Source organism: Exiguobacterium sp. GL_137 (assembly GCF_057834585.1).
This window is the reverse complement of sequence record NZ_CM174406.1, coordinates 265,565-380,907: the sequence shown is the minus strand read 5'-3', so window position 1 is coordinate 380,907 and position 115,343 is coordinate 265,565. Positions and strand designations below refer to the sequence as shown.

The window sequence follows — 115,343 nt, the reverse complement described above, 5'->3', positions numbered from 1 at the left end:
ATGCGCCGATGTAGGTAATTGTTCCTTTGTATTCGTTGCGTGTCACGGCAGCGACCCCGTCATAAAACGTATCCCGGTAGACAGCAAGCGGTTCAGCTGACGTCGGTGTAATCAAGTCACACCAGATTCGGGCCGGTGAACCTTGTCCGGCGAATGCTCCGATGCCTTCAATCCGGTTTTCCTGTACAGCCTGCAACGATTCGTACTCATCGATTTCGATTCCTGCATACGGCGCGAATTTCCCTGGTAACGTTAACGGCAAGACATTGTTATGCGGGTCCTTGACGCCGGTCCGGTACGTGAAGATGACGTGTCCGCCCTGCTCCATGTAATCAATCAGTGATTGGTCAAATGTCGGGTTCGTCAGGAAATACAGCGGAACGATGATTAATTTGTATTGATCCAGTTTGTCACCCGGGAATACGATATCCGTCGACGCTTGACGACGGACGGCACCGCCGTAGAACCGGACGAACTCGGTCCGGAAATCAAACGCATCGCTGTGCGGCTGATGTGTCCAGGCCCAGACATTTTCCTGATCAAAATAGACGCCGACTTCCGCTTGATAGCCGCTCGCATTGATCTCGTCACCAAACGTATTGAGTTCGGTCATGATCTGTTTGACTTCGTTGAATTTGCGTTTCGGTTTTCCATCGTGATCGATGATACCGTGGCAAAACTCTTCCGTCCCGAACAAAGCAGCCCGGAAGCGGAAATAGACGATCGCTTCGGCGCCGCGCGCGACAGCCTGATACGTCCACAACCGGATATGACCGGGACGCGGCAAGTAACCGATTTTGCTCCAGCCTTGCGCTCCACTGAGCTGTTCCATCACCCAAAAACCTTTCCCTTGTTTTGAGGAGCGGCAAAGGTCATGATCGCTGGCCATCTTCTCAAAACGGTTCGGTTCCGGCAAACCACCCCAGACCGGATAGTTATCAAAGGCGACATAATCGAGATCCTGTGCCATCTGCTGTTGATTGACGGCCATATCACTGTAAACGAGGTTATGTGTAATGAAGGCGTCCGGATGAATATGTTCCCGGAGTGCATCGACTTGGAGTTTGTTGTAATGGTTATACCCGTCGGCACAGAAGCGGTCAAAGTCGACGAGTAACGACGGATTATGTTCCTGGTAGACTTTCCGCGGCACCGGGATTTGCTCCCATGCCGTATAGGTCTGACTCCAGAAGACGGTTCCCCATGTTTCATTTAACGCGTCAAGCGTCTCGTAGCGGTTTTTCAGCCACAGCTGGAATGCAGCCCGGTCGATGTCGCTGTAAGAACGATCTGATTTTTCATGACCGTATTCGTTGTCCGTCTGCCAACCGATCACACGCGGATGTTTCCCGTACCGTTTCGCCATTTCAGTCGTAATGGCAACCGAAAACTTTTGATATGTTTCACTGTGAACCGTGTAGTGACGACGGGCTCCGAAGCTGATTGTCACGCCATGCTCGTCTGCCGGAAGAATCTCCGGATACTTGTGGCACATCCATGCCGGCGGTGTCGCCGTCGGTGTCCCGAGTACGATATCAAAATCGGCGGCACTTAAGCGTTCGATGATATCGTCCCAAAACCGGAAGTCGTAAACTCCTTCTTCCGGCTCCATCATCGTCCAGGCAAATTCCGCCAACCGCACGACGTTGACACCAAGTTCTTTCATCAAACGGAAATCTTCCTCCCATAACGCACGTGGAGTTTGTTCCGGGTAATAATCGACGCCTAAATACATTGTGCTCCTCCTGACTGAAAACAAATTATTTTACTGCACCTGCCGTCATTCCTTTTTGGAAGAAACGTTGGAAGAAGATATAGAAGACCATTGTCGGTAAACTGATTAAGACGAGTGACGCATAGATTTTACCCGGGTCACCGCCGAGTGCATCTTTGAAGAAACTTGGTGCCATCGTGACCGTTTGATAAGCCGGATCCGTCATGAACGTCAGGACCATCAAATACTCATTCCACGAGTTGAGGAACGCATAGATCAACGCTGTCGCAAGAGCCGGTTTCGCGAGCGGCAACATGACTTTGAAGAAGACTTCCAAGATCGTTGCGCCGTCAATGTACGCGGCTTCCATTAATTCGTTTGGTAATTCGTCAAAATATCCTTTGATCAGCATTAAACCGAACGGGAGGAAGAAGGCAACTTCTGCCCCGATCAAACCCCAGTGGTTGTTGAGACCGTCAAACGAACGTAACGTGAAGAACAGTGGCACAATCATCGAAGCGACCGGTAACATCAGACCGGCGAGTACCATGTTGAACAACAGACGTTTTCCGGCGAATTCAAGTTTCGAAAAGGCGAATGCTGCAAACGCGAGAATCGTGATCGAGATGATGATCATGAAGAAGGCGACGAAGAAACTGTTAAAGACGAACGTCGGGAAGTTCGGGTTTTGCAGCGTTGCGATATAGTTTTCAAATCCGTTGACACGTAAGCTCTCCTTGAACATGACAAAGATCGGGAACAGCCAGACGATCGAAGCAAGCATCAGGACGAGGTTGATTACCCAACGGCTTTTTTTAGATTCTACATTCATGGGACGTTCCTCCTTAGTTATCCATTTTCTTTTGAACACGTAACTGGATGTACGTAATCAGTAAAGCGATTGTCAGCAAGATGATGGCAACGGCACTTGAAAAACCGACTTCTTGTTGCAGCATCGATTTACGGAACAGGTACGTCGAGATGAATTCTGTTGAAGAACCGGGGCCACCGGCCGTCGTGATCCAGACCAGGTCAAACGTCTTCAGACCACCGATTACACCGAGAATCGATAACGTGAACGTCGTTCCTTTTAAGTTCGGGAAGACGATACTCCAAAGCGTCCGGAAGAATCCGGCACCATCGATTTTAGCGGCTTCAAAGATTTCTTTTTCAATTGTCAGCATCGCCATGTAGTACATGACCATCGATGAACCTGTCCATTGGAAGATGTTGATGGCAATGACCGAGTACAACGCGATATCCGGATCACCCAGCCAGTTTTGTTCTAAGCTGCCGAGACCGATTGCCCGGAGAAATTCGTTGATGTAACCGAATTGGAAGTCATAAATTTGTGAGAACGCGGCACCGAGTACAACCGGACTCAGGACAACCGGGAAGAAGAAGACCGATTTCATGGCAGTCCGTAACGGTCCCTGTGTGTGCAGGAAGTACGCGAGAACAAGACCGATAAAGGCTTGAATCGTAACCGTTAAAATCGTGAAGATGAACGTGTTTTTAAGCGAGAGATAGAAATCCGGATCACGGAACATTTCCGCGTAGTTTTCAAACCCGACGAAGACTTTATCGAACGAAATCCCGTCCCATGAGAAGAAGGAGTTATACGCGTTATAGAAAATCCCGTAATAAATAAACGCGACGACAAACAGGACGATGGGTCCGACGAACGCCCAACCGACCATGTTTTGCTTCATTTTGCCTTTTCTTTTCTTTTTCGGAACGTTTGAACGGGGTGCTGGTTTCAGCGTTTCCGCTTTTGGTTTGATCGGCAATTCTTGTTGCTCTGTCTGCATAACGATTTCCCCACTTTCTTGATCTTAAAAATCAGGAAGTGGCACGCAGGGCGCACCACTTCACTGTATCGTTCTTATTTTTTCGATTGATCGGCTGCATCCTGAACACGTTGGAGTGCTTCTTTCGGATTTTGACCCGTCGCGATGTTTTGAAGTTCCTTACCGAGGATATCGTTAAGTTTTGTATCACGGATACCACGGCTTGCTACAGCTTTAGAAAGTGTTTCGTTCAGCATTTTGTACGACTCTTTTTCCCCTTCGGATGTGAAGGCTGCATCTGAATCAATTTTGACCTCTTTGATTCCCGGTGCCATTTCGAACTCGCCCATGTAGACTTCCTGTCCTTCACCTTGGCTCATGAAGGCAACGAACTCAGCTGCACCTTCTTGTTGTTTTGATTCTTTGTTGACGGCAAGCGCCATGTCGATTGATGCGATGATTGGTTGTTCTGTTCCACCTGCAAGGTTTGGAAGTGGTGTGAAGCCAAGCTCATCTTTGATTTTCCATTTGTCTTTTTTCTCAGCTGTCGTCATCGAGTGCGCTTCCCATGAACCGATGACCCACATCGCTGCTTTTTTATCGAAGAACTGGTTCATCCCGTCATTGTATGTCGCAAGTCCGAGTGCACCTTCTTGGAAGACTTTCTTTTCAAACAGATCTTGCCAGATTTGCGCTGTCTTGACCATCTCGTCGTCTGTCCATTTCGCTTCGCCAGATAAGACTTTTTGGATGTAACCCGGTGCTACCTGGTGGCTTAAGACGTTGTAGACATCGATATCGATCCAGGCATCTTTTGCTCCGAGCATCAACGGAATGACTTTATCACCGGACGCTTTGATCTTTTTGACAGCATCGACTGTTTCTTTGTAGTTTTTCGGTGGCGTCACGCCGTATTTATCAAGCATCGTTTTGTTGTACATCAAGTAGGCTTGACCCGTAAAGCCGATTGGAACTGCATATTGTTTGCCGTCAATCGTCGTTTGATCAATTCCGAGCTCAACGAATTTATCTTTCCATCCTTTGCCGGCTGCTTTATCCATGTAAGAATCGACCGGTACGACACGGTCTTTGTATTGTTGAATCATTGGTTCTTTTAAGCCGATGATGTCTGGTCCCTTACCAGATAACATCGCGACTTGAAGTTGCTTTTCGTAATCTTCACTGTACCGTTTGAATTCGACGACGTATTTGTCTTGTGATTTATTGAAGGCATCGACGACTTCCTTACCAGCTTCAGGCTGAGGTGCCCAACCCCACCAGGAAATGATCGTTTTTCCGTCTTTGGTTGTGGCTTGTTTTTCATCTTCGCCGCCACAAGCTGCGAGAAGTGCCGATAATGTCAGAACTGATGCAGCTGCGAGAACTTTTGTTTTTTTGAATTTCATGTGAGTGATCCCCTTTGTATGTGAGTGGTCAAGCGTACTTTCTAAGCTGTTGCCCTTCAAACTTTGCGTGTTGACACCATTGTTCGATGACTTCCATGCCAATCGGCATCCGTTGGAGTTGAATCAAGACCCGTGCAATCAGTCGCAGACGATAGTCGAGCGTGTCCACTTCCGGTGTCACGAACAGATAAAATTCTCCACCGAGCGTCAAACAACCGGCTGTGCGCATGTGTTGCATCAACACCCGTAATTCGATGTATCCGTTCTCATTTTTTCGAAGATGAAGTTCTGAAGACCGAATCGTCAGTACCCCTTGTACGGACGACATTCGAAATTGAAAGACTCCATCTTGTCGTGGCCGAACGAGAACGCCGTCCTGATCTGCAGACCGCTTATCTCCCGGCTGTTGTTCCGTCATATCTCCTGTCAAACGGTTCACGTAAAAGCCACGGATTGCTCCGTAACGCCCGAAAGCTTCACGGTAGGAAACCCATAAATCCTCTGTTTCCATCTGCGCGACGCCCCCTTCTTTCTGTTTCAGCTTAACCGGTCCCTGCCGGTCTGCATCCACCTCCACTAGTTGATGAAAACTTAGTAAATTAAATTTATTATCTAACTTTAAGAAAACTATAGCACATGCTGATTTGTTTTGTAAACGGTTTCAAAAAATATTTTTTCAACGTTTATTTCCATCAAAAAAAGCCTGTTGAATCCGGTAAGCAACACCGTCATCCAACAAGCTGATTTTAAATCGTTCGGAAAATACTATTGGTCGCCAAAGCAGCCGCGCTGAGCGCCCCTTGTTTTTCACTCCAAGGAACCATCTTGACGTCGGTTTCACGTGAAGCGGTCGTCAAAGCCGTGTGCTCGACCCGTTCTTTAATTTGATTGACGATTGATGGTGCCAGTTCGAACATCGGGCCCCCGAGTAAAATACGTTTCGGATTGATCAGATGAATCGTATTCAGGACACCGATTCCGATGTATTCGCCGGCCCGGTGGTACGCGGCTTTCGCATACGGATCCCCGTCCGTCAGACGTTTTCTCAGTTCCGTCAGTGTTTTGACTTGCGGGTCAATGGCTTCAAAATCACGCAACAGCGCTTTTTCCCCAGCCAACGCTTCGAGACATCCCCGATTCCCGCAGGAACAAATCGGACCGTCCAAATCAAGCCGCATATGCCCGACCTCACCTGTAATGTGATTTTCGCCGTCAATCAGTTTCCCGTCCAGGACATACGCGCCCCCGATCCCTTCTCCGGCATACAGATAGAAAAATTGATCGACTCCGACACCTTCTCCGAATAACAATTCGAAGGAAGCGAGAGCCCGGACATCGTTTTCGATGAAGACCGGGTACGCAAAATGCTGCTCCAAATGTTCCTTTAAGGCGACATCGTGGAGATGAAAACGAGGAGCAAACAGAATCACTCCGGTCTCCGGATTGACCATCCCATGAACGGATATGCCGATGCCGTGAATCGTTCCTACCTGCTCCGTTGCCTCAATCAGTTCCTCACACAACAGAACGACGGCCTCCATTAATTCTTCGTTTGTATCAAATTTCCCCATCGTTTCCACTTCGTGAATCGTATTTCCGCTTAAATCCGCGATGACTCCGATGAAACGGTGACTTGTCGCATCAATCCCGATGACATATTGTTCTTTCGCCACGAGTTCAAGCAAAATTGGCTTTCGTCCTCCGTTTGAGACACCGAGTTCACGCTCTGTCACGAGTTGATCCGAAATCAATTCTCCGACGATATTCGAAACGGTCGGTTTCGTCAGTTTTGTTTGTTGTGCCAGTTCGACCCGTGAAATCGGTTGATGCATCCGAATCAAACGTAATACCAGTGCCCGATTGTAGGAACGCATCCACTTAGAATTTCGTGGCATCTCTTTCACCATGTTCGTCCCGCATCCCTTCCATTTTTGTCTCTATTCCTATTCTCGCATATTTTGTAAGGGATTTCATGATTAGCTAAAGATTCGTCCTTTTAACTTTTCTCAGAAAAAATCCACGGTATCCTCACGGGAAAATTAAGCTTCATCGTATGGCTGCTCAATGACAAGGATACGGCTTCCATCCGGATTTTCTGTCAGTTCCATTTCGATAATGGCTTTACCGACCAGTAAGACAATCGGCAGATTCGAATCCGTTTTCCGGAAAAATCCGACCCGTCCCTGATACGTATCCATATAGTCTGCAAATAAAAAGGTTCCATTGATATGAACCTCATCCTGATTCGAGTTGAATTCAAGATGAGGAACCTCAAACCGGGCTTCCCCATTCAAATACAACAACGGTTTTTTCCCTATCACTTCGCTTGATTCCCGCCGCATCTCAATCGCTCCTTCCGTCTCATAGTACAATCTATCGGTTCCTCTCGTCGCAATGACAATCGGATTTCCTTGATATAAGACGATTTCTAAAATTTCATCTGCTTGTTCCACGTAGTAACCTGTTGTATCCGCTGTCGCAAAACCTATCGTATAGAGTTGCATCCAGGCGACGATATCCGGTACTTCGACCGGTTTTAAAAAGAGCGCGGATACGAGATGCGCCCCTTCAGAAGTCATCACAAGATTGACATAAATATCTGCCAACTGTATCGTCCGTACTTGGGTCGAAGGATACAATTCATCATAGTTTGATACCAATACCGCTTCGTAATAGTCATCCATCTCTCGCAGTTCAAGTGGTGGCATTCGACGATCAAAGTCGGCAATCTGGATGCGTTTCATAGTTGAAGTGCCTCCTTTTAAGTGAGTTTTCTTTGTGCCCTCAGTTAAGGATTACCCAATATCTGGTTCGCTTGCACTCCCCTAAAACGAAAAAAATCACCCTGAGCTACAGGGTGATCAGTCATTTCACAAAAAATTGATACAGCAGATATAAGGCAAAGCCAATCACTACAAGGATCGTGAAAATGTTAGCTGTTCCAAAAAATACACGATTGGCCGTTTCATTCCGATCTTCAGGCTTACGATCCATTACGAGAACCCCTTTGCTAAAATCCGATTTTTTCCATCTTATACTTATAGGAATTCTCGAATGAACGGTTAAGGACCTGCTGTTTTAATTATTTTTTTGCACCATTCGCAAAAAATACGAGTGTTTCTTCTTCGTCTGTCGTCAAGTCCCGTCCGACCAGATCACGATACAGCCGGCGCATCTCCGATACATGTCCTTCTGCTTGTTTTGTCACTTCGATGATTTGGCGTAAGACGTGTACCTCTTGCTCAAACGCGTCTTTTGCCATCGCTTCGCCGTGAGACCAGACATAATAATCCGCCTCGTATTCAGCAATCGTATCTAACAACCGCGTTGTTTGATTGACCGTATAATTCCACTTGTCGGAGAAAATATCCGCATACATGGCATCTCCTAAAAATAAAACCCCTTCTTCCGGAATATAGACAAGAGCACTCCCTGGTGAGTGGTCATTCTCGACTTGTCGTAACAGACACGTCACGCCCCCGAGGTCGATTTCAAGTTCTCCCGTGAAACGAATCGTCGGCAAGATGACTTCGATCTCCCGATCCTTCCCGAACTCCAGTTTGATGGCATCCGCACAAAACGGAATTTCAATACCTTGACGGATCCGTTCTTCCAGCGCCTCATCCGTCCATTCGTAGTCCAGCATTTTCTGCATTTCTTCCACTGTCCGGTTCGTCGCGATCGTTGGTACCGCCATCTGTTTTATGCCGAAAATATGATCCCAGTGCCAATGCGTCAATGCGACGAGAGCCGGTCGTCCGAGCCCGTGTTTCTCCATCTCGTCCAAAAAGAGTGTCGCGTGCTGACTTGAGTTTCCGGCATCAATTACAATACTCCGGTCGTCTCCCGTAATGACGGCAACGATCGGCCGATCCGTTTCACTGACCGGCGTTTGATACCAGATCCGGTCCGTTAATTGTTTAAACTGTTGCATTTTCATCGCCTCCTGTTTGTAGTATAACGAAAAAGTCCATCCGGATGATTTCCGAATGGACCAGTCGAATCGACTTACTTCTTATTTTGCTTTTGACGGAACGGCCACCAGACACCCGGTCCGAACGATACCGTGATCGCTGGAATCAGGAGCGGTAAGACAATCAATCCGTACAGGAGCAGACCCGTGATAACGATTGTTGCAATCTGAACCAGACTCAGGACACCCGACGGCATCATCGCACCAAACGTTCCGGCAAGGATGATGGCAGCCGTGATGATGACAGATCCCATTTTCTTCATCGAAACATACATCGCTTCATTCGTCTCGAGTCCATTGATCGTTTCTTCCCGGAACCGGTCGAGCAGGAAGATCGAGTAATCGATACCAAGAGCGACGAGCATAACAAATCCGAAGAACGGAACGGCCCAGCTGATGCCGTCATAACCAAGACCGTTGACGAAGATCAGTTCAGCAATCGATACCGACGTATAGTACGTCAACAGGAGCGAACCGATCATAAACAGCGGCATGATCAATGAACGGAACATGATCGCAAGGACGATGAACAAACTGATGATCATGATGACGACCGTCCGTGAGAAATCGGCTTTTGACGTATCATTTAAATCACTGTTGATGCTTGAGATACCGCCGTAAGCAACTTGTGCCTGTTCAAGCGGTGTATCTTTCAGTGTGCTCGCTGTCGTTTTCTTGATGGCAGCGACCGTTTCGATCGCTTCCGGTGAATACGGATCATCATTCAGGATGACTTCGAATTTCAGACCGGTTTGATCATCAATCGTATAACGGTCAATGACAGGTTCGAAGTCTTTACTCACTAAGGTATCTTTTGGAATGAACATCCCGGTACCGCGAATCGTTTTGGCGTTCCCCATCTCTTTCAGGAAATCGGCAGCTTCCGTTAATCCGTCTTCGATTTTACCAAGCCCTGCATTGGCAGATCCGACACCATCCGCCAGTTGGGTTAATCCGGTACCGAGTTGACCGGCTTGTGCACCTTGTGTTTCAATCCCGGTTGCCGCTTGTGCGATCCCCGTTTGAATTTGGGTCAATTGACCGGATAACGCTGTCAATGTCCCGACAGTTTGCGGAATGTTTTCCGCAGATTGTAACCCTTGACCAACAAGCGTTAACTGTTGATTGATTTGACCGAGACCGTCTGCGGCCTGCTGCAGCTGTGCTGCTCCTGCCGACGCTTGATCTCCGGCCGGAAGCTGACCACTGATAGTCTGTAAGTTGCCTTCTACAGTCTGAAGACCTTGACCAACTTCACCGAGTCCATCTTTTGCATCCGTCAGACCAGATGCAACTTGTTTAAGTTGTTGATCGACATATAAATCGTCAATGACATCACCCGTCGGACGTGAGATGGACCGGACAGCTTTGACGCCATCCAGTTTGACCAGTTCGCGGCTCAACTGTTCTGCATAAGGAACCGTTTTTTCAGTCACGATGTTTTGGTCGTCCTTCAGGATAATATTGACCGGCAACGACTCACCCGCACCAAAGCCGTCTGAAATGGCATTTAATCCTTTGACCGTTTCATATTTTGCACCAATCTCATCGACGGTGTTGAACGATAGATCGTCATCATACGTGAACAGGGTCGGGATCGTCACCACAGCGACGATTGCCATCGCAAGCAATGGACGACGAATCGATAATCCACCGTACCGGGCCCACAAACGACTGTCTTGATGACTCGCCGCATTTTTTGACGGCCAGAACAATTTCTCTTTTAACGTCGCCATGAAAAACGGAACCAGTGTAAAGAGAACCAGTAACAAGACTGCGATTCCGACCGCAACGGCGACCGACGATTTAAAGATCGGGAAATCAGCGAACCCGATTGCCGAGAAGCCGACGAGGACGGCAAGACCACTGATGAGAAGAGTCCGTCCCGCTGTTTTATAGGTGTTGACGATGGCTGTCTCGACATCATGTCCGGCAGTCAACTCTTCTTTGTACCGGCTCAGAAGCAGGATACAGTAATCCGTCCCGATCCCAAAGAGAATCGCCACAAGGAAAATCTGCGTGAAGTTCGAGACGGGGAATCCGAACCAATCAACGAAAAAGGCGACAAATGATTGACTCATTAAATACGTGACACCCACCGCAAATAATGGAACGAATGGTGTGACAATCGAACGGAAAACAATTAACAACAGTCCAAAAATCAGACCGACTGTGATTAATTCCGTTCGTTTTAACCCTTCTTGTGAGCTTTTGTTCACATCGGCATTGATGAGTGATTCACCCGTCAGATAGATCGTCCGGTCATCCGGTAAGAGATCACTTCGGATATCTTCAGCGAGTGCCGTGATTTCTTCCTGTGAACCATAAACGGTAATCGGAACGAGGACTGTTTTTTTGTCTTTTGAAATCAGTTGTCCTTCCGTTTCCTTACTCTCAAACGGATTCAGGACTCCAGTCACTGGTTTATCCAGTTTCTCTAAATCTTTAACGATTTGACCGATTTCCATCCGGTCTTCTTTCGTGACGGCTTCCTTTAGCGGAATGACCAGCGAAATCGTTTCTTCACTTGCACCGGCTGCTTTTAAAATATCCGCTGCCCGTTGTGAATCCGTATCACTCGCGAGCTGAATGGCACCCGCATCTTCTGCTTGTTTCGATAAGTTTGGTGCCGCTAAAAATAATCCGACTGTCGCAAGCAACAAGACGATTACGATCGGCCAACGCCATTTGACGATTTGTCGCATTCCCGTTCCACCTCTTCTGTGTCTGTTTTTCTGAATTAATCTTCAATCTTTAAAATAGCTTTGACTTTCCGGAACGTCTCGATGAACTGTTTGATCTCATCATCGTCGACCTTTCCATCAATCAATTGTTCCAAATAACTGTAAATCGCTTGGTCCGACGCTTCGACGACTTCTTTCCCGGCTTCCGTCAAAATAATCCGTTTTGTCCGGTGATCATCTTCCGAACGTTCGACTTCGACCAGGCCGTGTTCATTTAACTTTTTCAGACGATTGGAAATCGCACTTTTATGAACTCCTTGAATGACGGCAATCCGCCCGGAAGCAATCGGTCCATATTTATCGACCAGCTTCAGCAAATGGAGTTGTTCTGGTGAATAGAGACGCCAAACCGGTGAATCAACTGATTTCAGGACACGTTCTGTCCCGTGAATCATCACCTCTTCAAATAATTGAACGGCTTCCCGCAGATTTTCTTTCATGATTAGTTTACCCCCTAAACTCATATCAGTAGTTTAGCCCCTAAACCAGATGGCGTCAACTCCAAACTGTCACAATTATCCTGACATGTAAATCCAATTTTCGTTATGATGGGAGAGAGGATTTATCTTACTGAAGGAGGGCTAAACATGACCGTCTTATTTTGGATTGCTTTAGTAATCTGTGTACTTGGACTTATTTTTACAGTAATGGTCGGACAGAGTCGAAACGAAGAAACGTACAGCAACAGCCAGACAGCCAAAAACATGTCCTGGATGTATCTAGTCTTGTTGCCGGTTATTTTGATCATCTTAGGCATTTTTTATTATTTATTAACTTAAAAACATCACTGAACATCAAACAGGCTGCTTCGATTCTTCATCGAAACAGCCTGTTTGTGTGGTATTCACTTGAGTGTTTTCGGGCGAACGATATAGATATCACACTTCGCATAACGGGTAATGTTTTCAGAGACACTCCCGATCATGATTCGTTCCATTGCATTCATTCCGACAGCGCCACAGACAATCAGCCCTGCCCCGACACGCGGTGCGATGACTTTCGGGATTAATGTTTTCGGTGATCCGCTTTCGATGACCAGTTCAACTTCCGCTACGCCTTCCTCGACCGCCCGTTTTTGATATTTATCAAGGAGTTCCTGGGCGTACTCCGTGACATTTTGATCGATGAAGCGCTGGTTCGCACGGACATTCGCAAAGGTTTGAATATCGATGACATGTGTGATGACGAGTTTTGCTTGATCGAGTTTCGCGAACTGAACGGCTTTTTCAAAAGCTAAGTCTGCTGTTTTGGAGCCGTCGACTGCTACTAAAATCGTGTGATAATGGCTATCCATCGTCGTTCACCCTTTCCACTCTGGCACGGTTACAACATCCGGTCGTTTTCGTTCTCAAGTGCCCGGTTTTCATGGTCAAGCTTCCGCTCAGCCTCAATGCCTTCCGGTTCACTCTCTAAAATACTTTGGGGTTCTGGTTTAGGACGTCTTGCCCCTTCTTCATCCGCCAACAGAACATAAGACCCGTGTTTGACGCTTGTCACATGTCGTTCCATGTCGCCTTCCGGCAGCCCTAACGATTGGAAGGCTTCACGGGTTTCTTCTTCCGTTACCGGCTTTCCAGTAAATCGTTCGAATAACGTCCGTTTCCCTGAAACAAGCTGTGCTGCCGATTGGCCGCGTAACATCGCCATATCGGTTTTATCTTGCAGGACGATGTATAAGTCTTCTTCCAGATATCCGGCAAAGTGTAAGTCTTCAATCTGACGAATCAAATCCGTCTCATTATCATATGTTCCGATCAACTGCTTTTTCCCCATTGGTCATTTCCCCCTTTTATACTTCTATAAGGGATATACCCCAAAAAACCAAAAGCAATGACACCAACTGCCGCTTTCTTAAGAAACCGGTCTTTTTTCTTGCGCAAACAACCGGTCCCGTTTCCGAAAGACAAGAACTACCGCCACCAGGACTGCTATGACGCTCATGACTGTCACGCCTTGTTGAAAGTCCGTTAAACGTCCATTAAAGAACAGACCGACATAATACCAAATCATGACAAGACCAAATACCCAGTCAGTATGCACGAAAATAAAAAATACGATGCCGCAGGCAAATAAAATTAACATGACGGTCACCCACTCGGATGTCGTCAGCCCAAACAAATCTTCAAACCGGAAATCACGCAGAATACGAAATGGTAAAATTAATATTTGGATACTCGACCAGGCAAGAAAAACGGAAAAAGGAGAACGCATCCACGGGGAACGGTTCGGATGATGTTGTACTTTCATATAGATGATACATAAACTGATAAACGAAATCGTTGTCAATACAAGTTCCCATGGAGGACCGACGATACTACTCGCTCCGTATCCGAGCATCGTCAATATAAACCAGCCGCTGATATCAAAAATTAATGTCCGGTCAGCCGGGTACGCTTGGACAGGCCGGATACACCAAATCAGCAAAGTCGTATAGACAACACCAAACACCGCATCCGTAAACGATGCCGGCACGATGGCAAGAGGCTCTCCCGTCGGCGGTTCATACCAGACGACACGTGCTAAAAGGACAAATAAAAAGCTGATTAAATTTAACAGGCGAAGTCCGGTCAATGATTGCATTCCTGTACACCTCCTCAGGTATTTATTTCCCGGGTGTTACATGAAGAAAACAAAAAAATACCGTTTCACCGAAACCGATTTCGTGAATAAAGAATTACAAAGGGAGCGATATCTTATGGAACCTTTCATTCAACCATTTCAGTACAATTTCATCCGTGGTCAGGTCGATGCGATGATTCAGCAATTGGGTACCGTCCATGATCCCGACGTCCGGGACGCCGTCATTTACAGTGCCTCTAAAAAAATCTTTGATTTGCTTCCGGTTTTGACTGCCGAACAGGAGGCGTTATTGATGGTGGTTCGAACCGTTCAAACCGAGACGGATTCCGCCCGGTACCTCGAGGATATCCAACCGTTCGTCCAATCTTTCCCGTCGATTACCGAACAGCAACTGCAGCAACTGTTTCGAAAAACGAAAAAGTTACGGCATCCGCCCCTTCACTCAATCGATTTTCTTAAGACGACCTATTTAAGTTGGAACGACACCGGGAATAAAAAGAAATTTTTTGTCTATCCTTTAAAAGGAGAATGGATTGGAATCGAAGGCACGTATCTTCCGACGATTCAAAAAGGCATCTGTACAATCTGCAATCAATATAGTGATGTCACCCTTGTCTCCGCCCGGACGAATCAATCAGCTGATCAATACCGGGCAATCGGAAATTATATTTGTATCGACAGTGACCATTGCAATGAGCAGGTGACTAATCCGACCGCTTTGGAGAAATTACTGAGTAAGATGAAATGAGTCAAAAAAAGTCCCCGACAGTTGTCAGGGACTCTTTGCTTGATTCAGACTTCCACATGAAATTGATTTTTCCCGCGCCGCTTCGCTTCATACATCGCGACATCCGCCTGTTCGATCAAAGCTGTCCGGGAGGTCGCATGCGTCGGATAAACAGCGCCGCCAATACTTGCCGTCATGAAGACAGGCGTGTCTTTCAGAATGAACGGCCGTTCGAATAACTGAACCAGCTGTCGGCCACATGCTTCGATGTCCGATTCGTCTTTGACATCAAATAACAGTAAAACAAACTCATCCCCGCCTTGTCGGGAGATGACCGTATTATGCGGCAATTTTTTTTCAAGACGGTTGGCGATATCAATGATCAACTGATCTCCAATTTGATGGCCGTATGTATCGTTCACTTGCTTAAAATGATCAATATCGATGAAAAACAGACCGACAAATCGTTGATGAATTTCCGCCCGGCGAAGTTCCTCTTTGAACAAGCGGGCAAACAAATACCGGTTCGGTAAATTCGTCAGTGCGTCATGATAGGCCATATGCTCCATCTCTTCCAATGCCTGTTCGAGTGCTGCCGTCCGCTCCTCGACTTTCGCCTCAAGATTTTCCCGCAACCGTTGATTGTCCATCACGATCCGAACCTGCCTTGAAATCAATAAAGGAATGGCAATCATTAAACCAATCGTCAAACCATTCCAACTGACGGCTTGACGTGCCATTGTCACAAACAAAATCAACAGGAAGACATACGGTGTCACGAGACGAATCCCGTCTAGAATCCGCCGGTTGACGTTAAATCCGATCGGCTGTTCACCAACGTCGAATATCAGTCCCGCCCCGCCAATTAATAAGACGGTCGCAATCCAAATCGGATCCAGCCACATCAAAGAAATCGGAAAATTGGTTCGATTCAAAATGACGTATAATAAATCCGCAATTAATTGCAGATGAAAACCAATCAATATCATCAGAAGCGGGATACTGTTTCCACGTTTCATGACACCAAAGAACAGGATTAACATCCCACCCAGTAACAGCAGATCTCCTAATGGATAACGGAGTAATAACAGTGTTTCCATGCTGAACAGTTCCGCCTGTTCCAAATACGGCGTGACGAGATAATGCCAGGAAATCGCTCCTGTCACAATCAAAATGATGAGTTCATCAAATAGGAAAAATCGTAAATTCACTTCTGAACGGCGACTGATTAAAAAATAACAAAAAGCCAGCAAATAAAATCCGATTTGCAGACTGAATATTAAATCAATTCCATCAAATATTCCGGAACGTTCCAAGTGCTGTTGGGACACGATAAATTCTAACGTTTCGCCAATCGCCAGCGACATATTTCCGAATAAGAGCAGTAAAAATAGACGTTGCGTAAATGGACGATTCGGATGACGCCGCGCCGCTAATACCAACATGATCGTCGAAAGGACAGCGCCTAGAATCATGAACAGGCTGTTTCCTGTTCTCGAAAGGTCCGATGATGTACCGACGATTCCTAACCATAACAAATGAGACATCACCCATCCGCCGATGATGGTATAGATTAGTTTATGCATCGTCCACGCCCTTTCTTTTGTCCTAGTTCGTTTGTCCTATATGTTTATCGGCAAATCTTTCTGTTTTTTAACTATCTTTTCATTATATTTAAATATTCACTGAACGTCTTGTGTTTTTTCTCAGCGCTTGAAAAATTATTGTAAAACAAAAACAGGTACCGGTTGCCGAAGCAATCCGATACCTGTTTGGATTAGACATTTTCCAATGCGTGCAACGGCAGGGCGACCGTAAAGGTGCTTCCCTTTCCGACAGTCGATTCGACATGAATCACACCGTCATGTTCTTTGACGATTTCCTTACAAATCGAAAGACCAAGTCCCGTACCCCCGATTCGTCGTGTATCTGAATTATCCACACGATAAAATTTATCAAACAGATGGGCAAAGGCATATTGTGGAATCCCGATACCGTGATCGGTAATCTGAATCGTCGCATTTTCTTGATCCGCGCTGACTGTAATGTCAACCTGTCCACCGTCCGGTGAATACTTGATGGCGTTGTTGACTAAATTGTTCAGCAACTGCTTAATCCGTGTTTCGTCTCCAATAATCGCTGGTCGTTCTACACTCAACACGTGAAGTTGAATATCGTGAAGTCCGTTTGACGCCTTATAGACACCAATTACTTGATCGACGATCGAATACAAATCAAGGTGAGCCATTTGGTAACGTTGTCCACCGGATTGCATCCGTTGAACATCGAGGAAATCGGTCACCAAATTCGACAGCCGTTCCGTTTCATTATGAATCGTCGACAAATATTTCTGTTGTTTTATCGCATCAATCTCTCGATTGAGCATCAATTCCGTGAATCCGTAAATCGAAGACAAGGGAGTCCGCAATTCGTGAGACACCGTCGAAACGAGTTCTGTCTTCAGACGATCCGCTTCTGTTTCCCGGGTAATATCACGGATGACGAGGATGACCCCTTTCCAGCCACCTTCAATATCGATTCGTTCTGCATATACTTCAAGATGTGCCGAATTACCACGGACATCAAATTGAACTTTATCCGGAGAAACTTCTCCAGAACGTATCAAGTCTAAGTAATCGTTAAATCGTTCGACATCATCGACGATATTACGCATCACTTCAATCACATAACTGGCCGACGATAAAGTCCGGTCCGTCGTAAATTCAGTTTGCAATTCTGGTATCAGTTCGAACAACGGACGATTGACATATAATTCATCATTTCCGTCTTCCAGATAGATAATCGCTTCCCGGATTGAGTCGAGGACCTGCTCGGTTTTTTGTTTTTCCTGTTTCATCTCGTCATACGAACGCGTCCGTAATAAGGATAAAGTCATCTGCTGAGAAAAATCACGCATGTCCGCTAGATGCTGAGACTGATACGGTGATTGGTATCGAACCATATAGACAGCAGCCATCAATTGGTTTGTTGATGGATCGTAAATCGGCAAGGCGACTTCATGTGTACTAAAGCTGTACGGTGTATCGTCCGTTCGTGAGACCCGCTTTTCCGACTGAACGACTTTCGTCCCTAACCGCATCCGGTTCAATAAGGAATTCTCATCATCCAGTAAGGATTGAATCTGTTGTATCTTCATGCCGTTCGTCGTCGCACCGATGTAAACGCCATTGTCATACAATAATAAAGCGCCATACTCGGAAGACGTAATATCCAACATTTTTTGAACAATCGCCGGGTACGATTCGACCGTTTCCCGGACAGCGAGTGCTTCCGTTAATTCGCTGCGCATCTTCAGCTTCTCTTCGTTTTGTTTCGTCGCCTGATATGCCTCTTCGAGTTCTTCTTGTTGCGATTGTAATTCTTCTTGTTGGGCCAGTAATTCTTCACTCTGTGCCTGTAACTCTTCGTTTTTATTCTGCATCTCTTCTTTGTGTAGATTGGTCGTCACAGCCATCTGATTAAAGGATGAGCGCAACATGCCAATCTCATCTGTCCGCCGCTCCATGACATCCATCTCAATCGGCTCGTTTCGTGACAGCTTTCGATTGTCCTCAATCAGGCGTAATAACTGTTTCGTCATTCGTTTCAGGAACGGATGAACAAACAGTAAAATAAAGATAATAAGGACAAAGATACTCGAAATCCAAACCCATTTCGTTTTTGCGACCTCACTCCGCAGGTTGGCAACGGCTGTATCCTGCTGTTGTTGTAAATTATTCCGGTATTCATTTAATGCCGAAGATGCTTTTTCAATATCCGGTTCGACATCAATTGAACCGTCCGCTGTTTGTTTTAATTGACCTTGTTCCACCAATCGTTTAGCAATCGGTAATGAGAACAGACTGTCACCCTGTAAAAAATCTTCATTGATTTGATTCGCCTTTTTTTCATTTACGTACGACTGGGTCAAAGGAAACAAGGCTCCATAATATAAGTTGTACATATTCGTCATTTGGGCGGCAAATTCTTCTTCTTCATCCGTTTTGGCTTTACGGGTAAACCAATCCGTTTCACTTTTGATTTCTGTCCGTAGCTCCTGGATTTGATCAAAACGTTCCTGGTTACCGAAAATGACAAATCCCCGCAAACCAAACTGGACGTTCTGCCAGTTATCCCATAAATGATCTGCGCGACGATTTTGTTCGCTGATGACTTCTAAGTTATCGCGTGATGATTCGATTCGATTTTCCATATAACCATAAACCATAAAGGAAGTCATCGAAACCAAAAACAGTAAGACATATAATACTGCCAATAATTGCCGCCCGATTCGTCTCCGAATCCAATTAATCATGAAATATCCTCCTCATCATTCGCTTCGAATGATGCTTTTTTAAAAAATAGTCGAATCAATTAAAAGTAACATATTTTCAAAAAAAATACTTTAAAAGTAAGATAACTCATCAAAAAAAAAGCACCCTTTTTCGTTTTACCCGAAAAAGGGTGCTTTTAAGACTTATTTCTTCGCTTTTTTGACGACAACTGTTGTTTTAGTACTCGTTTGTTTCAAGTCATTTTTGAGATAAACATACAGCTTCGCTCCTGCTTTTTGTTTCGTAATCTTCACAGAAAACGTTCCTTTAGAAGTAACGGTTCCTTTGGCGATGACTTTTTTCTTCGCATTTTGGATATACACATGCGTTTTTTTCTCACCTGTACCGGTTACTTTCGTTTGACCGGCTGTCACCGGCTTTACTTTCGGTGCAGCTGGCGGAGCAAGAACCGTAAGGACGGTCGCTTTGCTCGAACGGTTGGCAATATCTTTTACCGTGATCGCAAGACGGGCATTAGGGGCTAATTTCGCGACTTTGACCGTGAATTTCCCTTTACTGTCGACAACGGCTTTTCCGATTACTTTCTTTTTTGAATCTTTAATTGTAATTTTACCATTGATGATAGCTGTACCGGTTACTTTCGTTGCTCCGGCCAACACACGGTTGACTTTCGGTGCAGCCGGCGCTTTCCCTGGCAAAACTTCCGTCCGTTCCGATGTCACGTCAAGACCGTTCGCATAACGAATCGTCAAGACAGATGTTTTTTCCTGACGGGGAATCGCCACACTGTATTTACCGGCTGTTGCTGTTGTTTTTGCCAACATTTTTGCCGTGTCTTTTGTATCCGTCAACTTTTTCGTCGACCAAACTTCAACTTTTGTACCCGTTTTAACTTGTCCGCTGACAACAAGCTGGTTGTCATAGACCGGGTTCACTTTTCCGTTTAGGTGCAATTGCGAGATCGCACGTGTGATGTTGACTTTTCCATATCCCGATACCGGGCTGACGAATGCCGGGAAGTCCGGTGTCATTTCTTTTTCATATCCTGGTGGATACTCATCTTCCATATCTTCGTCTTCATCATCGTACCAATCGTTCGGATTCTCAAAGGCAAGCGGTTCAGCACTTGTCCGTAAGATTGTCTCGATTTGTTTCGGCGTCAATTTTGAATCGAGTGACGCAAGAATTCCGGCAACGGCTGCGACGTGCGGTGACGCCATGCTTGTTCCGTCCATATAAACGGTATTACCGTCCGGAACAAGACTTGCAATTTTTGAACCTGGTGCGACAACATCGAGTCCGATGCCGTAGTTCGAATAATCAGCAACCATACCGAGCGGATTTGTCGCTCCGACAGAAATGGCGTATTCTGAACTGGCCGGGAAACCAACGGACATATCGTATTCGTTACCTGACGCTGCGACGACCGTTACACCGCGATCTGCCGCATATTTCATCATATATGCCATCGTCCGGCTTTCACCGCCGCCAAGACTCATATTGATGATTTTTGCCCCGTGATCAACTGCATATTTAATTCCGAGTGCGATCGCATCCGTTTCCCCTTCACCGTTGGCGTTCAAAACCTTAACGGGAAGAATTTTCGCCGATTGATGGATGCCGCGAATGCCGTAATCATTTTCAAGGGCTGCTGCAATCACACCTGAGACGTGTGTTCCGTGACCGTTATCGTCGAGTGCATTTCCGTTCCCGTTCACATCGACGTAGTTCTTTTCCTGGGCAATATCAACTTTCCCTTGTAAATCCTTCAGGCGGTAATCCACCCCTGTATCAATAACTGCAATCGTGACTGGTTTCAACTTTTGACCTGCATTGTTTTTCAGGAATTTTTCGAATCCGATTCCCGCATCCGGGAACTGTTCGACGCTCGATTTTTGGTTGAGCGACCATTGGTAGTCATAGTTGATGTCACCAGTTGCTCGGTATGTCTGAACTTCTTCGACATACTCAACAGCACTTGATTTTTTCAACGATTGTTTCAGGACTGCTGCCGACTGATTTTTAACCGTCGGATCTTCCGTGACGATGACAAACTGACCTGTTTTACCAAGCGATAACTTCTCAACGTCTGTTGCCTGTGTACCGGCGATTTTCATCGTCCGCTCTGTATGACCCGGTTTCAGCTTAACGATGAACCGTGTTTTAGCTTCTGATTTCACTTGAATACCAAATGGTTTGAAGGCATCCGTCAAATTGGATCCACCAATTGTTTCAATGTTCGCCGTTTTCGCGACTTGATTGATTTCCGTTGCGATGACTTCCGGTGATGCGTCACGAGTCAACGCGTATAAACGGTTGACCGCTGCTTGATCGGTTTTCGTCAATGTGTATGATGTACCGTTGACAAGAGCAGACATGGCCGGCTTCAGTGATTTTAAATCTTCATATGCTTGTGTCCGTTTGTCTTTGTTGAACAACAAGGTTTTGACGACGTATGGTGATGCCTTGTAGTACAACGACGTTAAACTGCGTCCTTGTTCCGACTGGCTCAACACTTGTTTTTGAATCGCATGCATCAAGGCAAGCATCGGTTTTTCGTCCGATGTTTGTTTCAGTGCTTCTTCCGCCATACAGCTGATATCGCTGATTGGCTCATATTCGACAGCCAATTTGACATTATTGTACGTCAAGTTGACATTTGCTGGCTTGACCGTCTTATCTTCTTCGATTTCCGGATAATAATCGACTTTGACGTAATATGGTCCGTCCCATGCATACGGAACAGCGATTTTTGTGACGTCCTTATCGTTTGGTTCTGCATATCCGCGGTAACGGTCAAATGTCTCATCTTTTGATGCCATCTCTTGACTAGGGTAAGCCGTTACTTCGATCGGCTGATCCGTATCAATCGATAATTCAAAATGTGTCGCCGTTTTTTCAATCCCGGCTTGATGATCGACCTTATACCAATATGTATTCGTTTTATTCATTCCTGTTTCCAGAAGCGTTTCCTGTCCTGCCTTTAATAAGACAGCTTCCGACAATTCATTTGCCGCTGCTGTTTTAACAGCTGATGGTCCGATTCCGAGCGTCAGAATCAAACAGCTCAGCATGAGCCAAATCGTTAACTTTTTCACAATGTTCCTCCTCAAGATATGATCTTACATTGTGTCTAGTATAAACAATATTTGGATAAAATGGATAGTTATTTTTAATGCGGTCACCTTACATTTTCGAAAGAAAAGGGACTTTTCACGAAAGTGAAAAATCCCTTTTTAGCTGATTATTTAAATTCGGAAGCATACTGACCGTAACCTTCTTTTTCGAGGTCGGCTTTCGGCACAAACCGTAAAGCAGCTGAATTCATACAATAACGTAAACCAGTCGGTTCAGGACCATCGTTAAAGACATGTCCAAGATGCGCATTTCCGTGCCGGCTTCTGACCTCCATCCGCTTCATCCCTAATGCAAAGTCACTTTTTTCAATGATATTTCCTTTTTCTAACGGTCGAATGAAGCTCGGCCAGCCGGTTTTCGAATCAAATTTATCATTAGAAGAAAACAGCGGTTCACCGGAAATCAGATCCACATAAATCCCGTCCGCTTTTAAATCATGATACGGATTATCAAAAGCCGGTTCTGTCCCGTCTTCCTGAGTGACTTTATATTGGATATCCGTCAACTTCGCTTTGATTTGTTCATCGGTCAATTTTGAATACTTCGGTAAGTCCAGTTTTGGTTGATCTTTCCAATATCGATTGATGAACTCATCACGTCCGGATGCAGCCCGGTAAAATTTATATTTCTTTTCGCTCTTCAAGTAATAGTCTTGATGATACGCTTCTGCCTCATAAAACGGACCCGCTTCAATCAACGGTGTGACAATTTTTTCATCAAAAATTCCGCTCTCGGCTAATTCGTTCTTCGACTGTTCCGCAATCTGCTTTTGTTCCGCATTTGTATAGAAGATTGCCGTCGTATATGATTCGCCTTGATCGACGAATTGACCGTTCGGATCGGTCGGATCGATTTGGCGCCAGTAGACATCAAGTAACTGTTTATAGGAAATAACAGCCGGATCAAATGTAATCAAAACGGCTTCCCGGTGTCCGGTTGTTTCCGCCGATACTTGATTATACGTCGGATTTTTCACATCTCCACCGGTATAACCGGAAATTACGGATTTGACCCCTTTTAACTCTTCAAACGGCGGCTCCATGCACCAGAAACAACCGCCTGCGAGAATCGCCGTTTCTTCTTTGGCATAGGTCAGTTCTTTGCTCCCACTCGATTTTGCCTGTTGTTGCTGAAAGACAAAGTAGCCGCCAATCATGATTGCAATCAATGCTACGACCGATAAAATCGTCAACATTCGTTTCTTCATCCCCCTCCGCCTCCTTTTTTAAGCTTACGTCGTCCATTGTCTGACGGATGTCTTTTTTCTAATGTACCTTGATTTCCCACAGTTTGTCGCCCGGTCTGCTCTCATTCGGCACATTCAAAAAAGACGATTCATCCTGTCAAAAGAGGGAAATAAATTTAAGACATCAAAAAAACCGGGAGGGGTATTCATGTTTGACTACACAGTCAACTCGAATCATTCAACGGAGAAAACAATCGAACGTCTCAAAACAGCACTTGCCGAGGTTTCCTTTGGCGTCTTATGGGAGTTTGATTTGGCGAAAAAATTTGCTGAAAAAGAGTTACCGTTTGAAGACCGATACCATATCCTCGAAGTCTGTAATCCAAAGGAAGCCCATCGTGTCTTGTCGGCGGAACGTCGGGCCGGCTACTTTTTACCGTGTAAGCTCGCTGTTTATACGGAAGATGGACAGACGAAAATCGGAATGCCGCGTCCAACGGCACTGATTGGTCTGGTCGAAGAAGACGAGTTAAAACAAGTCGCACTCGATGTCGAACGGCAACTTGTTGATGTCATTGAAAAAAGCCGTTTGTAGCTTCATCAAAAAAAGCGATACTTTGCTGATGTACAAGCAAAGTATCGCTTTTTTGTACTCTTTCATAAAATATCGAGCCAGATTTTGACGGCTGTCGCTAAAATCAGGACAGCCAAAATGATTTGCAGGACTTTTGTATTCATCTTTTTTCCGGCGATTGCGCCGAGCGGTGCCGCAATCAGACTGGCGACGACCATGATGGCAGCCGGTCCCCAGTCGACCTGCCCTGTCGTAATCTTTCCGACCGTTGCGCCGATTGACGAAATAAAGGTAATCGCGAGCGACGAAGCAATCGTCATCCGGGTCGGGATTTTTAAAACGACGAGCATAATCGGAACAAGTAAGAATGCTCCTGCCGCACCGACGATTCCTGCCCCGACTCCGACGATGAACGCGCTACTCGCTGCAATTGTTTTGTTGAACCGGACCTGATCAAGCGGAATATCATCCAGTCCTTTTTTCGGTACGAACATCATGACCGCTGCCGTTAACGCCAGTATTCCGTAAACGATATTGATCGTATCTTCCGCCAAGACATTTGAACCGTAGGCACCGAGGAAACTTCCGCTTAAAATGGCGCCACCCATACTTACGATTAATGACTTGTTGAGATAACCGCCTTTCCGGTAAGCCCAAACGCCGCCAATCGTCGCAAAAAAGACTTGAATGGCACTGATTCCCGCCACTTCATGGGCCGAAAAGGCAGCGAATCCGAGCAACGGCGGAATGTATAACAGCATCGGATATTTGATGATTGAACCGCCGATTCCGAGCATTCCGGAAATATAGGATCCGACAAATCCAATCAAAAAAATGGTAATGATAAACCCGATTTCCATTCGATTCACTCCTTTTGAAAAAGAAGGACTGTCTCCAGCCCTCCTGTAACTTGAATTACCCTTTTTGGATCCAGAATTTTAAGACGCTGGCCTCTTCTTCGTGTTTCACAAGCTCATGGCCACCTGATTTTGCCCATGCTTGTAAATCGTTTTTTGCCCCTTTGTCCGTTGCATGGACTTCAAGGATTTGACCGGATTCGAGTCCGGTGATTGCTTTTTTTGTTTTGACGATTGGCATTGGACATGCAAGTCCTTTTGCATCTAATACGAGTTCTGATTTCATAATTGTAATTCCTCCTGAAGTAATTTTTTTAGTTTAGCGAACGGCACAGCGGTTTGGACCGACTTCCATCTCACGTTGTGCTTCGAGATCCGGTGTCTGTTTCCCCATGTTTGTTTCTCGAATTTCCTGGTACGCATTCGGTTGCGGCGGCAAGTTTTCTGTCACCATTTTCCGGAATGTTTCTTCGTCTTCGATGTTCAAGCCATGATTGTTGGCAAGTAACACATCCAGTTTTTCCGCGACGCTGCCGTCTTCGTTTAATTCTTCGATTAACATGAAGTGGGCAGGCAGAACAATCAGGTCTTTCGATAGTTTACGATACGTGTTGTAGAGCGAGTCTCTTAAGTCACCGACCCAGTCTTCTGCGAGACCGGCTAAATCAGGACGTCCGATGGAATCAATAAACAAAATGTCGCCCGTCAGGAGATAACGATTATCGACGACGAACGAAGTCGACCCGATTGTATGTCCCGGGGAATAAAGGGCCCGTACATCAATTTGTGTATCTCCTACCTGAACGTGGCTTCCATCTTCGAGTGCTTCATAATCAAACGTGACGTCTGTAGCGTCTTTTGGTGGCAACCAATATGTTGCGCCTGTTTTTTCCGCAATCTCACGTCCGCCGGAAATGTGATCGGCATGAAGATGTGTATCAAATACATGTGTGATTTCAAGCTGACGTTCTTTTGCATAGTCGAGATAGATATCTGTCATACGTGTGGCATCCACGAGGACGGCTTCGCCTTCCGAGATGATCATGTAAGACAGGCAACCTTTCCCGATCCGGACGAACTGAACGACTTCTCCACGATCTGACCCGGTTTCATTTAATGATCCGAGTGAAATCGGCTCGAGATGTTCGCTCCAGGCTTTCATCCCGCCTGCAAGATACGAGACCGTCCGTCCTGCTTCTTCCAATAAATCCGCGACAAAAATGGACGATCCTTCTTTCGCACAGACGACGAGCACGTCCTGATCGGTCGGCAATTTATCTAAAATATCTTCGACACCATCAAGTAAATCGAAATATGGAACATTCAAATAAGAAAACTGTTCGCCTTCAATTTTCCAATCTTGAAACGCGTCTTCATTCCGGACGTCCAAGATAAATAATTTCTCGCGGCGAATGATTTTTTGGGTGACTTCTTTTGTTGTCATTGCTTGTGCCATCTTTGTCTTTCCTCCTGACAGTAATTTACGGATTAAACGTTTTTTTCTGTATCAAATGCCCAGTCACTCATACCGGGAACGACGTTTTGAACGTTGAATCCTTTAGCATCGAGTTGTTGGCAAGCCAAGTCACTCCGGCTGCCTGTCCGGCAGACCACATAAATCGTTTTAGACATATCGAGTTCTTCGATACGTTCTTCCAGTTCACCGAGCGGAATGTTTACCGCACTAGGAATATGTGCAAACGCATATTCTGCCGTTTCCCGGACATCGAGAACAAGCGTATCCGCGTTCTGACGAGCAACTTCGACCGTCTCGTTATTGACGATTTGTTCGAACTCCGGCACTTCCTGATCATTACCGGAAGCTTTCCGGACGTAATGACGCAGAACATCGCCGTCTTCAATCGTTCCGAGGTATTGGTTGCCTGTACTGTTTGCCCAGGCCCGGAGATCGGCCGTCGATCCTTTATCTGTCGCTTGAACCTCTACGACTTGACCCGGTTCCAGTGTCTTCATCGTTTTTTTCGTTCGGACGATCGGCATCGGGCAAGCTAAGCCACGTGCGTCGAGTACGATATCTGTTTTGATTGTCTGCAAAAGTATTCGCTCCTTTTACCTATGGGGGTATAATTAAGATTAAAAAAATTAGTTGGTTTTACCTTCGTATGCCATCATACCGCCATCCATATTGATGACATCAAATCCCTGTCCCTCAAGATAAGTGGCTGCACGGCCACTACGGGCACCTGAACGGCAGACCATGACGTATTGTTTTTTCTTATCAAGTTCATTCATTTTGAATTCAACGAGTCCGAGTGGAATATGAATTGCTTCCGGAATTTTTCCTTCTTTGACTTCGTCCACTTCCCGGATATCAATGATGTTAAGTTGTTCTCCGCTCTCTAGCTTTTCCTGTACTTCTTTTGCTGTGAATCGTTTCATTTGTTATTCCTCCTCGTGTTTTTTAACGCCAAACATTCATTCCGCCTGATACCTCTGTTACGTGGCTGTATCCGGCTTTTTTTAATTGTTTGACCGCTTGTTTACTACGCATTCCGCTTTGACAGATTACGATGACTTCTTTATCTTTCGGAATCTTGTCAAGTTGCGACGGTAATATTTGAAGCGGAATGTTCTTAAATCCTTTAATGTGATTTCCTTTGAACTCACCCGGTGTCCGGACATCCAAATAAAATCGGTTACGGTCACCTAAATGCTGTTTCAGTTCAGTTGCTGACAGTTTGTTGACACCTTTTGTCGGTGCAAACATCCGGTAAGCGAGAAAGGCAACAATCACTAGAAATACGATGTTCAGGATATCCACTTGCATCAGTCCTCCTCGAAATTAGATGAACAGGTTGACGTTTCCGTCTTCAGCATCCGCGAGGTACGCTGCGACACCGGCATATTCGATCCCATCATGCAGTTCTTCCTGCTTTAAGCCGAGCAGATCCATTGTCATCGTACAAGCAACCAGTTTTACATCCTGTTCTTTCGCCAGTTCGATTAAATCGGGAAGCGGCATCGCATTGTGTTTTTTCATGACGTTTTTGATCATCTTCTGACCGGCACCACCGAAGTTCATTTTTGAGAGCGGCATTTTGTCGGCACCGCGCGGCATGAATTTACCGAACATTTTTTCAAGTAGTGTTTTATTCGGTTGAATCGGCTCGTCTTTACGCATCGCGTTTAATCCCCAGAATGTATGGAAAACCGTCACTTCGTGGTCGTAAGCGGCTGCTCCGTTGGCAATGATATACGCTGCCATGACCTTATCGTAATCTCCACTGAACAATACAATCGTTGTTTTTTTAATCTCTGACATCTGAAAAATCCCTCCACCTATTTTACCCCTAAGGGTATTAATCGTTGTAAAATTTTTTATCTGCTTTTCAGTAATAGTTGAACCGCTTCTGCTACAGCCTGTTCATGGTTATCGTCGGTTTCGTCATTCGTGACACACTCAATTAGATTTTCACTGACGACAAGTCCAATGACACGATCAATCGCGCTTCGTGTCGCACTGAGTTGAGTGACAACATCTTTACAGGACGCTTCTTCTTTCATCATCCGGATAAGACCGTGAAGCTGACCTTCAATCCGGTTCATCCGGTGAATGATTTTGTCTTCATACACTTTTTCCATGCGAAGAACACTCTCCTTTTTCCGTGTGACCTGTGTCATACCTAATGGCTACATTCCATACAATAATACCTACAGGGGTATATGTCAACGAAAAAGTTTTTATTCGGACTTACTGTGTTGATCGATCCATTTTTGAGACAGACGGGTCGTCTCTCCTTTAAGTGTAATGAATTGAAACATCCTTGGATCAATCTGCGAATCATCGTGTGTCTGAAACCGTTCTGATTCGAGCAGGCTTCCCGCCAAGCGTTCCGAAAGAATTGAGATTCCCGTTCCATTTTTGATTAACTGTTTGATTAAGCGGTTGGAATATACCGTGATGATCCGCTTCGGAACAATCGCTTGTGTCTGCAGCCACGTTTCCAGTGCCAAACGTGCGGCTGATCCTTCTTCCCGGTAAATCCACGTGGCCTGTTCCGGAACCAGCTGATGCTGACCGATGATGCGTAATCGATCTGTTGCAAAAGGAATGGCTTCGATTTGGTGTGAGCGATGCACTCCTTCTACCATTCCTAAATCGATTTCGTAATGAAGCAAGGCCTGTTCGACTTGTTCCTGATTCATGACGCGCGCATCGACGGAAACATCCGGATAGACCAGCAAAAAGTCGTGAATCATCTCTTCTAACATCGTTTCGTAGATCGTATGTGTGGCCGCGATTCTGAGCGTTCCGCGTGTAATGCCTTCCAACTCATCCATTTCCTGCTCGAGCCGGATCGCTTGGTGCAAAATTTCCTTGGCATGCCGGTACACAATCCATCCCGCTTCCGAGATTTCAATCGTTTTATTAAAGGTATGGCGATGAATTAAACTTTGTCCAAAATGTTCTTCCAAATGTTTTAAATGGAGACTGACCGTCGGCTGTGAAATGTATAAGCGTTCCGCTGTTTTCGTAAAATGTTTTGTTTCGACCAACGCGACAAAGGTCTTCAGTTCATTAAAATTCATAGATTCACCTCATTTATTTTTCTAATCGTTACGATCAGTATAATTCATTTTCCTAATCATTACTTTCCCCGTAGAGTCATCTGTATCACTTTATAGAAAGAAGGAACACTCATGGATTTATTACTTTTTCTTGTACTCGGAGCCGCAATCGGCATTCTATCCGGTTTTTTCGGAATCGGCGGGGGCATCATCCTGACCCCTCTTTTATTGATATTAGGATACACCCCGAGCACCGCAATCGTCTTAAGTTTGCTTTTGACACTCGGTTCGACGGTGACAGGCACCTTTGCCCATCTCCGTCAAAATAACTTTCACCTTCGGGATGCTGTCACGATTGGCGTTTCCGGTATCATCGGCTCCGCTGCGATTACGCCTGTCGTCTTTTGGATGGAACGGCACAGCGGTGCCGATACGGTCATCTCCACCCTTTACATCGTCCTGCTCCTGTTGTTTGCCATTCAGTTTTTGAAACCGGCTAAAAAAGTGGTTCGGGAGACATCTGTGCCGCACGCCTCGTTTTATAAACTGGTCGCAATCGGTGCCGCTGCCGGAATCCTGTCGTCTTTGATGGGTGTCAGCGGTGGATTTTTACTGACACCACTCTTGATGGGATGGGTTCGTTTCCCGCTTAAGCAAGCAATCGGAACAAGTATTGCGGCAGCTACGTTGATTGTACTCGGCGGCGTTACGAGTTACTTCATGTCAGGTACACAGGCTCCGCTTGCTTTAGGGATTGCTTTAATCATCGGAGCACTCATCGGCTCGCCGCTTGGCGCATCATTCCTCAATCTCTTCAGCAGTCAATTCGTCAAAAAGAGTCTGGGCAGTTTTTATGCCGCCGTTGCAGCCAGCGTGTTCTTAAAAACTACGCACTATGAACAACTCTCGTTACTTCTGCTCGCCTTGTTTACGACCGGTTTGATCGGTGTATTCTTCTATCAAAAAGTAATTCAACGTCAAACAAAAGACTGCCCTTAACGGACAGTCTCTTGTTTGATTTTTTCAGGTTTTAAGACTTTCGCTTCTTTCTTTTGACGCATCCGTTCGGCGTTCATCAATCCACCAAGCATCAGGACAACAGATGACAAATAGAACCACGTCATCAGGACAATAATTCCGGCCAGTTGTCCATACAGACGGTCGTAACTGCCGAATTCTGCGTAATACGAGAAGAATTCAGAAACAGCCTGCCAGGCGATTGTCGCAAACAACGCACCCGGCAAGACTTGACGGACTGTCAACCGGACGCTCGGCAGAACACGATACAACAGAATGAAGAAGACCAACAGGAACAGTGATCCGAGTCCCCAACGGAATAAAAACCAAATCCAGGAGTAGTTCGTGACGACATCATTGACGATGGCAAAATGCGTGATGAAACGCCGCGTTAACTTTTCAGCAACCGGAACGAGAAGCGACATCGGTAAAATAACCATCATGCCGACCGTAAAACCGAAGTCCTGCAGTAACCCTCTCCAAAACGGCACTTTCCGCGTTACTTCCAGCGCATCATTCAATGATCGAACCAATGACTGCACTGACATCGAAGCGAGCCAGAAGGCTGCCAGGAAACTGATCGAGGCGAGTTTCAATCCCCCGTCATCAAAAATCCCGACGACGTTTTTCCGGATCAATTCATATGTTTCCGCCGGAGCGAACGGACGGATTAAATCAAGGACGTCTCCTGATGTGAACGGTAAAAAGGATACTAATCCAACTACAAATAACAAAAAGGGGAATAAGGACAACATCAGATAATAGGCGAGTTGAGCCGATTTATCAAAAAAGGCTTCGCCAAAAAAACGGGCAAATACAGGTTTTAATAATGACATAACAATTTCCTCACTTTCAAATAGTTCTTTCCTCTATCCCCCTTTCGACACTACTTTCAAACTTTTAACGTCTTTTGAACTTGTAAGTAAGTGTTTAGCGATTATCGTTTGGCACAACGCTCAAGCAAACGGTACACTGAAGCAAGAACAATCGTCGTGTTGGATGAAGAAAGGATTTACGCCGTGTCTACTTTACTCACAGAAGCCGAAAGCTTTTTCCATGACTATATAGAACAATACCCGCAAGAAGCACATCGTCTGAACGAAGTCCGCGAAGAAATTTTGCGGACAGGTACGTATACTCAAACGCTTCAAGAACTGACTTATGGAGCAAAACTTGCCTGGCGGAACAGCAACCGCTGTATCGGACGCCTCTTTTGGGAGCAACTTCACGTCATTGACGCCCGGGATGCCCTGACTGTGGAATCGATCCGCGACACCTTGTTTCATCATATGGAGTACGCGACCAACGATGGACGGATCCGTTCGACGATTACGATTTTTGATCCCGACCGGGTCCGCATCTTGAACCATCAATTAATCCGTTATGCCGGTTACGACACCCCGGACGGTATCGTTGGTGATCCGGCATCCATTGCATTCACCTCGCTTTGTGAGTCGTTCGGATGGAGTGGACAAGGAACCGACTTTGATCTTCTGCCATTACTGATCGAACTCGACGGACAGGTCAGTCTGCATCCGATTCCGGATGAACTGGTGCTTGAAGTCACGATTCAACATCCTGATTTTAACTTGTTCGCAAACCATACCGTCAAATGGTATGCTGTCCCGATGATTTCTGACATGCGTCTTGAAATCGGCGGTATCTCCTATCCGTGCGCCCCGTTTAACGGCTGGTACATGGGGACTGAAATCGGCGCAAGAAATTTGGCCGATGTTGATCGGTATAACCTCTTGCCGCTGGTCGCGGAGCAACTTGGACTGAACACATCCCGCGAACGGTCATTATGGAAAGACCGGGCACTCGTCGAACTCAATTACGCCGTCCTTGATTCGTTTGAACGGGCCGGCGTGACGATTGTCGATCATCATACGGCGACGAAACAATTTGCCCGGTTCGAAAAAAATGAAGCGGCCTGCAAACGGAACGTAACCGGAGAATGGTCCTGGCTCGTACCGCCCATGAGCGGTGCCGCGACGCATGTCTTCCACAAAGATTTCGATCCGGCCGTCAAGCGTCCGAATTTCTTTGCCCGTTCTGCGACTGTTGAAAAAACAACCAAGCCAACCGGCTGTCCGTTTCATCAAGGGGTGCCGCGATGAATTATGTCGAGACACTCCGAAAGCAAATCGGACAGACCCCGCTGATTCTAGTCGGTGCCGTCGTGCTTGTCGTCACGAACGGCCAAATTTTACTTGAACAACGCAATGAAACACAAGCCCGGTTCGGACTACCGGGCGGTCTGATGGAATGGGCGGAGTCAACAGACGAAACTGCACGCCGTGAACTGTTGGAAGAAACAGGTCTTGTCGCTGAAGACTTGACGTTACTCGGTGTCTATTCCGGAAAAAACTATGTCACGACGCTTGCGAACGGTGATGTGTTTCAAAGCGTCACGCTGGCTTATGTCGCTTCCAAAACGACCGGAACCTTACGCATCAGCGAAGAAAGTGTTGCGTTAACGTATTTCCCTCTGACCGATTTACCGGAGCAGATCGTCGGCTCGCATCGTGTGATGATTGAGGATTACTTAAAACAGATGTGACTGTACATTGCCATGAAGTGATTGACCATGCGCCTTCTTCAGAAAACGAAAGAAAGGCGTTTTTGGTTTTATTTTTTATCTTTTTAACTGATCTCCTTTTAAATGTTATAAAATGGAAAGGGAACGTATTATGAAAAGGAGACTATACTTTGAAAAAATTACTAATTACAACCTGTACTGTGGCTTTAATTAATTTTCTTCCACTCCCTACGGAAGCTGCTACTTCATCAAAGAAAATCGACCAAACTTATACGATCGTAGATACTATCAATAAAAAGCACATCGTTTCGGTCCGCTCTACAAAAGCATCTTGTCATAAAGCTACATCAAATGATTACTTATGGTTAAAAGGAAAAGATGAACTTTGCACCGGAAAGTTCACGTTATATCTTAACGGCAAAGCAACCAACTATTCTTACAACTATACAAAAGACAATCCTTATGTCAGAGCAGCACATGATTTCAGAACGAGTGCAAAATTAAGGAATGCAAAAGGATCACCTAACGTATTTTCCTTATCAACTCGAGAAACTTCATCACTAATTAGTTTAAAAACATATTCAATTGTCGATAAAAAATTAGTACGTCATCCTGGTTCAATTGTTTCTTACGGTATGCGTCCTAAAATGGACAAAAACCTTCTTCAGGTACCCATTTATGTAAACGGTGGCGAAAAAGTCGGCTTTATTTTTCATGATTATTCTTTGACAAAGAATAAATTAATTGAAAAAGAATCCCACAGTTATCTTTCACGTAGTTTTGACAGTAAGACATACAACAAGGGACTAGACGAATGGGAGAAATATAGTGCAAGCTTAGGTTATTTTGTAAAATAAATTGTAGCCTTCTACAGATTTGAGGATGTTTTATGATGAACAAAATCATGTTGGTCATGCTTGGTGGCACAGGTATCTTATTCGTGATCTTTGCCGTCATCGTCATGATCAGCTTATGGATGTAACAAAAGACGGGATCTACAGAGTCGCCTCAATGGCCGTTCTGTAGATCCCGTTTGTTTAGACACTGATTGGTTTTTGCATGATGAATTGTTTGAGGTCCCGTTGTTTCCAACCGGCTTTAAGTAATTCTTCCCACACCTGCTGATTCGTTGATTGTAGATGGTAGAGTTCGCCTGCCAATCGGCGTGTCGCTTCGGTCGCGACACGGGCCACTTCTTCCTCATCTGTCAAAATGGCAAAAATTGATTCATTGACTGCGGCAATAAAGGCACCATCAAGTTCGTAGTAACGGGCTTTCGCCAGTTTCATAACACCCGGATCCTGTTGCCAAATGTATTCGTCCTGCTGTATGTACCGCCGTTCAAAAGCCACTTGATCAATTTCAACAAGCGGTTCAACCTGTCCCGATTCTTCTTTATGAAAATAACCGAGTTCACTGACAGTTTGATAACCGAAACTCTTGTATAAGGTAATCGCCGGATCATTACCTTGAATGACTTCAAGCATCAAGCAATCGATATTCAAAGATTTGGCATAACTCAGCTGTGCTTCATACAAGGCTTTGGCAATTCCAAGACGCCGGTACTGCGGATCGACCGCCAGTCCCCCACAACGCATGACCGTTTTTTTCTTGATGGTCTTCAGCCCGTTCAACCAAATCGCGACCGGTCGTTCCCCGTGATAGGCAATGAACGAATGTTCCAGTTGGTTGCCGTCACGTTCTAAGATTCGTTCCTGAAACACTTCAGGTGAAAGACCTAGTGGAATCATGTAATCGCTGAAACCTTCCTTCATGACTAAATATGCTGTTTCTGTATCAGGTGCCTGTTTAATATGAATCATTTCGGATCGCCCCTTTCCCTACAACCGTTCGCCTTTTCCGATGTTCATTCCTGCCAGAAGTAAATAAAAAACCATCCAGAAGCGGTCCTGGATGGCATAAGTGCTATTAATGCAGTTTTGAGCGTGTTCTTCCATATCCGAAGTAGACAAGTAGGCCAATTGCGGTCCAGATGAAGAAAGCAATCCATGTGAATGTTTGAAGGTTCAACATCAACATGATACAGGCAAGGACGGAAAGAATCGGTAAGAATGGAACCCATGGCACTTTGAACGCCCGCTTCAGATCAGGACGCGTTTTCCGTAAGATGACGACGGCAATTGAAATCAGAGCGAATGCTGCGAGTGTTCCGATATTGATCAATTCTGCCAGTGTACCGAGCGGAACGAACCCAGCAATCAAACCGGCCGTCGTACCAAGAATCCATGTTGCTTTGACAGGCGTATGTGATTTTTCATTCACGTCCGAGAAGATTTTCGGCAATAATCCATCACGGCTCATCGCGAACAGGAGACGAACCAGACCAAATGTCATGACGAGGATAACAGTTGTCATACCAACGATGGCACCTAAGTCGACGAAACCTGCGACCCAGTCCTGACCTGCTACTTTTAAGGCTAACGAAACCGGGCTGTCGACCCCTTCAAATTGTTTGAATGGTACGATTCCGACCATGATGGCGGATACGACGACGTATAGTACGGTAACGATGGCAAGTGATCCCAAGATCCCGATCGGCAAGTTACGGCCCGGATCTTTGACTTCTTCTGCTGCTGACGTAACGGCATCAAAACCGAGGTATGCGAAGAAGGCGATGGCTGAAGCCTGCAGGACACCACTGATACCGAACGGTGCGAACGGTGTGTAGTTGCCCGGCTCGACATACCAGATACCGACGACGATGAACAAGACAACGACGGCTACTTTAACAAGAACCATGATATTGTTGACGCGTTTTGTTTCTTTAATACCCATTGAGAGCAACAGCGTGATGACCATCAAGATCAGGAACGCCGGTAAGTTGAAGAATGTTTCGCTGCCTGGTACAGCACCTGGTGCTGCTGTTAATGCTGTCGGCAGACTGACACCGAATCCGGATAACAACGACTGGAAATAACCGGACCAGCCTGTTGCAACGGCACTCGATGCTAAACCATATTCCAGGATCAAACACCAACCGATGACCCAGGCAACCAATTCACCAATCGTGGCATAGGTGTACGTGTAAACACTACCCGAGACGGGAATCATCGATGAGAACTCGGCGTAACAGAGAGCTGCTAATGCACAGACGATAGCAGAAATAATAAAGGCAACCGGTAATGCGGGTCCTGCATACAACGCTCCTGTTCCGGTCAGGACGAAGATCCCTGTCCCGATGATTGCACCAATCCCAAGTAAAACTAAATCAAAGCCTGATAAATGCCGCGCCAGTTTGGAATGGCTCTTTTGATCCATCATCACACTGACATCTTTCTTACGAAGCAAACTCATAAAACACCCTCCGAACTTTCTCTTTTTTCTGAATATTCAAATCATTTTTCTAATTGACCTTTTCATCATAACAAAGGATGTCAGCTTTTATAAGCAAAAGTTTCTGTTTTTTTTCACAAAATGGTCAAACCAGTTTTGTTGTTTTACTACAATACAAATATGTAGACATGCATTAATGTACTAAAAACTCCTCCACCGCTCGGTGAAGGAGTTTTCGTTTTGGTTACGGACGATCATTCGGGTGATCTAAGTTCGGACCACGGTTCGTGTCCGAATCGATCGGGTAATCGTCTTGTTGTGCTAAATCATTTTCAGGAAGTGCCCCTTTTGGTGTACCGTGTGTCGGGTTCACGTTCGTAGAAGATGATGGTTTAGAAGCTTTTGGTGCTTGATCTGGTGTGACGTCATCTGCTGCTTTTGACGCGGCACCTTTTGCTGCTTCTTTTAAGCTTGGCTTCGTCGAAGCAGACGATGTGTTGTTTGACGGCAGGTTCGATGTGTCGATATCTGCATTCTCTGCTTTTTTCTGGAGACGATCGAGGTAACGTGATGCATTATCACGGCCACCTAAGCCAAACGCGAGTCCGAAAGCAAGAGCAACAGCACCGAGGATCAAGATGAACGCTGAGTTAACGATTGTAGCAGCAACACCAAGTTGATCAAGTGCCATGAAGACAGCAAGAGCAAGGATGGCATATTTTGCGACGCTTGAAAGAACTTTTAAATCTGAGTTCGCAAACAGGCTGTCCATTGTGCGTTTCACCAAGTTGCTGATGATGATACCGATGGCCAAGATGATGATCGCTGTCAAGACGCTTGGAAGGAAAGCAAGAACCGCGCGACCGAGATCAACCATGAAGTTGAGACCGATCAGATTGAATGCTTCAACGACGAACAAGACGACGATGACGATTTCAACGAGTGATCCAACGATGGATGATGGTGATGTCGAGGCATTGTTTGCATCCCAGTTACCGATTTTCAAGTGGCGTGTTAAGTTATTGAAACCGAGGCGTGACAAGAGGTCTGCGACGAATTTCTTAACGAAACGACCGACATAAAGACCGACAAGGATCAAGACGACACCGATAATGATGTTCGGAATCATACCAAGAACATCATTTAACATGTTGATGGCTGGTCCTGTAATCCCTTTGATGTTGAGCTGGTCAAGTGCCGAAATCGTGATCGGGATTAAGATCAGGATGAAGACGACTGTACCTAAGATGGAAGAAAGTGATTTTGTATCTTTTTGTTCGTTTGTACCGATGTTGAAGCGTGAAGCAAATTTGTCTGTACCGACTGCATGCAGGAAGTTCGTGACGATATCGCGAACGATTTTCGCAACGAGGAATCCGACGAAGAAGATCGCTGCTGCAGCAATCAGACGTGGGATGAATCCAAGGAACGACGAGAGTAATTGGCTGAACGGCTCAGAAACACTTTCAATGTTGAGCGCACCCAGTACACCTGGTAGGAACAATAACAAGACAAGATAGAAGACGATTTCGCCTGCAATCTTCGGATAGTTCGAAAGATCCGTTTGACCTTGAAGCATTTTGTTCGAACGGACTTTTTCGTTCGACATCAACTTCGTTCCGCCTTTGACGATAACCATGCGCAGTACGACCGCGATGACGTAAGCCAAAAGAAGAATCAATGCTGCTTTCAGGATGTTCGGGATCGCTGCGAGCAATGTGCTCATCGTATCCGCAAGCGGTCCTGCGATGATGTTCAAGTTCAAGATGTTAAAGACTAGGATGAGAACGAAAACCATCAAGACCCAGAAAATGACTGTCCCGATAATTTTTTCAGGCGTCCACTTTTTCTTTTGTGGTGGTGTACCTTCTTTTTGTGGTGACAATTTGTTGACGACACCTGATTTTTCCAATGCCTTTTGAATACCGTTTGCGATCAGTTTCGCAATCAGCCATCCAATCAAGAAGACGATAAGTGCTCCTAAAATGTTTCCGAGAGTTCCTAGAATCCCGTTGACGTCAAATGACGTCGTGTTCCAAAAGTTGTTCATCCTGCCACACTCCTTCATCTCTAAATAATATATTTCCGACACTTCTTTAATTTCCCCCGCTAAAGAAATTACTAAACCACTTTTAACCTGAAAGTGGCAGTTTGTGAATAGTATTTAAAAAAATGGATGATTCTGATCAGAACCATCCATTTTGGAAAAGCTATTTATTTTTTAGTATTCCGCCGTCATGGTTTCGCCGACGTACCGAAATAATTTGACCGCGTCCATCTTAAACGACTTCTTTTTCCGAGAACTGACTGTTGTAAAGATCGGCATAAAAGCCGTTCGCTTCGAGCAAGGCTTCATGTGTGCCCTGTTCAATGACCCGCCCTTGATCCATGACCAAAATCAAATCGGCATCTTTAATCGTCGACAGGCGGTGGGCGATGACGAAACTTGTCCGCCCTTCCATCAAACGTTTCATCGCCTGTTGAATAAAGATTTCCGTCCGCGTATCGACACTTGACGTGGCTTCATCGAGAATCATGATCGGTGGATCGGCGAGGACCGCCCGGGCAATCGTCAACAGTTGCTTCTGCCCTTGCGAGATGTTCGACGCTTCTTCGTTCAGGACGGTATCGTAGCCGTCCGGCAATGTCCGGATAAAGTGATCCGCATGGGCTGTTTTCGCGGCTTCGACGATGTCGTCTTCTGTTGCCCCGGTTTTTCCGTACGCGAGATTATCACGAATCGTACCGTTAAAGAGCCACGTATCCTGCAGGACCATGCCGAACGTCGTCCGTAAATCTTCGCGTGACATCTTCCGTGTATCGATCCCGTCAATCCGGATGACACCACGATTCAACTCGTAAAAGCGCATCAACAGATTGATCAGTGTCGTTTTACCGGCACCGGTCGGACCAACGATCGCAACCGTCTGACCCGGTTTGACGTCGATGTTCATGTCTTCAATCAACAGCTGTTCGCCGTAACCGAAGTCGACATGCTCGAACGCAACGGCTCCGTCGGCTTTCGTCAAGTGATGGGTCGTTACTTCCTTGACTTCCTCTTCTTCATCCAATAACTCAAAGACCCGCTCGGCAGCGGCGACCGTCGACTGAACGATGTTCGCGATATTGGCCGTTTGTGTGATCGGTTGTGTGAACTGGCGTGTATAGGTGATGAACGCCTGAATATCTCCGATCGAGATGCTGCGCTGGGTGACGAGAATCCCGCCGACGACACTGATCAGGACGTAACTGATATTCCCGATGAACATCATCATGGGCATGATGATCCCGGAGATAAACTGCGCTTTTCGTCCCGCTTCATATAATTCTTCATTAACCGTATCAAACTGTTCGACCGCTCTGCGTTCATGACCAAACGCTTTGACGACCGGATGCCCTGTATACATCTCTTCGACATGACCATTCAGTTGTCCAAGTGTCCGTTGTTGATCGGCAAAGTATTTTTGCGACCGTTTCAAAATCGGACGAATCGCGAAAATCGAGATCGGTAACGAGACGAGCGAGATCAACGTCAACAGCGGACTGATCGTCAGCATCATGATTAAGATCCCGACAATCGTCACGATCGACGTGATGAACGACGTCACACTTTGTTGTAACGTACTCCCGATCGTATCGATGTCATTTGTGACCCGGCTGAGTGTCTCCCCGTTCGGACGGCCGTCATAATACTTGAGCGGTAAGCGTTCAAGCTTCTGATTGACATCTTCCCGTAAATCGTAGACGGTTTTTTGCGCAATCCCGGACATCAGATACTGTTGCAGGTAACTGAACAGACTGCTGATGACATACAGTCCGGCGAGTAACAGCAAAATCTGTCCGATTTTCGTAAAGTCGATTTCTGCTCCCGGTACCCCCTGGAACTTGGCGTATGCTCCTTCAAACAGTTCCGTGATTGCCGTTCCCATGATTTTCGGTCCGGCAATCATAAAGATCGTACTGAGAATGGCTGCGACAAAAACCGCTATGAGAGCGTTCCGGCGTGGTTTCAGGTAACCGAGCAACCGTCGGAACGTCGCTTTAAAGTTTTTTGGTTTTTCGCCCATCATCATCATGTTCCCGCCGCCGGGACCACCACCCGGGCCACCTGGAGGACCGCCGGCAGGTCGTTTTGTACTACTGGTACTCATGCGATTTCCTCCTCTGACAGTTGGGATTTGACGATTTCCTGATAGACTTCGTTTGTTTCATAGAGTTCATCATGCGTTCCGATGCCGGCAATCCGACCTTCTTCGAGGACGATGATTTGATCGGCGTCCATGACGGTGCTGACGCGCTGGGCGACGATCAGGACGGTCGCGTCCTCGGTTTCCTGCTTTAAGGCTTTCCGTAACGTTGCATCGGTTTTAAAGTCAAGCGCCGAGAAGCTGTCGTCAAAGACATAGATGTCGGGTTTGCGGACCAGCGCCCGGGCAATCGACAGCCGTTGTTTTTGACCACCGGAGACGTTGGAACCGCCTTGTTCAATCATTGAGTCATACCGGTCTGGCATCCGTTCAATAAAATCTGTCGCTTGAGCGACGTGCGCCGCATGCCGGATTTCTTCGTCCGTCGCGTCCTCTTTCCCGAACCGGATGTTATCCGCAATCGTTCCCGTGAACAGCAACGCTTTTTGCGGGACAAAGCCGATTTTCGAACGTAATTCTTCCTGCGGGACGGCTTGACTGTCAACACCGTTGACTTGGATACTGCCAGCCGTTACGTCATAAAAGCGCGGAATCAAATTGACGAGCGTTGATTTCCCGGAACCGGTCCCGCCGATGACGGCCGTGATTTCACCCGGCCGGGCGGTAAAGCTGATGTCGGACAGAACCGGTGCTTCCGCTCCCGGATAGCTGAACGTCACCCCGTCAAACACAAGCGTGCCGCGTTCTTTATCCGCAGAAGCGGTTCCGGCGTCGACCATCGTCGGCTCCATCTCGAGGACTTCATTAATCCGTTTCGCCGAGACCGCCGCCCGGGGAATCATGACGAACATGACGGACGCCATGACGAGGGCAAACATGATTTGCATGACGTATTGAATGAACGCCATCAAATCTCCGATCTGCATCCCGCCGTTGTTAATCCGGATACCACCGAACCAGATGACACCAACAACCGTCAAGTTCATCACGAGCATCATGACCGGCATCAAAAAGGCCATGATTTTATTGACCTTGATCGAGACATCCGTTAAATCCGCATTCGCTTTTGTTAACCGCACTTTCTCCTGGGATTCCCGGTTAAAGGCCCGGATGACACGAATCCCGGTCAGGTTTTCCCGTAAAACGAGATTCAAGCGGTCAAGCCGTTTTTGGACTTGGCCGAACAACGGGACCCCTTTCCAGAGAATCAACAGAATCGAGACGACCAACACCGGCATCGCCGCAACGATGACAAGTGATAATTTAGCATCTTTCGAAACCGCCATGATCAGTCCACCGACGAACATGATCGGCGCACTGACGACCATCCGGAGCATCATGATGACGACCTGCTGGACTTGGGTGATATCGTTTGTCGTCCGTGTGATCAATGAAGCCGTTCCGACTTGATCAAACTCCTGTAACGTAAAGCGCTCGACGTGGTTAAAGACTTTTCGGCGGATGTCGCGGCCAAGTCCCATCGCGGCTTTCGAGGAATAATAACTGGCAGCAATCGCCGCGAGTGCGCCAAGTCCGGTAATCCCGAGCATGACAGCCCCGATTTTCCAAATGTACGCCGTATCCCCTGTCACGACCCCTTTGTCAATGATGTCGGCCATCAAAGTCGGTAAGTATAAATCCGACATCGACTGGGCGAAGACAAGGATCAAGACGGCCAAGACTGCCCATTTATAGGTCGTCAGATTTTTGAGTAACTTAATCATCTGTACAGCCTCCGTTTCCTGGTGCCAAAATTTCTTTTAGTCCTTCTGCAATCTGTGCATGCGTCTGCAACATCTGCTCAAAGACGACGGGATCGATTTGATCGAGGACGTGCTCGAGCCGTTGTTGCATCCCCGCTTCCTGCTGTTTGATCGTCTCGACGAATTGCCGTCCGTAATCACTTAAACGTAAGACGACTTCCCGTCGGTTGTCCGGATTCGTTTCCCGGATGACCCACTCCGCTTGCACCAACCCTTCTATCGATTGACTGAGGGTGCTTTTCGGTAAGTGTGTATGCGCGGCAAGTTCCTTTTGTGTGATTGGACTTCTTGGGGCAATCGTCATCAAACTGTGAAATTGCGGCAAACTGAGTCCGTTTTCCTGCGCTGTCTGATGCGCCGCGCGGACAAGATGACGTTGCACATTCCAAAACGACTGCATCATGGCCGTTGAACGAACCGGCTCTTTTTGCTCTGTTTCCATCCTTCCACCTCCATGTTCCATATTGAATCGTTCCATATCGAACGATTACCTATGTAAACTAAAATACGCCCATTTAGACTGAATGTCAACGCAGAAACAATGTGAAAATGCACATAGTTTTTTAGGAATTCCATAAAAAAAAGTCCAATCGAAATTGGACTGTTAAATGGTTGTTCAGCCTGATCAGTTCGGCAGAAACTCATTCCGGCTCAACGTGGACATGAATATCATAGACACCATATTCATCCGTCAGCGTATCTTCGACTTTCGTCGCGATATCATGGGCTTGATGGACGTTCAATTGCGAGTTGACGAGAATCACGACATCCACGACTTCATTATTCCCATAATTCCGTCCCTTGATCGACTTGATTCCTTTGACACCCTCTAAATCAAAAATCACATCTTCATACATCTTCAGCTTCTGTTCATCAAATCCATCCGACAATTCGTGGGACGCTTCCGAGAAGATATCCCAAGCCGTTTTACAGATCAGGAATCCGACGACGATTGCCGTCACCGTATCCAGCCACGGCATCCCGAACTGGGAACCGATAATCCCGATCGTCGTCCCGATACTGACCCAGGCATCGGATAAGTTATCTTTTGCAGCCGCCATGACCGCTTTACTGTTAATTTTCCGTGACAGGCTTCGATTGTAACGATAGACGAAATACATCACAACGGCGGAACCGATTCCGACGTAAGCCGCGACGATGTCCGGTGACTCCTCTTTTCCTTCGAATAACGTCGAAACGGTATCGATCAAGACCTGTAATCCGACGGCCATCATAATGAAGGAAGCGACCATCGAGGCAATCGTCTCACTTTTCCAGTGTCCGTATTTATGGTTGTCATCTGCCGGACGTCTTGAAATTCGTAACCCGATCAAGACGGCAATCGACGCGATGATATCGGTCGTATTGTTTAAACCATCCGCCCGTAAGGCCGCTGAATCCGCCGTGTAGCCGACAATCAATTTAACAATTGATAAAACAATATAGGCAATGATGCTAATGATCGCACCACGCTCACCAAGCTTTAAATTATCATATTTTTGCTGATCCATTTCTGTCGCCCCCACTCGCTCTGTCAATTAGCAAACCTCATCGTAACAGGTCAAAATCAAGTGGGTCTATAGAAATCATTTTGCTTAAAACTAGTTAATTAACAAAAGACCAATAGTGTTTCCTGAAGGCAAATGATATTTTATTGTGGATTGGTGCTTCTTGTGCAATTTGCGCATACTTTAGGTATTTTCTTCTACAACATTTTTGCAGAACCCGGACCTTCTTCAATCATAATCCGTGCATCTTGCGTCTGGAATCAGTAGACTAAAGATACACACCAACAACAGGGGGAACTAATACATGAGTAACTACATTAAGAGTGAAGATAAATTCAAAGAGTTAATCGCAAGCGAAACACCGGTCATCATCAAGTTCGAAGCCGACTGGTGCCCAGACTGTAAACGGATGGACTACTTCATGCCGGATGTCGAATCACAATTCAGCGAACTGCCGATCTATACAATCGACAAAGATGAATTCCCGGAAATCGCATCAGACAACGTCGTCATGGGTATTCCAAGCTTACTCGTCTTCCAAAATAACGAGAAACTGGGTCACTTGCACAGTGCCAACGCAAAAACACCGGAAGAAGTCACAGACTTCCTCAAGAAAAACTTCAACTAAACAGACGAAGACCCGCTTTCCGAAAAAATCGGAAGCGGGTCTTTTTTTAACGTTCGCAGGCGATACCGTCTTTGTCACGGTCGCTTTTCGTATTAAGTTTGTACGTTGCTAAGCTGACATAGGCTTTGTATTTCGTTTCTTTATAGATAGCTTTCCCTTTTTTGTCGTATCCTGTCCGGTTTTTAAGTCCAGCTTTCTTCGAAACGCCGCCTTTGTACTTCTTCTGCATCTCTGTACAGTTCTTGAATGCCTTCGCTTTTGTTGCCGCATGGCTTTCAGCTGAAGTCACGCTGATCAAAGAAAGGCTGAGTACACCTGTCATGATGAGTTTTACTGCTTTGTTCATGTCTATTCCTCCTCAATTTTAAAATTCCAAATTTTAGTGATAATTTGATTATAGAGGATTTTGTTAGAATATGTTTTGAATTTTTGATTTTTAAAGGGATGATTTGTCAGACAGTTTCTGTGAACCAAAAAAAGATCCATCGCTTCGCGACAGACCTCCCTTAAAGTAAAGATTCGGTTGAATGATCTCGTTTATGCAAAATAAATAACGATCAGTACCACAACCGCTTCGCCTCTAATTTTTTGGATCGGACACTTACGCCAATCGCCAGCACGATATAGGAAAACCCGGCAAACAGCGCAAACTGTCCGTATATGACGTCAAACCAGGCATTGAACCCAAACAATGGGACCGCAAATAAATAATAAAACGGATATTGAATGCCGGAGACGAGATCAAACCAAAGTTCCCCTAACCAGTACCGCTCAAAGAACGTGACTAAATAGACCACGGTGCCAGCAACAAACCCGAAGCTTAGATAATAGAACACAAACAAAAGCGTCTTTTCTTCGCGTACGAGCATTACCGAACCAATCAAAAAGACCAGCCAGACAAGCGAAGACACGCTTTGAAGCAGACCAATCGTACCGTCGGGATGAATACTCGCCGGCCAGGCATTGATACCGATCGTCGCAAGCAAAAGCACGACAAATAAAACGATATACTGTTTTGTCGAACGAACCATGGTTGTGTTCCTCCTAAGTATGAAATTGTATTAGTGTCACATTCTCTTAATTGGTTTTAAATCCCTTTTAATACAAAAAAATAAAGCATCCAGGTTCTCCCTGTACATCAAAACGAGGGTAGTCTTGGATGCTTTTATTCTTGATTCCGTGTTCTCTTACTTCAGTTCTAACTTCACATCATCAATCGTCACGTCATGTTCCGCGAACGGTGAACCGGCTGCTTTCCCGAGCAGGAATTTCAGTCCGGCTGTATCATCCTGACCGAGCGTAAAGTCAAACTGATATGTTTTTTCTTCCGTGCCTAGTTCGAAGATTTCACTGAAGTAACGCGTATACGCTGCGTTTTCCACGGTCACTTCAAGTGGCCGTGCGACCGTTGAAGATGCCTTAAACGTCAGTTGGTACGTCTGCCCTTTGACAAGCTGTAAGTTGCCTTGCTCAAGCAGAACGCTCCATGGCTCCTGTCCTTCTGATACGATGGCGAGTTTCGTTGCGTCATTGACGTTCGAAACGACGGCTTGCGCGTCATAATGGACATACGAACTCCAAAAGTTCAGTCCGTCCGCAAACGAACCGTTTTTGAGCGGCGACCGGTCGACTTCGTCAGCTTGACTTGCGGTTCTTTGATTCGTTCCGCTTTCGTTTTAAAACGCAGGACATACTGATGGTTTTCTTTTGGCTGGACACCTTGTTGTGTCAAAGTCGCGGTCTGTCCTTTTGCAGGATTGGTCTTGAACGTAAAGTCACGTGTCACCGGGTCGACCGGTTCATGGTAGTCGCGGTTCGTCAAATCATAGACCCGGACATAATCGACAGCATACGTATGCCATTGTTCAAGCTGTCCGCTGTCCGGGAAGTGGTAGTCTTTACCGGTGTATTTATTAAAATCAGGTGAGGATACTCTCACTTCTAAGCGTTAAGGGCGAAGCCCAAATGAAAGCGGGAGATGAATCACCAGCTTTCATTTCGGGTATATTCTCTTTAAGGAGGTGAAAATCATGTTGAAATACAAGGCTTACAAATTCAGAATATACCCGACAAAAGAGCAAAAAATTCTGATTGCCAAAACGATTGGTTGTTCACGCTTCGTCTTCAACCACTTCTTAGCGAAGTGGGAAGAAACCTACAAAGCGACAGGGAAAGGACTATCTTATGGTTCTTGTTCCAAAGAAATTCCGATGTTAAAGGAAGCGTTCGACTGGTTGAAGGAAGTAGACAGCACTTCCGTGCAAACTAGCGTCAAGCATCTGGCTGATGCGTATGATCGCTTCTTCAAGAAACAGAACGAACGACCTCGATTCAAGTCGAAGCGAAAACCTGTTCAATCCTACAAGACGAATATCCAAGGAAAGTCTCAACTTCCTGAAATCTCGATTCATGCAAGCAGACTCAAACTCCCTAAGCTCAAATGGGTTCGTTTCGCCCACTCCAAGCAGGTCGAAGGACGCATTTTGAACGCCACCATACGCCGTAATGCTTCAGGAAAATACTTCGTCTCCCTGCTCGTCGAGCAGGAGATCCACGAACTGCCGAAGACGGGCTCATCCGTCGGAGTCGACGTCGGACTCAAGAACTTTGCCATCCTGTCGGACAGCACGGTGTACAAGAACGACCGTTGCTTCCGCACGCTCGAGAAGAGACTAGTGCGTGAACAACGTAAGTTGTCCCGTCGTCAGCTCATCGCCCTGAACAAGAAAGTCACGCTGTCCGAGGCGAAGAACTATCAAAAACAAAAGCGGAAGGTCGCCCGTATCCACGAGAAGATTGCCAACAAGCGGACCGATTTCCTGCACAAGGTTTCGACCGAAATCGTCAAAAACCACGACATCATCGGCATCGAGACCTTGCAGGTGAAGAACATGCAGCAGAACCGCAAGTTAAGCAAGTCCATCTCTGAGGTCAGTTGGTCGGAGTTCTTCCGTATGATCGAGTACAAGGCAGATTGGTACGGGAAGACCGTCGTGAAGGTCGGGAAGACGTTCGCCTCGAGCCAACTCTGCTCCAGTTGCGGTCATCAAAACAAAGACGTGAAACATCTTGGTTTGCGTGAGTGGACATGCCCGAGTTGCGGGGTCCATCACGACCGTGATGTGAATGCAGGACTGAATCTCAAACAAGAGGCCGAGCGTATCTTGGCTTCTTCAACCGTCGGGACGACGGGGTTAGCCTGATCAATTTTCGATCGATAGGTCGGATAAATCAGGAATCTTCCACATCTAAGCACAGCGTAGGTGGAAGTAGTTCAATCTTTGACGGCACCAGCTGAGATGCTGCTGACGATGTATTTCGATAGAAACAAGAAAGCCATCATAATCGGTACGGCGAAAATCGCGATCCCAAGATAAAACGAGCCGAGATTTTCTGCGACTTGTGATTCTTTAAGGAAGCCCATCAAGACCGGTAATGTGTATTTTTTTCGGTGAGAAAAACAGGACGAGCGGCATGATGTAGTTCTTCCACGAACCGATGAATTTAAAGATCGACATTGTGGCGATTGCCACCGCTCGTTTTTTCCTCTTCGCCGCCTGAACATCCTGCTAAAACGCTTGCCGTTAACGCACCGACTGTTAATACGCTGACTAACTTCTTTTCATGTCATCCCATCCTTCTCGTGTTTTGGTAGTCCCCTAAGTAAGCGGTCTCATTTATTATTCAAAAGTTCCGAAAGCCCTTTCGGAAACGTACAAAAAAATATAGTATGGATTTCGAAACCGCTCTCGCGTTTTCTCGAAGACAACCTGCGAGAGCGATTTCGAAAAAGTGATTATGCTTTGACAGGTCCCGTCGACTGGCGGACGATCAATTCGACCGGAATGATATCCGTCGTCATGACCCGCTTTTTGTTGACGATTTGTTCAATCAAAAGGTTTGCTGCATGCTGCCCGATCGTGTCCGTATCTTGCCGGACCGTCGTCAGCTTTGGTGTAATGAACTTGGCCAGTTCGATGTCATCATAGCCGACAACCGAAAGATCTTCCGGAATCCGTAAACCGGCTTCATGAATCGCGTCGATTGCACCGATTGCCATTTGGTCACCTGCAACAAAGACAGCCGTTGGTCGTTCCGGCAGTGCGAGTAACTCTTGCATCGCCTGTTTTCCTTCTTCAACCGAAAAGAATCCTCCGCTGACGATATATCCATCAGGAATCGGTAATCCTAAATGTCCCATTGCTTGTTTGTACCCTTCGATTCGTGCCGATCCTGCGTCAGTCGTCGTATCCCCCGCGATATGGGCGATTAGTCGATGACCGAGCTGGTATAAGTGATTGACAGCAAGTTCGCCACCGGTCAGATTATCCGAGAAGACGACACTACAATCGGTGCTGTCCATATCAACGACAACGATTGGAATCGTACTTTGAATCAATTCCTGAACGTGTTGGTCCATTTGATCGGAACAGATGACGACGATGCCGTCGACCGCCCGATGCCGGAAATGCTCGAGATAACTCATGTCCCGATTGCGTAAATTCCTTGAAGCGAAGATTAAGTCATAACCTTGTTGCTCTGTTGCTTTTCGGAAACTTTCGATGATCGCGTTAAAGAACGGATGCATCATCCCGACGCCGTGTGCTTCCGAGAACATGACGCCGATTGTCCAGGACCGTTTCGTTGAGAGCGACTGGGCGTGGGCGTTCGGCAAGTAGCCCATATCGGCTGCTGCCTGAACGATTTTTGCTTTTGTCTTCTCACTGACGTCGGAATAGTTATTTAAGGCTTTTGAGACCGTGGTGATCGAAAAACCGGTTATTTTCGCTAAATCATAAATTGTACCCATGTAACCACTCCATTTCACCGAAAGCGCTTTCGATAAATTTAGTATAGACGGTGATTTGGAAAGATACAACCATTTTTTTAGAATTTAATCGGAATTCGAAAAATAAATGATACCGCTTTCATATTTCACTCGAGAAACCTTTAAAGGAGAACAAACGTTTGGTATACTATAAGTATCAGTACGCCGTGTCTACAATGGAAAGGAGCATCATCATGCCGATTACCCCCTATCTAGTTTTCAACGGTAATACCCGTGAGGCCATCCATTACTATGCCAAAGTTTTTGGTCAAGACATTCCTGACATCATGGAATTTGGTCCCGGCAATGGTCCAGACGGTCAACTGTTTGAAAAAAATGTCCAGTCGCTTGTGCTGCATTCGCAATTGATTATTCATGGGACACGCGTCATGTTTTCTGATGCGATGCCGAATGATCCGGTGGCAATCGGACAAAATGTCACGCTGGCCCTGCATCTGCCGGACGTCCAAGTCATTCACGAGACATTCGACAAGTTGGCACAAGACGGCAATGTCATCATGCCGATTCAAAAAACGTTTTGGAGTGAAGCCTACGGTATCGTTGAAGATCCGTTTGGTGTTCAGTGGCAGTTGAACCATGAAGTGAGTGAAGTGACGGCGTAATTCGTTTCGGCTGTCATGCTTCCGTTCTTACTCGCTTTCCTCAGTCGATTAAAAGAAAGGCGTTCTTACCAAAAAACAAGATCTGACGGAATTCGTCAGATCTTGTTTTTATTTTTTAAATTTATTAAACATTCCCTGAATCCGATTTGTTTTTTCGGCTGCGAGAGATATCTCTAGTACCGATGTTTCCTTCGTCACTTTATTATCAGCCGAATTAGCTAATCCAGTTACTGTTCCAAACAAGTTCTTCACCTTATTCGTTGCTTCATTTTTAGATTCTTCATAATGGAGTAACTCAATATCAATTTGCTTATGTAATTCTTGCATTTCAAGCATATATTTATGACTTTCAGACTGGGCTTTTGAATAGCGGTTTACCAATGCATGATATTCAGGCAGCTTCCTCTTTTTTTCTGCCAAGGAAGCATTTCCAAAGAAAAAGTCTAATCCTGCATAAACAACTGAATCGTTTAATTTACGATTATGCTGATCCTCTTCCAACTCGATTTCTGAGATTTCAGCCTTAAGATTTGAAATATCATCTTTGAACAACCTTTGTCCTTCTTGTAATGAAACAATTGATTTTTCAATCCAATTTTTTGCATCTTGCGGAGAGTCTAACATGAGCCAAGTAATGCTAATGTAAGATTGAATAAACCCTGTAAAATGAACATCAAACGCTGTCTTTGTGAATTTTGCTCTTTGTACACCATAAGCCTTGATGAATTCTTTTAAAGCACTTGCCACCATCTTTTTAGAGTCCTTTTGACTTCGATGATCGTCCATCGCCTGCTCCAAATAAGTTAGCCCTACGTAAAAAGGTCCTTCCTGAATCGCTTTAATTTCATTCGTAAACATATCAAACAGTTGCGCCTGTTCAGCTTCTAATTTAATTAGCTTGTCTACGATTTCTTTTTTCTCTTTTACTCCTTTGTATACTTTCAACCCTGTTAACATGCCAGAAACCATTAAATCAATCATTCATCTATTCTCCTTTTATGTATGAGGCTTTTTTCGATAGTGAACTTTATTGTGCATTTTAAAAGTGTATCAATACATTCTATATTTTATCAATAAATGGATTTAAAACTTATCATTAAATGGAAAATTGTTTAATTTTAAACATTATTGACATAAAGGGCTATGAGAAGGAAGATTTTATGACCCGACAAGAAGTACTCGAATACATCAAAAAAATCGAACGGACGGTCACAACATTTATCATTGATATCCGGATTTTGATTCTTAAGCCGCTTTCGAAAAACGATCATCTCTCGGGATTTGTCAGTTTCACGTCGACGGCTTTATTTTAGGGATACAGAAGATAGGTGCTCCTTTAATTTTTTATTTAGCAGAAACTGCGCAGTTCTATGTTTTAAATGTTGATTACCCGCTATCACTTAGCTTCTCCGTTGTATTCTTCCTGGTTAAAAGACTTGCCGACAGGCACAGGTTATTACAGGAGAGCATGATTCTCTAGCTCAGGAGTGCTTCCAATATGCTAAACGCTCTCAACCAACAGACATCCCTCATGGATTTGATAGAAAAAACCATCTTGTCAATCATCATAGAAATCCATATGTTGCACTATCAGCATGGTAACTGATTACTGAGAATTAATACGCATTTGTACTTCTAAATCTTGATTTAATAACATTTAATTCATTTACCACATCTATTAAAAATTTAACTGGAATTTATTCTTTTATATTTTAATAATTCGACTTAGAGCTGCTATACTAAAAGTGTCTAAAGACAATTTATGTATTTGATAGGAGTTAGATTCTATGTCCATAACTGAACTTGGGGAACAATTAAAACAAATGTACAACTCGGCACCTGATAAAGAACAATCAATCTTCATTCACCTTTTTGGAATCAAATTTGGGGAAATCATTTTGCATAATAAGTATAGTGTTGCTGAAATCGTAGAGGCGTCCGGAATTAAAGAGTCGTATAAAACAGAAGTAAGAAAAGGCGTTAATCTTTCGAAATACGTAACCCTTAAAAACTCAAATTAAACTGGAAATCTACTCTTAAGGTCGATGAATGATATCGACCTTTTTTAGATTACTTGATTAATTTTTCGTTCTAGCATCAAAATATGAATATCGACACTGTTGATTCAATCAAATTGAATGCAGTATGGTATGACAGAGAACGTTGGTACGAAATAAATGCCTAAAGCAGACATGTTGCCTCAAAAATTCTTAGAACGGATGGGCTGGAACTTTTGGCGTGTCCGTGGTCGTCACTTCTATCAAGACGCAGATCGTGCGATGGAATCATTATAAACGACGCTTGAAGAGATGGAGATTAAACCAGTATTGATCGAATATGCGTAAACAAAAGGAACGGTCCAAAATGGTCCGTTCCTTTTACTTTCCGAAACAAAATTTCCTTTAAATAACAATCATACCTTCATCATGCTATATTTAATATGAATTACGTTTTACATATTTCTTTATTATCGTCGGAAGGATGGACATATGTTTTGGAAAAACTTTATTTTGAGAAATATCGGTTTGACACTGCTGATTTAGCACGCAGCCGAACAATCTACATAGAAAACTATCCGATTGTTTATCTTTTATATAGCCGGTCAAAAGCACAAGCTTACGTCGGCCAAACGGTTCAAAAAAATCAACGGTTAAAAGCCCATTTAAAAGATCCTCGTCGTAAGCAACTCGACGAATCGATTTTAATTGGACATGAACAGTTTAACCAATCGGCTACTTACAATATCGAATCCAATTTGATTAACTTTTTAATTGCAGATGGTCGCTATACACTGCAAAATGTCAGCCAAACTGTCTCCCGTCAGATGCACAACTATTTCCGAAAAGATTTTTTCAATGAAACGGTTTTTGAAAACATCTGGCAACAGTTACGCGAGGAGCAGATTGCGGAAGGTACGCTCGATCAGTTACGAAACAAAGACGTCTACAAACTATCTCCGTTTCGTGAATTATCTGAGCAACAACTGGAAGTCAAAGAGGAAATCTTAAAATTTTGTAAAACAAGAATCACCGAAACCGGTCACCATGTTTTCATCGTCGAAGGCGACGCCGGAACAGGAAAAAGTGTCTTACTCAGCTCCTTGTTCAATACGATCCAGGATTTAACGAAAGAAGTAAATTCTGCACTGTATCAGACGGATAACTATCTGCTCGTTAACCATGGAGAAATGCTCAAGACGTATAAATCGATTGCCAGCAGCCTACCAAACTTAAAGAAAAAGCAGTTTCAAAAACCGACCCCTTTTTTAAATACGTTAGATAAACAAAAGCGGACTGCTGACATCGTGCTTGTGGATGAAGCCCATCTGTTACTCACAAAAGAAGATGCCTACAATAACTTTCACCAACAAAATCAGCTGCATGAAATCATTACACGCAGTAAAATTACGATTCTGATCTTTGATCCGAAACAAGTCCTCAAGATTAAAAGTCACTGGGGACGGAAGACCTTACAGGATATCGTCGGTCCCTTTTCGACAAAGACGCTGCAATTATCCAACCAATTCCGGATGCAAGCGAGTCCGCAGACGTTAGACTGGATTAATCGATTGGTGGAACGCAATCTCTTACCAATTCCGAGTGATTCCAATTATGATTTACAGGTCTTCGAAGATCCTGAAGCTTTCAAGCAGGCGATTTTCTCAAAAAACGAACAGCATGGATTATCCCGAATCGTCTCGACATTTGATTACCTTCATAAAAAAGATGGGGCCGATTACTTTGTTGACGAGGATGGAATTAATCTTCCATGGAACCGCAGTTATTCCCATACAACATGGGCAGAACAAACGGAAACAATTAGAGAAGTCGGATCGATCTATACCATTCAAGGATTTGATTTAAACTACGTCGGTGTCGTACTCGGTCCGTCGATTCAGTATGATGAAACGACTCAACAGTTGAAGCTCGATCCAACGTCATACAAAGACACCGGAGCATTTGTTTCCCGCCAAGACTTAAGTCGATCGGAAAATGAACGTGCCAAGGAAGAAATCATTTTGAACTCCCTGAACGTCCTGCTGAAGCGTGGTGTCAAAGGGCTTTATCTGTACGCAACCAATCCTCAATTACGTGCCCGATTATTACAACTAAAGGAGATACCACTATGAACGAAATCAAAGCGTTAGTACAAAAAATCGATGACTTCCGTGACGAACGAAACTGGCGACCACACCATAATCCAAAAGACTTAGTGATTTCTTTGTCCATCGAGGCATCCGAGTTACTTGAAGCCTTCCAGTGGCGGACCAGCGAAGAAGCGTGGGAAGAAAATCAGGAAAATATCAAAGAAGAAATTGCCGATGTGTTGATTTATGCGTTGACGTTATGTAGTGAATTGAACGTAGATGTGGAAGAGATTGTAGTAGATAAGATTAGGAAGAATGGAGAGAAGTATCCGTCAGTGAAGTAAAGCTTATTTTAATTGTACTGAAAATAAATTGAAATCGGGAGAGGTTTTTATTGAAAATACAGGGAAGCAAGTATGATTTAGTTTCTACAGCTTCAGCAAATATTTCTGATTCGTTTGTCATTCCTGCTAATAAATCCGGTAGCGCGTCTGGAGAAGCTAGACTCTATGTATCGTCTCAAAAAAGTAAAAAATTCGGTTCCTTTTTTACCTTTGATCCTATTATCGATATTGATGGATATGCTGGAGCACAAGGATATTGTTTTTTCAGCAAAGAAAATTTAATTAAATATATGGAAGACATAAAAGTGTTTTATGATTTTCCTGTCTCAACTTATCGTCAGGATGTATCACTCTTGTATCAAGAGCGCATGGAACTTGTTTGTCGTCTTAAAAAAATTAATCGGTTTCAAATATACAATCAAAATGGCGATTTGGATGCAGACAGGTTCTATATCGGCTCAAACAATTCTTTATGGGAATTAATGAGGACGATATGTCTGCCAAAACCTCTTAAGACTCTTCAGCCTCTTACGGTTGTTCATATTCACAAGTTAGTAAATAGGAGTAACAAAAATGATGTAATATATTATTTCGAGTTATTTGTTAATCCGAAATCTGAACCCCGAAAAATAAAGAGCAAACAACTATTAACTAACAAAAATCGTAAGACAATAAAAAATGATACCTTAATTTTAAACACAAATCGGAGATCTCTTGTTATTTCCCGTATTGGTCAGGCAAAATTCAGGAGAAATACACTTGATATAATGTCTTCTTGTCCATTTACAGGAATTGATGATAAATCATTACTTAGAGCAAGTCATATCATGCCGTGGGCTCACTGTACTAATAATAATCAACGTTTAGACGGTTTTAATGGCGTTGCATTAACCCCTACGTTCGATTTATTATTTGATAAAGGGCTCATTTCATTCGAAAATAATGGAAGATTAAAAATATCTCCATACTTATCAGATAATATTATCAGCCTCTTAAATCTGCAGTTAGAAAATTCTTATGAGATAGGAAACTCTACTGGTAATAAAAATACTTATCTTGAGTATCACAGAAAACATATCTTTCTTTTTAAATAAACCAGCTGATATCAAGAATAAGTAATTTACTCGATAACACTAAAGCACTCTATTAATAAAATTAAGGAGATTTAACTTTATGTCTTTTACCCCGGTAGTCCGTTGGCGCAACTTTACTTTAGAAAATGTCCAAGAAATCCTTGAAATTTATCCCGATTTATCCAGCAATATTAAAAGAGTTGAAGTGAATGGCATATTGGAAGAACAATTCACTGGTTATAAAAGGACAGCATATCAATTTGCCTGCCAATTAGGGTTGGAGGATAGAAGTGTTGATTACTTAAAAGTTCAGAATTACTTATTTGCCTTTTCAAGTGAAAATTTAGAAAAATATTTAGAATTTTGGTTAAAAACGTATTATGCGCCGAATCCGTTTGTACAAGGAGAAGAAAATCCTGTCATTATTTTTTTAGAAATAGGCAAAAAAATATTGAGATCAGAGACTTTACAATTAGATTTTGATGATTTTTTCAATGAACTACGTGGAGCTGGAAATGCCGACATTTTATTAAATGCTTTAGTTTCTCATGGAAAACCTATAAAGAAAAAGAAAGTAGCCAATAAAAACTTCGTATATATAGACATCACCGAAAGGAATCAACTGGAAAACTATGTACAAAAAGTCGAAACCCATTTCCCTATTCCGGAAAACCCGCAACATAAGAGTTCTTTTTTTAACAGATATACCTATAAAAACTTTGCCTTGTTTTATGATTTAGAGACATCAATTCCGAATAGAGAAGATGACCAAAAAGATACTGTATTAGAAGATGTTGTATCAAAAGAAAATATTCCTAGAGATCATAATCGGTTACTTATTGGCTCACCCGGTACGGGGAAAAGTTTTACACTAAAGCAGGAATGCGAAGGTACAGAAACTAGTTCAGGATTTTTTAATCCCGAAAATATTGAGAGAGTCACGTTTTATTCCAACTATTCCTATTCACAGTTTGTCGGGACATATAAACCCAAGCCGGGAAATGATCCAGCCCTTAACGATCACTCGCACTATATAACATACGAATACGTCCCTGGTCCTTTCCTGAGACTGTTAGTAAGAGCTTTATCCGATTACCATCAACAAGGTGAAGGATGCAATAATTATGTTTTAATCATTGAAGAGATTAATCGGGCTATAAATCCGGCTGCCGTATTTGGGGATATGTTTCAGCTATTGGACAGAGATATGCTTGGAAAAGGTGAATATGAAATTTCATGTTCCGAGGAAATGCGAAGATATCTAGATAAGGAGGGTCTATCTCAAATCAGCAAATTATATTTACCGCCAAACTTCTATATTTGGGCTACCATGAATAGTGCAGATCAGGGAGTACATCCTCTTGACTCTGCTTTTCAACGTCGTTGGAATCCTGAGTATATAGATATTAATGCTAACGAGGAATTAATTACAAATTATGATGTTTATATTAACGGATACGGACAGTGTAAATGGAATGACTTTAGAAGAGCATTAAATCAGCGTTTAATTGAACTGGATGTCAGAGAAGACAAGCTAATAGGACCGTTTTTTATAAAACCGGTAGACCTGGATGATACATTCCGACAAAGTGAGGAAAGCGCATTTCAAAAAACCTTTAAAAATAAACTGATACGCTATCTTTCTGAAGATGTTTTTAAGCTTTCAAAAACAGGATTATTCGGCGAAAGAAAGCGTTACTCCCAAATTATTTCTGATTACCAAAATAATCAGGAAAAAATTTTTAGCGGTATTGACGAAGAGATTTTCATTTCAGAGCCAAAATCTCAACCAGCTGTCTTAAAGCATTTTTAGGTTACTTAACATGAATCCTATCTTTTTATATGAAAATAAACATTACAACATTGCCGAATTAAAACGTTCTTTTAAATCTATAGATATTAATTTTTTTATAGAAGAATGTTTGAGTAGAGGAATCGCTAAAAGGAAACAGACTGCAGTCTCTTTTCAGTACGTTGGTGTCATTGTTTTTCAGAATCAACTGTTGCTCTTCTTACCAAAATTTTTAAAAGAATCCTTAAGCGATTTAGAAAAAATAGAAAAAATGAAGACCATACTGAAGGTGTTAAAAGTATATAGTAAAAGATCGGTTACAGTACAGGAGTTGGAGTTTTTCGGTAACTTTGAACAAGGAGAACTTTTCAATTATTTATCTGCTGCCGACTATTTTATTAATGATTATATTGAAAACGGATTATACCATAGGGATAAAATCGAATACATGATTAACGGTAACGGGGAAATAGATTGGCAGCAAACGATTGACTCCCAGGCTTCCTATCTTTCCAAGGATCAGAGCCCAATCTATTTGGAACTGGTAAAAGAAGAGACCTTAGTTGATCAGACACATGTAATCATTGAGATTCATAAAGCAATATTAAATGAATGTTCTCAGTATCTTACTGCCAGCGGCCTTAATAATTTTTTGGATTATCCCTCAGTTCAGTTTCCATTTGATTTCAGTCACCTGGAAAATAAAGATTTTCAATTGATGAAAATTAACGATACTTTGTATCAGGATTACAACGATCGTAATGTTACTTTACTCAATAATATGTACCGGTATATTGCCCATGAAGCTTTTTTCACCGAAAATAAAATTGTTTTTTTTGGTACAAAAAGTTTTTATACGGTTTGGGAAAAATGCTGTGCAAGTGTAATGGATCATGATGAAAACATCGCAATTAGTATCCCAAAGCCTTTATGGACAAATTTTATTATTAACGATAACAATAAAGATACCCTAATTCCAGATATTTTGAAAAATCTGGTAGTAAACGAAAGTAGCACTCTTCTTATTATTGATGCAAAGTACTACAATATTTCTTTTACGAAAGATAAGGTTATTCATAATCCAGGAATTCAAGATGTGGTAAAACAATATATGTATGAAAAAGCATTGCATTCATATATTCAGTCTAAAGAAATTCAAAATTGGTACAATATTTTCTTATTCCCTTACTCAGAAAATACTCTGGTTAAAGGTGGTGAAGTTTCAGTCAGTTTTCTTTCAGATTTAAAAAATATTAATGTTATTATGTTACCTGCTGATGAAATTTTTGCTAAATATATAACTTATCAAAAATGGGGTATTAAAGAATGGACTTTATTTATCGACATTATTAAAAATTCAACAACTGCTTATACCATATGATTTTGAATGTTTTTATGTAAATTCAGAAAAATAATTCATTCTTTCTAATTTTTTAATGTCGGGATTCCTAATATTGTATAATATTTCAATTAATTCAATATACTAATTCAAAAAAAGAAGCTGATCCACTCAAAAAACTTGAATGGATCAGCTTCTTTGCATAATATTCAAAGTAATTTTATCTTTAAAGCAGAGTCAATTGTTCAGCATTGTAGTTATAATTATAGTTTTTTCCTTCTATAACTTGTGGAAGACTTTCTACAATTGATTTTGTTATTTCCATTAGTACATCAACAACAATTGAATTTCCAGCCTGCTGATATATTTGTGTATCAGATACTACAATATTAAAGCTGTCACAAAAACCCATTAGTCTAAGGCATTCTCTAGGCGTTAACTTTCTAATTCTTCCCTGGGTAGTAACGTAATTATCAACCCCTGCTCTATGCATTTTATGCATAGTAGTTAGCAACGGACGGGCAATCTCCAAATCGATTTTCGGCTTGGAATAGAAATTCTTAGTTCCACTTGACATGACATACTTTTCTACCTTTTCTGAAAGAAAATATTTTTCTAATTCTTCCATTGTTTTTTCTTTATTTTTATTTTCTTCAACAAAAATAAAATCTCCGTGCCAATTAAATTGCTGGTTAGCTTTTTGACACAGTTGAATATCTCCATCAATTTGCGTATATCTTTTATTTATATTTTTTTCACTTGTTACAAATTCTACGCCTTTTTTATTCAAATAATACTTTCCTGATACCGTGTCCAACAAATAATTTTGCATGGTTTTTTTAAGAGGTAAGGCTTCAGGAAATGCAAAGTCTTTTTTCAATTCAAGATCTTTTCGAAACCCTACTACAAAAAGTCTTTCTCTATTTTGTGGCACGCCATAATTTTTGGAGTTCAAGACTTTAAAACTCCAATTATAATTAAGATCATCAAACACTTGTTGCATTGTTGCCCACGTATTTCCACCGTCGTGATTGATTAGGCCTTTAACATTTTCATATATAAATACCTTCGGCTTAATTTCTCCCACTAATCGAGCATATTCGTAAAATAATGTACCCCTCGTATCCTGTAGTCCTCTTCGCTTTCCTACCATTGAAAAAGACTGGCACGGACTTCCACCGACAAATAAATCTATTTGATTTTCATATTGCGATCCATCCAAAAATGATGCATTCCAATGAAAATTTTCTTGCTTAATATCGTAGTTCGCAAAATAACTTTGAAGTACAAAATTAGATTTTTTTTTGTTTTTATACAGATTATCTACATAACCTTTTTTCTTGTTATAATCATTTAACTTGGATAAATCATCAAGGATTTCAACTGTCGAAAGTCTTTCATGCAGCATATTGATAGTATCGATAATTTCCGACATAATACTGTTAAGTTTTTTAACAGCCGTAGTTTCAACAAAGCTTTTAAATACCATTTCAAATTCCTCAAATGATATTGTGAACAAAAATTTAAATGCATCCTTATCATTTATTTTTTTAGAATATTCTTTAATATCTCTCAAAAGATAATAATAGTGTGAGTGAGGAATATCTTTGAACTGTGTATCGGAAAACTTTTTAATTAATGGTGAAAATTTATTATATTGCTCCAATTTTTGATAATGCATAAAGAATAAATTTAATTGGTCGATTAATACTTTTTCTGATAAAAGTAATTCTCCAACGTCTGAGGATACATCCTGGAGTTCATTTTTTAAATTTATAATGTACTCTAAATGTTCATTAATATTTAGAGCATTAGCATCTTCATAATTTTCATGAGTAAGACTTTCTAATCTATTTTGAAGTCCTTCTATCTCTTTAATTATATTAAATAAATTCCGGTCTATTTTTTTTGAAAATATATCAATTCCACCATTGTCACATGCAAACGCCGCTTCATATTCTATTCCCAGTCTTTCTAAGGAATGCTCTATTGCACCTATTCCGCTAAAAACCGTTCCTAACTTCAACATAAATATTCACCCTTTTTATTTAAGACATTTCATTTAATAATTAATTCATTATAACAAAAACAAACATTTTTGTCTGGTACTTTTTACGAATACATGTTCTTCCACTTCTAAGCTGATCTGTATTGCATGTAAATGCCATTGAAAATATTAAATATAATATAAAAAATAGCACTTTAAACAACCGGTTGTTCTATTCACCCAAATTGGCTAAACTCTTGAGAAACATAGTCACATTCATTAGACATCGTCCCTAAAACCAAACTGTATTAATTTAGTCCATCCATTGCTTATATAACAAAGAACATCATAGACTGTTTAATACAAAAAACATAATCGATGTTTTTGTACATTTTGGGTAAAGAAACTTACATCATACTCTTAGTTAATTGTAAAGATTGCTTAAAAAAAATTAATTATTTCGCTTTATAAGTTTTAATTCTTTACAAAAAGATAATAAAAGGAGTGTATTTTATGACTGACGTGATGACACAGGAACAAAGAACAAAAAATATGAAAGCCATTAAATCAGTTTCTAAAATTGAAACAATTGTTGCAAAAGAGTTATGGAAAAATGGAATCCGTTATCGGAGAAATAATAAAAAGTTATTTGGAAAGCCCGATATCTCTATTCAAAAATATAAGGTTGTAATTTTCATAGACTCATGTTTTTGGCATCAATGCCCTTTGCACGCCACCATGCCTAAAAGTAATACGGAGTTTTGGAAAAAAAAGTTAGAACGTAATATTAAGCGTGACAAAGAGGTTAATGAATATTATCTTCAAAATAAGTGGAGAATAAAAAGAATATGGGAACATGAAATAAAAAACGACCTTTTCAAGGTCGTTGATGAGCTGATGTTTTTTATAGAAGATTCAAAAAAAAAAATAAATAAGTGAAATAAGATCAACATTAAAAGTACTTTTTTTCCAAAGAAAAAACGCTTACTATTTTACAACTAATATTTACGACATTAGTACATCTAAAGATTTAGATTGTTTATTAATTCACTTCGGCATCTATACCAAATTTATCGGCTGGAGTATCTACCGGAGAAAATTCTATCTTAAACACTGTATGGTTTTTTTCACCCTCAAATGTCCAGCTGTCGGATACATCAATAAATTCAACTTGTTCTATATTAAATTGTGCAGCAAGCTTATTTGCAACGTTTTCTGTCATTTCAAAAACAGTACTTCCTTCTCCAGTAACTTTACCGGACTCGACAATAATCCCATCACAGATTATCGAGAACATCATAAGCTGTTTTACCATCTGACACCCTACCTTTTTATTATATCAGTAATTTTTAATATCATTATTCATTTCTTGGATCAGACAATAGTTAAATCTATCTTTTCAGGTTTTCCTATATATATCTCTAAATTTTCAAGAAATAACGGCTTCAGCTCTTCTTTTTCTAACATAGGAGACAATACAATAGGGTAACTTTTATTAAATTCAAATATGACACGTCTCCCTACACGCTCATCTTTTCCTAAATCACTTCTGTTTTTAATCTTTGCTTTTAAAACTTTTGATAAATCTAACTCATCAATAATATCTAAAACGTTAATCAAAAACTGACCGTTTCGGAAAATTTCGTATTTTATAATGTAATTAAACAGGTCTAAGTTATCTACAATAAGATTAAAATAGCGAAGTTTTTCATTTGAATCAAAAGTATGGTCAATTACATATTGAGTCGCCAACACACTTTTATAGATATAATTTTCCCAATCAAATTTCTTAAGAACTATATTTTTAAATGTTTTTTCATCTGATTTCACTTTTGGATAATGTTCCAATATAAAATCCCTTTTATGTGTTAACAATAATGAGTGCCAAAATCGCTCATCCAAATGTATGTCCCGATCCATTTGAAGATATACTTCTCCTAATACTCTAAATGCTTCAAAAAACAGTTTATTTCTTTCTTCTTCATTTTTTTGCGCCATATAAATCGGGAAGTCAGGTGCATTCATAATTGTTATTATGTCATTTGAAAAATAACTTTCATTCGAAATAATTTGATCTTCCAAAAAATCATTATATAAAGTATCGCTTGTTTTATATGATGCATCTAATAGTTTAATCTCCATTTTGCGCAAGCCCCTTTATAGCGGAAATATACTTATCAATAATATGATCCGAGATTTTATGAATGACTTCATCAATTGAGTCGATCGAAATTTCTGTCACCATTTTTTTAGTCATAAGCTGGTATAACTTTATATCGAGCGGACTACTTGGCAGATCACATACTTCTAAATCCACTGTTTCCTGATCTTCTCCGTTGTTGATAATAAATTGATGTAATGCCCTGGATAAACCGGTATAAATATATGGATTATTTAATTTGTTGCTTTGTGAGAACTCAACAAATTGATATTCAGGATTTCTGTAATTGATAATTATCGTCTCTGTTCCAAGTTCAATTTTAATGTCAGATGATAAAGTCGGGTTTACTTTTTTCTCAAACAGTTCAAAAGGTTTTGTAGTGCTTCCTTCAAATACCACTACGTTTGAATATGCTAATAAAGCGTGCTTGGATACGTTTAACTTTTCTTTAAACTGTAAGTAAAAATCATTAAGATCTTCGTTTAACGAGAAATTAATTTCTTCTTTTGATTGAATTTGCAGTTGAACCGATGTTCTTTTATTTAGAGATAAACGAGATTTAGGTATGTCAACATACTGATCAGTATCTTCAACACGGTAATACTTGTTATCACGTGACTGAATAATTAATAGTAATTGTGCACGATTCTCCTTAAGTAAATTCTCCAAAAAAGGAGAATCCAATTCATACTTATACTTTAAGCGGTACATATTGGAGCTCTCTTCTAACGATACATCTAAAATAAAATTACTTTCAGCGTAGCTATGGGAGTCATTTGTAAGTACAGGATAGGGAAAATTCGCATTTTTTTTATAAATCATTTGGCACCTCTACGTAGTAAACAAATTTTAAGGTACGATTGTACTGGGGCAATAAACTAAGTTCTAATTGAGCTTTCCCCTCAATGATTTCAACATCTTTAATAAGATTGTTTTCAATATCATATTTTGTAAAATTATTTGGGTTTCGGATATCAAGGTAGCTGCTTGCGAGGTCAAACTCGTTTGTATGCTCTACTCCCATTCCATCAATTACTGCTAAGCCAATATCACACGACTGATCATTCATAATTTCAGCACTTTTTGTAAAATCAAAATTTAAATACTCTTTATCCTGTACGATAATGCGCTCTACCATTTCAGGATTGGCACTATATTTTTTACTTGTACTTTCACCATCATGCTCGCCACTCGGGCTTTTTTGCAGTTTTAACGGATTACGTGTTTGCTTACGGTCTTTTTTTTCGTTTTTATTAATGTTTTCTTTTGCATTTCTTTTTTCTTTTTTCTTAACTGTTGTTTTCGATTTCACCACAGGTTTATTATTTATTAATACTGTCCCCATAGATGATTGAAGATCTTGTTTAAACTCTGTTTCTACTACATAAAGAATATCTTCGGTATTTATCATTCCATCTGCAGGGTTATTAGCTTTTATGGCACTTTCAATAACTTTACTGATTTCTTTTGATAAGTTATTAATAAAACGTTTTGCCTGCCTTTGTAAAACCGGATCTTTTATATGATCTGAGGATAATTCAGTATGAGATTCATTTTCCAAAGATTTCAAATAAGAATCTTCTTCTGGCCCACCAATCAGTACAGCATTAAATGGTTTGTTTACATTTCCTTTTACTTTCAAGTCCTCAATTTTCATTCCCACTGTTCTTACTATTGCCACTCTGCCTTTTGTAATTCGTTCATCGTAGTTAAAGTACAGTCTAAAATTAAAGTTTTGACGACTATCCGATATCACAAGATCTTGCGGTACTTTTTCTAAATATGTATTAACGTAAAGAGGGGTAAAAATTTTCTTGATTTCTTCAATTTTTTGTTCGTAATACGTTGAACTAGTAACTATGTCATGAATAGTATCTGAATTAATTTTAATATTATTTACTTCTACCTCTAACTTACCTTCAATAATGGACATAAAGAAACTGTCACAAACACTGGTGATAATATCATTAGTTTCAGCATATCCTTTTCTTAAATATGGGATGATAATTTTTAGTCCTCTTGTAGTTTTTGAAAATACTTCATGGAAATCATTTTTAAAAGGCATAAATTTAGTAGATGTATCATTATCCTGCTGTAGCTTAGCAAAATAGCCGCTCGCCCGGTAATATTGATCTTTGTATGCATGTTCAATTAATTGAATCGTCCCTCCCAAGTGTTGTTCCCCGTTTTGATCGCAGTTAGCAAAAAACATAAGATGAATATCAGATGCAGCATTAGATGCAATTTTCCCTACTCCGTGTGATCCTCCCCGTGCAGTCTCAACTGTGCTGTCGGCTTCTTCAAAATGAACTCCTTTGTTATATGCATAAATTCCCCACGTATGTTCTTTTGAATTACTTTGACCGTAACTTGCACCTGTAAGACCTTTAGTATTCTGATCTTCAAACGAGATATAAGATACAGATCTTTGATCAACTTTATTAAGCATATGACGAATAGTTTCTTTTGTGTAACTGTTGCGTCCCTGTAATGCTCTGATTCGATCAATCAATTCTTCGTTACCCGGAATATATTTTGTTTCCAGTTCACCTGTTTGTATCTTTACACTTACAGGACCTTCATAACTTTTAAGTTTCCCATCAAGTGAATTTTGAATATTTTCTCGTACTAATCCGTTTACTTTCATATCATAAAATCTTTCAAGAACTTTATTGAAATTTGATTCTTCAATGTTAGGTATCTTTGAAAATCTCCAGTAATTCGGTTCATTTACCAGCATTTAATTTCACCTCTAATTTTAATTTCATTATTTCCTCATTGTTCCAATTATACGGTATAGGTTATCATAGATCTATATTTTGAAAATTATTGTAATTACTATATTTAAATTTAAACATATTTAATTTTAAATAAAGAAAGTAGGTATCTCATATGGCGATTAAAAATTATGCTTTTAAAACTTTAGGAGCTTTCATTCAGGAAAATACATACCATATTCCGGATTATCAACGTGAATATTCATGGGAAGAATCTCAAATTTTAGATTTTTGGAGTGATTTGAAAGCGCTTCGGGATTCAAATGAAACTGAACATTTTTTCGGACAAATTGTAGTTCATGATGAAAATGAAGTCGAGAGCAGTACTGTTAAATACATAATTGACGGTCAACAAAGAACTACTACTTCAATAATTTTTTTAAGTGTTTTGAAGGAATTAGCTTTGGAATTGACCGGACAGAACATCGCTGATGCAGAAGAAATTGCAGAAGACATTAAAATCAAATTTATTGGTCGTTGGACTCCTTCTAATGACCGTCTTCAATTTAAAACGGCTTTAACCGATTCAGATTTTTTTAGAACTTTTATTCAGGCTCGTACTAAAAATTTTAATGAGCAGAAACCTAAAAACCGTGCTCAAAAAAGAATGAAAGAAGCTTATTTATTTTTGGATAAAGAATTACGGAACGAAATCAACGGTTTTTCACCTCAGGATCAATTCATTATTATAAAAGAATTTTTCACTTCTTTTATCAGTAAGTTTAAAGTGATGTACGTTGAAACCTCTTCTCTTGAAGAAGCATTTATTATTTTCGAGTCTTTAAATGCTCGAGGAAAAGGCTTGGAAACCTCTGACTTATTAAAGAATCATTTATTTAAGACTTCAAAATCACAAATAGAATCTGTTAAAAACAAGTGGGAAAAAATCACTGATAGTATCGGTACTTCTGAAGCCACAAAATTTATTCGTTATTATTGGAATTCTATTGAGACATTTACGCGAACCCAAAACTTATTTCGTAGAATGAAAATGAAAATAAACACTGAAGGTCAAGTTATTGCGTTAATCAGTAATCTAGAAAATTTATCAGATGTGTATACAACACTTAATACAAACACTGGTACTAGTGTATTTAATGATAAATCTTTGAATGCTTCTTTAAAAAACCTGAGAACTTTCAATGCTACTTCTTTTTATCCAGTCGTTTTTGCTATGTATTTGAAAAATTGGAATGAAGGAGATATTGGGGACGTAATCTCTTCTATTGAAAAGTTAATTTTTCGGAATATTATTATTGCAAAGAATGCTGCCAATAAATACGAATTAATTTTTGCAGAGTGCGCTGTTGCTATATCCTCTAAAAATGTTTCAAAAAATGATATTTTAAATAAACTAAATAGCCAAAAAATTTCAAACGAAGCCTTTAAAAATCATTTTATGAGCTTAGAAACTAAGAATAAGCCAATTATTCGTTATATTTTAAAAGAAATTGATAATTTAACTTCGACTAATGAAACCATTATTTCTGATTCTGACGATGTTCATATTGAGCATATACTTCCACAAACAAAAGGAGAATGGATAGTTGATGATCACGAAGATTTCGTAAATAAGCTCGGGAACCTTACTTTGCTGGGAAGTGAGTTTAACAGAAAAATTTCCAATAGTTTATTTGACAACAAAAAGAAAATGTATCAAAAAAGCGAAATAAAAATCACACAAGACTTACTAACGTATTTAAGTTGGGGAACAACAGAAATTAATCATCGTCAAAAACGCTTTACAGAACACGCCTTGAATATTTGGTGATTACTTTTTTAAAGTAAATCTATTATTTTAATTAATTAAATTAAATAAAGCCATTTGAGTACATTATCACTTGTTCTCAAATGGCTTTTTGACTAGGAACTTACTGAGTATGTCTTTAGGTATTTCGTATAAAATATGATTTCAATCTGAATTGAACAATATCAGTTATCCACTCCGATAATACCTTACTGCTTATTTTAAAGTTTTGTTGAATACATAATGTTCTTTGATCTTTAGTTATCTCAAACGGATATCCCATCTTTGGAAACGGCTGTTGCTTCAGCAATGTCACTATTTTGGATTCATTGTATCCATTCTCAAAAACCTTCCCTTGCGCATCCTTTACTTCCCGGTACTTCTCCGCATGCAAATACTCATAAAAGAACGGCGCAACTTCCTCTGCGGTAATCGGTTCCATCCAGCGTTCTTCGCCCCGCTCGAGCATCGCCAGCAAGACGACCATCTTATAACTCCGGTTCATCACTGTCTTTTCAACCTGTTCAATTAGCTCACGGTTAGTATTAAATGTGCCAATTTCTTCGTCCGTCAACTCATCTTGTTCTTTCAGAAAACCGACATACGAGCCCCACTCTTGTTTATAGCCTATCGGTACAGCTGTTAATTGACCGATTTCAACGTAAGTTGGACGACGCCCGAGATCGAGCTTCAATTGTTCGTAACTCTCAATCAAACGTAGTTTCCGCTGATTCGGTTGACGCATCCGATGAATGATATTCAACGCTTGTATATCAAACTCGATGATACATCCTTTTGGGGGGATAATAGGTTCCCAATCGTTTCTTGTAAGCTTGTCTTTTACTGTTCCAAGTAACATCAGCTTCGTTTCGACGTTTTTATAGTTCCCAATCAAATCGATGATGACACAATGTGACTTATTACTTGCTAAGCGCAAGCCCCGTCCGATTTGCTGGGTGTAGATTGCAATTGATTCCGTCGGCCGGCAAAACAGTAACGTATCAACTTTCGGAATGTCGACTCCTTCGTTAAACAAATCGACCGTAAAGACGATTTCTAACGTTCCCTGTTCAAACTCTTGAATCCGTTCCCGTCGATTGATGGTCTGTCCGGTCAAAGCAATCGCCTGATGGCCCATTTCCCGGAACGTCTGCGCTAAGTATTCAGCTTGACGGATCGACGAACAAAAGCCGATCGTCTTCGTCTGCCGGTGCTTCGACCAGGCGGCATAGATGTTTTCTGAGACTGCTCGATCAATCTGCGCCTGTTCCAGTTCCATCGCATCATATTTCCGTCCCATTCGCCGCAGTTGCGAATAGTCGATAACGTCATGAATCCCGTAGTAATGGAACGGAGTCAGGAATCCTTCGTTGATCGCTGACGTGAAGTGCATTTGAAACGCAACGTGATTGTCGCACAGTGCATAGACGTCCGCTCCGTCCATCCGGTCCGGCGTCGCTGTCAGTCCCAGCAAAAATTGGGGTTCGAAATGCGTCAGCACTTTTTGATAACTTTTAGCTGCTGCGTGGTGAAACTCATCAATGATGATCAAATCAAAATGGTCTTTTGCAAACCGTTCGAGATGCCGGTTTTGGGATAACGTCTGGACTGATCCAAACAGCACATCCGTCTGTTCATCGTTCGTGCGGTCTGATCCGATATACAAAGCTGTCTGCCAATTGGCCTCGACCTTTTTAAACGAACGTTCCGCTTGTTCCAGCAACTCGCGTTGATGTGCGAGGAACAGTACCCGCTTAAAATCACGCGCAAAAAATGCACTGAGATATGTTTTCCCAAGTCCGGTCGCAAGTACAGTCAAAGCACGCGTCCGTCCTTCTTCCATCGTTTCCCGGAGTGCCCGTAATGCTTCCTCCTGCACCCGGTGCGGCAGAATCTCCTCGGACGTGACGATCTGTTGCTCCGCATAGTCGACTTCCGGTTCTGCAACATATTGCCGTGCGTCATGTTCCTGCCGGTACGCTTCAAGGACCATCAAATTCAGGTCTTGAGCTGCTTCACTTAAGTAAAGATCCATAAATGCCTCGATCGCATCATCTAAAATATGCGGTGCGACGGCTTGCGGCAAATGGAGATTCCACTCGACACCGGTTCGAAACGCGCTTTTGGAGATATTCGATGAGCCGACAATCGACAGACCGGTCTCCGCATTGCGGAACAGATAGGCTTTCGGATGAAACGCCCTTCCGCCGGAGCGATAAAACCGGATCGACAGACCGTCCAGTTTCAATAATGCTGCCAACGCCTCCGGGTCCGTAATATGTAAGTAGTCGCCAATCAAAAAATGAATATCTGAGCCCCGTTCGACGGCGCGACGTAACGCGGGTAACAACAGTTCGACACCCGAGCGTTGTGCGAAGGCAGCGACGATATAGACTTCATCCGCTTGGTCAATGGCATCGACCAACGATGCATACAAATCGTGCGTCGTCAGTTTTGCTGCCGGAATCAATCTTCGACCTCAATCAGATACAGCTTGTCATCAAAGCCGCCCCGCTTATCGTGTTTCGTCAGCCGGATTGCTTCCAGTTGTTCCGGTGTCGTCCCGTGCGTCCGAGCCAGCGCGTGAACCAATTCTAACAAGTCAGCCAATTCTTCAACTGCTTCTTCGGTCGTCGTTGCTTCTTCGTATTCTGCTACTTCTTCATGCAACTTCCGTTTCGCCTCGACTAAGAACTCTTCCTCGTTGAGTGTCCGAAACGTTGCATTTTTTCCGTTTCTAGCAATGATAGTTGGAATCTGATCCCGGACTAATTTATGATAAAGAGGCATTGGATTCACTCCTTGTAAGTATGGTGATGGTGTTGTAAAAATTATCCTATAGTTCAAGGCAGATAGCACGTTCTACATACGATTTATTTTAGATTAGAGGAGGAGTTTTCATGAGTTCATTCCAAAAAATCGAAACAACCAACGCTCCCGCTGCCATCGGTCCTTATTCGCAAGGCTTTATCGCTAATGGTACATTCTATGCATCCGGTCAAATCCCGATCAATCCGGCAACCGGTGAAATGGTCGTCGGTGGCATTACGGAGCAGACAGAGCAGGTCATGAAAAACGTTGATGCCATCTTAAAAGAAGCTGGTCTGACACCGGACTGTGTCGTTAAGACGACCTGTTACTTAACGAGTATGGATCATTTCGCTGCGTTTAATGATATCTACTCGGATTACTTTGCTCCGCATAACCATTTCCCGGCACGATCTTGCATCGCCGTCAAAGAGTTGCCGAAAGGTGCTTTGGTTGAGGTTGAAATTTTAGGATTAGTTTAATATTTTGGAACACGTCACGTTTGGTGGCGTGTTTTTTATTATGTCGTCTTATTCTTCATCCGTTGTTTTTCTTTAGATATTGCGACCAAAATAGCAATCAACTGTGGAATGAGCATTAAGAGGCTGACTAGCAGGATGAGTTGTTCGGCAGTTAACGGTTTGAAGTAACCGTCCCAGCCGAAAGTGTCCATCTGACCTGCAAAGTATATCGATACGAAATAGGACACGATATTACCGGCAACCACAAACAGCAGATGACCCCACCGCTGTCCGATGAAAGCAAGCACGGTGAATCCAATGAGTAACGCGACATAACCAAGTAACGTTCCTGTTTTAAAGTCTTCGAGCAATGCCAGATAGACGAACGGAATACTGTATCCCGCTAAGACAACGAGTCCAATCCACCACTTCTTCATCAAAACTCCCCCTCACCCTTTTCAAACTGACGGTACAGCCAATCCCGAAGTAATTCCCAGCCCTTTGGATAGGCGTTGCTGCCTTGAGACGCTCCATTTCCCTTTGGTCCCGTCCAGCTGATTTCCCAATATGTCCCGTCGAGAATCAACCATTCCGTCGTGTAGACCGGTTCCCAATGGATTACGTCTGCTTGATGAAAACGTTGTTCCAGCTCCGTTTGCTCCAACTGCGACAGGATACGAATCTGTTCACTTTTTTCTTTGTTCCTCATGTCTTCCAACCGTAGTTCTCGTGTCGCTTTTATCCATAAAAATGTTTGTTCCTCCCCCATGCCTGACTCCCGGTACATCATTCGATCCAGTTGTATGGTCTCCATCTCACGTCACTCCTTTTCGAACTCTCCCTAGTATTCCCAGTATAATTCATTTTCCGTTTTCTACCTATCCAAAAAAAGATTAAGGTACCTTTGTTTTGAATTTTCTTTTAGGATAAAAGAATGATTTTAGCAAGGAGGTAGCATTCATGATCAATCAACAGCTCTTTTTATTCGGCGGCGGTCCCCCGTTTACATCCGGACTCTGTAAAACGTTCGTCTCATGTTTGAACGGGACAGGACCGATTGTATTACTCTATGTCCCGCGTCCCGGCTCGTCCTGGGCAGATTATGCCCCGATTTATACGGATGCGTTAACAGCATGTGGTGCGGCAGATTTTTTCCACTTTCCATTGTCTGCGAGTCCGACACCTGAACAACTTGCCCAGCTTGCAGTAAGCTCCGGTATCGTAATCTCGGGCGGGGAAACGGAGCGTTACCAACAGTTCATCGTCGACACGCCAATCGGCACTCTCATTCAGGAACGCTATCAACAGGGCGTTCCGGTCGCCGGCTTTTCCGCCGGTGCCTTACTGACACCGGACGAATGCCGGATTCCTGCGATTGATCAACGGGACGGGAACGCACTTGTCTTGAAGGGACTTGGACTGTTACCGGATGCTGTAGTTTCCGTCCATTACGACGCATGGCAGGAAGAGGCAAACTTAAGGCAAGTGTTCCTTCAAACAAACAGCGCCTTCGGTTACGGCTTACCGGAACGAGCCGGGATTCATCTGAAGAACAATCAACTGGTCCAACAGGAAGGACCTTCGCCCGTCCTCCTGCACAGAAAGGAAGAGATGTCATGCCGACCATCGTAACTGCCGTCAAAGGGATCGTTCAATACGGCACTCACAGTTTAATCGTTCAACGCGCCGCTGCCGACTCCGGTGGCGGAACGTGGGAATGTCCGGGCGGAAAAATCGATTTCGGTGAGCTGCCGGAAGACAGCCTGATTCGGGAAATCCAGGAAGAGACAGGGTTAACGGTCACTGTCGACCGGATTGCGTATGCTTCGAGTCTCATGACGCATCCGGACCGCCATGTCATCCTGCTGGTCTACTTCTGCACCGCTACGACACGGACCGTCGAATTGTCCGACGAGCACGACGCCTACATCTGGGCAGATGAATCGACACTGCGCCAACAGATTGCACCCAATATCCTCGCTGATTTTGAACGGTATCAGATTTTCCCGCAATTGATTTCCTCTTAAAAACAGTTATTCCTATAGAACTGCGCGATTTTAATTCAAGTCACCGGCTCGGACGCGTCACTTTTGAGTGGCGTGTTTTTTTGTTGTAAAACAACCGTCTTTTGAAAGACTATTTTTGATAAATTACCTGACACTATCTATATCATCTAGTTAGATATTTAAAATCAGCTTGTATTCAGGATAAAAGATTCCTAAAATGAACAAGTATGTCATGCCATTTAAGGAGTCTACCTATGAAACTATCCTTTACTTACTTTGCGTTACCGCTGGCTGCCCTTCTCTTAACGGGATGTGCCGGTGAAGAAAAAGCTTCGCAAGAACCGAAGACCGACCAATCAACCATTCAGAAGGATTCATCGAAGCAGGCAGAAACAGAAACCAAACCGGTCGAATCAGACAAGACGTCTGAGAAACCCGTTACGAAAAAACCGGCGAAAACTGAAACAGTCACTGCTGAGGCAACAGCCAAGTCTTCGAAGAACTCCGTTTTTTCCGGCTATACAAAACTGAACGTCGACGGGGGCGACCTGTCCGGTGACCGGGAACCGAATGCTGTCGTCAATATCGGATTCGGGGACCGGAAATATTGGGCCTTTACGAACGAACATGCCCAACTCGTTAAAGTGATTGCGAAAAAAATCATTTTACAAAATGATACCGAGGAAACGACGTCATCCGGTCGCTATTATTCGGACGAAGCGAAGGTTCCGGGTGTCGAGAGCCCGCAGCTTGATGAAGGTCATGTCATTGCCGATTCGCTTGGCGGAGTCTCGAACGCCTATAACATCACGCCGCAGGACAGTACCCTCAACCGGCACGGGGATCAAGCCTATATGGAAAACAATATCCGCAAAGCCGGTGACGTAACGGACTTCGAAGCGACCATTACGTATCCCGATACGACGACACAAATCCCGTCGCATTATCACTATACGTATACGCTACGAGGAAATAAAATCGTCGACGACTTCGACAACGTCAATCCAGATGAAGTCAATGCCGAACTCGGTCTGACTGAAGACAAAGAAGAACCGACACAAGCCCCTGCCGATCCGGAACCAGCTTCCGACACAACGGGTGACGTCTCAACCGTCGACACCGACGGCAACGGACAAGTTACAATCCAAGAGGCGAAGGACGCCGGTTCCGCTATGCCGATTACAGATGACCATTGGCTCTATCCGTACATGCGGGACAATGACCATGACGGCATGGTCGGTGAATAATTCTTAGCTCAGCACAAACAGGCGGACTCCGAGGAGCCCGCCTGTTTGTTTAGTTTTCTTCGCTATGCGCGACGACCTTATTCCGTCCCGTCTGTTTCGCTTGATACAATGCCTGATCGGCTTTTTGAACGACTTCAAACGATGTGTCCGCCTGATCCGAGGATGCTGCACCAATCGATAACGTGACATGAAACGCCGGATACGTACTGAAGACAAAATGCTGATCGGCACAGGCCAAACGGATTGTTTCGCCAAGCCGAACGGCTTCTTTAAGCGGTGTGTCCGGTAACAGTACAACAAACTCTTCGCCGCCGTAACGTCCCACAACGGCTTCGTCGGGACTACAGTGTTGCAACAGATGACTCAGTTGACGCAAGACGACGTCACCCCCGTCATGTCCGTACGTATCGTTCACCGATTTAAAAAAGTCGATGTCGACAATCAGAACGGAAAACGCAAATCCATGTTTGTCATAGTGAGACAGTGTCTCATCCAGTTTCCGCCGGTTGGCAAGATTTGTCAGTCCATCCGTCAAAGCAAGTTCCTGTTGCATCTGAACGAACTGGAAATGTTTCCGTAGTTCCTGCAGGAAACGATACGTGACGTAGCCGCCCAATAACATGAAAATGATGTAGACCAAGGCGATTTCAAGAAACCGGTTAAACGTCTCCGTTAATAGATAAAGAGCAGGTAAACTGTAGCCAATCCCAATACCGATCAAGACTAAATAATCTTTGAGTGTATGCGACGCAAATCGACGGTAAATACTTGCCGTGATAAGTAAAGCGATACAAATTAAACCGGTCAGGAGCAACCCTTCGTAAGCCCCCGGCGGCGTGACGGCAAACCGGGCGCCAATAATCGCTAGCGTCGTAATGCCGCCACTGACCCACCCCCCGTAATAAAACGCCGTGACAAGCGCGACAAGCCGTAAATCAATTTTGGCGCCATCATACGTAATGCTGTTGAGGACAAGCAATACACTGATAAATCCGGCAATGAATCCGACCAAAATACGAAGCTTGACCGGTGAAGCCGGTGAAATGCGTTTGACGTGCCGTAATGGTAAAAAGGCAAATAACAGTGAGGTGATCAATAACGAAAAATTTAACAGAAACTGATTAAACTGACTCAACATGCTGTACGCTCCTTACGTAAAACAAATTCCTTATACGTTATAGTTCTTTATCGGACTGTTTCTTACCTGTTTCAAGTAGCTTAACAGGTTTCCATTTTTTTCATCAGGGAATCAGTTCAAAGAGACCGTTTCTACTTCATAAGGGGGTAATCGCATCATGGATATGAAAGAGGAAAAAAAGAAAAGCAAGATGCCGTTCTTCGTCATTCTTGTCATTATCATTTTTGTCGCCGTCGCCGCTGCCCTGATTATTTATGTCACGTCAGAACCAAAAGAAGAAACACAACAGCTCATGCAGATGACGACCAGTTTCGTCTCGACTTACCTGCCGCATGCCAGCTGACAGTGGACATCCTCGGATGTCCTTTTTTGTGCGCTGAACCTTTACAAGAACGCTACGTTGCCTTCATAAATTATGCCTCATTCCTTTCCGATAGGAAGCATGGAGGCGATAAAACAAATGAAGCAACCTACACAGAAAAAAAGACTCTTGGCCCAACAATTAAACAACTGGCTGATCCCGATCGTCGCGGCGGGACTGTTACTGATCAGTGCTTTAAGCGTTGAAGAACTCTACCGCGCGTCGACGAAGTCCGTCAGCGAACGGTTTGAACGCGAAATGACGATGCTTGATGCCAATATCCGCTCCATCTACTTGGCGTATCCGGAAGACGAACAGGAACGGACACGCGCCATCAAACGATTAAAAAATCAACAGCTCGCCGATATGGCAAGGGACGAGTACGATGCGGCGATTCAGTCGCTCGCAACTAAAAACGTAGCTATTCAACCGTTGGCGTTGACGGCACAACAAAAAAAAGACGTGACGCAACAATTGAAGAAAGCACGCGTCATGATGTTTACGAGTAACGACCGGTTCGTTCTCGCCATGTCGATTCCGGAATTGAATGATGTCCTGTTCTTATCGGTCGATCAGGAACGGTTGGTCGCACCCGCTAAGGCACTGGCCTTGAAACTCGGTGTGCTCGGAATCATTGTCCTCTGTTTCGTCAGTCTGTTGATCCGGGCCCGCATCAAAAAACAACTGGCTCCGCTGTCGGTCTTGTCCTTAAAGATTGAAGAAGCCTATGCACGGCGGACCTATCAACCGATCAGCATCAAAACGACGACGTTTGAATTACAGCAATTGACGCACCAATACAACCAACTGATGCAGCAAGTCGGGAACTTGACGCAAGAAATCGCAATTGCGAGCGAACGACTGGAGGCAACTCAACCCGGTTTTTCGTCCCAACTCGCATCGATTGATGAATCTATCGTTGACGTCCATCAAGTGGCGACGTCGTTGACGGACCAGTCGACGCAGATGGAACAAATCATCACGGAATCCGGGCAACTGTTGACGACCTCGATTGAAGCACTCGCGACGATGGACGAGTCGATCCAAACGAGCCATCAACGGGTCAGCTCCTTTAATGACGAAGCGACGACGAGTCATCGAATCCTCGACTCCTTGCAACAGGATACAACGTTATTACGGACCCTGTCTGTCAACACGTCACAGTCACTGGAAGAAGCGACCGAACGCAATCAACAAATGCATGCCTCGATCCGCTACATCCAACAGGTGGCGGAAGCGACACGCCGCTTATCGCTCAACGCCCTAATCGAAGCAACACGAGCAGGCGAAGAAGGGCGCGGTTTCGTCATCGTCGCCAAGGAAGTCGAGTCACTTGCGCTCGACATCAAACGAAGTATCGATCACATCAACCAGGCGAACCGGGATTTGACGGCCAGCATCGGGCAGATCGAACAAGATGTTGTCCAGATGACGACCCAAATCGAGACGACACACGAACAGCTTGAACAGAGCACCCGACGGATTGCTTCCGTCCTTGATCATGCCCAACAGATTGAAGCCGCGCTCGTCCAGGTCGAGACGGACCGTACGCTCGTCTATTCGGTACAGCCGCAGATTCGGCAACACTTTCAACTGATTGAAACGATTCTGCTTGAGCTGACCCACTACAGCCAATCACTCGAAGCAAATATTCAGGCCAACAGTACCCGGCAACAGGAACTGAAACAGCACGGTCACATCATCGGTGAACAAATTGAGTCTCTTAACAGGACGATTGTCGGTCCGTCCCAGTAAAGATAAACAGACCCCGTGCCAAAAGCACAGGGTTTGTTTTTTGTTTAACTAATATACTGGGCTTCCTTCTTATCGATGATGTTACGGATCCGGTTTTCCGTCACCTGATACGCCATCGCTAACCGGCGAATCGACTGTCCTGCTTGATAGCGGTAGCGGATGTCCCGAATCTGCCGCGGCGACAATTCGATATGTTGCGTCAATAACAAGTCGAACTCGTCGAGGAGCGACGCATACGCTTGACTCACAGACGGTTTGACGGTCAGATTATCGATCTGATCGTTTAGACGATCACCGTCCGCCCGGATAATCCGGTCGTGCACGGCCTCGGAATCGAGAAACGCCTTGGCGACAAGCTCGGCAACATAAAACCGTTCTCCCCGTCCTTGTTTGTACAACGTCACTTTCCGGTAGCCTTCCTGATTGATCCGCGGTCGCAAGACAACGCCATGTCGCCGTTGTTTAACACCACGACTCGTCTCGATGATCCGGTCGAGCGAGCGGACATTCCCCGCTGTTGAAACTTGATACATCCCTTCATAACCGTCTACCATCTTCCAGTGTTCCATATAATCAATGACCTCCATTCGGTCGAAAAAACAGCAACATTTCCTATTGCCATTATATCATTTTACGAACAAACGTTCTAATAGGAACACTCCGGATTTCTGTGCTAGTATTAACAAAAAAAGGAAGAGGTGTCAGGGATGAAGTTTGTGATGTTACTTGGTCCGCAAGCCGTCGGCAAGATGACGATTGGTCAGGAACTCGAACAAAAAACGAGCATGAAATTATTCCATAACCATCAGACGATTGATCTGTTGCATCCGTACTTTGACTTTACGAAGCCGGCGCACCATAAGCTGAAGGACTTGATCCGGCGGGAGATGTTTAAAGAGATGGCCGTCAGTGATCTCGAAGGGGTGATCTTTACATTTTTGTGCCTGTTCGGCGTCGAAGGCGGAGGTATCGAATTCATCGAAAAGACCGTTCAACTGTTTGAAGAAGCCGGTGCCGAAGTCTTCATCATTGAACTTGAAGCTGCCCTGTCGACCCGTCTTGCCCGGAATCAGACGGAAAACCGCTTACTACATAAGTTTACGAAACGGGATATTGCCGCGTCGGAAGCGAACTTGCTCGAAACAGCTGAACAATACCGGACGCACTCACTCCCGGGAGAGTTGCCGTATCCGAATTACTTAAGGCTCGATACCGAGGGACGATCAGCCGCCGATAGTGCCGACGCCATTTGCCGACACTTCAACTGGTCGACACGTTTGGTCGAACAATGACCCAGTCCAAGCAGACGTATTTGCCGGTTTTCTTGACGCTTGGTTTGCTTCTGTTCAATATGCTGACTTCCTACCTGCTGAGTGGACGGTTTTTCCCGAATCTCAGCCTGTGGGTACCGATCGGACTCAACCTCCTGGTCGGAATCGGATACATCGTTTCACTGATGCTTGGGCTTAGATCGGAGAACAGCTACGTCAAATGGTTTAGCATCTTAGCGAACATTGCTTTTTTACTGTCGTTATCCGTCATCACCTTTTTATTGTTGCTCGCAAACGGCATCTCAGAACCGTAATCCGGACACGAAAAAGCGTCTCTTCAGAAGTACGTTTTCTGAAGAGACGGTTTTATTATTGCCTATTCAAAAGAATCGTCGACTCCACTCGACTTCTACAGGAAAAGGAAGCGTGCTTCCGTCAGGAACAGGCGAGACCCGGTCGTCAGGGGACGACCACGGTTTGCGTTCCGCCTGAGAAAAGCGAGTGGAGGAAAGATGATTCTTGGCTCACTTTGTTTAATGATTTTCCCCACTTCTAATGCGTCAAGTCACGCCGAAAAACCGGTCCGTCCGCATAAAATTCATTTTGGAGCCATACCTCCGCTTCTCCATCCCGTCCGGTCACGAACGGCAACAACAGCGTCCGCGCCAGATACGCGACGATGACCGTCAACGCTTCTTCGATGTACCCCGCTCGATCGGTCGGATCAATTGCCTCATAGCTGAGTTGCTGACCGGTTAATTGAATCAGAGCAACCTGTTCGTTCTCTCTTTTCTTCAGTACCCAGATACATCCGTCGGCAGTATCCGTAGCTGTAATCGATAACCGGGATGTCGTAAAGTCCGGATGGCGACCGTTCATGTTGTTTCCTCCTTCGTGACATCAAACTCCGTCGTCGCATAGGCTTCTCCGTTAATCAAAATCGTTAATTGATGTGTTCCCGGATAATGAACGCGCGTCGTCAAGTTCCGGAACGACTGCCGTTTCGCAAACGTCTCCCGTCCCGTCACCTGCCGTGCGCTGATCCGGAAGACTTTTTGACTCGTCCCCCATTTTTTGACGTAGTCGATCACATATTCAATCCGCAGCACTTGCGGTTCGGTCGTCGTCACGTGAAAGGAAAAAGCCAGTTCTCCGCCAATTGCCAGTGTCGGTGTGACAGTCAGTTCGTCGACCGTCACAGTTCCCCGCGTAACGAGTCCAAAGGCTTTTAAGACATCCCGGTGGCCTTGTTTCAACAGAGTTCGTGAAGCGTGGCGTAAAATCCAGTCCGTATGCGGATGCGTTCCAAGCCGCTCCAATCGTTCAATGACGAGTTCCGGATGAGTCTTCGCGATATCATTCAAGTGATTGGCAACACTTTTCCGGACATATAACGCATCGTCTTCGAGCAGTGCATCGAGAATCGGCAAGACCGGTCGCGGATCCGCAATCAGCGATGGAATCATCTGCCCCCACGGTAAACGCGGACGGGTTCCTTCTGACGCCAAGCGCCGGATGTGCTCGTCATTCGATTGACTCCATTGCGTCGCGACCTCTAAAAATCGTTTTTGATCCGCCAGCAGAAAACGGCGGACAGCGAATTCCGATGTCGAGTGCCGGGTCAACCGTTCCAGTGCTAACATTGCCCGGTCCCAGGCGTCACCCGGCGCATAGACTTCGATATAGTCCGGAAAAACGATGCCCGGCAACCCCGGAAACTCCAGGGCAATCGTTTCGAGGTGCGTCGCCGCCTGCTCAAAGTCAGCCGGTAAATAACGGTTAAGCTCAGTCGCAATCCGGCGGACCCGTTGTTTAAACGCCAGCTCCTCCCAGTCCCCTTGTTGAACGACGTCTTTAAAGTCCGGTGCCTGCACCGCTTTCCCCAACCGGTTCAGCCAGTCATCCGTAAACACATCTTTAATCAAACTCATACGTGATTCAATCCTCTCTTCGTCCGTTCTAATTTTAATAAGGCCGCTTTTCGTGCCAAGCCGCCGGCATATCCACCGAGATCTCCGGTCAGACGAATCACCCGGTGACAGGGAATCAAAATCGCCAGTTGATTGGCGCCGTTTGCCCGGGCGACAGCACGGACCGCAGCCGGATTCCCGACGCGGACGGCAAGTTCCTGATAGGAAATCGTCTCACCCGCAGGAATCTGTTGCAACTGTTCCCAGACCTGTCTCTGAAACGGCGTCCCGTACAAAACAAGCGGAAGGTCGAACCGGTTACGTTCGCCGGCAAAGTATGCTTCCAGTTGAACTGTTACCTGCTCGAAGATTGGCGCTTCACCGGGAACGATTACAGCACGGGCTGCCAGCCGCAATCGTTCCACTTCACGTTCGAGTCCCCGACGATCGACAAACTCGAGTAAGTGCAGTCCTTGTTCGTCGGCAATCGCCAGCATCGGTCCGAGCGGCGTGTCGAGCCATTTTGCCTGCAGATATGCTCCGCTCCACCGTTTAGGAGTTGCCCCTAGAATACGGGCAAAGGCATCGCGGAAGCCGCTGCTTGATTCATAACCACTCGCCAACTGGGCTTCGATGACCGGTTGTCCTTTGCGGATTTCCTTCATCGCCAGTCCCATCCGGCGGGAACGGGCATATTCAACGAACGTCATCCCGAACCGTTTCTTAAACTGCCGCCGGGCGGTCGAGGCATCAAGTCCCAGTTCCCGGAAGTCGGCATCTTTGAACCGTTTCTCAGGATTGTCTTCGACGGCCGCAACCAAGCGGCTGATGACGTCACTGTCCCCCGGGTAAGCGAGCGGTTTACAGCGTAAACACGGCCGGTACGAGGCGAGTAATGCCTCTTTCGCCGTCTCAAAAAATTCGCAGTTCTGTTGCTTCGGTTTCCGTGCCGGACAAGTTGGCCGGCAAAAAATTCCCGTCGTCTTGACCCCGACAAAAAATGTCCCCTCGTACGAGGCATCACGACGGACGAGCGCTTCATAATAATCCGTTTCCGGTAAGGTATTCATCACGTGTCCCTCCCCTTCTTTTCCTCAGTATACCGAGTTTCCACTCCTGCATGTCGCCGAAAATCAGGCACGGATATTTTCTTCAGAAAAACTATCTTTTAATTTTTAAAATGATCGCTCTGTCACTTCTCCGGACGCAACAAAGCCACCATTTCCGGATTCCGAAGGTGACTGTGCTAAAGCGTATATAACAATCCGATATAGATGAGACTGACGCCAAGAAGACTGAACAGACTGCCGAGCAGGAACGGCAGGCGTTTTTGATAGGTCAACAGCAACAGTCCGATACTTCCACCACCTGTTAAGAGAAGAACGATGTTCGACCAAAGAATCGGCTTGACTGCTCCAAGAGTGTTCAGATCCGGCGGTTCCAGATTACTCAGGGTCGCTGTCGCAAAAAAGATACAACCGAGAATCAGACTCTCAAAACGCAGACCACGCCGCGGATCAAAGGCCGGTTCCTTCTGTAACCACCGTTTTACGAGTGTCCCGTTAATGAATGCATAACCAAGCAAAGGAATTAACAACAGGTGTTTCCACAGCAAGGCCTGGCCATACGGGACGTTCCAGGCATTGCGGTACTCGCTTAACGGAACGCTTTGACGCATCAGGAAAAATCCGGTCACGATGACACCAAAAAATGTCAGTTGGGCGAACGGACTGAACCAGCGCAAAAACGATAACCAGTGTTTGGAATCCCGGGCACACCAACCGATGACGACCACGATGCCCGTCCAAAATGCCATTAAACTAAAATGACCGCCCTGTAGCAACAATCCGTATAGACCCTGTTTGGCAGCTGCATGACTCGTCCCTGCGATTCCGAGGAATAGCGGAATCGTCAGCAGAAGCAGGAACCAGCGGATCGCCGGACGAATCCGTGCCGTCAGAATCAGAATTGCGGCACACAATGCCGTAAAGTAGACGAGTAAAAAATACGTACCGATCCGGACATCAAACAGACTCGCCCGTAATGCTTCACGGAATGATAAGTCCATTTCCTGCTGAAAATAAGAAACTACACGCCACAACGGAAGGACCGAACCGACTACGATGCTGACGAGAGCGGCACACGCAAGACCGTCTAATTGACCGATTGTCGGTTTCTTATCTTCCGCCACAAACAGAAGCAGCAGCCGCCCTGCCCAAAGTGCCCCGCCGATATAAATGAGCAGTTCACTGATGATGCCACTCATGATCGTTTTTGACGACGGAGCAGGAAGAACGTGATGACGATTGCGAGTACAAGGACTGCCACAATCCAGGGTAAGAAGGTCGGGAACAATCCCGGTTCGACGGTTTCGGCCGATTCGGTCGGAACGATGCTTGCTTGTTGCGGTTCCACTTTTGCCGCTTCCGCATCTTGATCTTCAGTAGCATCGCTTGACGCAACGGCTGCTTTTACGTTGAAACGAATCGTGCCTTCGACCGGATGTCCGTCTTCCGAAATCAATTTCCAGCGGATGAGATATGTTCCGTTCTCAAGTTTTTGTTGAACGACCGCACTCCATTCATTGCCGATGATCAGGGGCTTCTCAAGTAAAACTACGTCACCTTGAACTGTTTTCAGTTCGACCGTACTGGTTTTCTCGATCGCCGTATCGAAATTCAAACGAATTTTCGTTAAGTCCCCTTTGATGACTTCGCCTTCTGCAGGATTTGAATTCTTTAGACTCGTGTGAGCCGAGACCGAAAACGGCTGAACGACGGATAAGACCAGAATAAACAGTACAAGCCATTTGACCTTCATCGTAAACTCCTCCTTCAAGCGTAAAATGTGTAGAAAAAGACCCGCTGTTTCCAGCGGGTTCGGTTGTCCGATTATTGTTGTGAGCGACGTCCACGAAGTCCGAAGAATCCGAGGATCGAAGCGGCTGCGATTCCAAGTAATGACCAAAGGATGCCGTTTGATGTGGATGATTGTGATTCAGCCGTTCCACCAAGACCGGTGTTCGGCATACCGGCCGGTGCGCCTTTAAATTTATCCGGGAACTGATCGACGATTGCCGTCGCTGTTCCTTCACCGACACCGTACATGTGACCGTAGGCTTCACGGATCGCCGGGTACGTTTTGTCGTAGTCTTTTTCATTGTAGCTGTTAAAGGCCAGTAACAATTGATCGATGTGGACCTTCAGTCCTTCTTCCAAGTCTTTTGATTTCAAACGCCCTTCTGTAGCGGCATCAAGGAAAGCAGCTTGTTCGACACGGTATTCATCCAGTTCTTTTACGGCCATGTCACGTGCCTGATCATCTTTCGCACCTGTCGCTTTCACGTAATCTACAAAGTAGCCGATGTGACTCGACCAGATTTTCTTGAATTGTTGGGCGGCTTCACTGCCATAGACCGAGCCGATTGAAGCTGATAAATCTTCTGTATTTTCATTTAATGCACCTGCTGCCGCATCAAAGTCCTTCGCACCGTCGATTCCTTTTTGCATCGCGAGGACGGCGAGTGCCGCATGTTCCGAGAAGTTCCGGTTCAGTCCGGCACGGAGGTCAGCAGCCGGTGTATCGACTTTTGTATTTTTGAATTTATCCGGATACTGCGTAACGATGGCGCCCGATAATCCTTCTCCGACCATGTACATATGCTCGATCGCTTTTCGCATGTTGCTGTAGGCGGCGTCATAATCACCGGCGACGTAACTGTCGAATGAGGTCAACAATTGCGTAATGTGGACTTTTAATCCGGCTTCCAAATCTGCTGCTTTTAAGCGTCCTTCTGTTGCTTTATCAAGGAAAGCGGCCTGTTCAACGCGGTACTCATCCAGTTCTTTTAATGCTTTTTGTTTAGCATCCTCATCTTTGGCGCCTGTTGCTTTCACGTAATCCACGAAATAGCCGATATGACTTGACCAAATCTTTTTGAACGCTTCGCCGGCTTCATCTCCGTAGACGGATCCGACTGCTGCCGATAAATCATCTGTATTTTGATTTAACGCAGCGGCTGCTTGATCAAAATCTTTTTTGCCGTCAATGCCTTTTTGCATGGCGACGACTGCTAAATACGCATGTTCAGATAAAAGTTGATCGAGCGTCGCTCGCAAATCCGATGCGGGAGACGAGACATCTAGCGATACTTTGCCCGAGCTGTGGGACATCTTGCTATGATCTTCATGACCATGGGCACTGACGCCTGCTGCTGGAATCAATAATGCGGCACTGAGTGGGACGGCGAGATACGACTTTTTCATCTTCATCTTATGAACACCCCTTTGTTTTTTTGAACTACACATAGATAACGTAAGCAGTTCACAAATAGTTTTATTTTTTTACATTTTTTATTTAAAATATTTTTCCTGGAAAAATGTAAGGCGTTTTGACAGCTCCTCTCTTTAACTATTTTGTTTTTTACTGACTCGTTTTTCGAAAGTGCGTCCTTATGTTAGAACAATTTGATTAAACTCTTCTTAAGATCCCTTTTTAAACTATTTTTCATCAGGAACAGGAGTGAACGTATGAAACGAATCATCATTGGAGCGTTACTCGCCTCCGTCTGTCTCTCCCAGTCGGTCGTATCGGTCGACGCCAAGACAAAACCAAAGAAAAAGGCAGTGACTCAAGTCGATCGGGATCAAAACAAGATTCCGGATTCCTGGCAGCGTAAGCATCATTTAGGGTATGGAAAAACCGTAGCGACGGCTGATCGTGACCGTGATCGGCTGACCAATCTCCAAGAGTATCAATTGCAGTTGAATCCGACCAAAAAAGACACAGACGATGACCGGCTGGCTGACGGGCAAGAAGATGCGGACCGTGATCGCGTGACGAATCAACAGGAGTATCTTGCCAAGCTTAATCCCTTGAAAAAAGATACGGATCAAGACGGGATTTCCGATGCGGCAGAAGATCAAGATGCTGACAGCCTGACGACGAAAGAAGAATTTATTGTCGGCACACAACCGATCCAAGCTGATTCTGATCGGGATGGTCTAAAGGACGGGGAAGAAGATCGAGACAAAGATCAACTGAATAACGAGGACGAATTCGAACTGGGATCAGACCCGACCCATGCCGACAGTGATCATGACGGTGTTCGCGATGGTCAGGAAGACGCAGATCAGGACGGCGTCCAAAACAGTCAGGAAATCAAACGAATAATGATCAAGTTGACTGATACGAACAAACAAAAATTCGAATGGCGCTACAGCAGTGAACATCGCCGGAACGAATTACGCGTCAAGGATGAAATCGGCATCAAAGATAGTGCCACTTTACGCGAACGGTTAACGCTTACTGCCTCGATGACAAAAGAAGAACTTTTAGTACAGGTCACTCAAGCCTTACAGCTTCCGACGCCCATCAAAAGTCTTCAAGTCGAAGTCAAATTCGTGAATGGACACGAAATGGAATCAGAAGATGAATCGTCGGATGATGATGGACAATCAGATGATTCTGGAGATGACGACGAGTCGGATGATTCAGACGATCAAGGGGATGCCCACGGACCTCATGGAGATGATGATTAATTTAATCCATTGCACATGAAAACAGGACGACGGATTTTTATCCATCGTCCTGTTTTGCTGTCTTATTTTTTAATGATGATGCCCACTGCTTCCACCGGCAGGTTTGGCACCGCCCTGTAAGATTTTTAAATCGTTGGCGGACAGTTGACCGACAATGAATTGTTGTGTCGGCATAATCATCGCACCGTTACTGCTGGCATGAACCTTGATGTAATACAGACCTTCCTTTGGCAATTTCTTCTCAATCGAATAAACTCCCGGTTTCGTTTCATCTGCCGGTTCCATACTGTACTGAAGTGTTCCATCTGCTTTCCAGATTTCAAAATGGACATACTCCGCTTCTTTAACTGCTTTTTGATTCTGCCAAAGTGTCGCTCCGAATCGGTACTGTTTCTCCTGATCGGCTTTCAGTACTTTCGGCATTTCAAATTTTACCGATAAAGGGATGGCAACAGCGTATTGCTGGGCCGCGTCCGATGTGACCGCACACCCTGCAATACCGCTACTTGTCACAATCAGTCCACTTAGTAAAATGCCTTTGATTGACTTACGCATTCAAAAACCTCCTTACAGCCGAAATCCGTCGGATGATGAAGAAATCGGCCAGCCAGACAACGATTAACGACAGACCAACCAGCGGGAACAGTATGCCAAGCACAATCAAAACGAGAATAAACCACTTGATTGATTTCGCCGGCGGTCCTTTTGGTGCGCCCATCCCTTTGCCCGGTTTCCGTTTCAACCATAAATAGAATCCGCTGACCGCGACTAAAATGATTCCGAGACAAATCGCTAAACTGATCAATTGATTGATCAGACCAAATTCCGTTCCTTTGTGCAAAGTAATCCCGAGCGCGACCGCTTTACCGACAAGACCATAGTTATCAAAACGATAATCTGCCAAGACGGCTCCGGAATATTGATCAAGATGGATTGTGGCTTCCTTTTCTGCTTTTGCAGGATACGCCGACAGCGTATAGACGCCTGTCGGATCACTTGGAATACTGATGGCATAACTTGGATCCATACCCTGTTGTTTCGCAATCGACACGATATCGTCAATCGACGCCGGTACAAGCCCTTCGACGTTTGATTTCGGCACGTCGAGTGTTTCGGCTGCCCATGGGACTTCTGCGACATCTTTTGTTTGAACAGCTGACACCGGTGCCTCGCCTCCCCAAATGGATGGCGGATAACCAAGCCCTTGGTTTGTAGCGACAGATTGAAAACTCGTCCCCCAAAAACCGGACCACGGCAGTCCCGTCAAAATCAGGAATAACATCCCGGCTGTAATCCAAAATGCCGGTACAGCATGCAAATCACGTCGAAAGATTTTTTTCCCTTGGCGCAGTCGTGGAATCAAGACACCGGACCACCCTGTTGATTTTTTACGCGGGAACCACAAAAATAGCCCGGTTACGATTAAGACAATCGCCCAACAGGCAACAAGTTCGACAATCCGGTCCCCAATCCTCCCGGCCATCAGTTCGCCGTGGATTTCTTCGATTTTATTCATGATCCGGTCATCATCCGCCAGTTCACCGATGATTTTCCCTGTATACGGATTGATGAAGACCGTCGACGAGGCCTCTGCCGTCGCAATCTTCACTTCACTCGACCGCGCATCGGTTTCTCCGGGACGGTACTTCGTAATACTTGCGTCCGGATAGTTTGCTTTGACAGCATTGATTTGTGCCGTCGCTGAAATCCGGTTTTCTTGCGGTGTCACTTCATAATACTTCTGATATAAAACATTCTCGATTTGTGGTTTGAATAAGTAAATCGATCCCGTCACGGCAAGCATGACGAGAAATGGTGCAAAAATCAGTCCGGCATAAAAATGCCAGCGCCAAACCGTCCGGTAAAATGATGACGCGGAACGGTTTTCCGTTTTTTGTTCTGTTCCCCTCGTCTCGAGTTGATTCATGTTCAATCCCCGCTTCTTCGTTAAGTAGATGTTCTCATGACAGTATGTAGGATGAGTTATGATGGCACACGTGTTGTCATGAGTCTGCTGTCTTATTCTACGTTTTCTTTTCTCTCCCCACTCCTTCAGTGATTTCAGTTTTCCTTACATCCGCGAAAAATATGTCCAGCTTGTGAACGCTCATTAAGTATAAGCGGTTACACAATTCCCAGACCGCTGACACTATGGCGATTTTTTGCCAATCCGGTGATATCTCTGCGTGTTAATTAAGTAGTTGATTCGTTAAATTCCACACAATGATTTCGTACATATAATAGGAAAACACTTAGTTTCTTTGCAAGTTAGTTAAATGATTTTGAATTTTTTTCATATTTTTTAATCTTTTTTAAATCTAATTCCAATCCGGGCGCGTATGCTGTTCAGAACGATGCAGACAACAACTACCAAATATACAAAAACAACACCCAAATTTGAGAGGATGAGACAAGATGAAAAACACAAAAAAATTCGCAGCAACAGCAATGGCAGCAGCACTCGTATTACCCGGAACGGCAGCATTCGCTTCCGGTGGCGGAGACGACATGAAACATGAGGAGAGCGCGAAGAACGTCACGGTCAAAACAAAAGCCGCTGACCTCCGTGCAACACTCGATCAGTTACTCTCTGAGCACTTCGTGCTTGCCGTCATGGACATGAAAAAACAATATGACGGATCAAAAGATGCGAAGTATTATGAAGCAGCACTGAAACAGAACGCACTCGACATGACACCGGCGATCGCTTCTGTCTACGGCGACGAAGGCGCAAAACAATTCGAAAAAATCTTCGTTGACCACAACAAATATACAACTGATCTCGTCAAAGCCGTGAAAGCGGACGACCAGGACGGCATCAACGCGTCAAAAGCGGAAACAGAAGAGTTCGTCCAGGACCTCTCGAGCTTCCTTGATACAGCAACAGAAGGTAAACTGCCGAAGGCAGCAGCGGAAGAAGTCCTCCGTGCCCATGAAGCAGACGTCTATAAAACATTCCAACAATATGCAGCCGGTGACTACGAAGGATCTTACAACACGTTCCGTGAAGGCTACAGCCGCATGTATGATATCTCAAAAGCACTCTCAGTCGCGATCACAACACAAATGCCTGAGAAGTTCGACAACACGAAAGCCGACACAAAAGCAGCTGACCTCCGGTCAACACTCAATAGCCTTGCAGCTGAGCACGTCGCCCTTGCGAACATCAGCATGACGGCTGGCGTCGATCAAGCGAAAGACTACGATGCAGCGAACTGGGCAGAAGACATGCACACAGCTGACTTCAAAGCGGCAATGAAATCCGTCTATGGTCAAGCGGGTGCGGATCAGTTCGAGCAAGTCTGGACGAAAAACCACATCGAAGCGCAAGCGAACCTTGTCACAGCAGCAATCAACGACGACAAGAAAATGATGGGTGACGCACAAGACATGCTCAAAATGTTCTCAAATGACTTCGGTGCATTCCTTGGCGCAGCAACGGAAGAAAACCTTCCGACAAAAGCAGCACAGGAAGCAATCTCTGGTCATGAGACATACGTCCAAGATACGTTCATGCAGTATGTCGAAGGCGACTACAAAGGATCAGTTGATACGTTCCGTGAGTCGTATGCTTACATGTACGGTGTCGGTGAAAACCTCGGTGGCGCAATCGTCAAACAATCACCAGAGAAATTCATGGATGGTACACCAGGTTCAATGCCGAACACAGGTAACGGCGGCATGAGCGACAACAATACAGCAGGTACAACTGGTGCGATCGCTCTCTTCGGTCTTGCACTCGGTGCAGCCGGAATCGTCCTCGCACGCAAACGTCAAAACGCATAAGAGTTTACACCTAAACCAAAAACATCCCCTTTAGGAATCATTTCTGAAGGGGATGTTTTTATTCCGTGACGAATTCTTCTTCTTTTTTTAGACGATTTCGCCGTTTTGCGTGCACGACACCTGAAATAATAATTGTCAATAACGCTGCCATAATTACAAGTACCATACCTGGATGTTCACTTAACCATATTCCGAGTTCCGACCATGTGACAGCTTCACCGATTCGGACAATCAAGAACGTCCATAATCCGGTGTACAGCCCTGCCGCAAAGAATGTCATTGCTAAATACCGTGGTAACGGATAACCAAGTAACCCGGCTACGTAATGAATCGGGTGCCGGACACCCGGTAAAAAGAACGACAACCCGATTGCCCATAGTCCACGGCGTTCTAAAATCGATTCAGCCTGCTCCAGGAATTTTGATTTCATCAACCGTTTGACGAGTGGAATTTCACGGAAAAAGCGTGCCAACAGATAGAACCAGGCAAAGGCAATAAAAAAGACAGGCCATGCGGCTAACCAAATCAAAACCGGATGAATTCCTTCCCGGACTCGTAACGCAGCATATCCCATCATCAGGACGTCATCTGACAGCGGCGTAAACATAATCCCGCCGGCTAATCGGAACAATGCCATAACATCTACCATTCTCTCACGTCCTTTTTTTCTCTCTATAAGTAAAGTATGCCCGAATTTTCTTGAGTTGAGCCCTCTTCTTTTCTTTCTTTTTTCTTTTTCTGCTTCTTGCTACAAAAATATTCTTTTACATGCGCAAAGATTCCTACGCCTGCAAAGTCGCTTTTTTCACATCGAATCCGACAGAAAAGCAGGGATATTCCCCCTGATGCGAGAAGGTAGTCAAGGAACCTAACTGCTTAAAAGATAGAGGAGGAATTTCCATGTTACATCGCCGGAAGACCTATACGATCCGCCCGGAACGACTGCAGGAATTTACCGAGTTCTTTCACACGTATCTCTACCCTTTACAAATCAGCCACGGCGCCCGTCTTGTTGGTCGCTGGGTGAATGAAGCAGAAGATGAAGTCATTGCGATTTGGGAATACCGTGATCGCGAACATTACGAACAAGTCGACCGGGACGTCCGTGGCAGTACGTTACGCCGCGAAGCGATGAAAAAACGCGCCCGTCTCGGAAAAAACCTTTATATTAAATCAACGGAAGACTTTTTGACGGCAACCGGCGTCTATGCTCCGCCACGCGCCATCGTCAGTGTCACCGCTTATATTACAAATGAAGACGGCGAAGTCCTGCTCGTCCGAAATCTCCATCGTGGTGACACGTATGAAATGCCGGGTGGACAAGTCGAGAACCACGAATCGATTCTCGATGCTGTTAAACGGGAAGTCAAAGAAGAAACCGGAGCGGACGTCACGATTGAAGGCATTACCGGTATCTATCAAAATATCTCAAGTCACGTCCTTTGTGTCGCTTTCCGTGGTACCTATACCGGCGGCGAGCTCCGTCCGCAAGAAGGCGAGACGGCGGAAGTCGGCTTCTTCGACTTGAACCGGGAGAACATCGACACCTATATCAAACGGGAACACTTCCAGTTGCGGACGCTCGATGCGATGGATCCACATTACTTCCCGCATGCCTTATATAAAGTCCGGCCCTATGAACTGATCAGCCGTTATGACGGCAATGCCCCGTCGGCTTTATCCGGTCAAAATTAAGAAACGTCAAAAAAGCGATTTCGATGACGAAATCGCTTTTTTCTATGGATTCATCAGGCTTGAGCCATTAATCGGGCAGTGATTCCGGCATCATCTGTCACGTAAATCGCGTCTGCTTGTCGCTTCACTTCATACGGTGATTGATTAAGTGCTGCGACTGCCGTTTCTCGCGAAGCCGCGTCCGGATAAATCAGTGTCCAGTAAGTCAGTCCAACGGCATCCTCCGGTGTTTTCGGCGCATCAACGCCTGACCAGACGTTTGTTCCGATATGGTGATGATAGCCGCCGGCAGCCAGGAACAACGCCCGCATCCGGGACGCGTCCGCTGCGACATCAAACCCAAGTGTCTCGACATAAAACTTCCGGGCCGCTTCAAGTGACTTCACATGGAAATGGACATGTCCCATGACGGTATCTTCAGGCATGCCGTACCAGTCTTCCTCTCCCGCCTCGACGAGCATACTTTGCCAGTCGACCGGATCTGTCGTCATTTTGACGTCTCCATTTGCTTCATACGTCCAGGTATCACGCGGACGGTCGGCATAAATCTCAATGCCGTTTCCGTCCGGATCCGATAAATAAAAAGCTTCGCTGACGAGATGATCCCCTTGCCCGAGTTCAATTCCTTGGGCAATCAGATTCCGGATGACAAATCCTAGTTCTTTCCGATTCGGTAATAAAATCGCGAAATGATACAACCCCGCCACCGAATTTTTCGGAAGTTGTTTTGCCGTACTGTGTTGCTCCAAAATGACGAGTGGTGTTGTCTTTGCACCGAGTGTTGCCGTTTTCTCGTCTTGTGTTAAAACGGTTAGCCCCAGTGCATCCCGGTAAAACGCAATCGATTGTTCCAGATTGGTAATCCGTAAGCTGACCGGTCCCAGTGTAATATTTGGATTGATGTTCATCTTGTTTCCTCCTCATAAGTTCGCTTCGTATCTTCATTATCAGTCAGAAGTGAAGAGAACGGAAGTAGGCACAAAGAAGTGGTATAGTATCCTAAACGATACCATGAAGGAGGAACAGCCATGGAAGAGACACCAAGCTGCCGCGTCGAGACGGCACTCGAAATCCTGACCGGGAAATGGAAGCCGTCGATTTTGCTCGAACTGATCACCCACGACACGCTCCGGTTCAGTGAATTGAAACGAAATCTCACGAATATCACGCAAAAAATGTTAACCGCTCAGCTCCGGGAACTGGAGCTGAACGATATCGTCCACCGGGAAATCTATCAGGTCGTCCCGCCCCGCGTCGAATATTCACTGACGGATTACGGAAAAACACTGATTCCTGTTTTAAATGCCATCAATGCCTGGGGCGAAAAACATGTCGAGCATTTGGCTCAGAAAGACATGCTTCAAGATGTCACTATTTCTAGTACCAGCGATTCATTTTAAATGAATCGCTCTTTTTTATGGAATAATCTCCCTTATTTCACGTATACTGACTGAATAGACTACGTAAGGGAGCGAAACCCATGCATCAACTTCATGCGATTGAACAGCTAGTAACACGTTTTAAACAAGATCCTGCTGTCGAAGCCATTTTTTTGAAAGGTTCATTTGGACGTGGTGAAGAAGATGTCTATTCGGATATCGACCTCTATTGTCTTGTGTCCGAAGAACGGATGGCGAAATTTTTAACCCGTCGACTGACCCACCTGTCCGTCTATCGCCCAATCATCTGGAAAGACGACCTCTTTATTGTCGCCCCGCAACTGATTGTCGTATATGACGATCTTTTGCATGTCGATCTGTTTACGGTGACCCGCGAATCGTTAAACCATTCCGATACGATTCGTGTCTTGTATGATCCGAAAAGACAACTCGATGCGTACGTCGAGACCTCCTCTTTGGCACTCGGGACACAGGAAGCTGCGGATGAAGCGATTGATGCCGTCTGGTTCCTGTTCCAGTATCAAAAAGCAGCCGGACGCGGGAATGCCTTATGGGCAGTCGAGATGTTGCGGAGCGCACTGATCAAATTTGCCAAAGTCCTATTACATCGGTATGTTCCCGACCGGGCACAACTCGGTTTAAAAACGGTTGCTGATTATTTACCGGACGCTCCACGCCTGCGCCTTGAAGCGATTTATGATGTCCTCGTTCCGGCCACCCATCACGAAGCCGCTCGTCTTTACCGGGAATTATTACAGGCTGAATTGCCACACTTGCAACAGATGCTGATCGATCAACCGGACACATTACAGTTGCTCGACCGGTTGCTCGAATCAAAACAAGTTTGTTAGACGCCATAGAAAAAGCCGGTTCCTTGAGCAAGGAAACCGGCTTTTCATGTGCTTACTTCACTTTAATGACAATTTTCCCTTTCGCATGACCTTCTTCTCCATAATCATGCGCTTCTTTGATTTGATCCAAATCGAAAATCCGATCGACGACCGGTTTTAATTCTCCCCGTTCTACGGCTTGCGCGATATGTTGAAGCCGCTCGCCTGTCGGTTGCATGAAGACGTAAGCAACACGGGCATCCGCCTGTTTTGCCTGTTCTTCATCCGGTGGTGTCGAAATGGAAACGAGCATTCCGTTCGGTTTGAGCACCTGGTACAGCTTCGCCTGGTCGTCGCCGCCCATTGTATCAAACACAAAGTCCAGATCGCGGACAGTTTCTGCCGGATCCTGCTGTTTGTAATCGATGACTTCGTCTGCTCCAAGCGCTTTGACCCAGTCGACGTTTTTCGTGCTCGTCGATGTGATGACGTGAAGACCATGTGCTTTCGCAAGCTGGATCGCAACCGTTCCGACACCGCCTGAACCGGCACCGATAAAGATTTTATTTCCCGCTTTCGCATCCATCACTTCAAACATGACCTGCCACGCCGTGTGGGCGACGAGCGGCAATGATGCTGCCTCTTCGAACGTCAGGGCCTTCGGTTTCTTGACGACAAGATGGGCATCCACCGCGACATACTCCGCATACGTCCCTTGACGGGCAATATCCGGACGACTGAACACTTCATCGCCGACTTTTAAATCCGTCACGTTCGCCCCCACTTCTTCGATCACACCGGAGACATCCCAACCGATAATCAGCGGCATATCATAGCTGAGCATTTCCTTTAAGTATCCTTCACGCAGTTTCCAATCAACGGGATTAACACTCGCCGCATGAACCGCAATCAAGACATCGTCTGCTCTGACGATCGGACGTTCGAGTTCCCCTACTTTAAATTGTTCCGATCCACCATACTGTTCAATGTAAGCTGCTTTCATGTCATTTCCTCCTCTGATTGTTTTACCTTTTAGTTGTTCCCCTTCAAGACTTGCGACAAACGAAAAAAGTGTACCGGCTCTTTCGAATCGGTACACGCCTGTCAGGTATGCGCTGTCTGTTGCAGTGTTAATGCCGTGGTATTTAACGTATGGATTGCCTGCTGTAAATCAACGATTTGTTCGACTTGTGACCGTGTCAGACCGGACAATTGATCACTGCTCGTCAGCAACAGATCCATGAAAGCATCCAGTTGTTCCGTTGCCTGCGCAATGTTCGTCAGACTGTTCGTGATCGTCACGAATTGTTGCTGCGCTCCACTGATTGCCTGAACGGAATCATTGGAATCCGTCGCAATCGTCTGCAAGGCGTCTTGACTTCTTTGCATCCGGGCCTCCTGCTGCCGCAGCAAGCTGGTACTGGCATCAATCGAATTACCGGTCTGCATGACATCACGATCGACCCGTTCGATGATTTGATTGATTTCGGTCGAGGCGGCCGCCGTCTGTGCCGACAAATTACGGATTTCCTGGGCGACGACGGTAAATCCTTTTCCGAACTCTCCGGCGCGTGCCGCCTCAATCGATGCGTTTAAGCTCAATAAGTTCGTTTGCGTCGCGATCGCATTGATGCTGGAAGTAATCGTAACAATTTCTTTAAAACGTCCAGCAAGCTGTCCAAACGCCGTAACCGATTCGTCCATGCTCGCGGTCAGTTCTTGTAATGATTCACCGGCTTCGCTGATGGTCTCGCGGCTTTGTTCAGCCGTCACCTTCGACGAAGAACTGAGGGCAAGTGCCCGGTCGACGGCTGTCGCGACATCCGTCATCAACGCAACGTTATCCGTGTTCATCCGTTTAATCTGCCGGACGGATTGGGCATTTTTCGACGAGTTATCGGCTAACATCTGCATTGCCTGATCAATTTTTTCAAATGACACTTTCGCCGTATCGACGGTTTCACTCATTCCTGCCGTGAACGTCGTGACATCGGTTGCTGTAGCGGCTGATTGCTCAAGCGTCAGCTGTGAGCTTGCTGCGTAATGCTCCGCCTTCTCTTGTTGCCTTTTGACTTCCCGCATGACATTTCGTCCGAAGACAGCAACAAACGTGGCTGCTGAAAAAACCATCAGATAGATGACGAATGCGACAATCATATCAAACAGATTTGAAAACTGAATCGTTCCAAAAACCGTAAAGAGTACCAATTCCAGTAATCCGAGCAAACCTGCCACTACGACTAAATGGGGAATGAGGTAGATGACTGAAATCGTTAAATACAGATAAGCAATCGTCCAGATACTTTGAGTTGGCAAGGTCACAAGGACAAGTGCCAGTACCAGATAGGTCAATATGATTTGAATATATTTTCCGCTGAGCTGATCGCCAAAAAAACGATTTCCCCCCAGCAAGGCGACCGTCAGTAACAGACCTCCGACCAAAAATTGATAAAATACACTCATGGGCACATAGTCCAGTTGAACAAAAATGAAAATCAAAGGATGCGCGATTGTAATTAATGAGGCAATGAGACGAGAGAGAATTTTCGTACTCAGTCTTTCAAGGGGTGAGACCATCTGCAAAACTCCTTCTGTTAGATTCGTACCCTTTCTTATCGTCCAGTTTGAAGAAGACGTGAAGTATTCCCGCTCATTTTCACAACTTGACGCTTGATTTCAGAAAAGCGTATGGTAAATACAAAATGGACAGAAAGGCGGCTTCAGATGTTATATGTATTAGTCGGACTGGCTGGTATCCTCGGTGCTTCCGCCCGTTATGGTCTCAGCCTTTTTATCACTCATTTTGCCGTCGGAACGTTTCCGTGGGCGACATTAAGCATTAATCTGATCGGCTGTTTCGTCTTGGGGTACGCGACGCACTTTCTATTTAAGACGACGTTGCTTCATCAATACGCGATGACGGCGCTCGGAACCGGTTTTGTCGGTTCCTTTACGACATTTTCAACGTTCAGTGTCGAATCCGTTGAACTGTTACGGAGCGGTTTTTACGGTTACGCCCTTCTCTATATCAGCATCAGTTTGTTCGGCGGATTATTAATGTCTTATCTCGGCTACACACTCGGGACAAGACGGTTACGTCTGTTTCAGAAGGAGGACGCTTCATGAATCTTGTTGCTCTTGCGACCGGTGCTTTTTTTGGTGCCATCAGCCGGTTTGCCGTCAGCCAGTGGATGAAAACATTTTGGAAAAAGGATTTTCCACTCGCGACATTCGTCATCAACATCCTCGGTTCTTTTTTACTCGGTCTCGTCATCGGTTCGCATTTGGATTCGACATGGACGTTATTGCTCGGCACGGGTTTTCTCGGTTCCTTTACGACGTTTTCGACGTTTAAGCTCGAGACACTGCAACTCGTTCAGAATCAAAACAGAAAAACGCTGACCCTTTACCTCGGACTCAGTTATCTCCTTGGCATCAGTGCCGCATTTTTAGGAATCATTGTTTCATTAAATATCTAAAAAGAACCAGGACTTGCCCCGGCACACGGGAACAATTCCTGGTTCTTGTTCGTTTTTATTTTTTAGTCATTCAGCCAGAACAAGCCAACGGTTTCTGCACCGGCGTGTGTTCCGATGGCCGGACCAAACGTGCCGTCGAGCACCGTTAGTTCCGGGAATTTTGTTGCGACCTGTGTCCGTAAATCGGCTGCCATCTCAGGTGCCATCGTCGTCGCGACATAAATCCGGTTTTTATAAAACGTATGCTGACGCATCGCTTCTTCGACCTGTTTGATGATTTCGATGTAGGCTTTTTTCAGGGAACGGGCTTTTTTAAACGGAACGATTTTTCCCGATTCATCCGTCGTGATGATCGGTTTAATGCTGAGCAGGTTTGCGAGGAACAAATCACCGGACGAGACACGTCCGCCCCGGCGCATCGTCTCCATGTTCCCGACAATCATATAAAAGTGCGTTTTTTTCGCTAACGCTTGTAAAGCCGCCGTAATCTCTTCGACCGACTTACCTTCCGCTTCCAGTGCCATCCCGTAACGGATGAACTCCTGCTGATTTTCAAACGCCGTATGCGAATCGATGATGTGGACCGGGAAGCTTGCTGCTTCCGCTGCTGAAGCGGAACTTTGGACCGTACTCGACAGACCGTTCGTACAGTGGACCGCAATCGCACAGTCGTATCCTTCTTCTTTTAAGCGTTCATACGTCCCGACGAATTCCCCGAAAATCGGTTGTGACGTTTTGGCGACCAGCTTTTTATCTGCTTCCAGTGCCCGAAACAACCGTTCGACCGTAATCGTATCTTCATTGTAGGCTGTGTCACCAAGCAAGATTTGAATTGGTACGACATTCACACCGATTGCTTCCGCCTCTTCTTTTTTGAAATAGGCCATACTATCGGTCACCCATGCTATTTTAGTCATTTTCCTATGCCTCCGTTAGATTCTTCTCGCTTTATCCTACCACATTCGCTTCGGATGTCAGCAAAAAAACGTTACTGCACTCGACTAAATTGGAACGTCGTCCGTTTTTCATAGACCTCGCCGGCACGTAAAACAACAGACGGAAAATCGGGCTGATTGATGGCGTCCGGCAATCCTTGTGTTTCGAGACAAATTCCGAGATACGGTGTCGCCCGTCGCCCGGCAATCGTAAACTCACCGGCCAAATGGTTTCCGGTATAGACGACGACACCCGGCTGATCGGTTTTCACCTGTAACATCCGACCACTGACCGGTTCCTCCAAGACGATTTCACCGCCTTCTTTTAATAAAAACGGGTGGTCGACACCACTGCCTGCCTGGCGCAACGCTTCGTCACTCGCATGTGTCACTTCATACAACGAGCGGGCTGTCCGGAAATCAAAGACCGTCTCGTTGACGGATAAAATCTCGCCTGTCGGAACGGACTCTGCATTTAACGGGACGTAAAACGGGGCATCCATCCGGAGACGGTGCTGCTCAATCGTCGTTTTCGCATTTCCCGTCAAATTAAAATACGTGTGGTTCGTCGGACTGAACGGTGTCGAGGCCGTCGTCGTCGCGTGGTACGTCAGAATCAAAGCGTCGTCGTCCGTCCAGTCAATCGTCAACCGGACATCGAGTTGACCCGGATAACCGTTTTCTCCGTCCGGGCTCGTCAGGAGCAGATGTAACTGTTCACCGTCGATTTCATAATCAAAAAAACGGTTCGACCAGTTGACGCTTCCTCCGTGAAGGTGATGTTCTCCTTCATTTTGTTCCAGGATGTAGTTCATCCCTTCTAATGCAAACGCACCGTTGGCAATCCGGCCGCCGACCCGGCCGATTGTTGCCCCCAAGTGGTGGGGATCCTCTAAATATTCTTCCATATCATCAAAGGCCAGGACGACGTTCTCGATGGTCCCGTGTTGATCCGGAACACGGATTGCCGTGATTTTCCCGCCCAAATTGAGTAATTCCACACTGTGTCCGTTACGATTCATCAATGTAAAAGCGATGATCGGCTGCTCGCCGGAAAACCCGACTTCTTTTGTTGTAATCATGCGCTTATCCTCCTGTATCGATCTACTCTTGCTTTCATTTTTACCCAGGATTGGCTAAAAAAAAACAATCGTCCGATTCCGGCAATCAGAATCGAACGATCATTACACTTGGTCGGTCGTAAGAGGCAACATCAGTTTCAGGTGTGTTCCACCGGGGCGTGAATGAATCGTACAACTCGCCTGTTCCCCGTATCTCCGGTGAAGAGCACGTCGTAATAAAAATAAATTACTCGTTTCCGTTTTTTTATCCTGCTCCCAGCGTTTCAGGAATTCAGCCGGTACACCGACCCCATTGTCCGATACTTCAAGCATCCAGTGTGTTTCTTCCTGAAATGCCCGAACATCAATCCGGTGATACGGACCGCTTTCGGGAAACGCATGCCGTAACGCATTATCGACAAGCTGTGTCACGAGCAACGGAAAAACAAAATGCTCTTCAACGGCCGTTTCGATATCCAAATCAATCGTGACCGCAGCCGGTGTCAATGGATGGTGTCGGCGGATTCCTTCCAGCGACAGATACGATTTTAAGGTCAGTAATTCTTCACGCAAAGGATACAGATCAAGTCGTCGTGCGGTCGTAAGAAGCTGTCGCAACGCTTCGAGTTGGTGTTTGACCGGGGTATCCGGATCAGCTGTCTGATGGATTTCATCGACGATGCCGAGGAGATAGTTCGGACTCAGAATCGGTTTGATGCTGGTGTTTGGAAATTGATTCAGTTGCTCTTCTTGGTGAACGACGAGTTCGCGTGCCAGGAGATCCACCAACTGTTCCATCGTCCGCTCCATCGTATCATCGAACAGATGAGCCGGAAACCAACAGACGATGCCCGCTTTCTTGCCCTCGATGAGTAGTGGATGAAACGAGACGATTTGACGCGTCAACTCATCTTCCGACCGGTAAACGACAGCTGTCTCCACCCAGTCCAAAATCGTCTGATGCTGGAATAAATCGGCTGTATCTTGTCCCGTCCGGACATCGGCTAAAATCCCATCCGGTCCAAGTAAAACGACCCGGTTGATTTTCGTTTCTTCCAGGATGGTCGATCCGATTTGCCGGGCGACATCAACCGTCATGCCATTTTTACGTAGCGGACGAATCGCATCCAGTAAACGATAGGAACGTGCGGATTCGCGAACGAACAATTCGTTCTCGAGCCTTAATTGCGTCCGTAAGATGGCGATGAAGACACTGATTCCGACTGCATTCGTAAATAACATCGGGAAGACAGCTTGACGTGTCAACTCCAACACACGCGCCTGGTCCGGTGCCAAAATCAATGCGACTCCAATATCGAGGATGACGGCACTTAAGACGATGCCGATCGGTTGGAGCAGGGAATAGCCGTCTTTCCTGCTCCACTGGCGGCTGTACATCCCACTCAACAATCCGGTTCCGACCGCAATGATCCAGGCTGATTCCGCACCGGATGCACCAAGATAATAGCGGTGAAATCCGACCAGCAAACCGGTCACACCACCGACGAGCGGTCCCCCCAGCAGACCGCTGGTGACGATGATCGTCAATCGGGTGTCGACAATCCATTGCTCCGGTGAAACGGCTAACCCGAGTAACGGATCAATCGTCTTATCAGCCGAAAGACCAATTCCGGCATAGTTCATCAAAATACCCGATACGACAAACACACTCAGTAAAATAAAACGATGACTGCGGCGCGACGACGTTTGAAACAAATGGCGTGATATGCGCCATTGTGACAATAAAAAAGCCAATAAGGCTAACATGCCTAAGCGGCTGAGTAAAAACGGGATTTGCTCGAGCACTGGACGTCTCCCTTCTCAGAAAAAATAATCTTTCCTCTCCTTACTCTTTCCCGCTCCCGCCCCCGTTTCCCTACCAACGTGTTCATTCTTTGCACATTCGTTTTAAACTTCATTTTCCGACTGACGTCTTACCGAAAAAAAAAGCGTCTTTCGTACGAGACGAAAGACACTTCGGATTATTCTGCTCGTTCGAGCGGGTGTAACCACAATTTGATCTGGTTGATTTGATAGTTCTCCATCTCCATCACTTCGACTGAGAAGGATTCCGTATCAATGTGTTCTCCCGGTTGCAGATCGATGTTGTGCATCTGAATCCAACCACCGATCGTATCGACGTCTTCATCGTTCGTAAACGTCAAACCGAATCGGTCTTCGAGATCTTCAAGCAACACGGTACCGGCAACGAGGTATTCATTGTTCGGCAACTCCTGGATTTCTTCGACTTCATCCGTATCAAACTCGTCGCGAATTTCACCGACGATTTCTTCGAGTAAGTCTTCCATCGCGACGATTCCGGCCGTTCCGCCGTATTCGTCGACGACCAATACGATATGCGAGCGTGTTTTCTTCATCTTCCGCAACGTGTCCTGCAGCGACGTGACTTCCGAGACGACCGGTAAATCCTTCACGTAATGTGTAACCGGATGATTGTTTCCGTTGGCGAAGTCCGTCAACATCTCCTTGACGTTGACATAACCAAGAATCCGGTCTTTATCATTTTCTTCCGTCACCGGATAACGGGTAAATGGATTATCCATGAAGATTTCCATCAGCTCGTCTTTTGACAACCGTTCTGAGATCGTCGCCATTCGCATCCGCGGCACCATCAAATCTTTGACGACATGCTCGTCAAACGCAAACACGTTCTGCATCAGTGCGAGTTCCGTCTGATTGATTTCTCCGCTTTGAAAACTTTGTGCCATGATGATTTTCAATTCATCTTCTGAGTGGGCTTGTTCATGACCAGCCGGTTTGACACCGAATAATCCAAGGAAAAAGCGGGCCGAACCATTGAGTAACCAAATGAACGGATACATGATTTTCCCGAAAATGTACAGTGGACGGGCAAACAACAACGTCATCTTTTCCGCGTATTGAATCGCAAGTGTCTTCGGTGCCAGTTCTCCGATGACGACGTGTAGGAACGTCACGGAAACAAAGGCAATCCCGAACGACAATAAGGTCGAGACCGCAGCCGAGACACCGAATTCATCAAACACCGGGTGCAGGATTTTTTCGACGGTCGGTTCACCGAGTGCCCCAAGACCAAGTGCTGTCACCGTGATTCCCAGCTGACAAGCAGACAAGTAATAATCGAGGTCTCCGGCAATCTTTTTCGCCAGGATGGCACTTTTGTTTCCTTCCTGAATCATTTGATCCAGACGGGACATCCGTACCTTAACGACCGCAAACTCTGATCCGACGAAAAAAGCGGTCAACACGATCAATAACACCACTAAAAATAAATTGATAAATAATATAGTATCCAAAATCCCCTAAACAGGGGTCACCTCCATTTTATTGTTACAGCTGCGCAATCAGGGAAGCAATCAACGTCAGACGTTGAGACAGTTCGAGACGAATCTCCTGTTTCTCATAGTCGGTCGATTGCAATAAACGCTGTTCGAGCCCGTTGACGCTTTCTTGAAGCTGCTGTACTTCCTGATAAATGGCATCACCCGTTTTGACTTCACGCTCGGTGAAGAAAGCAAGAATCTCTTGCAGGGACAGCCGTTGTGTCTTTAAATACTCAATCTTTTGAATATGCTGGACGACATCTTCCGTATACAAACGATAACCAGCCGGTGTCCGCTCTGTTGTTAATAAACCGAGCGATGTATAGTAGTCGATGGTCCGTTTTGATAAGCCGGTGGCCTCCGCGACCTGACCGATTTTAAGCAACGCCTTCCCAAAGATCCTCACCTCCCTCTCATTAAATAATGCTTTTATCATACCACGGTTAAACCGTACACAACAACGTTATGCTTATTAGGCGCCTTTAAAAAACGCCTCCTCTTTCTCAGAGGAGACGTTCCGTTTGCTCAAGCTATTTTTTGAACTTAGTTTGTTACCGCTTCCTTCATCGGTGTTCCGACGATTGACCGTTCGAGCAGTTCGACGACATCATACGTCGCAACCTGCTCGTCGACTTCTTTCGCCTTCGTTCCGTCGCTGAGCATCGTCAGGCAGTACGGACAAGCAGATCCGATGACGGACGGTTGGACCGTCAACAACTGTTCCGTCCGGGCGACGTTCACCCGGGCGCCGACTTTTTCTTCCTGCCACATCATACCGCCGCCGGCTCCGCAACACATACCTTTTTCGCGGTTGCGTTCCGTTTCGACCAGTGTGATGCCCGGAATTTTCTCCAGGATGTAGCGTGGTGCGTCATAAATATCATTGTAACGACCGAGGTAACACGAATCATGATAGACGACCCGTTCACTGACCTCATGGGTTGGTGTAATCCTTTTGTCGTCAATCAACCGCGCGAGCAGCTCGGTATGGTGATAGACTTCAACATCCGGGCTGAGACCAAAGTCAGGATACTCGTTTTTGAATGTATTGTACGCATGCGGATCAATCGTGACGATTTTTTTGACGTCATATTTCTCAAACGATTTGATGTTTGCTTCCGCCAGTTCCTGGAACAGAACTTCGTTTCCGATCCGGCGTGGTGTATCGCCTGAGTTTTTCTCATCGTTTCCGAGAATCGCAAACGAGATGTCCGCTTCATTCAGGATCCGTGCAAACGCCATCGCGATTTTCTGACTGCGGCTGTCGTACGAGCCCATCGCGCCGACCCAGAAGAGGTATTCGAACGTTTCGCCGGCTTTTTTCTTTTCTTTTGCTGTCGGCACGACCAGCTCTTCGCGCGTCTTGCGCCAGTTTTCGCGTTCCTTCCGGTTCATGCCCCATGGATTCCCCTGGCGTTCGATATTCGCCATCGTCCGTTGCATCTCAGGATCCATTTTCCCTTCCATCATCACGAGGTGACGACGGAGATCGATGATTTTATCGACGTGTTCGTTCATGACCGGACATTGATCTTCACAGTTCCGGCATGTCGTACACGCCCAAATTTCTTCTTCCGTGATAACGTTGCCGATTAAAGAATCCGGGACGACATCCATCTGTCCGGCTGCGGCAAGTGACGCAATTTGATTGCCTTGTGATCCTTCAAAGGCGAAAGCCGGTGCCCACGGTGACTTTTGCGTGATCGCTGCCGTTTTCATGTTGAGGTGATCACGAAGTTTAACGATCAGGTCCATCGGTGACAGCATTTTTCCTGTTCCGCTGGCCGGGCACATATTCGTACAGCGGCCGCATTCGACACAGGCATATAAATCGACGAGTTGTTTTTGATTAAAATCTTCGATCCGGTTAACCCCGAAACTGAACTCCGCCTCGTCATCTTCTGCTTCTTCCATGACTGACAGATCGATGGGCGTGATCCGTCCGACTTTTGATGTCCGGCCAAGCCAGACATTGGCTGTTCCGGCAATCAGGTGGGCGTGTTTGCCTTGTGGGATATAGACCATGAAGCTGAGTAAGAACAGCAAGTGCGCCCACCAGAAGAAGACAAACAATCCAAAGGCGACTTGTTGCGGCACCCAGCTGAATAGGAAGGCAATCGCCGACGCGACCGGTTCACCGAACGTGGAATGATTTTCATAGACTAAGAAAAATCCGTTTCCGAACAGAACAGCGACCATCAGACCGCCGATGAAAATCAAGGCAAGACCGGCCATGAAGTTCCGTTTCAGACGGACCAATTTTTCAACATAGCGGCGGTAGAATCCCCAAACGACCGCCACCAGAATGACGAGCATAACGATTTCCTGGAAAAATGTAAAAATCGGATACAGTGGACCGAGCGGGATGTGCGGGAAGCGTTGTCCGACTGCGAGCCCCTTCCAGATGAAATCAATCGCTCCAAATTGAACGAGTAAAAATCCGTAAAACATCATGACATGAATCGTCCCGCTTTTCTTGTCCTTCAGCAGTTTCTTTTGCCCAAAGACATTGACGAGAACAGCGTTCAGACGTTCTTTGTTCGTCAGCGTCCATTCCGCTTTTTTCCCCCGGCGAATCGCCTCGTACCGACTCTTGACGAGCGTCACGAATAAATAGCCCGCGTACCCTGCGACAAGCAGGAAGGCGATCCAGTTAATCAGTAAAAATGTCCCCATAAAACAAGCCCCTTTCCCCCTAAAGCCATTATTTGATATGAGTATAGCATATAATGAATGACTATTCATTCATTATTTTACTGTTTTTTCTTCTATCTTAATCATTGACTATACCTTACAAAAAAACCGTTTAAATTGAAAAATAAGTAGGTTAAAATTAAAAAGTTCTAATATATGTATATTTTGTAGGAGGTAATTGGCTTTGAACGGAATTTTACAACATTCAAGCGGCTTAATTAAAGAAGTAAAAGCAGGATTCTCATGGACAACATTCTTTTTTGGATTCTTTCCAGCATTTTTCCGAGGCGATATTAAATGGGGATTGATTCAATTGATTGTCGGTATCGTCACTACACTTTTGACTGCCGGTTTCGGGGGATGGATTGTCAATATCGTCTTTTCTTTCTTATACAATAAAATTTACATCAATGATTTAATCGAAAAAGGCTATCGTCCGATTGACCATTCATTCCAACAAGCATTAAAACAACGTGGAATTCATGCAAAGTTGTTATCTGAAACTCCGACTTCACAATCAGCAGTGTAATACTCTTTCCTGTAACTATCTCTAAAAAATAAGGATGACGGATGCGTCACTCTTCATATTCAAAGAGGACACCGGATTTCAATTCCGGTGTCCTCTTTGAATTATCGAGAATTTATTCGCTTCCCAAGACTCCTCCAGAAAGAAAACTATAGGCTTCAATCCGCCTCCAGTATCAACACGATTTTCCCGAGTTTGCCTGTCTCTTTAAAATACGACTGGGCTGCCGCCGCTTTCTCAAGCGGAAACGTCCGATCAATGACCGGTTCGAGTTTACCGTCAGCAATCGCTTCAAGCATCCGTCCGAACTCGTCACGCGTTCCAAGCACTGAGCCGTAAAATGTTAAGTGCTTCAGGTACAGCATCCGAAAATCGAGGTTCGTCTGTTGTCCGCCGGCAGAACCGGAAATACAGAATTTACCACCATTTTTTATAACAGTCATAACCGTTTTGAATAACGCATCCCCGACGACATCGAGTACGGCGTCAACTGGTCCGCTGTTAACAGCTAGGATGTCTTCTGTCAATTGATCGGAACGGTAAGACACGACGTATTTCGCCCCAAGACGCTTCAATTCCTGTTCGATCTTCATGTCGCCGACGACGGCAATCACAGTTGCTCCAAACACCCGCGAGGCGATTTGAACGTTCAACGAGCCGACACCGCCGCTCGCTCCGGTTACGAGGACGGTTTGTCCCGGCTGTAACTGGAGTTGTTCGTTCATATGCCATGCCGTCAAGCCACTGACGGAAAAAACAGCACTTTTGACGTAATCGTCAAGCGGCATGTCGTAACAGAGCGTTGCCGGCCAGACGACATACTCGGCGTATCCCCCGTCATATTCCGATCCGATGAACGCCATATCTTCACTGATATGTTCCGTTCCATCGGCGCCACTTGAAGTAAACGGAAACAGGACGACATCTTGACCAACCCGGGAGGGATCAACACCGCTCCCGACTTCAATGATCCGCCCGCTGATATCGGAACCAGGGACACGGGGAAACTGAACGCCCTCCGGTTTCCAACCCGATTTGTCATCCGTTCCGTAGGCGCCTTCTCGCATCCAAATTTCTGTGTTGTTGATGCCGCATGCTTTCACTTCGACCAGGACTTCCCCAGCGCGCGGTGTCGGGACTGGACGTTCGATGACTTCGAGTTGCTCGACACCGCCGTATCCGTTGACTTGGACAACTTTCATATGTTTTCCTCCATCTCTAAAACAATTTCTCTTTATCCCTTGTCCGCTTTTTAAAAGCTTTAGACTTTATTCTGTGAAATTACCAGACCATATTTTCGTACAGATAATAAGATTTGGATGTCTCATTCAAATAATCCTGCAACGGTTCAAGCACATCACGATTCAGGAGATAGTCCCCAAGCTGTTCGATCGGCACCCACTGACAGGCAACGACTTCTCGGTCAGGATCGTTCAGTGACAGCTCTCCTTTCACCGAACATTCAAAATACGTGACAAGACTATGGGCGTCAAACTGTTCGATGAAGTTTTCTGTGACGTAAGCCAGTTCGAACGTTTCGACGGACAGCCCGGCCTCTTCTTTCATCTCCCGTTGCAATGCTTCTTTTAAAGTTTCACCGTCTTCAATCACACCGCCCGGCAGACTCCAAACCGCTTCCGCTCCATCCGCCTGATTTTTGACCAACAGCAACTGCTGCTCCTGCCTGACAATCGCAGCGACAATCCGGTATAACGTTCTCATGCTGATTCCCCCTGTGTCATGAACATAAAAAAAAGCAGCCCGTTCAAATATCCTTTGAATGGAACTGCTTTGGCACGTACTTATTCTAATCCAAGCGATTGCGGTAATTTAACGGCACGTGCATACGCCGTTTTGTAATCTTTTTTCGCGACAGCCTGTTCGACTTCGCGGAGGGCCGGATGGTTTTCTTCTGAAAACGCCCCTAAAATCGTCAGGTACCGTTCGTAGACCGAATCATCTTCCTTGCGTGCATGAAGCAACGCCGTGTAGAGCATGACCGTATCTTCTCCGTACAAGACCGGTAAATCTTCGTTGATCAATAATAACGAATCAATCGCATCGGAATCGACCTTCGAATTGTATTCCGTCATGACCTGTTCTGCGAGCGCCTCGAGCTGATCGCGCCACTCGTTGTACTTCGGTTCGTCATTCTCTAACCACTCGAACCAATCTTCTTCGAGCATCTGTTCCATCTCTTTTACTGTTTGTTCAAATGCCATGTGTTTCACTCCGTTCCCAAGTTAATTCAATCGTATACAGGCCGACCGGCTGATGGTTCATCATCAGCTCGTACTGGAATTGCATCCGTTGTTCTGTCATTTCGATGGTAGCTGTTTCCGTCTCCATCACCATTTGGCCAAACTGGCTCTCATAACCACTTTTTGTCTTCTGACCTAAAATGAAGACATGATGCATCGAGACCGGACCTTTCCGGTTCAAGGCGACCTGATCGTGCGACCACTTGATGGTCGTATCGATCGGTTGTTCATCTTCTTGCATGAACTTCAGAGCAAACCCGTCTTTTGTTTCAAACAAGGTTCCCTCTGCTTCTAGTTCAACGGACTCCCGCACCGCGTCATCCTGAATCGATGTCACTTGGCGCAGGCGGACCGGGTAACGTACTGGTTTCACTTCTATCACCTCATCGTCTAGCGTACACGATTTTCTTCTGTCCTGCATCTTCTTGATTTCTTTTTTCACGACAGCAAAGGCTGGATTTGGCATCTGCCAAATCCAGCCTTGTTTTAACGTACGCGGTACAGGCGTGCTTCGAAAGGTTGAAGCGTGAGTTCGGTTCCTTCATGATACGTTGTCTCATAGTTCGCAAGCATGATGTTATCCGAATGGAGGATGATGTCGGTGTCGACTTCCGCCACTTCGTCTTTCAGGTTCGTCACAATCAGGAACTGTTCGTTTCCGAGCGTCCGCGTGTAACCATAGACTTTTGTATCTTCCGGAAGAATGAGATCGTATTCTCCGTAAATCAACGTCTCTTCCATCTTCCGGATTTGAATCATCCGTTTATAGAAGTTCAGGATCGAATCCTCATCGGCTTGCTGCGCCGCCACGTTGATGTCGGCAAAGTTCGGATTGACACCGAACCATGGGGATTGTTCCGAGAAACCGCCGTTTTGTTCATTTGTCCACTGCATTGGTGTCCGGGAGTTATCACGCGACGAGTTCCAGATGACTTCCATGATCTCTTCGTGTGTTTTCCCTGATGCCAGTTGCATGTTGTACATGTTTTTCGTCGCGACATCATCGTAGTCGGAGATATCCGGGAACTGGACGTTCGTCATCCCGATTTCTTGTCCTTGATAGATGAACGGTGTTCCTTGCATGAAGAAATACATCATCGCAAGTGACTTCGCGCTTTGTTTCCAGTATTGTCCTTCATCACCCCAAAGGGAGACGGAGCGGACCTTATCGTGGTTTTCAAGATACAGTGCATTCCAGCCTGTTTCTTCAAGTCCTTTTTGCCATTTCGTCAAAACTTGTTTCAGTTTAACAACGTCGACGCCTTTTTCGGCATCTGCCCGCCACAGGTCCATGTGTTCAAACTGGAAGACCATGTTCATCTTGCCGTTTTCTTCTCCGACCCAAAGATCTGCTTCTTCCGGCGTTACACCGTTTGCTTCACCGACTGTCATGATGTCGTATTTTGAGAACGTCTCGTTTTTCAATTCTTCGAGATATTCGTGAATCCCTTCGACATTCATGTGCATCTCAAACGATGGCACGTGCGGCATGCCGAGTGGATTCGGAAGATCTGCGTATGACTGATCTTTATTAATATGGCTGATGGCATCAATCCGGAAACCATCGACCCCTTTGTCGAGCCACCAGTTGATCATCGTGTAGACCGCTTGGCGCATGTCTTTATTCCGCCAGTTCAAGTCAGGTTGACGACGTGAGAAGACGTGCAGGAAATACTGCTCGGTCTTTTCATCGTATTCCCAAGCGGAACCGCCGAAGATACTTTCCCAGTTATTCGGTTCACCGCCGTTGACGGCATCCTTCCAGATGTACCAGTCGCGTTTGTCATTATCTTTTGACGAACGGGATTCGAGGAACCACGGGTGTTCATCCGACGTGTGGTTGACGACTAAATCGAGTAATACTTTAATGTCACGTTTATGTGCTTCTTCCATTAATAAATCAAAATCGGCCATCGTTCCGAATTCGTCCATGATGTCTTCATAATCACTGATGTCATATCCGTTGTCATCATTCGGTGATTTGAACATGGGGCAAATCCATAGTACATCGACTCCGAGATCTTTCAGATAATCCAATTTTGCGATGATACCCGGGATATCGCCGATTCCATCATTGTTTGCATCATAAAAGCTGCGTGGATAGATTTGGTAAGCAACGGCTTCTTTCCACCAAGCTCGTGTAAGTGTTTTTTGTGCCGTTTCAGGGCGCGGTATCATTTGTGTCATTATGGATAAATCCTCTCGTATTTCAGTCTTTGTTGTCCGTTTTTTTATACTAATTCTTGATATTTTATAGTAATCATCGGTTCATTCTAATTAAGCGCAACCGATTGCGCAAATACCCTATATTTATCTTATCAAACCCAGTTGGAATGTCAATGATTCGGGACATTCTCCATCACTTCACACATGTATGAAATTTGATTCTTTACGAATTGTTATTGAAAAAATACATTACATTTACTGAATTATCCTACACTGTTTATCGGTCAATTTCTAGCCATTTGCACAACCTTTTTCGGAAAAGTGAATCTTTTTTTCAATCTTCGGGTATATCTTTAACAATGCGAATAAAAAAGGGGGATTTTGTAAATGAAGGGGCAGTTTTTAATCAATGGGCAGTGGCTCGATCAGGGACGTGAACGGACGGATGTGAAAAATCCGGCGACAGGTGAAATCGTCGGCAGTGTGCCAAACGGAACGAAATCCGATGTTAATGAAGCGGTTGAAGCAGCTCACAAGGCTTTTCCGGAATGGTCGAAACGGACGGTTTATGAACGCGCGGCGCTTCTTGAAAAATTGTATGCGAAAATGCTTGAGAAAAAAGATGAATTGGCCCGCTTGATGACACTCGAGATGGGCAAACCGCTCGCGGAGTCGGAAGGTGAAGTCGAGTACGCGGCAAACTTCGTCAAGTGGTTTGCGGAAGAAGGAAAACGGGCTTATGGCCGGATCATCCCGTCGCATGATGCGACTAAACGTCTCCACGTCATCAAACAACCGGTCGGGGTCGTTGCTGCGATTACCCCATGGAACTTCCCGGCTGCCATGATTACCCGGAAATTGGCACCAGCGCTCGTCGCAGGCTGTACATTTGTCCTGAAACCACCAACGGCTACTCCATTGACTGCACTCCGGCTGCTTGAACTTTGTCAGGAAGTCGGCATTCCGGACGGCGTCGTCAATGCGGTGACCGGAAGCGGAAAAGACTTAGGCGAATCCCTCGCCACTCATCCACATGTTGCTAAGATCACGTTCACGGGGTCGACGGAAGTCGGTCGGACGTTGATGGCGCAAGGCGCAGAGACCATCAAAGCCATGTCACTCGAACTTGGCGGACACGCCCCGATTCTTGTCTTTGACGATTGCGACCTCGATCTTGCCGTCCGGGAAACGATCAAATCGAAATTCCGCAACGGCGGACAGACCTGTGTCTGCGGAAACCGTATCTACGTATCGGATTCAATCTATGATGCGTTCGTTGAAAAGCTCGGTCAGGAAACCGCTAAACTCAAAACCGGCAACGGACTGGAAGAAGAAACAAAGATCGGTCCGATGATCAATAAGGCCGGCTTCGATAAGGTCAAAAAACATGTTGATGATGCGACATCGGCGGGTGCCCGCGTTGTCACCGGCGGATCAGGACAAACGGATGACGAAAACGAAGTCTACTATTATGAGGCAACCGTTCTTGCGGATGTCACTCCGCAGATGCTGATCATGAATGAAGAAACCTTTGGTCCGGTCGCACCTGTCCAGCGCGTCAGTTCGGATGAAGAAGCTGTCCATTATGCCAACCAAACGCCGTTTGGTCTTGCCTCTTACGTCTTTACGAACAATTATGCCCGCGCTTTTAAAGCCATCGAGCATCTCGACTACGGCATCGTCGGATGGAATGACGGTGTGCCTTCAGCCGCTCAGGCCCCGTTCGGCGGTATGAAACAATCCGGTGTCGGTCGCGAAGGCGGATCGGAAGGTCTTGAAGCCTACCTTGAGACGAAGTATGTATCGATTGGCGGACTCGACCAATGAACGCGGCCGAACGATTTGTCCAGTGTCTGGAGGCCGAGGGAGTCACGCACATTTTCGGCGTTCCCGGTGAAGAGAACATCACCTTACTTGAAGCAATCAGCAAATCAGATATCACGTTCATCACGACACGTCATGAGACGAATGCCGCCTTCATGGCTTCGATGTTCGGCCGGTTGAGCGGGCGCCCCGGCGTTTGTCTGTCGACGCTTGGTCCCGGAGCGACCAACATGATGACGGGAATCGCAAGTGCGACGATGGATCACTCGCCGGTCGTCGCCATTACCGGACAAGGTGCGACGTGGCGCCAACATAAAGCGTCCCATCAAATGTTTGATTTAGTCGAGATGTATCGGCCGATCACGAAAGCAAGTACATCGATTGTGTCGGGAGACATCATTTCAGAAGTCGTTCGCCAAGCCTTCGCGAAGGCGGTTTCCGAAAAACCCGGTGCGACGCATCTCTCGTTCCCGGAAGATATCGCAAAAGCCGATGTTGATGCCAAGACACCGATTTTACGCGACAGTACTCCGACCTTCCTGCATCCGACATCGGTTACGGACAGTGATGTCCTGTTACAAATCGAACAAGCAGAACGGCCGGTCGTGATTGCCGGATTCGGTATCAACCGGAGTGGCGCTACGGATGCTTTTCATGCTTTCTTCGAGCGGTTAGGCGCCCCTGTCGTCGAGACGATGATGGGAAAAGGAACAATCTCGTCTTTTCATGAGCTCGCAGCCCATACGATCGGCTTACCGAATGCCGATTATAACCAACGGATTCTGGATCAAAGTGATTTGATTATCGCTGTCGGCTACGATATTACAGAGTTGCCGCCCTCGAAGTGGAATCCGAATCAGACGCCCGTTTTGCATATTGATACGAATCAGCATGAAATCGATCAGTTCTATCCTGTCGTCGCGAATTTAATTGGCTCGTTACCTGACATTCTGCATCTGCTTTCGGAAAGTATTCCGAACCGGTCCTGGACCGGATGGCAACAGGACCGCGACCGGTTGCGTCAGGAAATCCGGGCGACGTATTCCCTTGCCCTTCCGTTGCATCCCCAAAGCATCGTGCGTGAGCTCGAACAGGCAACCGGTGAGGACGGGATGATTTTTTCAGACGTCGGGGCCCACAAAGTATGGCTCGGACGGCATTTTCAGACGACACGCCCCAATCAATTGTTTATCTCGAACGGTTTTTCTTCGATGGGATACGGCTTGTCGAGTGCGATTGCCGCTAAACTGTTGCACCCGGATCAACGTGTCCTCTGCGCTTCAGGTGACGGTGCCTTCTTAATGAACGGTCAGGATCTCGAGACCGCAGTTCGGTTGAAATTGCCGATCGTCGTCATCATCTGGCGCGACGGCACATACGGACTGATTGAATGGAAACAACAGCAAGCGTACGGTCGTGCACCTTATATCGAATTCGACAATCCGGATCTCGTCAAACTGGCGGTCGCCTTTGGAGCACTTGGTCTGCGTGTCGGAGAACATGGCACCCTGTCCAGTTGTCTTGAACAAGCTTTTCTGAGTGACGGACCCGTTTTAATTGACTGTCCGGTCGATTACAGGGAAAATCTGAAGTTAAGTGACCGTTTACGGACTTATGGAGGCTGATAAAAATGACACAACTCAGAAAATTACAATCGATTTCCGACTTTGATCAATTCGTTTCCGAACATGCAACATTCGTGATTTGTAAACACAGCACGACCTGTCCGATTAGTTCAGCCGGTTTTTCCGCCTATACGAAGTATGCGGATACGACAGAAATTCCGACTGCTTATTTATTGATTCAGGAAGCACGGACATTATCGAATCACATCGCAGAACAGTACAACGTCCGGCATGAATCACCGCAAGTCTTGTTCATTCAAGATGGAAAAGCGGTCTGGACGACCTCTCATTATGACATCACGACAGATGCCTTACACACGCACGTCGGATGATTGTCCCGGCATTTCTAAGCGTGCGCCTTTTCCTGTTGCTTCCTAACAGGAAAAGGCGCACGTTTTTTTGATGATTTCATATTCCATTACAGCCCGTCTTCTTCATAACAAATAAAATTACCTTTCTTAGCTATTAATATTTGTAATTCAAGCTAATTCAGATTAAGATAGACAACAGATATAACGACCGTATAGAATTGTGTACTGTTAGTTCATTAAGGAGGAAAACCATGTCACACGAAAAATCTGCTACCGCTCGTCCCCCTTACGGCATCCTTGCCGTATTGATGATTGGTGCCTTTATCGCTTTTTTAAATAACACATTACTGAACATTGCTTTACCTTCCATCATGAAGGATCTTGAAATTGAAACGTCAACGGTCCAGTGGTTATCGACCGGTTTCATGCTCGTCAACGGGATTTTGATCCCGACCTCTGCTTTCCTGATTCAAAAATTCTCAGTCCGTCGTCTGTTCCTGCTCGCGATGACGTTGTTCTCTGCCGGTACGATTCTTGCCGGCTTCGCGGATGCTTTCCCGGTCTTGCTTGCCGGACGGATGGTCCAGGCTTCCGGATCCGCAATCATGATGCCGCTTCTGATGAACGTCATGCTCGTCAGCTTCCCGATTGAAAAACGCGGAACGGCGATGGGCTTCTTCGGACTCATCATGATGGGTGCTCCCGCAATTGGTCCAACTCTTTCCGGTTGGATCATCGAACATTACGATTGGCGGATGTTGTTCCACTTCATTACACCAATCGCCTTACTTGTCCTCGTTGCCGGATTCGTCCTGCTTCGTGATGTAAAAGAACGGTCTAACGCTAAACTCGACTTTATGTCTGTCGTCTTGTCGTCCTTCGGATTCGGCGGTCTGCTCTATGGTTTCAGTTCTGCCGGCTCAAAAGGTTGGGACAGTCTGCAAGTCATTTTAGCGTTGATTATCGGAGTCGTCGCACTCGTCACGTTCATCACACGTCAGTTGAAAATGGAACGTCCGATGCTGAACTTCAAAATTTACCGTTATCCGATGTTTGCTTTATCGTCCGTCATCTCGATGGTCGTCACAATCGCGATGTTCTCCGGTATGTTGCTGTTACCGATTTACGTTCAGACGATTCGCGGAATTTCTCCGCTCGATGCCGGTCTGATGTTACTGCCGGGTGCGATCCTCATGGCGGTCATGTCACCGATCAACGGGAAACTGTTTGATAAAATCGGCGGTCGTCCACTTGCCATCACCGGCTTGTTCATCACCGTCGTCACGAGTTATTATTTCAGTCAGCTTAAAATGGATACGACCTATACACACTTGATCATTCTCTACTCACTCCGGATGTTCGGGATGTCGATGGTCATGATGCCGGTCTCGACGAACGGTCTCAACCAATTACCGACGCGTTACTATCCGCACGGAACGGCGATGAATAATACGTTGCAACAAGTTTCCGGTGCAATCGGAACGGCACTTCTCGTTACAATCATGTCTACGCACGCAAAAACGCGTGGAACGGAACTTGCACAAGAAGCAGCGAAAAACATGACGAGCCAACCCACAGCGGAAGCCGCAGCCGCGATGAAACAACAAATCATCATGCAGGCAACGCTTGACGGCATCAACTATGCGTTCTTCATCTCAACGTTCATCGCAGGTCTCGCGTTTGTTCTGTCGTTCTTCATTAAACGGGCGACCCAAGCGGAAGACATGATCAGTAACCGGTCGTTGAATGAACAAATCA

Annotated in this window: 115 protein-coding genes (2 of these 115 running past the window's edge); 39 read left to right on the top strand and 76 right to left on the bottom strand. The window is 45.1% G+C overall.

The genetic code is table 11. From position 1 onward, the window contains the following. The 11 genes from AC3IRK_RS02080 to AC3IRK_RS02030 all read right to left on the bottom strand — a co-directional run. A protein-coding gene (locus tag AC3IRK_RS02080; RefSeq protein ID WP_489170351.1) for a beta-galactosidase crosses the window boundary here: on the bottom strand, window positions 1–1,735 show its 5' portion. The gene continues 260 nt to the left of window position 1, outside the view; 1,735 of the gene's 1,995 nt are visible here — the first part of the coding sequence; the start codon lies at window positions 1,733–1,735; its stop codon lies off the left edge, out of view. 25 nt (window positions 1,736–1,760) lie between these two features. Next, complete coding sequence (locus tag AC3IRK_RS02075) at window positions 1,761–2,546, bottom strand: carbohydrate ABC transporter permease (RefSeq protein ID WP_026829378.1); 786 nt, start codon at window positions 2,544–2,546, stop codon at window positions 1,761–1,763. Window positions 2,547–2,559: 13 nt separating this feature from the next. After that, window positions 2,560–3,525: a carbohydrate ABC transporter permease gene (locus tag AC3IRK_RS02070; protein WP_114597049.1), complete on the bottom strand. Its 966-nt coding sequence runs from the start codon at window positions 3,523–3,525 to the stop codon at window positions 2,560–2,562. 74 nt (window positions 3,526–3,599) lie between these two features. Further along, on the bottom strand, window positions 3,600–4,910 hold the full coding sequence (locus tag AC3IRK_RS02065; RefSeq protein ID WP_131503376.1) for an ABC transporter substrate-binding protein: 1,311 nt from the start codon (window positions 4,908–4,910) through the stop codon (window positions 3,600–3,602). Between the two features lie 28 nt (window positions 4,911–4,938). Further along, window positions 4,939–5,421, bottom strand: a complete 483-nt coding sequence (locus AC3IRK_RS02060; RefSeq protein ID WP_131503375.1) for a hypothetical protein — start codon at window positions 5,419–5,421, stop codon at window positions 4,939–4,941. A gap of 235 nt (window positions 5,422–5,656) precedes the next feature. Continuing rightward, window positions 5,657–6,817 (bottom strand): ROK family transcriptional regulator, encoded by a 1,161-nt coding sequence (locus AC3IRK_RS02055; protein WP_188005106.1) that lies wholly within the window; start codon window positions 6,815–6,817, stop codon window positions 5,657–5,659. Window positions 6,818–6,949: 132 nt separating this feature from the next. Continuing rightward, a complete protein-coding gene (locus tag AC3IRK_RS02050) occupies window positions 6,950–7,654 on the bottom strand; it encodes a hypothetical protein (RefSeq protein ID WP_131503373.1) in 705 nt (234 codons plus the stop codon). A gap of 121 nt (window positions 7,655–7,775) precedes the next feature. Next, window positions 7,776–7,904: a hypothetical protein gene (locus tag AC3IRK_RS02045; RefSeq protein WP_255508417.1), complete on the bottom strand. Its 129-nt coding sequence runs from the start codon at window positions 7,902–7,904 to the stop codon at window positions 7,776–7,778. 88 nt (window positions 7,905–7,992) lie between these two features. After that, the gene (locus tag AC3IRK_RS02040) at window positions 7,993–8,844 is read right to left on the bottom strand and encodes an MBL fold metallo-hydrolase (RefSeq protein WP_489170350.1); all 852 of its coding nucleotides are present in this window, start codon (window positions 8,842–8,844) and stop codon (window positions 7,993–7,995) included. Between the two features lie 74 nt (window positions 8,845–8,918). Next, window positions 8,919–11,588, bottom strand: coding sequence for an MMPL family transporter (locus tag AC3IRK_RS02035; RefSeq protein WP_489170349.1), 2,670 nt, complete (start codon window positions 11,586–11,588; stop codon window positions 8,919–8,921). 35 nt (window positions 11,589–11,623) lie between these two features. After that, the gene (locus AC3IRK_RS02030; protein ID WP_026829386.1) at window positions 11,624–12,067 is read right to left on the bottom strand and encodes a MarR family winged helix-turn-helix transcriptional regulator; all 444 of its coding nucleotides are present in this window, start codon (window positions 12,065–12,067) and stop codon (window positions 11,624–11,626) included. A gap of 147 nt (window positions 12,068–12,214) precedes the next feature. Here AC3IRK_RS02030 and AC3IRK_RS02025 point away from each other — a divergent pair, with 147 nt between their 5' ends. Beyond that, window positions 12,215–12,406, top strand: coding sequence for a hypothetical protein (locus tag AC3IRK_RS02025; RefSeq protein ID WP_012369273.1), 192 nt, complete (start codon window positions 12,215–12,217; stop codon window positions 12,404–12,406). A gap of 65 nt (window positions 12,407–12,471) precedes the next feature. On the opposite strand, the gene AC3IRK_RS02020 is transcribed toward AC3IRK_RS02025, so the two are convergent. From AC3IRK_RS02020 to AC3IRK_RS02010, 3 genes are all read right to left on the bottom strand, one after another. Further along, the gene (locus AC3IRK_RS02020) at window positions 12,472–12,921 is read right to left on the bottom strand and encodes a universal stress protein (RefSeq protein ID WP_114597045.1); all 450 of its coding nucleotides are present in this window, start codon (window positions 12,919–12,921) and stop codon (window positions 12,472–12,474) included. Between the two features lie 29 nt (window positions 12,922–12,950). Continuing rightward, a complete protein-coding gene (locus AC3IRK_RS02015) occupies window positions 12,951–13,400 on the bottom strand; it encodes a general stress protein (RefSeq protein ID WP_188005103.1) in 450 nt (149 codons plus the stop codon). A gap of 78 nt (window positions 13,401–13,478) precedes the next feature. After that, window positions 13,479–14,207 carry a hypothetical protein gene (locus tag AC3IRK_RS02010; protein ID WP_214855591.1) on the bottom strand — a complete coding sequence of 243 codons (729 nt, stop codon included), beginning with the start codon at window positions 14,205–14,207 and terminating at the stop codon, window positions 13,479–13,481. 115 nt (window positions 14,208–14,322) lie between these two features. On the opposite strand from AC3IRK_RS02010, the gene AC3IRK_RS02005 reads away from it, so the two are divergent. Then, window positions 14,323–14,955, top strand: a complete 633-nt coding sequence (locus AC3IRK_RS02005; RefSeq protein ID WP_165871670.1) for a FusB/FusC family EF-G-binding protein — start codon at window positions 14,323–14,325, stop codon at window positions 14,953–14,955. Window positions 14,956–14,999: 44 nt separating this feature from the next. On the opposite strand, the gene AC3IRK_RS02000 is transcribed toward AC3IRK_RS02005, so the two are convergent. From AC3IRK_RS02000 to msrB, 4 genes are all read right to left on the bottom strand, one after another. Beyond that, a complete protein-coding gene (locus AC3IRK_RS02000; protein WP_489170348.1) occupies window positions 15,000–16,520 on the bottom strand; it encodes a diguanylate cyclase domain-containing protein in 1,521 nt (506 codons plus the stop codon). Window positions 16,521–16,711: 191 nt separating this feature from the next. Next, window positions 16,712–19,249, bottom strand: a complete 2,538-nt coding sequence (locus AC3IRK_RS01995; protein ID WP_489170347.1) for an ATP-binding protein — start codon at window positions 19,247–19,249, stop codon at window positions 16,712–16,714. Window positions 19,250–19,411: 162 nt separating this feature from the next. Further along, entirely contained in the window at window positions 19,412–22,327 is a 2,916-nt protein-coding gene (locus AC3IRK_RS01990) for a S8 family peptidase (protein ID WP_489170346.1), read from the bottom strand. A gap of 146 nt (window positions 22,328–22,473) precedes the next feature. Continuing rightward, on the bottom strand, window positions 22,474–23,574 hold the full coding sequence (gene msrB, locus AC3IRK_RS01985; RefSeq protein ID WP_131973337.1) for a peptide-methionine (R)-S-oxide reductase MsrB: 1,101 nt from the start codon (window positions 23,572–23,574) through the stop codon (window positions 22,474–22,476). 187 nt (window positions 23,575–23,761) lie between these two features. On the opposite strand from msrB, the gene AC3IRK_RS01980 reads away from it, so the two are divergent. Continuing rightward, entirely contained in the window at window positions 23,762–24,148 is a 387-nt protein-coding gene (locus AC3IRK_RS01980; RefSeq protein WP_131973338.1) for a DUF302 domain-containing protein, read from the top strand. A 62-nt stretch (window positions 24,149–24,210) separates the two neighbouring features. On the opposite strand, the gene AC3IRK_RS01975 is transcribed toward AC3IRK_RS01980, so the two are convergent. The 9 genes from AC3IRK_RS01975 to AC3IRK_RS01935 all read right to left on the bottom strand — a co-directional run bounded on the left by AC3IRK_RS01975 (window position 24,211) and on the right by AC3IRK_RS01935 (window position 29,535). Continuing rightward, window positions 24,211–24,987: a sulfite exporter TauE/SafE family protein gene (locus tag AC3IRK_RS01975; RefSeq protein WP_131503361.1), complete on the bottom strand. Its 777-nt coding sequence runs from the start codon at window positions 24,985–24,987 to the stop codon at window positions 24,211–24,213. A gap of 55 nt (window positions 24,988–25,042) precedes the next feature. Continuing rightward, on the bottom strand, window positions 25,043–25,270 hold the full coding sequence (locus AC3IRK_RS01970) for a sulfurtransferase TusA family protein (protein WP_131503360.1): 228 nt from the start codon (window positions 25,268–25,270) through the stop codon (window positions 25,043–25,045). Between the two features lie 33 nt (window positions 25,271–25,303). After that, window positions 25,304–26,440: an MBL fold metallo-hydrolase gene (locus tag AC3IRK_RS01965; protein WP_489170345.1), complete on the bottom strand. Its 1,137-nt coding sequence runs from the start codon at window positions 26,438–26,440 to the stop codon at window positions 25,304–25,306. A 32-nt stretch (window positions 26,441–26,472) separates the two neighbouring features. Then, window positions 26,473–27,039, bottom strand: a complete 567-nt coding sequence (locus tag AC3IRK_RS01960; protein WP_131503358.1) for a sulfurtransferase TusA family protein — start codon at window positions 27,037–27,039, stop codon at window positions 26,473–26,475. Between the two features lie 48 nt (window positions 27,040–27,087). Beyond that, window positions 27,088–27,384: a rhodanese-like domain-containing protein gene (locus AC3IRK_RS01955; protein WP_131503357.1), complete on the bottom strand. Its 297-nt coding sequence runs from the start codon at window positions 27,382–27,384 to the stop codon at window positions 27,088–27,090. A 22-nt stretch (window positions 27,385–27,406) separates the two neighbouring features. Beyond that, complete coding sequence (locus tag AC3IRK_RS01950; protein WP_131503356.1) at window positions 27,407–27,772, bottom strand: rhodanese-like domain-containing protein; 366 nt, start codon at window positions 27,770–27,772, stop codon at window positions 27,407–27,409. Between the two features lie 15 nt (window positions 27,773–27,787). After that, entirely contained in the window at window positions 27,788–28,267 is a 480-nt protein-coding gene (locus tag AC3IRK_RS01945) for a DsrE/DsrF/DrsH-like family protein (RefSeq protein ID WP_131973341.1), read from the bottom strand. 56 nt (window positions 28,268–28,323) lie between these two features. Beyond that, complete coding sequence (locus tag AC3IRK_RS01940; protein WP_214855576.1) at window positions 28,324–28,587, bottom strand: metal-sensitive transcriptional regulator; 264 nt, start codon at window positions 28,585–28,587, stop codon at window positions 28,324–28,326. Between the two features lie 99 nt (window positions 28,588–28,686). Continuing rightward, window positions 28,687–29,535 carry a LysR substrate-binding domain-containing protein gene (locus AC3IRK_RS01935; RefSeq protein WP_489170344.1) on the bottom strand — a complete coding sequence of 283 codons (849 nt, stop codon included), beginning with the start codon at window positions 29,533–29,535 and terminating at the stop codon, window positions 28,687–28,689. A gap of 111 nt (window positions 29,536–29,646) precedes the next feature. Between AC3IRK_RS01935 and AC3IRK_RS01930 the strand changes: the two genes are divergently transcribed. Next, the gene (locus tag AC3IRK_RS01930; RefSeq protein ID WP_426354617.1) at window positions 29,647–30,513 is read left to right on the top strand and encodes a sulfite exporter TauE/SafE family protein; all 867 of its coding nucleotides are present in this window, start codon (window positions 29,647–29,649) and stop codon (window positions 30,511–30,513) included. Here AC3IRK_RS01930 and AC3IRK_RS01925 read toward each other — a convergent pair. Continuing rightward, complete coding sequence (locus AC3IRK_RS01925; RefSeq protein WP_114597028.1) at window positions 30,510–31,367, bottom strand: YihY/virulence factor BrkB family protein; 858 nt, start codon at window positions 31,365–31,367, stop codon at window positions 30,510–30,512. The two genes, AC3IRK_RS01930 and AC3IRK_RS01925, sit on opposite strands and share 4 nt — an antisense overlap. 183 nt (window positions 31,368–31,550) lie before the next feature. Between AC3IRK_RS01925 and AC3IRK_RS01920 the strand changes: the two genes are divergently transcribed. From AC3IRK_RS01920 to AC3IRK_RS01910, 3 genes are all read left to right on the top strand, one after another. Next, window positions 31,551–32,651 (top strand): nitric oxide synthase oxygenase, encoded by a 1,101-nt coding sequence (locus AC3IRK_RS01920; RefSeq protein ID WP_489170343.1) that lies wholly within the window; start codon window positions 31,551–31,553, stop codon window positions 32,649–32,651. Then, window positions 32,648–33,094, top strand: a complete 447-nt coding sequence (locus AC3IRK_RS01915; RefSeq protein ID WP_489170342.1) for an NUDIX hydrolase — start codon at window positions 32,648–32,650, stop codon at window positions 33,092–33,094. Before AC3IRK_RS01920 ends, AC3IRK_RS01915 begins: the two co-directional genes overlap by 4 nt. Window positions 33,095–33,243: 149 nt before the next feature. Further along, window positions 33,244–33,930: a hypothetical protein gene (locus AC3IRK_RS01910; RefSeq protein WP_489170341.1), complete on the top strand. Its 687-nt coding sequence runs from the start codon at window positions 33,244–33,246 to the stop codon at window positions 33,928–33,930. Window positions 33,931–34,110: 180 nt separating this feature from the next. Here the strand turns inward: AC3IRK_RS01910 and AC3IRK_RS01905 are convergent, their stop codons facing one another. The 7 genes from AC3IRK_RS01905 to AC3IRK_RS01875 form a co-directional block, all read right to left on the bottom strand. Beyond that, the gene (locus tag AC3IRK_RS01905; RefSeq protein WP_489170340.1) at window positions 34,111–34,896 is read right to left on the bottom strand and encodes a GNAT family N-acetyltransferase; all 786 of its coding nucleotides are present in this window, start codon (window positions 34,894–34,896) and stop codon (window positions 34,111–34,113) included. A gap of 106 nt (window positions 34,897–35,002) precedes the next feature. Next, on the bottom strand, window positions 35,003–36,388 hold the full coding sequence (gene bcaP, locus AC3IRK_RS01900) for a branched-chain amino acid transporter BcaP (protein ID WP_489170339.1): 1,386 nt from the start codon (window positions 36,386–36,388) through the stop codon (window positions 35,003–35,005). A 223-nt stretch (window positions 36,389–36,611) separates the two neighbouring features. Continuing rightward, complete coding sequence (locus tag AC3IRK_RS01895) at window positions 36,612–38,417, bottom strand: mechanosensitive ion channel (RefSeq protein WP_489170338.1); 1,806 nt, start codon at window positions 38,415–38,417, stop codon at window positions 36,612–36,614. A gap of 229 nt (window positions 38,418–38,646) precedes the next feature. Then, a complete protein-coding gene (locus AC3IRK_RS01890; protein ID WP_489170337.1) occupies window positions 38,647–40,518 on the bottom strand; it encodes an ABC transporter ATP-binding protein in 1,872 nt (623 codons plus the stop codon). Continuing rightward, the gene (locus AC3IRK_RS01885) at window positions 40,515–42,239 is read right to left on the bottom strand and encodes an ABC transporter ATP-binding protein (RefSeq protein ID WP_489170336.1); all 1,725 of its coding nucleotides are present in this window, start codon (window positions 42,237–42,239) and stop codon (window positions 40,515–40,517) included. Before AC3IRK_RS01885 ends, AC3IRK_RS01890 begins: the two co-directional genes overlap by 4 nt. Further along, window positions 42,232–42,720: a MarR family winged helix-turn-helix transcriptional regulator gene (locus AC3IRK_RS01880; protein ID WP_489170335.1), complete on the bottom strand. Its 489-nt coding sequence runs from the start codon at window positions 42,718–42,720 to the stop codon at window positions 42,232–42,234. Before AC3IRK_RS01880 ends, AC3IRK_RS01885 begins: the two co-directional genes overlap by 8 nt. 199 nt (window positions 42,721–42,919) lie before the next feature. Then, entirely contained in the window at window positions 42,920–43,789 is an 870-nt protein-coding gene (locus tag AC3IRK_RS01875) for a cation diffusion facilitator family transporter (protein ID WP_489170334.1), read from the bottom strand. A gap of 301 nt (window positions 43,790–44,090) precedes the next feature. On the opposite strand from AC3IRK_RS01875, the gene AC3IRK_RS01870 reads away from it, so the two are divergent. Further along, window positions 44,091–44,414 (top strand): thioredoxin family protein, encoded by a 324-nt coding sequence (locus tag AC3IRK_RS01870; protein WP_489170333.1) that lies wholly within the window; start codon window positions 44,091–44,093, stop codon window positions 44,412–44,414. Window positions 44,415–44,460: 46 nt separating this feature from the next. Here the strand turns inward: AC3IRK_RS01870 and AC3IRK_RS01865 are convergent, their stop codons facing one another. From AC3IRK_RS01865 to AC3IRK_RS01850, 4 genes are all read right to left on the bottom strand, one after another. Then, the gene (locus tag AC3IRK_RS01865; protein WP_114597016.1) at window positions 44,461–44,760 is read right to left on the bottom strand and encodes an excalibur calcium-binding domain-containing protein; all 300 of its coding nucleotides are present in this window, start codon (window positions 44,758–44,760) and stop codon (window positions 44,461–44,463) included. A 211-nt stretch (window positions 44,761–44,971) separates the two neighbouring features. After that, window positions 44,972–45,445, bottom strand: coding sequence for a hypothetical protein (locus AC3IRK_RS01860; protein WP_489170332.1), 474 nt, complete (start codon window positions 45,443–45,445; stop codon window positions 44,972–44,974). Between the two features lie 156 nt (window positions 45,446–45,601). Beyond that, entirely contained in the window at window positions 45,602–46,003 is a 402-nt protein-coding gene (locus AC3IRK_RS01855; RefSeq protein WP_489170718.1) for a carbohydrate binding domain-containing protein, read from the bottom strand. Continuing rightward, window positions 46,000–46,353, bottom strand: a complete 354-nt coding sequence (locus AC3IRK_RS01850) for a hypothetical protein (RefSeq protein ID WP_354020779.1) — start codon at window positions 46,351–46,353, stop codon at window positions 46,000–46,002. Before AC3IRK_RS01850 ends, AC3IRK_RS01855 begins: the two co-directional genes overlap by 4 nt. 91 nt (window positions 46,354–46,444) lie before the next feature. On the opposite strand from AC3IRK_RS01850, the gene tnpB reads away from it, so the two are divergent. After that, a complete protein-coding gene (tnpB, locus tag AC3IRK_RS01845; protein WP_489170331.1) occupies window positions 46,445–47,617 on the top strand; it encodes an IS200/IS605 family element RNA-guided endonuclease TnpB in 1,173 nt (390 codons plus the stop codon). A 207-nt stretch (window positions 47,618–47,824) separates the two neighbouring features. On the opposite strand, the gene AC3IRK_RS01840 is transcribed toward tnpB, so the two are convergent. Together AC3IRK_RS01840 and AC3IRK_RS01835 are read right to left on the bottom strand one after the other, a co-directional pair. Beyond that, on the bottom strand, window positions 47,825–47,947 hold the full coding sequence (locus tag AC3IRK_RS01840) for a hypothetical protein (RefSeq protein ID WP_489170330.1): 123 nt from the start codon (window positions 47,945–47,947) through the stop codon (window positions 47,825–47,827). 263 nt (window positions 47,948–48,210) lie between these two features. Beyond that, window positions 48,211–49,224, bottom strand: a complete 1,014-nt coding sequence (locus AC3IRK_RS01835; protein ID WP_489170329.1) for a LacI family DNA-binding transcriptional regulator — start codon at window positions 49,222–49,224, stop codon at window positions 48,211–48,213. Window positions 49,225–49,382: 158 nt separating this feature from the next. On the opposite strand from AC3IRK_RS01835, the gene AC3IRK_RS01830 reads away from it, so the two are divergent. Then, a complete protein-coding gene (locus AC3IRK_RS01830) occupies window positions 49,383–49,865 on the top strand; it encodes a VOC family protein (protein WP_489170328.1) in 483 nt (160 codons plus the stop codon). Window positions 49,866–49,973: 108 nt separating this feature from the next. On the opposite strand, the gene AC3IRK_RS01825 is transcribed toward AC3IRK_RS01830, so the two are convergent. After that, window positions 49,974–50,846, bottom strand: coding sequence for a hypothetical protein (locus AC3IRK_RS01825; RefSeq protein WP_489170326.1), 873 nt, complete (start codon window positions 50,844–50,846; stop codon window positions 49,974–49,976). A 179-nt stretch (window positions 50,847–51,025) separates the two neighbouring features. Between AC3IRK_RS01825 and AC3IRK_RS01820 the strand changes: the two genes are divergently transcribed. The 7 genes from AC3IRK_RS01820 (at window position 51,026) to AC3IRK_RS01790 (ending at window position 58,542) form a co-directional block, all read left to right on the top strand. Further along, a complete protein-coding gene (locus AC3IRK_RS01820; protein ID WP_489170325.1) occupies window positions 51,026–51,178 on the top strand; it encodes a hypothetical protein in 153 nt (50 codons plus the stop codon). A 474-nt stretch (window positions 51,179–51,652) separates the two neighbouring features. Next, window positions 51,653–51,886: an HTH-like domain-containing protein gene (locus AC3IRK_RS01815; RefSeq protein ID WP_489170323.1), complete on the top strand. Its 234-nt coding sequence runs from the start codon at window positions 51,653–51,655 to the stop codon at window positions 51,884–51,886. Window positions 51,887–52,359: 473 nt separating this feature from the next. Continuing rightward, window positions 52,360–53,994: a DUF2075 domain-containing protein gene (locus tag AC3IRK_RS01810; protein ID WP_489170322.1), complete on the top strand. Its 1,635-nt coding sequence runs from the start codon at window positions 52,360–52,362 to the stop codon at window positions 53,992–53,994. Then, a complete protein-coding gene (locus AC3IRK_RS01805) occupies window positions 53,991–54,296 on the top strand; it encodes a nucleotide pyrophosphohydrolase (RefSeq protein WP_489170321.1) in 306 nt (101 codons plus the stop codon). The genes AC3IRK_RS01810 and AC3IRK_RS01805 overlap by 4 nt, the downstream gene beginning before the upstream one ends. 50 nt (window positions 54,297–54,346) lie before the next feature. Continuing rightward, a complete protein-coding gene (locus tag AC3IRK_RS01800; RefSeq protein WP_489170320.1) occupies window positions 54,347–55,390 on the top strand; it encodes an HNH endonuclease in 1,044 nt (347 codons plus the stop codon). A 79-nt stretch (window positions 55,391–55,469) separates the two neighbouring features. Continuing rightward, the gene (locus tag AC3IRK_RS01795; protein ID WP_489170319.1) at window positions 55,470–57,182 is read left to right on the top strand and encodes an AAA family ATPase; all 1,713 of its coding nucleotides are present in this window, start codon (window positions 55,470–55,472) and stop codon (window positions 57,180–57,182) included. Window positions 57,183–57,192: 10 nt separating this feature from the next. Then, window positions 57,193–58,542 carry an LlaJI family restriction endonuclease gene (locus tag AC3IRK_RS01790; protein ID WP_489170318.1) on the top strand — a complete coding sequence of 450 codons (1,350 nt, stop codon included), beginning with the start codon at window positions 57,193–57,195 and terminating at the stop codon, window positions 58,540–58,542. A gap of 184 nt (window positions 58,543–58,726) precedes the next feature. Here AC3IRK_RS01790 and AC3IRK_RS01785 read toward each other — a convergent pair whose 3' ends face one another. Beyond that, a complete protein-coding gene (locus AC3IRK_RS01785) occupies window positions 58,727–60,529 on the bottom strand; it encodes a DNA cytosine methyltransferase (protein ID WP_489170317.1) in 1,803 nt (600 codons plus the stop codon). A gap of 471 nt (window positions 60,530–61,000) precedes the next feature. On the opposite strand from AC3IRK_RS01785, the gene AC3IRK_RS01780 reads away from it, so the two are divergent. Next, window positions 61,001–61,426, top strand: a complete 426-nt coding sequence (locus AC3IRK_RS01780) for a very short patch repair endonuclease (protein WP_489170316.1) — start codon at window positions 61,001–61,003, stop codon at window positions 61,424–61,426. A gap of 103 nt (window positions 61,427–61,529) precedes the next feature. Here the strand turns inward: AC3IRK_RS01780 and AC3IRK_RS01775 are convergent, their stop codons facing one another. The 4 genes from AC3IRK_RS01775 to AC3IRK_RS01760 are packed head-to-tail and all read right to left on the bottom strand — an operon-like array spanning window position 61,530 to window position 65,388. Continuing rightward, on the bottom strand, window positions 61,530–61,802 hold the full coding sequence (locus AC3IRK_RS01775) for a hypothetical protein (protein ID WP_489170315.1): 273 nt from the start codon (window positions 61,800–61,802) through the stop codon (window positions 61,530–61,532). A gap of 59 nt (window positions 61,803–61,861) precedes the next feature. After that, window positions 61,862–62,629, bottom strand: a complete 768-nt coding sequence (locus AC3IRK_RS01770) for a hypothetical protein (RefSeq protein ID WP_489170314.1) — start codon at window positions 62,627–62,629, stop codon at window positions 61,862–61,864. After that, on the bottom strand, window positions 62,619–63,470 hold the full coding sequence (locus tag AC3IRK_RS01765) for a hypothetical protein (protein WP_489170313.1): 852 nt from the start codon (window positions 63,468–63,470) through the stop codon (window positions 62,619–62,621). The genes AC3IRK_RS01770 and AC3IRK_RS01765 overlap by 11 nt, the downstream gene beginning before the upstream one ends. Further along, complete coding sequence (locus AC3IRK_RS01760) at window positions 63,460–65,388, bottom strand: hypothetical protein (protein ID WP_489170312.1); 1,929 nt, start codon at window positions 65,386–65,388, stop codon at window positions 63,460–63,462. Before AC3IRK_RS01760 ends, AC3IRK_RS01765 begins: the two co-directional genes overlap by 11 nt. A 152-nt stretch (window positions 65,389–65,540) precedes the next feature. Here AC3IRK_RS01760 and AC3IRK_RS01755 point away from each other — a divergent pair, with 152 nt between their 5' ends. Continuing rightward, on the top strand, window positions 65,541–67,196 hold the full coding sequence (locus AC3IRK_RS01755; protein ID WP_489170310.1) for a DUF262 domain-containing protein: 1,656 nt from the start codon (window positions 65,541–65,543) through the stop codon (window positions 67,194–67,196). A 115-nt stretch (window positions 67,197–67,311) separates the two neighbouring features. On the opposite strand, the gene AC3IRK_RS01750 is transcribed toward AC3IRK_RS01755, so the two are convergent. Beyond that, a complete protein-coding gene (locus tag AC3IRK_RS01750) occupies window positions 67,312–69,642 on the bottom strand; it encodes a DEAD/DEAH box helicase family protein (RefSeq protein ID WP_489170309.1) in 2,331 nt (776 codons plus the stop codon). Beyond that, window positions 69,639–69,962, bottom strand: a complete 324-nt coding sequence (locus AC3IRK_RS01745) for a pyrophosphohydrolase domain-containing protein (protein ID WP_489170308.1) — start codon at window positions 69,960–69,962, stop codon at window positions 69,639–69,641. The genes AC3IRK_RS01750 and AC3IRK_RS01745 overlap by 4 nt, the downstream gene beginning before the upstream one ends. A 110-nt stretch (window positions 69,963–70,072) precedes the next feature. Here AC3IRK_RS01745 and AC3IRK_RS01740 point away from each other — a divergent pair, with 110 nt between their 5' ends. Then, on the top strand, window positions 70,073–70,462 hold the full coding sequence (locus tag AC3IRK_RS01740) for a RidA family protein (protein WP_489170307.1): 390 nt from the start codon (window positions 70,073–70,075) through the stop codon (window positions 70,460–70,462). 38 nt (window positions 70,463–70,500) lie between these two features. Here the strand turns inward: AC3IRK_RS01740 and AC3IRK_RS01735 are convergent, their stop codons facing one another. Both AC3IRK_RS01735 and AC3IRK_RS01730 read right to left on the bottom strand, forming a co-directional pair. Beyond that, window positions 70,501–70,878, bottom strand: coding sequence for a hypothetical protein (locus AC3IRK_RS01735; RefSeq protein ID WP_214767178.1), 378 nt, complete (start codon window positions 70,876–70,878; stop codon window positions 70,501–70,503). Next, window positions 70,878–71,255, bottom strand: a complete 378-nt coding sequence (locus AC3IRK_RS01730) for a hypothetical protein (protein WP_489170306.1) — start codon at window positions 71,253–71,255, stop codon at window positions 70,878–70,880. The genes AC3IRK_RS01735 and AC3IRK_RS01730 overlap by 1 nt, the downstream gene beginning before the upstream one ends. 146 nt (window positions 71,256–71,401) lie before the next feature. Between AC3IRK_RS01730 and AC3IRK_RS01725 the strand changes: the two genes are divergently transcribed. The 3 genes from AC3IRK_RS01725 to AC3IRK_RS01715 all read left to right on the top strand — a co-directional run bounded on the left by AC3IRK_RS01725 (window position 71,402) and on the right by AC3IRK_RS01715 (window position 73,694). Then, entirely contained in the window at window positions 71,402–72,073 is a 672-nt protein-coding gene (locus AC3IRK_RS01725; RefSeq protein WP_489170305.1) for a Type 1 glutamine amidotransferase-like domain-containing protein, read from the top strand. After that, window positions 72,058–72,468, top strand: a complete 411-nt coding sequence (locus AC3IRK_RS01720; RefSeq protein ID WP_489170304.1) for an NUDIX hydrolase — start codon at window positions 72,058–72,060, stop codon at window positions 72,466–72,468. The genes AC3IRK_RS01725 and AC3IRK_RS01720 overlap by 16 nt, the downstream gene beginning before the upstream one ends. A 233-nt stretch (window positions 72,469–72,701) precedes the next feature. Further along, window positions 72,702–73,694: a DNA/RNA non-specific endonuclease gene (locus AC3IRK_RS01715; RefSeq protein ID WP_489170303.1), complete on the top strand. Its 993-nt coding sequence runs from the start codon at window positions 72,702–72,704 to the stop codon at window positions 73,692–73,694. Between the two features lie 49 nt (window positions 73,695–73,743). On the opposite strand, the gene AC3IRK_RS01710 is transcribed toward AC3IRK_RS01715, so the two are convergent. Beyond that, the gene (locus AC3IRK_RS01710; protein ID WP_214767188.1) at window positions 73,744–74,832 is read right to left on the bottom strand and encodes a GGDEF domain-containing protein; all 1,089 of its coding nucleotides are present in this window, start codon (window positions 74,830–74,832) and stop codon (window positions 73,744–73,746) included. A 157-nt stretch (window positions 74,833–74,989) separates the two neighbouring features. On the opposite strand from AC3IRK_RS01710, the gene AC3IRK_RS01705 reads away from it, so the two are divergent. Both AC3IRK_RS01705 and AC3IRK_RS01700 read left to right on the top strand, forming a co-directional pair. Beyond that, a complete protein-coding gene (locus tag AC3IRK_RS01705; protein WP_188005047.1) occupies window positions 74,990–75,175 on the top strand; it encodes a hypothetical protein in 186 nt (61 codons plus the stop codon). A 117-nt stretch (window positions 75,176–75,292) separates the two neighbouring features. Then, window positions 75,293–76,948 carry a methyl-accepting chemotaxis protein gene (locus AC3IRK_RS01700; RefSeq protein ID WP_188005046.1) on the top strand — a complete coding sequence of 552 codons (1,656 nt, stop codon included), beginning with the start codon at window positions 75,293–75,295 and terminating at the stop codon, window positions 76,946–76,948. Between the two features lie 44 nt (window positions 76,949–76,992). Here AC3IRK_RS01700 and AC3IRK_RS01695 read toward each other — a convergent pair whose 3' ends face one another. After that, window positions 76,993–77,517, bottom strand: coding sequence for an NUMOD4 domain-containing protein (locus tag AC3IRK_RS01695; RefSeq protein ID WP_188005045.1), 525 nt, complete (start codon window positions 77,515–77,517; stop codon window positions 76,993–76,995). 138 nt (window positions 77,518–77,655) lie between these two features. Here AC3IRK_RS01695 and AC3IRK_RS01690 point away from each other — a divergent pair, with 138 nt between their 5' ends. Together AC3IRK_RS01690 and AC3IRK_RS01685 are read left to right on the top strand one after the other, a co-directional pair. Beyond that, on the top strand, window positions 77,656–78,240 hold the full coding sequence (locus AC3IRK_RS01690; protein ID WP_214767194.1) for a DEAD/DEAH box helicase family protein: 585 nt from the start codon (window positions 77,656–77,658) through the stop codon (window positions 78,238–78,240). Next, window positions 78,198–78,533 carry a hypothetical protein gene (locus AC3IRK_RS01685; RefSeq protein ID WP_255508415.1) on the top strand — a complete coding sequence of 112 codons (336 nt, stop codon included), beginning with the start codon at window positions 78,198–78,200 and terminating at the stop codon, window positions 78,531–78,533. Before AC3IRK_RS01690 ends, AC3IRK_RS01685 begins: the two co-directional genes overlap by 43 nt. Before the next feature lie 238 nt (window positions 78,534–78,771). Here the strand turns inward: AC3IRK_RS01685 and AC3IRK_RS01680 are convergent, their stop codons facing one another. From AC3IRK_RS01680 to AC3IRK_RS01655, 6 genes are all read right to left on the bottom strand, one after another. Continuing rightward, a complete protein-coding gene (locus tag AC3IRK_RS01680) occupies window positions 78,772–79,098 on the bottom strand; it encodes a hypothetical protein (protein ID WP_131973374.1) in 327 nt (108 codons plus the stop codon). After that, window positions 79,095–80,150, bottom strand: coding sequence for a DNA alkylation repair protein (locus AC3IRK_RS01675; RefSeq protein WP_489170302.1), 1,056 nt, complete (start codon window positions 80,148–80,150; stop codon window positions 79,095–79,097). Before AC3IRK_RS01675 ends, AC3IRK_RS01680 begins: the two co-directional genes overlap by 4 nt. Beyond that, entirely contained in the window at window positions 80,147–81,202 is a 1,056-nt protein-coding gene (locus tag AC3IRK_RS01670; RefSeq protein ID WP_489170301.1) for a bifunctional transcriptional activator/DNA repair enzyme AdaA, read from the bottom strand. The genes AC3IRK_RS01675 and AC3IRK_RS01670 overlap by 4 nt, the downstream gene beginning before the upstream one ends. 173 nt (window positions 81,203–81,375) lie before the next feature. Further along, a complete protein-coding gene (locus AC3IRK_RS01665; protein ID WP_426354556.1) occupies window positions 81,376–82,395 on the bottom strand; it encodes a copper resistance D family protein in 1,020 nt (339 codons plus the stop codon). Further along, window positions 82,392–82,949 carry a copper resistance CopC family protein gene (locus AC3IRK_RS01660; protein ID WP_489170300.1) on the bottom strand — a complete coding sequence of 186 codons (558 nt, stop codon included), beginning with the start codon at window positions 82,947–82,949 and terminating at the stop codon, window positions 82,392–82,394. The genes AC3IRK_RS01665 and AC3IRK_RS01660 overlap by 4 nt, the downstream gene beginning before the upstream one ends. 71 nt (window positions 82,950–83,020) lie before the next feature. Next, complete coding sequence (locus AC3IRK_RS01655) at window positions 83,021–84,400, bottom strand: copper amine oxidase (RefSeq protein ID WP_131503305.1); 1,380 nt, start codon at window positions 84,398–84,400, stop codon at window positions 83,021–83,023. A 258-nt stretch (window positions 84,401–84,658) separates the two neighbouring features. Between AC3IRK_RS01655 and AC3IRK_RS01650 the strand changes: the two genes are divergently transcribed. Beyond that, window positions 84,659–85,669 carry a hypothetical protein gene (locus tag AC3IRK_RS01650; RefSeq protein ID WP_489170299.1) on the top strand — a complete coding sequence of 337 codons (1,011 nt, stop codon included), beginning with the start codon at window positions 84,659–84,661 and terminating at the stop codon, window positions 85,667–85,669. A gap of 69 nt (window positions 85,670–85,738) precedes the next feature. Here AC3IRK_RS01650 and AC3IRK_RS01645 read toward each other — a convergent pair whose 3' ends face one another. Both AC3IRK_RS01645 and AC3IRK_RS01640 read right to left on the bottom strand, forming a co-directional pair. Then, on the bottom strand, window positions 85,739–86,224 hold the full coding sequence (locus tag AC3IRK_RS01645) for a FixH family protein (RefSeq protein WP_489170298.1): 486 nt from the start codon (window positions 86,222–86,224) through the stop codon (window positions 85,739–85,741). Further along, a complete protein-coding gene (locus AC3IRK_RS01640; RefSeq protein ID WP_489170297.1) occupies window positions 86,217–87,596 on the bottom strand; it encodes a PepSY-associated TM helix domain-containing protein in 1,380 nt (459 codons plus the stop codon). Before AC3IRK_RS01640 ends, AC3IRK_RS01645 begins: the two co-directional genes overlap by 8 nt. Window positions 87,597–88,084: 488 nt before the next feature. Between AC3IRK_RS01640 and AC3IRK_RS01635 the strand changes: the two genes are divergently transcribed. Beyond that, the gene (locus tag AC3IRK_RS01635; protein WP_131502384.1) at window positions 88,085–89,455 is read left to right on the top strand and encodes a copper amine oxidase; all 1,371 of its coding nucleotides are present in this window, start codon (window positions 88,085–88,087) and stop codon (window positions 89,453–89,455) included. A 58-nt stretch (window positions 89,456–89,513) separates the two neighbouring features. On the opposite strand, the gene AC3IRK_RS01630 is transcribed toward AC3IRK_RS01635, so the two are convergent. After that, window positions 89,514–90,104 (bottom strand): DedA family protein, encoded by a 591-nt coding sequence (locus tag AC3IRK_RS01630; RefSeq protein WP_131973382.1) that lies wholly within the window; start codon window positions 90,102–90,104, stop codon window positions 89,514–89,516. A gap of 251 nt (window positions 90,105–90,355) precedes the next feature. Between AC3IRK_RS01630 and AC3IRK_RS01625 the strand changes: the two genes are divergently transcribed. Then, complete coding sequence (locus tag AC3IRK_RS01625) at window positions 90,356–91,150, top strand: NUDIX domain-containing protein (protein ID WP_188005035.1); 795 nt, start codon at window positions 90,356–90,358, stop codon at window positions 91,148–91,150. A 53-nt stretch (window positions 91,151–91,203) separates the two neighbouring features. Here AC3IRK_RS01625 and AC3IRK_RS01620 read toward each other — a convergent pair whose 3' ends face one another. Next, a complete protein-coding gene (locus AC3IRK_RS01620) occupies window positions 91,204–92,058 on the bottom strand; it encodes a VOC family protein (protein WP_131973384.1) in 855 nt (284 codons plus the stop codon). Between the two features lie 120 nt (window positions 92,059–92,178). On the opposite strand from AC3IRK_RS01620, the gene AC3IRK_RS01615 reads away from it, so the two are divergent. Then, window positions 92,179–92,550 (top strand): winged helix-turn-helix transcriptional regulator, encoded by a 372-nt coding sequence (locus AC3IRK_RS01615; protein WP_188005033.1) that lies wholly within the window; start codon window positions 92,179–92,181, stop codon window positions 92,548–92,550. 80 nt (window positions 92,551–92,630) lie between these two features. Next, window positions 92,631–93,401, top strand: a complete 771-nt coding sequence (locus AC3IRK_RS01610; RefSeq protein WP_131503297.1) for a nucleotidyltransferase domain-containing protein — start codon at window positions 92,631–92,633, stop codon at window positions 93,399–93,401. 52 nt (window positions 93,402–93,453) lie between these two features. Here AC3IRK_RS01610 and AC3IRK_RS01605 read toward each other — a convergent pair whose 3' ends face one another. Beyond that, the gene (locus AC3IRK_RS01605; protein WP_489170296.1) at window positions 93,454–94,383 is read right to left on the bottom strand and encodes an NADP-dependent oxidoreductase; all 930 of its coding nucleotides are present in this window, start codon (window positions 94,381–94,383) and stop codon (window positions 93,454–93,456) included. Window positions 94,384–94,484: 101 nt separating this feature from the next. Beyond that, entirely contained in the window at window positions 94,485–95,843 is a 1,359-nt protein-coding gene (locus AC3IRK_RS01600; protein ID WP_489170295.1) for a methyl-accepting chemotaxis protein, read from the bottom strand. Window positions 95,844–96,104: 261 nt separating this feature from the next. Between AC3IRK_RS01600 and crcB (AC3IRK_RS01595) the strand changes: the two genes are divergently transcribed. Both crcB (AC3IRK_RS01595) and crcB (AC3IRK_RS01590) read left to right on the top strand, forming a co-directional pair. Beyond that, on the top strand, window positions 96,105–96,506 hold the full coding sequence (gene crcB / locus AC3IRK_RS01595) for a fluoride efflux transporter CrcB (RefSeq protein ID WP_131973387.1): 402 nt from the start codon (window positions 96,105–96,107) through the stop codon (window positions 96,504–96,506). Beyond that, on the top strand, window positions 96,503–96,859 hold the full coding sequence (gene crcB / locus AC3IRK_RS01590) for a fluoride efflux transporter CrcB (protein WP_131503293.1): 357 nt from the start codon (window positions 96,503–96,505) through the stop codon (window positions 96,857–96,859). Before crcB (AC3IRK_RS01595) ends, crcB (AC3IRK_RS01590) begins: the two co-directional genes overlap by 4 nt. 62 nt (window positions 96,860–96,921) lie before the next feature. Here crcB (AC3IRK_RS01590) and AC3IRK_RS01585 read toward each other — a convergent pair whose 3' ends face one another. From AC3IRK_RS01585 to AC3IRK_RS01560, 6 genes are all read right to left on the bottom strand, one after another. Further along, window positions 96,922–97,776 carry a DegV family protein gene (locus AC3IRK_RS01585; protein WP_131503292.1) on the bottom strand — a complete coding sequence of 285 codons (855 nt, stop codon included), beginning with the start codon at window positions 97,774–97,776 and terminating at the stop codon, window positions 96,922–96,924. A 71-nt stretch (window positions 97,777–97,847) separates the two neighbouring features. Beyond that, window positions 97,848–98,876, bottom strand: coding sequence for an aldose epimerase family protein (locus tag AC3IRK_RS01580; RefSeq protein WP_131503291.1), 1,029 nt, complete (start codon window positions 98,874–98,876; stop codon window positions 97,848–97,850). Between the two features lie 102 nt (window positions 98,877–98,978). After that, window positions 98,979–100,661 (bottom strand): LytS/YhcK type 5TM receptor domain-containing protein, encoded by a 1,683-nt coding sequence (locus AC3IRK_RS01575; RefSeq protein WP_489170294.1) that lies wholly within the window; start codon window positions 100,659–100,661, stop codon window positions 98,979–98,981. 176 nt (window positions 100,662–100,837) lie between these two features. Beyond that, on the bottom strand, window positions 100,838–102,151 hold the full coding sequence (locus AC3IRK_RS01570) for a hemolysin family protein (protein ID WP_131503289.1): 1,314 nt from the start codon (window positions 102,149–102,151) through the stop codon (window positions 100,838–100,840). Window positions 102,152–102,185: 34 nt separating this feature from the next. Continuing rightward, window positions 102,186–102,584 (bottom strand): MerR family transcriptional regulator, encoded by a 399-nt coding sequence (locus AC3IRK_RS01565; protein ID WP_012369183.1) that lies wholly within the window; start codon window positions 102,582–102,584, stop codon window positions 102,186–102,188. 137 nt (window positions 102,585–102,721) lie between these two features. Beyond that, entirely contained in the window at window positions 102,722–104,854 is a 2,133-nt protein-coding gene (locus tag AC3IRK_RS01560) for a (Fe-S)-binding protein (protein WP_131973391.1), read from the bottom strand. A gap of 202 nt (window positions 104,855–105,056) precedes the next feature. Between AC3IRK_RS01560 and AC3IRK_RS01555 the strand changes: the two genes are divergently transcribed. Continuing rightward, complete coding sequence (locus AC3IRK_RS01555; RefSeq protein WP_012369181.1) at window positions 105,057–105,401, top strand: hypothetical protein; 345 nt, start codon at window positions 105,057–105,059, stop codon at window positions 105,399–105,401. Between the two features lie 155 nt (window positions 105,402–105,556). On the opposite strand, the gene AC3IRK_RS01550 is transcribed toward AC3IRK_RS01555, so the two are convergent. The 5 genes from AC3IRK_RS01550 to AC3IRK_RS01530 form a co-directional block, all read right to left on the bottom strand. Further along, the gene (locus tag AC3IRK_RS01550) at window positions 105,557–106,600 is read right to left on the bottom strand and encodes a zinc-binding dehydrogenase (protein ID WP_489170293.1); all 1,044 of its coding nucleotides are present in this window, start codon (window positions 106,598–106,600) and stop codon (window positions 105,557–105,559) included. Window positions 106,601–106,679: 79 nt separating this feature from the next. Beyond that, complete coding sequence (locus AC3IRK_RS01545; RefSeq protein WP_489170292.1) at window positions 106,680–107,120, bottom strand: NUDIX domain-containing protein; 441 nt, start codon at window positions 107,118–107,120, stop codon at window positions 106,680–106,682. 80 nt (window positions 107,121–107,200) lie between these two features. Beyond that, window positions 107,201–107,620: a hypothetical protein gene (locus AC3IRK_RS01540; protein WP_014969289.1), complete on the bottom strand. Its 420-nt coding sequence runs from the start codon at window positions 107,618–107,620 to the stop codon at window positions 107,201–107,203. Continuing rightward, on the bottom strand, window positions 107,610–108,032 hold the full coding sequence (locus AC3IRK_RS01535; RefSeq protein WP_255508413.1) for a YwiB family protein: 423 nt from the start codon (window positions 108,030–108,032) through the stop codon (window positions 107,610–107,612). Before AC3IRK_RS01535 ends, AC3IRK_RS01540 begins: the two co-directional genes overlap by 11 nt. A gap of 113 nt (window positions 108,033–108,145) precedes the next feature. Continuing rightward, on the bottom strand, window positions 108,146–109,846 hold the full coding sequence (locus tag AC3IRK_RS01530; protein ID WP_012369176.1) for a glycoside hydrolase family 13 protein: 1,701 nt from the start codon (window positions 109,844–109,846) through the stop codon (window positions 108,146–108,148). Window positions 109,847–110,212: 366 nt separating this feature from the next. Here AC3IRK_RS01530 and AC3IRK_RS01525 point away from each other — a divergent pair, with 366 nt between their 5' ends. The 4 genes from AC3IRK_RS01525 to AC3IRK_RS01510 form a co-directional block, all read left to right on the top strand. Next, window positions 110,213–111,652 (top strand): NAD-dependent succinate-semialdehyde dehydrogenase, encoded by a 1,440-nt coding sequence (locus AC3IRK_RS01525; RefSeq protein WP_131503283.1) that lies wholly within the window; start codon window positions 110,213–110,215, stop codon window positions 111,650–111,652. Next, complete coding sequence (locus AC3IRK_RS01520; RefSeq protein ID WP_131503282.1) at window positions 111,649–113,274, top strand: acetolactate synthase large subunit; 1,626 nt, start codon at window positions 111,649–111,651, stop codon at window positions 113,272–113,274. Before AC3IRK_RS01525 ends, AC3IRK_RS01520 begins: the two co-directional genes overlap by 4 nt. 5 nt (window positions 113,275–113,279) lie before the next feature. After that, a complete protein-coding gene (ytxJ, locus tag AC3IRK_RS01515) occupies window positions 113,280–113,606 on the top strand; it encodes a bacillithiol system redox-active protein YtxJ (RefSeq protein ID WP_131503281.1) in 327 nt (108 codons plus the stop codon). A gap of 230 nt (window positions 113,607–113,836) precedes the next feature. Continuing rightward, window positions 113,837–115,343 carry the 5' portion of a DHA2 family efflux MFS transporter permease subunit gene (locus AC3IRK_RS01510; protein ID WP_214855786.1) on the top strand. Its footprint extends 26 nt past the window's final position, so 1,507 of the gene's 1,533 nt are visible here — the first part of the coding sequence; it begins with the start codon at window positions 113,837–113,839; its stop codon lies off the right edge, out of view.

Bases quoted from the DNA above. Each gene is read 5' to 3' on its own strand.
- AC3IRK_RS02075 (WP_026829378.1), bottom strand. From the start codon at position 2,546: ATGAATGTAGAATCTAAAAAAAGCCGTTGGGTAATCAACCTCGTCCTG.
- AC3IRK_RS02070 (WP_114597049.1), bottom strand. From the start codon at position 3,525: ATGCAGACAGAGCAACAAGAATTGCCGATCAAACCAAAAGCGGAAACG.
- AC3IRK_RS02065 (WP_131503376.1), bottom strand. From the start codon at position 4,910: ATGAAATTCAAAAAAACAAAAGTTCTCGCAGCTGCATCAGTTCTGACA.
- AC3IRK_RS02060 (WP_131503375.1), bottom strand. From the start codon at position 5,421: ATGGAAACAGAGGATTTATGGGTTTCCTACCGTGAAGCTTTCGGGCGT.
- AC3IRK_RS02055 (WP_188005106.1), bottom strand. From the start codon at position 6,817: ATGGTGAAAGAGATGCCACGAAATTCTAAGTGGATGCGTTCCTACAAT.
- AC3IRK_RS02050 (WP_131503373.1), bottom strand. From the start codon at position 7,654: ATGAAACGCATCCAGATTGCCGACTTTGATCGTCGAATGCCACCACTT.
- AC3IRK_RS02045 (WP_255508417.1), bottom strand. From the start codon at position 7,904: ATGGATCGTAAGCCTGAAGATCGGAATGAAACGGCCAATCGTGTATTT.
- AC3IRK_RS02040 (WP_489170350.1), bottom strand. From the start codon at position 8,844: ATGCAACAGTTTAAACAATTAACGGACCGGATCTGGTATCAAACGCCG.
- AC3IRK_RS02035 (WP_489170349.1), bottom strand. From the start codon at position 11,588: ATGCGACAAATCGTCAAATGGCGTTGGCCGATCGTAATCGTCTTGTTG.
- AC3IRK_RS02030 (WP_026829386.1), bottom strand. From the start codon at position 12,067: ATGAAAGAAAATCTGCGGGAAGCCGTTCAATTATTTGAAGAGGTGATG.
- AC3IRK_RS02025 (WP_012369273.1), top strand. From the start codon at position 12,215: ATGACCGTCTTATTTTGGATTGCTTTAGTAATCTGTGTACTTGGACTT.
- AC3IRK_RS02020 (WP_114597045.1), bottom strand. From the start codon at position 12,921: ATGGATAGCCATTATCACACGATTTTAGTAGCAGTCGACGGCTCCAAA.
- AC3IRK_RS02015 (WP_188005103.1), bottom strand. From the start codon at position 13,400: ATGGGGAAAAAGCAGTTGATCGGAACATATGATAATGAGACGGATTTG.
- AC3IRK_RS02010 (WP_214855591.1), bottom strand. From the start codon at position 14,207: ATGCAATCATTGACCGGACTTCGCCTGTTAAATTTAATCAGCTTTTTA.
- AC3IRK_RS02005 (WP_165871670.1), top strand. From the start codon at position 14,323: ATGGAACCTTTCATTCAACCATTTCAGTACAATTTCATCCGTGGTCAG.
- AC3IRK_RS02000 (WP_489170348.1), bottom strand. From the start codon at position 16,520: ATGCATAAACTAATCTATACCATCATCGGCGGATGGGTGATGTCTCAT.
- AC3IRK_RS01995 (WP_489170347.1), bottom strand. From the start codon at position 19,249: ATGATTAATTGGATTCGGAGACGAATCGGGCGGCAATTATTGGCAGTA.
- msrB (WP_131973337.1), bottom strand. From the start codon at position 23,574: ATGAAGAAACGAATGTTGACGATTTTATCGGTCGTAGCATTGATTGCA.
- AC3IRK_RS01980 (WP_131973338.1), top strand. From the start codon at position 23,762: ATGTTTGACTACACAGTCAACTCGAATCATTCAACGGAGAAAACAATC.
- AC3IRK_RS01975 (WP_131503361.1), bottom strand. From the start codon at position 24,987: ATGGAAATCGGGTTTATCATTACCATTTTTTTGATTGGATTTGTCGGA.
- AC3IRK_RS01970 (WP_131503360.1), bottom strand. From the start codon at position 25,270: ATGAAATCAGAACTCGTATTAGATGCAAAAGGACTTGCATGTCCAATG.
- AC3IRK_RS01965 (WP_489170345.1), bottom strand. From the start codon at position 26,440: ATGGCACAAGCAATGACAACAAAAGAAGTCACCCAAAAAATCATTCGC.
- AC3IRK_RS01955 (WP_131503357.1), bottom strand. From the start codon at position 27,384: ATGAAACGATTCACAGCAAAAGAAGTACAGGAAAAGCTAGAGAGCGGA.
- AC3IRK_RS01950 (WP_131503356.1), bottom strand. From the start codon at position 27,772: ATGCAAGTGGATATCCTGAACATCGTATTTCTAGTGATTGTTGCCTTT.
- AC3IRK_RS01945 (WP_131973341.1), bottom strand. From the start codon at position 28,267: ATGTCAGAGATTAAAAAAACAACGATTGTATTGTTCAGTGGAGATTAC.
- AC3IRK_RS01940 (WP_214855576.1), bottom strand. From the start codon at position 28,587: ATGGAAAAAGTGTATGAAGACAAAATCATTCACCGGATGAACCGGATT.
- AC3IRK_RS01935 (WP_489170344.1), bottom strand. From the start codon at position 29,535: ATGAATTTTAATGAACTGAAGACCTTTGTCGCGTTGGTCGAAACAAAA.
- AC3IRK_RS01930 (WP_426354617.1), top strand. From the start codon at position 29,647: ATGGATTTATTACTTTTTCTTGTACTCGGAGCCGCAATCGGCATTCTA.
- AC3IRK_RS01925 (WP_114597028.1), bottom strand. From the start codon at position 31,367: ATGTCATTATTAAAACCTGTATTTGCCCGTTTTTTTGGCGAAGCCTTT.
- AC3IRK_RS01915 (WP_489170342.1), top strand. From the start codon at position 32,648: ATGAATTATGTCGAGACACTCCGAAAGCAAATCGGACAGACCCCGCTG.
- AC3IRK_RS01905 (WP_489170340.1), bottom strand. From the start codon at position 34,896: ATGATTCATATTAAACAGGCACCTGATACAGAAACAGCATATTTAGTC.
- bcaP (WP_489170339.1), bottom strand. From the start codon at position 36,388: ATGAGTTTGCTTCGTAAGAAAGATGTCAGTGTGATGATGGATCAAAAG.
- AC3IRK_RS01895 (WP_489170338.1), bottom strand. From the start codon at position 38,417: ATGAACAACTTTTGGAACACGACGTCATTTGACGTCAACGGGATTCTA.
- AC3IRK_RS01890 (WP_489170337.1), bottom strand. From the start codon at position 40,518: ATGAGTACCAGTAGTACAAAACGACCTGCCGGCGGTCCTCCAGGTGGC.
- AC3IRK_RS01885 (WP_489170336.1), bottom strand. From the start codon at position 42,239: ATGATTAAGTTACTCAAAAATCTGACGACCTATAAATGGGCAGTCTTG.
- AC3IRK_RS01880 (WP_489170335.1), bottom strand. From the start codon at position 42,720: ATGGAAACAGAGCAAAAAGAGCCGGTTCGTTCAACGGCCATGATGCAG.
- AC3IRK_RS01875 (WP_489170334.1), bottom strand. From the start codon at position 43,789: ATGGATCAGCAAAAATATGATAATTTAAAGCTTGGTGAGCGTGGTGCG.
- AC3IRK_RS01870 (WP_489170333.1), top strand. From the start codon at position 44,091: ATGAGTAACTACATTAAGAGTGAAGATAAATTCAAAGAGTTAATCGCA.
- AC3IRK_RS01865 (WP_114597016.1), bottom strand. From the start codon at position 44,760: ATGAACAAAGCAGTAAAACTCATCATGACAGGTGTACTCAGCCTTTCT.
- AC3IRK_RS01860 (WP_489170332.1), bottom strand. From the start codon at position 45,445: ATGGTTCGTTCGACAAAACAGTATATCGTTTTATTTGTCGTGCTTTTG.
- tnpB (WP_489170331.1), top strand. From the start codon at position 46,445: ATGTTGAAATACAAGGCTTACAAATTCAGAATATACCCGACAAAAGAG.
- AC3IRK_RS01835 (WP_489170329.1), bottom strand. From the start codon at position 49,224: ATGGGTACAATTTATGATTTAGCGAAAATAACCGGTTTTTCGATCACC.
- AC3IRK_RS01825 (WP_489170326.1), bottom strand. From the start codon at position 50,846: ATGATTGATTTAATGGTTTCTGGCATGTTAACAGGGTTGAAAGTATAC.
- AC3IRK_RS01820 (WP_489170325.1), top strand. From the start codon at position 51,026: ATGACCCGACAAGAAGTACTCGAATACATCAAAAAAATCGAACGGACG.
- AC3IRK_RS01815 (WP_489170323.1), top strand. From the start codon at position 51,653: ATGTCCATAACTGAACTTGGGGAACAATTAAAACAAATGTACAACTCG.
- AC3IRK_RS01805 (WP_489170321.1), top strand. From the start codon at position 53,991: ATGAACGAAATCAAAGCGTTAGTACAAAAAATCGATGACTTCCGTGAC.
- AC3IRK_RS01795 (WP_489170319.1), top strand. From the start codon at position 55,470: ATGTCTTTTACCCCGGTAGTCCGTTGGCGCAACTTTACTTTAGAAAAT.
- AC3IRK_RS01790 (WP_489170318.1), top strand. From the start codon at position 57,193: ATGAATCCTATCTTTTTATATGAAAATAAACATTACAACATTGCCGAA.
- AC3IRK_RS01785 (WP_489170317.1), bottom strand. From the start codon at position 60,529: ATGTTGAAGTTAGGAACGGTTTTTAGCGGAATAGGTGCAATAGAGCAT.
- AC3IRK_RS01780 (WP_489170316.1), top strand. From the start codon at position 61,001: ATGACTGACGTGATGACACAGGAACAAAGAACAAAAAATATGAAAGCC.
- AC3IRK_RS01775 (WP_489170315.1), bottom strand. From the start codon at position 61,802: ATGGTAAAACAGCTTATGATGTTCTCGATAATCTGTGATGGGATTATT.
- AC3IRK_RS01770 (WP_489170314.1), bottom strand. From the start codon at position 62,629: ATGGAGATTAAACTATTAGATGCATCATATAAAACAAGCGATACTTTA.
- AC3IRK_RS01765 (WP_489170313.1), bottom strand. From the start codon at position 63,470: ATGATTTATAAAAAAAATGCGAATTTTCCCTATCCTGTACTTACAAAT.
- AC3IRK_RS01760 (WP_489170312.1), bottom strand. From the start codon at position 65,388: ATGCTGGTAAATGAACCGAATTACTGGAGATTTTCAAAGATACCTAAC.
- AC3IRK_RS01755 (WP_489170310.1), top strand. From the start codon at position 65,541: ATGGCGATTAAAAATTATGCTTTTAAAACTTTAGGAGCTTTCATTCAG.
- AC3IRK_RS01745 (WP_489170308.1), bottom strand. From the start codon at position 69,962: ATGCCTCTTTATCATAAATTAGTCCGGGATCAGATTCCAACTATCATT.
- AC3IRK_RS01740 (WP_489170307.1), top strand. From the start codon at position 70,073: ATGAGTTCATTCCAAAAAATCGAAACAACCAACGCTCCCGCTGCCATC.
- AC3IRK_RS01735 (WP_214767178.1), bottom strand. From the start codon at position 70,878: ATGAAGAAGTGGTGGATTGGACTCGTTGTCTTAGCGGGATACAGTATT.
- AC3IRK_RS01730 (WP_489170306.1), bottom strand. From the start codon at position 71,255: ATGGAGACCATACAACTGGATCGAATGATGTACCGGGAGTCAGGCATG.
- AC3IRK_RS01725 (WP_489170305.1), top strand. From the start codon at position 71,402: ATGATCAATCAACAGCTCTTTTTATTCGGCGGCGGTCCCCCGTTTACA.
- AC3IRK_RS01720 (WP_489170304.1), top strand. From the start codon at position 72,058: ATGCCGACCATCGTAACTGCCGTCAAAGGGATCGTTCAATACGGCACT.
- AC3IRK_RS01715 (WP_489170303.1), top strand. From the start codon at position 72,702: ATGAAACTATCCTTTACTTACTTTGCGTTACCGCTGGCTGCCCTTCTC.
- AC3IRK_RS01710 (WP_214767188.1), bottom strand. From the start codon at position 74,832: ATGTTGAGTCAGTTTAATCAGTTTCTGTTAAATTTTTCGTTATTGATC.
- AC3IRK_RS01705 (WP_188005047.1), top strand. From the start codon at position 74,990: ATGGATATGAAAGAGGAAAAAAAGAAAAGCAAGATGCCGTTCTTCGTC.
- AC3IRK_RS01700 (WP_188005046.1), top strand. From the start codon at position 75,293: ATGAAGCAACCTACACAGAAAAAAAGACTCTTGGCCCAACAATTAAAC.
- AC3IRK_RS01695 (WP_188005045.1), bottom strand. From the start codon at position 77,517: ATGGAACACTGGAAGATGGTAGACGGTTATGAAGGGATGTATCAAGTT.
- AC3IRK_RS01690 (WP_214767194.1), top strand. From the start codon at position 77,656: ATGAAGTTTGTGATGTTACTTGGTCCGCAAGCCGTCGGCAAGATGACG.
- AC3IRK_RS01680 (WP_131973374.1), bottom strand. From the start codon at position 79,098: ATGAACGGTCGCCATCCGGACTTTACGACATCCCGGTTATCGATTACA.
- AC3IRK_RS01675 (WP_489170302.1), bottom strand. From the start codon at position 80,150: ATGAGTTTGATTAAAGATGTGTTTACGGATGACTGGCTGAACCGGTTG.
- AC3IRK_RS01665 (WP_426354556.1), bottom strand. From the start codon at position 82,395: ATGAGTGGCATCATCAGTGAACTGCTCATTTATATCGGCGGGGCACTT.
- AC3IRK_RS01660 (WP_489170300.1), bottom strand. From the start codon at position 82,949: ATGAAGGTCAAATGGCTTGTACTGTTTATTCTGGTCTTATCCGTCGTT.
- AC3IRK_RS01655 (WP_131503305.1), bottom strand. From the start codon at position 84,400: ATGAAGATGAAAAAGTCGTATCTCGCCGTCCCACTCAGTGCCGCATTA.
- AC3IRK_RS01650 (WP_489170299.1), top strand. From the start codon at position 84,659: ATGAAACGAATCATCATTGGAGCGTTACTCGCCTCCGTCTGTCTCTCC.
- AC3IRK_RS01645 (WP_489170298.1), bottom strand. From the start codon at position 86,224: ATGCGTAAGTCAATCAAAGGCATTTTACTAAGTGGACTGATTGTGACA.
- AC3IRK_RS01640 (WP_489170297.1), bottom strand. From the start codon at position 87,596: ATGAATCAACTCGAGACGAGGGGAACAGAACAAAAAACGGAAAACCGT.
- AC3IRK_RS01635 (WP_131502384.1), top strand. From the start codon at position 88,085: ATGAAAAACACAAAAAAATTCGCAGCAACAGCAATGGCAGCAGCACTC.
- AC3IRK_RS01630 (WP_131973382.1), bottom strand. From the start codon at position 90,104: ATGGTAGATGTTATGGCATTGTTCCGATTAGCCGGCGGGATTATGTTT.
- AC3IRK_RS01625 (WP_188005035.1), top strand. From the start codon at position 90,356: ATGTTACATCGCCGGAAGACCTATACGATCCGCCCGGAACGACTGCAG.
- AC3IRK_RS01620 (WP_131973384.1), bottom strand. From the start codon at position 92,058: ATGAACATCAATCCAAATATTACACTGGGACCGGTCAGCTTACGGATT.
- AC3IRK_RS01615 (WP_188005033.1), top strand. From the start codon at position 92,179: ATGGAAGAGACACCAAGCTGCCGCGTCGAGACGGCACTCGAAATCCTG.
- AC3IRK_RS01610 (WP_131503297.1), top strand. From the start codon at position 92,631: ATGCATCAACTTCATGCGATTGAACAGCTAGTAACACGTTTTAAACAA.
- AC3IRK_RS01605 (WP_489170296.1), bottom strand. From the start codon at position 94,383: ATGAAAGCAGCTTACATTGAACAGTATGGTGGATCGGAACAATTTAAA.
- AC3IRK_RS01600 (WP_489170295.1), bottom strand. From the start codon at position 95,843: ATGAGTGTATTTTATCAATTTTTGGTCGGAGGTCTGTTACTGACGGTC.
- crcB (WP_131973387.1), top strand. From the start codon at position 96,105: ATGTTATATGTATTAGTCGGACTGGCTGGTATCCTCGGTGCTTCCGCC.
- crcB (WP_131503293.1), top strand. From the start codon at position 96,503: ATGAATCTTGTTGCTCTTGCGACCGGTGCTTTTTTTGGTGCCATCAGC.
- AC3IRK_RS01585 (WP_131503292.1), bottom strand. From the start codon at position 97,776: ATGACTAAAATAGCATGGGTGACCGATAGTATGGCCTATTTCAAAAAA.
- AC3IRK_RS01580 (WP_131503291.1), bottom strand. From the start codon at position 98,876: ATGATTACAACAAAAGAAGTCGGGTTTTCCGGCGAGCAGCCGATCATC.
- AC3IRK_RS01560 (WP_131973391.1), bottom strand. From the start codon at position 104,854: ATGGGGACATTTTTACTGATTAACTGGATCGCCTTCCTGCTTGTCGCA.
- AC3IRK_RS01550 (WP_489170293.1), bottom strand. From the start codon at position 106,600: ATGAAAGTTGTCCAAGTCAACGGATACGGCGGTGTCGAGCAACTCGAA.
- AC3IRK_RS01545 (WP_489170292.1), bottom strand. From the start codon at position 107,120: ATGAGAACGTTATACCGGATTGTCGCTGCGATTGTCAGGCAGGAGCAG.
- AC3IRK_RS01540 (WP_014969289.1), bottom strand. From the start codon at position 107,620: ATGGCATTTGAACAAACAGTAAAAGAGATGGAACAGATGCTCGAAGAA.
- AC3IRK_RS01530 (WP_012369176.1), bottom strand. From the start codon at position 109,846: ATGACACAAATGATACCGCGCCCTGAAACGGCACAAAAAACACTTACA.
- AC3IRK_RS01525 (WP_131503283.1), top strand. From the start codon at position 110,213: ATGAAGGGGCAGTTTTTAATCAATGGGCAGTGGCTCGATCAGGGACGT.
- AC3IRK_RS01520 (WP_131503282.1), top strand. From the start codon at position 111,649: ATGAACGCGGCCGAACGATTTGTCCAGTGTCTGGAGGCCGAGGGAGTC.
- ytxJ (WP_131503281.1), top strand. From the start codon at position 113,280: ATGACACAACTCAGAAAATTACAATCGATTTCCGACTTTGATCAATTC.